This window comes from Rhodococcus sp. IEGM 1409 (assembly GCF_030056735.1).
GTDB lineage: Bacteria > Actinomycetota > Actinomycetes > Mycobacteriales > Mycobacteriaceae > Rhodococcus_F.
Genome location: NZ_JASHKN010000002.1, coordinates 228,761 through 344,103, shown reverse-complemented (window position 1 = coordinate 344,103; position 115,343 = coordinate 228,761). Strand labels below are relative to the sequence as shown.

The 115,343-nt window shown below is 63.0% G+C and carries 113 protein-coding genes and 1 pseudogene (2 of these 114 running past the window's edge); 50 read left to right on the top strand and 64 right to left on the bottom strand.

Annotated features, from left to right (window positions below):
• A protein-coding gene (locus tag QM716_RS07590) for a DEAD/DEAH box helicase (RefSeq protein ID WP_283303969.1) crosses the window boundary here: on the top strand, positions 1-477 show its 3' portion. The gene continues 1,113 nt to the left of window position 1, outside the view; 477 of the gene's 1,590 nt are visible here — the last part of the coding sequence; the start codon falls outside the window, past its left edge; it ends in the stop codon at positions 475-477.
• Between the two features lie 9 nt (positions 478-486).
• Positions 487-1,689, top strand: a complete 1,203-nt coding sequence (locus QM716_RS07585; RefSeq protein WP_283303595.1) for an Rv3212 family protein — start codon at positions 487-489, stop codon at positions 1,687-1,689.
• 15 nt (positions 1,690-1,704) lie between these two features.
• Here the strand turns inward: QM716_RS07585 and QM716_RS07580 are convergent, their stop codons facing one another.
• Positions 1,705-2,502: a ParA family protein gene (locus tag QM716_RS07580; RefSeq protein ID WP_283303594.1), complete on the bottom strand. Its 798-nt coding sequence runs from the start codon at positions 2,500-2,502 to the stop codon at positions 1,705-1,707.
• Positions 2,503-2,573: 71 nt separating this feature from the next.
• Here QM716_RS07580 and QM716_RS07575 point away from each other — a divergent pair, with 71 nt between their 5' ends.
• Both QM716_RS07575 and QM716_RS07570 read left to right on the top strand, forming a co-directional pair.
• Positions 2,574-3,197, top strand: coding sequence for an acid phosphatase (locus QM716_RS07575; protein WP_283303593.1), 624 nt, complete (start codon positions 2,574-2,576; stop codon positions 3,195-3,197).
• Positions 3,198-3,207: 10 nt separating this feature from the next.
• A complete protein-coding gene (locus QM716_RS07570) occupies positions 3,208-3,687 on the top strand; it encodes a GNAT family N-acetyltransferase (protein ID WP_283303592.1) in 480 nt (159 codons plus the stop codon).
• Between the two features lie 4 nt (positions 3,688-3,691).
• Here QM716_RS07570 and QM716_RS07565 read toward each other — a convergent pair whose 3' ends face one another.
• Entirely contained in the window at positions 3,692-4,174 is a 483-nt protein-coding gene (locus QM716_RS07565; RefSeq protein ID WP_283303591.1) for a hypothetical protein, read from the bottom strand.
• A gap of 41 nt (positions 4,175-4,215) precedes the next feature.
• On the opposite strand from QM716_RS07565, the gene QM716_RS07560 reads away from it, so the two are divergent.
• Positions 4,216-5,172 carry a diacylglycerol/lipid kinase family protein gene (locus tag QM716_RS07560; protein ID WP_283303590.1) on the top strand — a complete coding sequence of 319 codons (957 nt, stop codon included), beginning with the start codon at positions 4,216-4,218 and terminating at the stop codon, positions 5,170-5,172.
• Between the two features lie 255 nt (positions 5,173-5,427).
• Positions 5,428-5,682: a WhiB family transcriptional regulator gene (locus QM716_RS07555; protein ID WP_003940950.1), complete on the top strand. Its 255-nt coding sequence runs from the start codon at positions 5,428-5,430 to the stop codon at positions 5,680-5,682.
• A 119-nt stretch (positions 5,683-5,801) separates the two neighbouring features.
• On the opposite strand, the gene QM716_RS07550 is transcribed toward QM716_RS07555, so the two are convergent.
• Positions 5,802-7,304 (bottom strand): sensor histidine kinase, encoded by a 1,503-nt coding sequence (locus tag QM716_RS07550; RefSeq protein ID WP_283303589.1) that lies wholly within the window; start codon positions 7,302-7,304, stop codon positions 5,802-5,804.
• 8 nt (positions 7,305-7,312) lie between these two features.
• Positions 7,313-7,528, bottom strand: a complete 216-nt coding sequence (locus QM716_RS07545) for a biotin/lipoyl-binding carrier protein (RefSeq protein ID WP_007731208.1) — start codon at positions 7,526-7,528, stop codon at positions 7,313-7,315.
• A 136-nt stretch (positions 7,529-7,664) separates the two neighbouring features.
• Here QM716_RS07545 and QM716_RS29335 point away from each other — a divergent pair, with 136 nt between their 5' ends.
• Entirely contained in the window at positions 7,665-7,739 is a 75-nt protein-coding gene (locus tag QM716_RS29335) for a 50S ribosomal protein bL37 (RefSeq protein ID WP_022597109.1), read from the top strand.
• Between the two features lie 105 nt (positions 7,740-7,844).
• On the opposite strand, the gene rsrA is transcribed toward QM716_RS29335, so the two are convergent.
• A complete protein-coding gene (gene rsrA / locus QM716_RS07540) occupies positions 7,845-8,126 on the bottom strand; it encodes a mycothiol system anti-sigma-R factor (protein ID WP_283303588.1) in 282 nt (93 codons plus the stop codon).
• Positions 8,123-8,848, bottom strand: coding sequence for a sigma-70 family RNA polymerase sigma factor (locus tag QM716_RS07535; RefSeq protein ID WP_502941975.1), 726 nt, complete (start codon positions 8,846-8,848; stop codon positions 8,123-8,125). The genes rsrA and QM716_RS07535 overlap by 4 nt, the downstream gene beginning before the upstream one ends.
• 207 nt (positions 8,849-9,055) lie before the next feature.
• Here QM716_RS07535 and ybaK point away from each other — a divergent pair, with 207 nt between their 5' ends.
• Positions 9,056-9,550, top strand: coding sequence for a Cys-tRNA(Pro) deacylase (ybaK, locus tag QM716_RS07530; RefSeq protein WP_283303587.1), 495 nt, complete (start codon positions 9,056-9,058; stop codon positions 9,548-9,550).
• 24 nt (positions 9,551-9,574) lie between these two features.
• Positions 9,575-10,303, top strand: a complete 729-nt coding sequence (locus QM716_RS07525) for an SIMPL domain-containing protein (protein WP_283303586.1) — start codon at positions 9,575-9,577, stop codon at positions 10,301-10,303.
• Positions 10,304-10,306: 3 nt separating this feature from the next.
• Here the strand turns inward: QM716_RS07525 and QM716_RS07520 are convergent, their stop codons facing one another.
• Positions 10,307-11,059 (bottom strand): SOS response-associated peptidase, encoded by a 753-nt coding sequence (locus QM716_RS07520; RefSeq protein ID WP_283303585.1) that lies wholly within the window; start codon positions 11,057-11,059, stop codon positions 10,307-10,309.
• Between the two features lie 49 nt (positions 11,060-11,108).
• On the opposite strand from QM716_RS07520, the gene aroA reads away from it, so the two are divergent.
• Positions 11,109-12,422, top strand: coding sequence for a 3-phosphoshikimate 1-carboxyvinyltransferase (gene aroA, locus QM716_RS07515; RefSeq protein ID WP_283303584.1), 1,314 nt, complete (start codon positions 11,109-11,111; stop codon positions 12,420-12,422).
• Positions 12,371-13,408, top strand: coding sequence for a ribosome small subunit-dependent GTPase A (rsgA, locus tag QM716_RS07510; RefSeq protein ID WP_283303583.1), 1,038 nt, complete (start codon positions 12,371-12,373; stop codon positions 13,406-13,408). Before aroA ends, rsgA begins: the two co-directional genes overlap by 52 nt.
• Before the next feature lie 118 nt (positions 13,409-13,526).
• Here rsgA and QM716_RS07505 read toward each other — a convergent pair whose 3' ends face one another.
• The 6 genes from QM716_RS07505 to QM716_RS07480 all read right to left on the bottom strand — a co-directional run bounded on the left by QM716_RS07505 (position 13,527) and on the right by QM716_RS07480 (position 19,791).
• Complete coding sequence (locus tag QM716_RS07505; RefSeq protein WP_283303582.1) at positions 13,527-14,768, bottom strand: fatty acid desaturase family protein; 1,242 nt, start codon at positions 14,766-14,768, stop codon at positions 13,527-13,529.
• A gap of 138 nt (positions 14,769-14,906) precedes the next feature.
• Entirely contained in the window at positions 14,907-16,169 is a 1,263-nt protein-coding gene (locus QM716_RS07500) for a fatty acid desaturase family protein (protein ID WP_283303581.1), read from the bottom strand.
• 24 nt (positions 16,170-16,193) lie between these two features.
• A complete protein-coding gene (locus tag QM716_RS07495) occupies positions 16,194-17,312 on the bottom strand; it encodes a ferredoxin reductase (RefSeq protein ID WP_283303580.1) in 1,119 nt (372 codons plus the stop codon).
• A 92-nt stretch (positions 17,313-17,404) separates the two neighbouring features.
• Positions 17,405-17,905 (bottom strand): DUF6912 family protein, encoded by a 501-nt coding sequence (locus QM716_RS07490; RefSeq protein ID WP_283303579.1) that lies wholly within the window; start codon positions 17,903-17,905, stop codon positions 17,405-17,407.
• A gap of 57 nt (positions 17,906-17,962) precedes the next feature.
• Entirely contained in the window at positions 17,963-19,372 is a 1,410-nt protein-coding gene (locus tag QM716_RS07485) for a WS/DGAT/MGAT family O-acyltransferase (protein ID WP_283303578.1), read from the bottom strand.
• Positions 19,366-19,791 (bottom strand): HAD-IA family hydrolase, encoded by a 426-nt coding sequence (locus QM716_RS07480; RefSeq protein ID WP_283303577.1) that lies wholly within the window; start codon positions 19,789-19,791, stop codon positions 19,366-19,368. Before QM716_RS07480 ends, QM716_RS07485 begins: the two co-directional genes overlap by 7 nt.
• A gap of 131 nt (positions 19,792-19,922) precedes the next feature.
• On the opposite strand from QM716_RS07480, the gene QM716_RS07475 reads away from it, so the two are divergent.
• Positions 19,923-20,492 (top strand): Rv3235 family protein, encoded by a 570-nt coding sequence (locus QM716_RS07475; RefSeq protein ID WP_283303576.1) that lies wholly within the window; start codon positions 19,923-19,925, stop codon positions 20,490-20,492.
• A gap of 50 nt (positions 20,493-20,542) precedes the next feature.
• On the opposite strand, the gene secA is transcribed toward QM716_RS07475, so the two are convergent.
• From secA to QM716_RS07385, 18 genes are all read right to left on the bottom strand, one after another.
• Positions 20,543-23,386, bottom strand: coding sequence for a preprotein translocase subunit SecA (gene secA, locus QM716_RS07470; protein ID WP_283303575.1), 2,844 nt, complete (start codon positions 23,384-23,386; stop codon positions 20,543-20,545).
• A 131-nt stretch (positions 23,387-23,517) separates the two neighbouring features.
• The gene (hpf, locus tag QM716_RS07465) at positions 23,518-24,198 is read right to left on the bottom strand and encodes a ribosome hibernation-promoting factor, HPF/YfiA family (protein WP_003940893.1); all 681 of its coding nucleotides are present in this window, start codon (positions 24,196-24,198) and stop codon (positions 23,518-23,520) included.
• 175 nt (positions 24,199-24,373) lie between these two features.
• Entirely contained in the window at positions 24,374-25,087 is a 714-nt protein-coding gene (locus QM716_RS07460) for a ComF family protein (protein ID WP_283303574.1), read from the bottom strand.
• A 48-nt stretch (positions 25,088-25,135) separates the two neighbouring features.
• The gene (gene lpqB, locus QM716_RS07455; protein WP_283303573.1) at positions 25,136-26,914 is read right to left on the bottom strand and encodes an MtrAB system accessory lipoprotein LpqB; all 1,779 of its coding nucleotides are present in this window, start codon (positions 26,912-26,914) and stop codon (positions 25,136-25,138) included.
• On the bottom strand, positions 26,911-28,650 hold the full coding sequence (gene mtrB / locus QM716_RS07450; protein WP_283303572.1) for an MtrAB system histidine kinase MtrB: 1,740 nt from the start codon (positions 28,648-28,650) through the stop codon (positions 26,911-26,913). The genes lpqB and mtrB overlap by 4 nt, the downstream gene beginning before the upstream one ends.
• The gene (gene mtrA, locus QM716_RS07445) at positions 28,647-29,324 is read right to left on the bottom strand and encodes an MtrAB system response regulator MtrA (RefSeq protein ID WP_003941013.1); all 678 of its coding nucleotides are present in this window, start codon (positions 29,322-29,324) and stop codon (positions 28,647-28,649) included. Before mtrA ends, mtrB begins: the two co-directional genes overlap by 4 nt.
• Positions 29,325-29,440: 116 nt before the next feature.
• Positions 29,441-30,082, bottom strand: coding sequence for a dTMP kinase (locus tag QM716_RS07440; protein ID WP_283303571.1), 642 nt, complete (start codon positions 30,080-30,082; stop codon positions 29,441-29,443).
• An 80-nt stretch (positions 30,083-30,162) separates the two neighbouring features.
• Positions 30,163-31,641, bottom strand: a complete 1,479-nt coding sequence (gene ahcY, locus QM716_RS07435; RefSeq protein WP_283303570.1) for an adenosylhomocysteinase — start codon at positions 31,639-31,641, stop codon at positions 30,163-30,165.
• A 60-nt stretch (positions 31,642-31,701) separates the two neighbouring features.
• Positions 31,702-32,328 (bottom strand): TetR/AcrR family transcriptional regulator, encoded by a 627-nt coding sequence (locus QM716_RS07430; RefSeq protein ID WP_283303569.1) that lies wholly within the window; start codon positions 32,326-32,328, stop codon positions 31,702-31,704.
• A 48-nt stretch (positions 32,329-32,376) separates the two neighbouring features.
• The gene (locus tag QM716_RS07425; RefSeq protein ID WP_283303568.1) at positions 32,377-32,559 is read right to left on the bottom strand and encodes a rubredoxin; all 183 of its coding nucleotides are present in this window, start codon (positions 32,557-32,559) and stop codon (positions 32,377-32,379) included.
• Positions 32,560-32,562: 3 nt separating this feature from the next.
• A complete protein-coding gene (locus QM716_RS07420) occupies positions 32,563-32,742 on the bottom strand; it encodes a rubredoxin (RefSeq protein WP_283303567.1) in 180 nt (59 codons plus the stop codon).
• Positions 32,742-33,968: an alkane 1-monooxygenase gene (locus QM716_RS07415; protein WP_283303566.1), complete on the bottom strand. Its 1,227-nt coding sequence runs from the start codon at positions 33,966-33,968 to the stop codon at positions 32,742-32,744. Before QM716_RS07415 ends, QM716_RS07420 begins: the two co-directional genes overlap by 1 nt.
• A gap of 111 nt (positions 33,969-34,079) precedes the next feature.
• Entirely contained in the window at positions 34,080-35,576 is a 1,497-nt protein-coding gene (locus tag QM716_RS07410; RefSeq protein WP_283303565.1) for an amino acid permease, read from the bottom strand.
• Positions 35,577-35,662: 86 nt separating this feature from the next.
• Positions 35,663-36,649 (bottom strand): cation diffusion facilitator family transporter, encoded by a 987-nt coding sequence (locus QM716_RS07405; protein ID WP_283303564.1) that lies wholly within the window; start codon positions 36,647-36,649, stop codon positions 35,663-35,665.
• Positions 36,650-36,657: 8 nt separating this feature from the next.
• On the bottom strand, positions 36,658-37,905 hold the full coding sequence (gene manA / locus QM716_RS07400) for a mannose-6-phosphate isomerase, class I (RefSeq protein WP_283303563.1): 1,248 nt from the start codon (positions 37,903-37,905) through the stop codon (positions 36,658-36,660).
• Positions 37,906-39,000 carry a tobH protein gene (locus QM716_RS07395; protein WP_283303562.1) on the bottom strand — a complete coding sequence of 365 codons (1,095 nt, stop codon included), beginning with the start codon at positions 38,998-39,000 and terminating at the stop codon, positions 37,906-37,908. It abuts the gene before it with no gap.
• A 163-nt stretch (positions 39,001-39,163) separates the two neighbouring features.
• The gene (locus QM716_RS07390; protein ID WP_283303561.1) at positions 39,164-40,537 is read right to left on the bottom strand and encodes a phosphomannomutase/phosphoglucomutase; all 1,374 of its coding nucleotides are present in this window, start codon (positions 40,535-40,537) and stop codon (positions 39,164-39,166) included.
• 127 nt (positions 40,538-40,664) lie between these two features.
• On the bottom strand, positions 40,665-41,051 hold the full coding sequence (locus QM716_RS07385) for a DUF3499 domain-containing protein (RefSeq protein ID WP_007731177.1): 387 nt from the start codon (positions 41,049-41,051) through the stop codon (positions 40,665-40,667).
• 80 nt (positions 41,052-41,131) lie between these two features.
• Here QM716_RS07385 and QM716_RS07380 point away from each other — a divergent pair, with 80 nt between their 5' ends.
• Positions 41,132-41,620, top strand: a complete 489-nt coding sequence (locus tag QM716_RS07380; protein ID WP_283303560.1) for a metallopeptidase family protein — start codon at positions 41,132-41,134, stop codon at positions 41,618-41,620.
• A gap of 176 nt (positions 41,621-41,796) precedes the next feature.
• Here QM716_RS07380 and QM716_RS07375 read toward each other — a convergent pair whose 3' ends face one another.
• Positions 41,797-42,075 carry a WhiB family transcriptional regulator gene (locus QM716_RS07375; protein ID WP_020907098.1) on the bottom strand — a complete coding sequence of 93 codons (279 nt, stop codon included), beginning with the start codon at positions 42,073-42,075 and terminating at the stop codon, positions 41,797-41,799.
• A 380-nt stretch (positions 42,076-42,455) separates the two neighbouring features.
• Between QM716_RS07375 and cofD the strand changes: the two genes are divergently transcribed.
• Genes cofD through QM716_RS07360 form a run of 3 tightly spaced genes read left to right on the top strand, consistent with a single transcriptional unit; the run spans position 42,456 to position 45,394 of the window.
• Positions 42,456-43,448, top strand: coding sequence for a 2-phospho-L-lactate transferase (cofD, locus tag QM716_RS07370; RefSeq protein WP_095969084.1), 993 nt, complete (start codon positions 42,456-42,458; stop codon positions 43,446-43,448).
• Positions 43,445-44,830, top strand: coding sequence for a coenzyme F420-0:L-glutamate ligase (locus QM716_RS07365; protein WP_283303559.1), 1,386 nt, complete (start codon positions 43,445-43,447; stop codon positions 44,828-44,830). The genes cofD and QM716_RS07365 overlap by 4 nt, the downstream gene beginning before the upstream one ends.
• Before the next feature lie 3 nt (positions 44,831-44,833).
• Entirely contained in the window at positions 44,834-45,394 is a 561-nt protein-coding gene (locus QM716_RS07360) for an NUDIX hydrolase (RefSeq protein WP_283303558.1), read from the top strand.
• Positions 45,395-45,406: 12 nt separating this feature from the next.
• Here the strand turns inward: QM716_RS07360 and QM716_RS07355 are convergent, their stop codons facing one another.
• Genes QM716_RS07355 through rfbD form a run of 4 tightly spaced genes read right to left on the bottom strand, consistent with a single transcriptional unit; the run spans position 45,407 to position 49,089 of the window.
• A complete protein-coding gene (locus tag QM716_RS07355) occupies positions 45,407-46,180 on the bottom strand; it encodes an SGNH/GDSL hydrolase family protein (protein ID WP_283303557.1) in 774 nt (257 codons plus the stop codon).
• A gap of 32 nt (positions 46,181-46,212) precedes the next feature.
• A complete protein-coding gene (gene manB / locus QM716_RS07350) occupies positions 46,213-47,295 on the bottom strand; it encodes a mannose-1-phosphate guanylyltransferase (RefSeq protein WP_037125580.1) in 1,083 nt (360 codons plus the stop codon).
• Positions 47,292-48,206 carry a glycosyltransferase family 2 protein gene (locus tag QM716_RS07345; protein WP_283303556.1) on the bottom strand — a complete coding sequence of 305 codons (915 nt, stop codon included), beginning with the start codon at positions 48,204-48,206 and terminating at the stop codon, positions 47,292-47,294. Before QM716_RS07345 ends, manB begins: the two co-directional genes overlap by 4 nt.
• Before the next feature lie 43 nt (positions 48,207-48,249).
• Positions 48,250-49,089, bottom strand: coding sequence for a dTDP-4-dehydrorhamnose reductase (gene rfbD / locus QM716_RS07340; protein ID WP_283303555.1), 840 nt, complete (start codon positions 49,087-49,089; stop codon positions 48,250-48,252).
• 66 nt (positions 49,090-49,155) lie between these two features.
• Between rfbD and QM716_RS07335 the strand changes: the two genes are divergently transcribed.
• Both QM716_RS07335 and QM716_RS07330 read left to right on the top strand, forming a co-directional pair.
• Positions 49,156-50,688 carry an LCP family protein gene (locus QM716_RS07335; protein ID WP_283303554.1) on the top strand — a complete coding sequence of 511 codons (1,533 nt, stop codon included), beginning with the start codon at positions 49,156-49,158 and terminating at the stop codon, positions 50,686-50,688.
• Between the two features lie 21 nt (positions 50,689-50,709).
• Positions 50,710-51,423, top strand: coding sequence for a TIGR03089 family protein (locus QM716_RS07330; protein WP_283303553.1), 714 nt, complete (start codon positions 50,710-50,712; stop codon positions 51,421-51,423).
• Positions 51,424-51,426: 3 nt separating this feature from the next.
• On the opposite strand, the gene QM716_RS07325 is transcribed toward QM716_RS07330, so the two are convergent.
• The 7 genes from QM716_RS07325 to QM716_RS07295 all read right to left on the bottom strand — a co-directional run bounded on the left by QM716_RS07325 (position 51,427) and on the right by QM716_RS07295 (position 58,912).
• Complete coding sequence (locus QM716_RS07325; RefSeq protein WP_283303552.1) at positions 51,427-53,877, bottom strand: ABC transporter permease; 2,451 nt, start codon at positions 53,875-53,877, stop codon at positions 51,427-51,429.
• Complete coding sequence (locus tag QM716_RS07320) at positions 53,874-54,671, bottom strand: ABC transporter ATP-binding protein (protein WP_283303551.1); 798 nt, start codon at positions 54,669-54,671, stop codon at positions 53,874-53,876. The genes QM716_RS07325 and QM716_RS07320 overlap by 4 nt, the downstream gene beginning before the upstream one ends.
• A 135-nt stretch (positions 54,672-54,806) precedes the next feature.
• A complete protein-coding gene (locus QM716_RS07315) occupies positions 54,807-55,499 on the bottom strand; it encodes a response regulator (RefSeq protein WP_283303550.1) in 693 nt (230 codons plus the stop codon).
• Positions 55,500-55,535: 36 nt separating this feature from the next.
• Positions 55,536-56,723: a sensor histidine kinase gene (locus tag QM716_RS07310; protein ID WP_283303549.1), complete on the bottom strand. Its 1,188-nt coding sequence runs from the start codon at positions 56,721-56,723 to the stop codon at positions 55,536-55,538.
• Positions 56,724-56,744: 21 nt separating this feature from the next.
• Positions 56,745-57,140, bottom strand: coding sequence for a hypothetical protein (locus tag QM716_RS07305; protein WP_283303548.1), 396 nt, complete (start codon positions 57,138-57,140; stop codon positions 56,745-56,747).
• Between the two features lie 7 nt (positions 57,141-57,147).
• Entirely contained in the window at positions 57,148-57,660 is a 513-nt protein-coding gene (purE, locus tag QM716_RS07300) for a 5-(carboxyamino)imidazole ribonucleotide mutase (protein WP_283303547.1), read from the bottom strand.
• Positions 57,644-58,912 (bottom strand): 5-(carboxyamino)imidazole ribonucleotide synthase, encoded by a 1,269-nt coding sequence (locus tag QM716_RS07295; protein WP_502941973.1) that lies wholly within the window; start codon positions 58,910-58,912, stop codon positions 57,644-57,646. The genes purE and QM716_RS07295 overlap by 17 nt, the downstream gene beginning before the upstream one ends.
• Before the next feature lie 122 nt (positions 58,913-59,034).
• Here QM716_RS07295 and QM716_RS07290 point away from each other — a divergent pair, with 122 nt between their 5' ends.
• Positions 59,035-59,634, top strand: a complete 600-nt coding sequence (locus QM716_RS07290; protein WP_283303546.1) for a GtrA family protein — start codon at positions 59,035-59,037, stop codon at positions 59,632-59,634.
• 26 nt (positions 59,635-59,660) lie between these two features.
• On the opposite strand, the gene QM716_RS07285 is transcribed toward QM716_RS07290, so the two are convergent.
• The 5 genes from QM716_RS07285 to QM716_RS07265 all read right to left on the bottom strand — a co-directional run bounded on the left by QM716_RS07285 (position 59,661) and on the right by QM716_RS07265 (position 63,916).
• Positions 59,661-60,983: a sensor histidine kinase gene (locus tag QM716_RS07285; RefSeq protein WP_283303545.1), complete on the bottom strand. Its 1,323-nt coding sequence runs from the start codon at positions 60,981-60,983 to the stop codon at positions 59,661-59,663.
• Positions 60,984-61,009: 26 nt separating this feature from the next.
• Positions 61,010-61,690 carry a response regulator transcription factor gene (locus QM716_RS07280; protein ID WP_003940916.1) on the bottom strand — a complete coding sequence of 227 codons (681 nt, stop codon included), beginning with the start codon at positions 61,688-61,690 and terminating at the stop codon, positions 61,010-61,012.
• Positions 61,691-61,727: 37 nt separating this feature from the next.
• Positions 61,728-62,294: a PH domain-containing protein gene (locus QM716_RS07275; RefSeq protein ID WP_283303544.1), complete on the bottom strand. Its 567-nt coding sequence runs from the start codon at positions 62,292-62,294 to the stop codon at positions 61,728-61,730.
• Between the two features lie 74 nt (positions 62,295-62,368).
• On the bottom strand, positions 62,369-62,944 hold the full coding sequence (locus tag QM716_RS07270; protein WP_230812521.1) for an HdeD family acid-resistance protein: 576 nt from the start codon (positions 62,942-62,944) through the stop codon (positions 62,369-62,371).
• Between the two features lie 117 nt (positions 62,945-63,061).
• Positions 63,062-63,916: a biotin--[acetyl-CoA-carboxylase] ligase gene (locus tag QM716_RS07265; protein WP_283303543.1), complete on the bottom strand. Its 855-nt coding sequence runs from the start codon at positions 63,914-63,916 to the stop codon at positions 63,062-63,064.
• A gap of 115 nt (positions 63,917-64,031) precedes the next feature.
• Here QM716_RS07265 and QM716_RS07260 point away from each other — a divergent pair, with 115 nt between their 5' ends.
• Genes QM716_RS07260 through QM716_RS07250 form a run of 3 tightly spaced genes read left to right on the top strand, consistent with a single transcriptional unit; the run spans position 64,032 to position 66,670 of the window.
• A complete protein-coding gene (locus QM716_RS07260) occupies positions 64,032-65,672 on the top strand; it encodes an acyl-CoA carboxylase subunit beta (protein ID WP_283303542.1) in 1,641 nt (546 codons plus the stop codon).
• Complete coding sequence (locus QM716_RS07255) at positions 65,669-66,010, top strand: acyl-CoA carboxylase epsilon subunit (RefSeq protein WP_283303541.1); 342 nt, start codon at positions 65,669-65,671, stop codon at positions 66,008-66,010. The genes QM716_RS07260 and QM716_RS07255 overlap by 4 nt, the downstream gene beginning before the upstream one ends.
• An 18-nt stretch (positions 66,011-66,028) precedes the next feature.
• Complete coding sequence (locus tag QM716_RS07250; RefSeq protein ID WP_007731146.1) at positions 66,029-66,670, top strand: Maf family protein; 642 nt, start codon at positions 66,029-66,031, stop codon at positions 66,668-66,670.
• 126 nt (positions 66,671-66,796) lie between these two features.
• Here QM716_RS07250 and QM716_RS07245 read toward each other — a convergent pair whose 3' ends face one another.
• Both QM716_RS07245 and QM716_RS07240 read right to left on the bottom strand, forming a co-directional pair.
• Entirely contained in the window at positions 66,797-68,116 is a 1,320-nt protein-coding gene (locus QM716_RS07245) for an HNH endonuclease signature motif containing protein (protein WP_283303539.1), read from the bottom strand.
• A gap of 61 nt (positions 68,117-68,177) precedes the next feature.
• Complete coding sequence (locus tag QM716_RS07240; protein ID WP_283303538.1) at positions 68,178-69,875, bottom strand: MFS transporter; 1,698 nt, start codon at positions 69,873-69,875, stop codon at positions 68,178-68,180.
• Between the two features lie 149 nt (positions 69,876-70,024).
• On the opposite strand from QM716_RS07240, the gene QM716_RS07235 reads away from it, so the two are divergent.
• The 9 genes from QM716_RS07235 to QM716_RS07195 all read left to right on the top strand — a co-directional run bounded on the left by QM716_RS07235 (position 70,025) and on the right by QM716_RS07195 (position 78,969).
• Positions 70,025-71,518: a condensation domain-containing protein gene (locus tag QM716_RS07235; protein WP_283303536.1), complete on the top strand. Its 1,494-nt coding sequence runs from the start codon at positions 70,025-70,027 to the stop codon at positions 71,516-71,518.
• Positions 71,518-72,981: a condensation domain-containing protein gene (locus QM716_RS07230; RefSeq protein ID WP_283303534.1), complete on the top strand. Its 1,464-nt coding sequence runs from the start codon at positions 71,518-71,520 to the stop codon at positions 72,979-72,981. The genes QM716_RS07235 and QM716_RS07230 overlap by 1 nt, the downstream gene beginning before the upstream one ends.
• Positions 72,982-73,099: 118 nt before the next feature.
• Positions 73,100-74,005: a sulfurtransferase gene (locus QM716_RS07225; protein ID WP_283303532.1), complete on the top strand. Its 906-nt coding sequence runs from the start codon at positions 73,100-73,102 to the stop codon at positions 74,003-74,005.
• On the top strand, positions 74,002-74,418 hold the full coding sequence (locus QM716_RS07220) for a SufE family protein (protein WP_003940804.1): 417 nt from the start codon (positions 74,002-74,004) through the stop codon (positions 74,416-74,418). Before QM716_RS07225 ends, QM716_RS07220 begins: the two co-directional genes overlap by 4 nt.
• A 4-nt stretch (positions 74,419-74,422) precedes the next feature.
• On the top strand, positions 74,423-75,823 hold the full coding sequence (locus QM716_RS07215; RefSeq protein ID WP_283303530.1) for a condensation domain-containing protein: 1,401 nt from the start codon (positions 74,423-74,425) through the stop codon (positions 75,821-75,823).
• A gap of 138 nt (positions 75,824-75,961) precedes the next feature.
• Entirely contained in the window at positions 75,962-77,758 is a 1,797-nt protein-coding gene (locus QM716_RS07210) for an acetyl/propionyl/methylcrotonyl-CoA carboxylase subunit alpha (protein ID WP_283303528.1), read from the top strand.
• Positions 77,759-77,834: 76 nt separating this feature from the next.
• Positions 77,835-78,260, top strand: coding sequence for a DUF1707 SHOCT-like domain-containing protein (locus QM716_RS07205; RefSeq protein WP_283303526.1), 426 nt, complete (start codon positions 77,835-77,837; stop codon positions 78,258-78,260).
• Positions 78,260-78,610, top strand: coding sequence for a hypothetical protein (locus QM716_RS07200; protein WP_283303524.1), 351 nt, complete (start codon positions 78,260-78,262; stop codon positions 78,608-78,610). Before QM716_RS07205 ends, QM716_RS07200 begins: the two co-directional genes overlap by 1 nt.
• Entirely contained in the window at positions 78,607-78,969 is a 363-nt protein-coding gene (locus QM716_RS07195) for a VanZ family protein (RefSeq protein ID WP_020969195.1), read from the top strand. The genes QM716_RS07200 and QM716_RS07195 overlap by 4 nt, the downstream gene beginning before the upstream one ends.
• On the opposite strand, the gene QM716_RS07190 is transcribed toward QM716_RS07195, so the two are convergent.
• Complete coding sequence (locus QM716_RS07190; RefSeq protein WP_283303522.1) at positions 78,970-79,770, bottom strand: tyrosine-protein phosphatase; 801 nt, start codon at positions 79,768-79,770, stop codon at positions 78,970-78,972.
• Positions 79,771-79,894: 124 nt separating this feature from the next.
• Here QM716_RS07190 and uraD point away from each other — a divergent pair, with 124 nt between their 5' ends.
• From uraD to QM716_RS07160, 6 genes are read left to right on the top strand one after another with little or no spacing between them, the layout of a single operon-like run.
• Positions 79,895-80,413, top strand: a complete 519-nt coding sequence (gene uraD, locus QM716_RS07185) for a 2-oxo-4-hydroxy-4-carboxy-5-ureidoimidazoline decarboxylase (protein ID WP_283303520.1) — start codon at positions 79,895-79,897, stop codon at positions 80,411-80,413.
• Complete coding sequence (gene uraH, locus QM716_RS07180; RefSeq protein WP_283303518.1) at positions 80,410-80,739, top strand: hydroxyisourate hydrolase; 330 nt, start codon at positions 80,410-80,412, stop codon at positions 80,737-80,739. The genes uraD and uraH overlap by 4 nt, the downstream gene beginning before the upstream one ends.
• A gap of 49 nt (positions 80,740-80,788) precedes the next feature.
• The gene (gene pucL, locus QM716_RS07175; protein WP_283303966.1) at positions 80,789-81,691 is read left to right on the top strand and encodes a factor-independent urate hydroxylase; all 903 of its coding nucleotides are present in this window, start codon (positions 80,789-80,791) and stop codon (positions 81,689-81,691) included.
• Between the two features lie 53 nt (positions 81,692-81,744).
• Positions 81,745-83,058 (top strand): 8-oxoguanine deaminase, encoded by a 1,314-nt coding sequence (locus tag QM716_RS07170; protein ID WP_283303965.1) that lies wholly within the window; start codon positions 81,745-81,747, stop codon positions 83,056-83,058.
• A gap of 7 nt (positions 83,059-83,065) precedes the next feature.
• On the top strand, positions 83,066-83,875 hold the full coding sequence (locus QM716_RS07165; RefSeq protein ID WP_283303516.1) for an FAD binding domain-containing protein: 810 nt from the start codon (positions 83,066-83,068) through the stop codon (positions 83,873-83,875).
• The gene (locus QM716_RS07160) at positions 83,872-86,580 is read left to right on the top strand and encodes a molybdopterin-dependent oxidoreductase (RefSeq protein ID WP_283303514.1); all 2,709 of its coding nucleotides are present in this window, start codon (positions 83,872-83,874) and stop codon (positions 86,578-86,580) included. The genes QM716_RS07165 and QM716_RS07160 overlap by 4 nt, the downstream gene beginning before the upstream one ends.
• On the opposite strand, the gene lat is transcribed toward QM716_RS07160, so the two are convergent.
• On the bottom strand, positions 86,577-87,905 hold the full coding sequence (lat, locus tag QM716_RS07155; RefSeq protein WP_283303512.1) for an L-lysine 6-transaminase: 1,329 nt from the start codon (positions 87,903-87,905) through the stop codon (positions 86,577-86,579). The genes QM716_RS07160 and lat overlap by 4 nt on opposite strands.
• Positions 87,906-87,970: 65 nt before the next feature.
• Positions 87,971-88,435 carry an Lrp/AsnC family transcriptional regulator gene (locus QM716_RS07150; protein ID WP_003940830.1) on the bottom strand — a complete coding sequence of 155 codons (465 nt, stop codon included), beginning with the start codon at positions 88,433-88,435 and terminating at the stop codon, positions 87,971-87,973.
• Between the two features lie 30 nt (positions 88,436-88,465).
• Here QM716_RS07150 and hglS point away from each other — a divergent pair, with 30 nt between their 5' ends.
• Complete coding sequence (gene hglS / locus QM716_RS07145) at positions 88,466-89,752, top strand: 2-oxoadipate dioxygenase/decarboxylase (RefSeq protein WP_283303510.1); 1,287 nt, start codon at positions 88,466-88,468, stop codon at positions 89,750-89,752.
• Positions 89,749-91,254: an L-piperidine-6-carboxylate dehydrogenase gene (amaB, locus tag QM716_RS07140; RefSeq protein WP_283303508.1), complete on the top strand. Its 1,506-nt coding sequence runs from the start codon at positions 89,749-89,751 to the stop codon at positions 91,252-91,254. The genes hglS and amaB overlap by 4 nt, the downstream gene beginning before the upstream one ends.
• On the opposite strand, the gene QM716_RS07135 is transcribed toward amaB, so the two are convergent.
• The 3 genes from QM716_RS07135 to QM716_RS07125 are packed head-to-tail and all read right to left on the bottom strand — an operon-like array spanning position 91,205 to position 94,423.
• Complete coding sequence (locus QM716_RS07135; RefSeq protein ID WP_283303506.1) at positions 91,205-91,990, bottom strand: alpha/beta fold hydrolase; 786 nt, start codon at positions 91,988-91,990, stop codon at positions 91,205-91,207. The genes amaB and QM716_RS07135 overlap by 50 nt on opposite strands.
• Positions 91,987-93,051: an isopenicillin N synthase family dioxygenase gene (locus QM716_RS07130; RefSeq protein WP_283303504.1), complete on the bottom strand. Its 1,065-nt coding sequence runs from the start codon at positions 93,049-93,051 to the stop codon at positions 91,987-91,989. Before QM716_RS07130 ends, QM716_RS07135 begins: the two co-directional genes overlap by 4 nt.
• Positions 93,032-94,423: a uracil-xanthine permease family protein gene (locus QM716_RS07125; protein ID WP_283303502.1), complete on the bottom strand. Its 1,392-nt coding sequence runs from the start codon at positions 94,421-94,423 to the stop codon at positions 93,032-93,034. The genes QM716_RS07130 and QM716_RS07125 overlap by 20 nt, the downstream gene beginning before the upstream one ends.
• 134 nt (positions 94,424-94,557) lie before the next feature.
• On the opposite strand from QM716_RS07125, the gene QM716_RS07120 reads away from it, so the two are divergent.
• From QM716_RS07120 to QM716_RS07110, 3 genes are all read left to right on the top strand, one after another.
• Entirely contained in the window at positions 94,558-95,121 is a 564-nt protein-coding gene (locus QM716_RS07120) for a helix-turn-helix domain-containing protein (protein ID WP_007727247.1), read from the top strand.
• Positions 95,122-95,181: 60 nt separating this feature from the next.
• Positions 95,182-96,180, top strand: coding sequence for an acyl-CoA dehydrogenase family protein (locus QM716_RS07115; protein WP_502941992.1), 999 nt, complete (start codon positions 95,182-95,184; stop codon positions 96,178-96,180).
• Between the two features lie 79 nt (positions 96,181-96,259).
• A complete protein-coding gene (locus QM716_RS07110; protein ID WP_283303497.1) occupies positions 96,260-96,847 on the top strand; it encodes an N-formylglutamate amidohydrolase in 588 nt (195 codons plus the stop codon).
• 35 nt (positions 96,848-96,882) lie between these two features.
• On the opposite strand, the gene QM716_RS07105 is transcribed toward QM716_RS07110, so the two are convergent.
• Both QM716_RS07105 and QM716_RS07100 read right to left on the bottom strand, forming a co-directional pair.
• Entirely contained in the window at positions 96,883-97,101 is a 219-nt protein-coding gene (locus QM716_RS07105; protein ID WP_283303495.1) for an anaerobic C4-dicarboxylate transporter family protein, read from the bottom strand.
• 31 nt (positions 97,102-97,132) lie between these two features.
• Positions 97,133-97,189 (bottom strand): annotated as a pseudogene (locus QM716_RS07100) (hypothetical protein); the annotation flags it as partial.
• A gap of 202 nt (positions 97,190-97,391) precedes the next feature.
• Between QM716_RS07100 and QM716_RS07095 the strand changes: the two are divergent.
• Positions 97,392-101,939 carry an ATP-dependent helicase gene (locus tag QM716_RS07095; protein WP_283303493.1) on the top strand — a complete coding sequence of 1,516 codons (4,548 nt, stop codon included), beginning with the start codon at positions 97,392-97,394 and terminating at the stop codon, positions 101,937-101,939.
• A 78-nt stretch (positions 101,940-102,017) separates the two neighbouring features.
• Positions 102,018-102,809 carry a DNA-formamidopyrimidine glycosylase family protein gene (locus QM716_RS07090; protein ID WP_283303491.1) on the top strand — a complete coding sequence of 264 codons (792 nt, stop codon included), beginning with the start codon at positions 102,018-102,020 and terminating at the stop codon, positions 102,807-102,809.
• Here the strand turns inward: QM716_RS07090 and QM716_RS07085 are convergent.
• On the bottom strand, positions 102,796-103,365 hold the full coding sequence (locus tag QM716_RS07085) for a TetR/AcrR family transcriptional regulator (protein ID WP_230812462.1): 570 nt from the start codon (positions 103,363-103,365) through the stop codon (positions 102,796-102,798). The two genes, QM716_RS07090 and QM716_RS07085, sit on opposite strands and share 14 nt — an antisense overlap.
• A gap of 103 nt (positions 103,366-103,468) precedes the next feature.
• On the opposite strand from QM716_RS07085, the gene QM716_RS07080 reads away from it, so the two are divergent.
• From QM716_RS07080 to QM716_RS07070, 3 genes are all read left to right on the top strand, one after another.
• Positions 103,469-104,410: an oxygenase MpaB family protein gene (locus tag QM716_RS07080; RefSeq protein WP_283303489.1), complete on the top strand. Its 942-nt coding sequence runs from the start codon at positions 103,469-103,471 to the stop codon at positions 104,408-104,410.
• Between the two features lie 17 nt (positions 104,411-104,427).
• Positions 104,428-104,964 (top strand): hypothetical protein, encoded by a 537-nt coding sequence (locus tag QM716_RS07075; protein WP_283303487.1) that lies wholly within the window; start codon positions 104,428-104,430, stop codon positions 104,962-104,964.
• A gap of 101 nt (positions 104,965-105,065) precedes the next feature.
• A complete protein-coding gene (locus QM716_RS07070; RefSeq protein WP_283303485.1) occupies positions 105,066-105,950 on the top strand; it encodes an aldo/keto reductase in 885 nt (294 codons plus the stop codon).
• Between the two features lie 36 nt (positions 105,951-105,986).
• Here QM716_RS07070 and QM716_RS07065 read toward each other — a convergent pair whose 3' ends face one another.
• Both QM716_RS07065 and QM716_RS07060 read right to left on the bottom strand, forming a co-directional pair.
• Positions 105,987-106,730, bottom strand: a complete 744-nt coding sequence (locus QM716_RS07065; RefSeq protein WP_283303483.1) for a 3-hydroxybutyrate dehydrogenase — start codon at positions 106,728-106,730, stop codon at positions 105,987-105,989.
• Positions 106,727-108,103 carry an MFS transporter gene (locus tag QM716_RS07060; RefSeq protein ID WP_283303481.1) on the bottom strand — a complete coding sequence of 459 codons (1,377 nt, stop codon included), beginning with the start codon at positions 108,101-108,103 and terminating at the stop codon, positions 106,727-106,729. The genes QM716_RS07065 and QM716_RS07060 overlap by 4 nt, the downstream gene beginning before the upstream one ends.
• Positions 108,104-108,256: 153 nt before the next feature.
• Here QM716_RS07060 and QM716_RS07055 point away from each other — a divergent pair, with 153 nt between their 5' ends.
• Positions 108,257-109,204 carry a LysR family transcriptional regulator gene (locus tag QM716_RS07055; protein WP_283303479.1) on the top strand — a complete coding sequence of 316 codons (948 nt, stop codon included), beginning with the start codon at positions 108,257-108,259 and terminating at the stop codon, positions 109,202-109,204.
• Here the strand turns inward: QM716_RS07055 and QM716_RS07050 are convergent.
• From QM716_RS07050 to QM716_RS07040, 3 genes are all read right to left on the bottom strand, one after another.
• On the bottom strand, positions 109,173-109,889 hold the full coding sequence (locus tag QM716_RS07050) for a GAF and ANTAR domain-containing protein (RefSeq protein WP_283303477.1): 717 nt from the start codon (positions 109,887-109,889) through the stop codon (positions 109,173-109,175). The genes QM716_RS07055 and QM716_RS07050 overlap by 32 nt on opposite strands.
• Before the next feature lie 50 nt (positions 109,890-109,939).
• The gene (locus QM716_RS07045) at positions 109,940-110,482 is read right to left on the bottom strand and encodes an F-box protein (protein ID WP_283303475.1); all 543 of its coding nucleotides are present in this window, start codon (positions 110,480-110,482) and stop codon (positions 109,940-109,942) included.
• A gap of 99 nt (positions 110,483-110,581) precedes the next feature.
• Positions 110,582-112,324 (bottom strand): glycerol-3-phosphate dehydrogenase/oxidase, encoded by a 1,743-nt coding sequence (locus QM716_RS07040; protein ID WP_283303474.1) that lies wholly within the window; start codon positions 112,322-112,324, stop codon positions 110,582-110,584.
• A 108-nt stretch (positions 112,325-112,432) separates the two neighbouring features.
• Between QM716_RS07040 and glpK the strand changes: the two genes are divergently transcribed.
• The gene (glpK, locus tag QM716_RS07035; protein ID WP_283303472.1) at positions 112,433-113,923 is read left to right on the top strand and encodes a glycerol kinase GlpK; all 1,491 of its coding nucleotides are present in this window, start codon (positions 112,433-112,435) and stop codon (positions 113,921-113,923) included.
• 233 nt (positions 113,924-114,156) lie between these two features.
• Positions 114,157-115,343, top strand: the 5' portion of a protein-coding gene (locus tag QM716_RS07030; RefSeq protein ID WP_283303470.1) for an MFS transporter. Its footprint extends 229 nt past the window's final position; 1,187 of the gene's 1,416 nt are visible here — the first part of the coding sequence; it begins with the start codon at positions 114,157-114,159; the stop codon falls past the right edge of the window.

Sequence of the window (115,343 nt, the reverse complement as noted above, 5' to 3'; positions counted from 1 at the left end):
GGCCGTGCAGGCCGCACCGGCATCGCCGTCACGTTGGTCGACTGGGACGACATCCCTCGCTGGCAGCTGATCGACAAGGCCCTGAGCCTCGGAATGCCCGATCCGGTCGAGACGTACTCGAGCTCGCCGCACCTCTACGAAGAGCTGTCGATTCCGGCCGACGCCAAGGGCACGGTTCGCAAGGCGAAGGCTGCGCCCGAGAAGGCTGCAACGGACAAGGCAGACGCGCCGAAGACCACCGATTCCGACGCCGGCGACGAGAAGACCGCTCCCCGCCGCAACCGGACCCGTCGCCGCACCCGCGCCGGCGCTTCGGCCGACGCCGCGACGTCCAGCACCGCTACCGCGACCACCGCTCCCCCTTCGGCACCCGCCGCAACCGGTGCCGAGAACGCGGACGACGACGGAGCAGCCAAGCCGCGTCGCCGTCGGCGTCGCCGCCCCGCGGCTACCGCGACGGCAGGCGCCGCAGAGTAAGCTGCCGATGTGCTGGCTCCTGAAAGGCGTACTCGCTCAGATCTGATCGGTGCGCTGGCTCTCGCGCTGGCCGTAGTCGTAGCGGTGACCGTGGTGTGGCTGCGCAGTGATGCGCACGGAACCACCTCGGTCACCGCTGACACGTCACTCCCACCTCTGTCGACGTCGGTGTTGTTGCCCGACATTCTCGAGCAGACGTGGGAATCCTCCAGCGCCGACTCGACGGCGCCCATCACCGTCGGAAATGCCGTCGTCACTGCCGACGGCTCCGAAGTGATCGGCCGCGATCCGGCTACGGGCGAAGAAGTGTGGCGATACGCGCGCAACATCCCCCTGTGCGGCGCGATCGGTTCGTGGGATCGCGTCGTCAGTGTCTACCAAGACAATCGTGGTTGCTCACAGGTCACGTCGCTGGTCGCCGACACCGGCGCCCGCAAGGACCAACGCAACAGCGACGCCGATTCCGCGGTCAGCCTTTCAGCGGACGGCACCTATCTGATTTCGCGCGGCAGTGAGCGAATGGAACTGTGGCGCTCGGACCTGGTCCGAACCCTCGAGTACGGCCGGGTCGACGCGAAGGTCAATCCCAACAAGCAACCCCGCACCGGATGCACGCTGCTCGACGCTGCGTCGAGCGCCAACCGTGTCTCGGTACTCGAACGCTGCCCCGGTGAAGCCTCCAACAGGTTGACGGTGATGAATCCCGCACCCAAGGACGCCCAGGAACCGGAAGAGTACGGATCCGCGATTCTCCTCGACTCCGAGGGCGCCCGCCTGCTTGCCGTGGCCGGCGAGAAGACGGCTGTCTATCTCCCCGCCGCCAACGGAACCGTTTCTCGCATCAGCATTTTCGACGGATCTGGCAATCCGATCGTCGACTATCCGATCGAGGGAGCGGTCACCGAAGGCGCCCGCACGCACGCCGACAAGGCTTCGATCACGTGGTGGACCGGCTCGCAGACCGTCAACCTCCGCCTGAGCGATCTCGCTCCGACGTGGATCGTCAACGGAACGTCCGGGCCCGGAAGCATGGTCGCCGGTCAGATGCTCATCCCCGTACCGGGCGGTATTGCAGCCGTCAGCCCGTCGGACGGAACAGTTCAGCGCATGATCGCAGTGGACCGCGGTGAGACGGCGACACCGATCGTGCTCACCGGTGCGGGCGAGACGATTCTGGAGCAGCGCGGCGACAGCGTGTTCGCACTGCGCTAGTAACCCCCGCTGTGGTCAGAGCGCCAGTTCCGGCGCGAAAGTCACGACTTCGTTTCCAGCCCAATGCTTTACGAGATTGTCGGCAAGTTCACGATAGGCGTCCGCGCCTTTGTTCTTTCGTCCGGCGAGGACCGTCGCGCCCGAAGCAGAGGCCTCCGCGAACTTGACGGTGCGTGGGATCGGCGGCGCCAGAACGGCCAGGGAGTAGCGGTCGCTGACGTCGGCGAGCACGTCGCGACTGTGAGTGGTCCGAGCGTCGTACAGAGTCGGAAGTGCGCCGAGCAGAACAAGATCCGGGTTGGTGATGGCCTGGACTTCACGAACCGTACGCAGCAGCTGTCCGACGCCGCGGTGCGCGAGGGTCTCGCATTGCAGCGGGACCAGAACCGACTGCGCCGCAGTCAATCCGTTGAGTGTGAGCACTCCCAACGACGGTGGGCAGTCGATGATGATGACGTCGTAACTACCCAGGAGCGGAGACAGCGCCCGCTTGAGCGCGAACTCTCGACCGGGTCGCATCAGGAGCAGCGCCTCGGCGCCCGCGAGATCGATGGTCGCCGGCAGGAGGTCCATGCCGTCTTCTGTCTTCAGCACGGCGTCAACCGCGTCGAGATCACCCGCCAGGACCTCGTTGACCGAACGCTCGAGGCGATCCGGATTGTGTCCGAGCGAGAACGTCAGGCAGCCCTGCGGGTCGAGATCCACCACCAGGACTCGCTGTCCGAGCGCGGACAAAGCCGCACCGAGGGAGGCGACCGTGGTGGTTTTAGCCACGCCGCCCTTTTGATTCGCCACTGCGAGAACCGTCGTCACACGTCGATCCTTGCGCACTTCGCGCCAGGAGGCGAGCTACACACGCTGGGCAGCCTGCAATGATGGTCCACATGGCTTCCCAGTCCGCCCCCTCGTCTATCCCCCTCAATGCTCGCGTCGTACTCATGCGCCACGGCGAAACCGAGTGGGCGCGCACCGGGAAACACACGGGTCGGACCGAGGTTCCGCTGACTCCGCTCGGCGAGATGCAGGCCACCGCGACCGGAAACCGCCTGCGGACACTCGACCTCCGCAATCCGATGATTCTCACGAGTCCTCGCTTGCGCGCTCAGTTGACGGGTGATCTCGCCGGCCTTCCGGAGGAACGAACCTGGGATGCGCTCTCCGAATGGGACTACGGCGATTACGAGGGCCTCACGACGCCCGAGATCCGCGCAACAGTGCCCGATTGGACCGTCTGGACGCACCCGTGCCCCGGCGGCGAGCAGTCGGATCAGATCCATGCCCGCACCGACATGGTGCTGTCGATGGTCCGTTCGCAACTACCCGAGCGGGATGTGATCTTGATCGGGCACGGACACTTCTCGCGCGCACTCATCGCCCGCTGGCTCGAGCTCCCGGTGACGGAAGGAAAGCGCTTCGCGTTGTTCCCGGGTGCATACACGGTTCTCGGTTACGAGCACGGCGCCACCCACCTCGTTCATCACAATGTGCCGCCGCTGGTAGAGGCCTAAGATTCTCTCCATGATTCGACGCGCCACACCCGCAGACGTCCAGCCGATCACCGACATGATCTACGAGTTGGCGGACTACCAGAAGGCCCTCGACGAGTGCACTGTGAAGGCGGAACAGATCGGCGAGGCTCTGTTCGGGCCGGCCGCGACGGCTTTCGCGCACGTCGCTGTGAATTCAGCCGACAACGTCGTCGGCATGGCGCTGTGGTTTCGCAATTTCTCGACCTGGGACGGCGCGCACGGTATCTACCTCGAAGATCTGTACGTCAAGCCCAGCCAACGCGGATCAGGGCACGGTAAGGCACTTCTGGCCGCGCTCGCCAAGGAGTGCACCGACAACGACTACACGCGGCTGTCCTGGTCGGTGATCAACTGGAACACACCCTCGATCAAGTTCTACGAGTCACTCGGCGCCGACGCAAAAACAGAGTGGACCACGTATCGCCTGACCGGCACCCACCTCGGAGCTCTCGCCGCCGAAGCAGAGTAGGCGTTCAGCCCTTCCTGTCCTGCGGCTCTTCGGGCTCGTCAGCGCCGGGGTTTCCCTCTTCCGGCGATACCTCGTCTGCGTACGCTCCGTACTCCGCTGCCATCCACCGAGACGTCGGCGCCGAGAACAGGCAGCCGAGGGCGCCGAGAACGACGACACCCAGAACGACGCCGAGCGGCACCTGATGCGAATCGGTCAGCAGCGACCAGGCGACCGGCAGGAGCAGCAACTGGGCGACGACGGCGATTGCCCGGCCCCACCGGCGACCGGTCAGCAGAGCGATCCCTGCAGCCAACACCGCGCCCCCGAGAATCGCGACCCAGGCGGCGAAGCCGTACCCGTTGGTGACGCTCTGATCGTGCCCGGTTGCGCCGCGAATCACCGCGACGATCGCGAACCCGGCGGCAACCAGCCCTTGCAGCGTCACGAGGGCACCTGCCCATCTGACTGTCTTGGGCAGGGCGTTCGGACTGGCGGTATTCGGCACGAGGCCAGCCTAGAACACGACACCGGATAGGCTCATGCCCCGTGCGCGCACTGCTGATCGTCAATCCCAATGCCACCTCCACCACCGCTGCCGGTCGTGACCTGTTGGCACACGCCCTCGAGAGCCGGGTGCGACTTACTGTGGCGCACACCACACATCGGGGACACGCTGCCGAACTGGCGCGCGAGGCCCACGAAGACGGCTTCGGCTCGGTGATCGTCCACGGCGGCGACGGAACGGTCAACGAAGTGGTCAACGGACTGCTCGGGGCACCGCATCCCGCGTCGATGAAATCGGTTCCGGTCGGTCCGATCCCGACGATCGCGGTCGTTCCAGGGGGCTCGGCCAACGTTTTCGCGCGTTCACTCGGTATTGCCGCCGACCCGATCGACGCCACAAACCAACTCGTCGACCTACTCTCGGAGCGGACGAGACGCCGAATCGGGCTCGCACATTGCGACAACCGTTGGTTCACGTTCAACGCCGGAATGGGCCTCGACGCCGATGTGTGTGAGGCCGTCGATGCCAGCCGCAAAAATGGTGACGCTGCCACTCCCGCCCGATATGTCCGAACCGCGATCGCAGCGTTCTTCCGCGCCAAGCGAGCCGAACCAGCCCTGACAGTCCACCTTCCCGATCAGGATCCCGTCCCCGGAGTCCACTACGCGTTCGTGTCGAACTCGAGCCCGTGGACATATCTGGAAGAGCGTCCCGTACACACCAATCCGGGAACGACCTTCGACAGTGGACTCGGCATCTTCGCAATGACGAGCACCAAAGTCCTACCGTCCCTGCGGGTTGTGCGCCAGCTCCTCGCACGCGGGGCAGAGCCGAAATCGAAGGTTCTCCTACGCACCGACGACGTCTCGACAATCACCATCGAATCGTCGCGACCGATCGGACTCCAGATGGACGGCGACTACATCGGACTGCGCGAAAAGGTCGAATTCACCTCGGTCCCGGATGCACTGGAAGTGTTCGCGCCGATCGCGACGTGAGTCAGGCAACAGGTTTGACCTGCAAAAACTCTGGTGCCGAATAGCCGAAATCGGGTAAAATGCCGGTGACGACCAGGTGGCCGTCAGGTGTGTCACAAATTAGTGAGTTGGCCCACGAACCCGTTCAAACCTATTGACATACCGCGAGTTCGTGAAAGCATTCACAAGTAACAGTGCGGAAACGTTGATGACGCACACACAAACTCATTGGTACCAAATGGTGTGAATACACACCCAATTAAGGAGCGAAAAAAGATGGACTGGCGCCACAACGCAATCTGTCGCGACGAGGATCCCGAACTGTTCTTCCCCGTGGGAAACAGCGGACCGGCCCTCGCTCAGATCGCTGATGCCAAGGTTGTCTGCAACCGCTGCCCCGTCACCGCCGAGTGCCTGTCCTGGGCCCTCGAGTCCGGTCAGGACGCAGGCGTCTGGGGCGGAATGAGCGAAGACGAGCGACGCGCACTCAAGCGTCGCAACGCACGTACCCGTGCACGCACTTCCGTCTAGGTAGAACCGAGACGTTCGACTTGCGGCGGAGTACAGCCCCTCCACACAGTCGAAGACGACAGCCCGGCACCACATGGTGCCGGGCTTTTTGTCCACTCGAATTACTAGTGCTGCTCGAATCAGTAACGCGCAGTACGTCTACCGAGCGGCACACGCAGAACCGCGTCGGTGCCGCCACCGCTTCCCGGGTGCAGTCCGAGCGAGCCGCCGAGTTCGGCGCCCAGCAGAGTCCGCACGATCTGAAGTCCGAGGCGATCGGACTTCTCGAGGTCGAAGTTCTCCGGCAGGCCACGCCCGTTGTCGTGGATGATCACGTCCAACCAGCGCGCAGAACGCTCGGCGCTGAGTGTGACCGTGCCGGTGAGTCCCGGATCGAAAGCGTGCTCGATCGCGTTCTGCACCAACTCCGTCAGCACCATGACCAGCGGGGTGGCGCGCTCAGCGGAGAACACTCCGAAACTTCCCTCGCGCCGAATCGTCACCGGCACACCTACTCCCGCGACATCGGAGAGCATGGGAACCAACCGGTCGATCACCTCGTCGAGATCCACCTCTTCGTCCACCGACATCGACAAGGTGTCGTGAACGAGGGCGATGGACGTCACGCGCCTCACCGATTCCGTCAATGCTTGTCGCGCTTCGTCGTTACCGGTTCGCCTGGCCTGTAGGCGCAGAAGCGCCGCGACGGTTTGCAGGTTGTTCTTCACTCGATGGTGAATTTCGCGGATGGTCGCGTCCTTGCTCAGGAGCGCGCGATCACGACGCTTGACCTCGGTGACGTCGCGGACGACGACCGCTGCACCGACGTGCCGACCTCCCGGCTTGAGAACCAGTGCACGCAGCAGAACTGTCGCCCCACGCGCCTCGATCTCCATTCGACGGCCAGGCTTGTCCGCCAACGTATCTCGGATGTATCCCGCCGCTTCCTGAGACTCGAACGGGTCGGTGACCAACGAGCGGGTCAACGCCGCGAGATCTTGTCCCACCAGATCAGAACTCAGGCCCATCCGGTGATACGCCGAGAGGGCGTTCGGGCTGGCGTAGACGACGGCGCCTTCGGTGTCGAGACGGATGAAACCATCGCCCGCACGTGGGCTCGAGTTCGTGTCGGAGCGCGATTCTCGGATCGGGAAGGTTCCGTCGCTGATCATCTGGCACAGGTCTTCGGCGCAGTCGAGATACGCGAGCTCGAGCGGACTCTGCGCTCGCTGGTGCGACAAGTTGGTGTCGCGGCTCAGAACTGCGATGACTTGCCCGTCCAGACGCACCGGAACGGCTTCCCTACGCGGCGGCATTCCTTCACGCCACGTCTCGTCTTCCCCACGCACAACGCGGCCCTCCACGAGAGCGCGAAGAACCTGCGGATGCTCGGACTCGGAAACGACCGTTCCAACCGCGTCCTCCGGGAAAGCCGTCGATGCCGTTGTCGGCCGGCAGTGCGCTACGCAGATGACCGTCCCTTCGGAACGGTTCTTCTCCGATTCGGTGCCCACCCACAGGAGAACGTCAGCAAAAGAGAGGTCGGCGAGCAGTTGCCACTCCCCCACGACGCGCTGGAGATGGTCGACCGCCGCACCCGGGAGATCGGTGTGTTCGGCGAGGAGGTCACTGAGAGTGGACATCGTCCGACTTAGGAGATCACGGCGATCAGATCGCCTTGCTGAATCACGTCGCCGACCTTGACGCCCACCGTCGTCACCGTTCCCGGAACCTCGGCCAGGACTGGAATTTCCATCTTCATCGATTCGAGGATGACCAGGGTGTCGCCGTCCGCGACGACGTCTCCCTCGCTCACGACGACCTGGTAGACCGTCGAAACCATCTCGGCGCGCACGTCTTCTGCCATCGTGAACCTCACTTCTGTCGGAACTGCACTCTGACCACGAAAATACATCGACGGATTACTCGATCGACCTGCCAATGGAACCACACCGGCATCGGCGTGAAACAATGACGCGAAAGAAACAGAAGGGAGACCAATCATGGGTAAGCGTGGTCGTAAGAAGCGCAGCCGTAAGGGCAACGCCGCTAACCATGGCAAGCGTCCAAACGCCTGACATGTAGCGCAACAAAACGTCCGAGGGGCGGGGAAGCATTGCTTCCCCGCCCCTCGGACGTTGTTGCTTTTCGAGGTTACTGCCCTTCAGATCTTCACTGAAGGGTCAGCTGTCGGCTTCGGTAGTCGTGATGACGATGGTCCGACGCAATTCGATGGTGAGCCGCTGACGCAGGCTTTCCGGTGCGTGATCCCCGCCGCACTTGCGGTTGATCAAGCTCTTGACCTTCTCCTCGATCCCGTAGGCCTCGAGGCACGATCCGCAGTCGTCGATATGACGCTGCAGGCGAGCGCGACTCGAATCGTCACATTCACCGTCGAGCATCAACCAGACGTCGGCGATGACTGCCGAGCAGTCGAGCCTTTCGAATTCGTCCTGCTCACTCATCGTTTGACACCTTCCGCCTCGGTGGCTGTGCCGGCCGTGGCCGTGTCGACTGCGCCGTTCCGATTGAATCCACGGTCTTTGGCGACATCGGCCAAGAGACCACGCAATTGCTTACGACCACGATGCAGCCGTGACATCACCGTCCCGATGGGTGTGCCCATGATCTCCGCGATCTCCTTGTACGGGAATCCCTCGACGTCCGCGTAATACACCGCCATCCGGAATTCCTCGGGCAGCGACTGCAGCGCCGCCTTGATGTCGTCGTCCGGCAGAGCGTCGAGCGCCTCCACCTCGGCCGAACGCAGACCGGTGGACGTGTGCTCTGCGGTGGCGGCCAACTGCCAGTCGGTGATCTCGTCCGTCGGATACTGCGCGGGTTGGCGCTGCTTCTTCCGGTACGAGTTGATGTATGTGTTGGTGAGAATCCGATACAGCCAGGCTTTCAGGTTGGTACCGGCACGGAACGAGCGGAAAGCTGTGTACGCCTTGACGTACGTCTCCTGCACGAGGTCTTCGGCATCAGCCGGGTTCCTCGTCATACGCAATGCAGCGCCGTACAACTGGTCGAGCAACGGGAGCGCGTCACGCTCGAACCGGGCAATCAACTCATCCGCAGTTTCGGGCCTTTCGGACACCGCACCATCGACAGGTTCGGTGACCTCCGACGGTTCGTCTTCGGTAACCTGCGACGGTTCGTCCTTGGGCCGGTCGTGTTCCAGCACTCTGATCCCTTCACTAGCCGTAGGGATCAAGGTTACCGCCAACTGAAGATCCGACCCACGGGCCGGTGGTGGCTCACACACAGCCAGCACGGTCGCTCCTTCGCTTCTCGGGACAAGTTTCATCAACTGGTACCAACACGGGAGTCTGCGACTCTGTTCCCGGCCTGGTCGGAGTCCGGACAGAGGGGTCCACCTAAGGTCTTCGTCATGGCCGGAACAGCGACCCCTGCGACCGCACTGCTCGCCAAGTCGAAGACACCGCACCGCGTTCACAGCTACGACCACGACCCACGCGCCGAATCGTTCGGCGACGAGGCGGTCACAGCACTGGCCGAGTTGGTGGGAGTCGAGGCCGCCCAGATCTTCAAGACCTTGGTCGTCAAACTCGATTCGGGCAAGCTCGCCGTCGCTGTTCTGCCGGTACCGGACAAACTCTCACTCAAAGCTGCAGCCGCTGCCCTCGGTGCAAGCAAAGCCGTCATGGCCGATCGCGCCGAAGCCGAGCGCTCGAGCGGCTACGTCTTCGGTGGTATCTCACCGCTCGGCCAACGCAAGAAACTGCCGACCGTGATCGATGCCTCGGCTCTCGACTGGGATCGGGTTCTCTGCAGCGCCGGACGGCGCGGCCTCGAAATCGAACTGGCTCCGACCGACCTTGCCCAGCTGAGCGGCGCGGTCACCGCACAAATCACAGCGGGCTGAGGATCCGGTCGCTACGGTCTGTTCATGCGTACACAAACCAAGCGTCCGCCCCTGAAAACTTTTGCACTGACCGCCGCAGCCGCAGCCCTCACCGTCTCACTGACGGCCTGCGGGAGTTCCGGCAGCGCCGCCAAGGAAGTCACGGTGGTCGGATCAGGACAGGTTCGGGGGGCACCGGACATCCTCAACGCGGACATCGGCATCGAGGTTGTCGCCGCGGATGTATCGGGAGCGGTTTCCGAGTCGAATGACAAGGCCCGCCAGATGATTGACGCGATAGTCAATGCCGGCGTGGCCCCCGAGGACGTGCAGACAAGCGACCTGTCCGTTCAGCCGCAGTACGACGCCACTGGTGGGCCGTTCGTCGGCGGTAACGTGACGGGCTACCGGGCAACCAACTCGGTACGAATCGTCGTACGCGATCTCGACAAGGCTTCGGGTGTGCTGGACGCCGGTATCGCGGCGGGCGGAAACGCAGCGCGGCTCGGCAACGTTGCCTTCGCCATCGACGACGACTCTCAGCTTCTGGCCGACGCACGCACCAGGGCTTTCGAGGACGCGAAGAACCGTGCCGAGCAGTACGCGGATCTCTCCGGTACGTCGCTCCAGAGCGTCGTGACCATCACCGAGGCGCACGACACCAGCGGCGGCCAGACCATGCGCGCTCCCGACACCTCGATGTCCGACATCGTTCTCGCCCCGGGAACCCAGCAGGTTTCGTTCGAAGTGACCGTCACCTGGTCTCTCGGCTGACCGCTAGAGCAGACTGATCTGCTCGCCGGCGCGGTCGACGTCCGGCTCGATCAACTCGTGTCCGTTGTTCTTGACACTGTTGACCAGCGGCCGGACTCGATCGATGTCGATCCGCTCGAAAAGGTCCGGGGTCGGTTCGAGCAGGGCCGAATCGACGGTGTTGTCGGGATCGAGCCACGCTTCCCAGCGGTCACGAGGTAGGGCGAGGGGCATCCGGTCGTGAACCCGCTCCAGGTGACCGAGTGAGTCAACTGTGACGATCGAGCAGCTCAGGACGGGGCTCGCATTCTCGACATTCGGGTCCCGCCAGGCAGACCACACACCAGCCATGAACAGCCGTGATCCGTCGTCGGGGTGCATGTAGTAAGGAATCTTCGCTGCCTTCTTCCCACCGGTGGCCTCGGTCTGCCACTCGTACCACCCGTCCATCGGGACCAGGCAACGCTTGAACTTGAACGCGGTCCGAAACGCCGGCTTCTCCGCCAACGAGTCGGCACGAGCGTTGAACAGGACCGGGCCTTTGCCCAGTTCCTTGGTCCACGAGGGCACCAATCCCCAGCGCATCCGCCGAATTCTCTTGGTCGGATCGCTGTCGGGGTTTTCCCGATCGTGGCGTTCCACAACGGTCAGCACCTCGGTCGTCGGTGCCACGTTGTAGTCGGCTTCGACGGGCGCCGAGTGGTCGGTCTCGTCGAGCGCATCGAGTTCCACCGCCAGGGTGGCCGGGTCCGCTGTGGTCGCATACCTTCCGCACATGACACCCAGGGTGGCATGGTTTCGACCATTCCCCCACCGATGAGAGAAGATGGACCATGTGAGTCTGAGTCTGTGGAGCGCCCCGAGGGCCCAAGCACCCGTCGATGCAGTGGTGACGCTGCCCGGATCCAAGTCCATCACCAATCGAGCTCTGATTCTGGCCGCACTTGCGGATGGCCCCTCCACGATCACGGGTGCACTCCGCAGCCGTGACGCCGATCTGATGATCGCCGCTTTACGCGACCTCGGTATCGGCGTCGAGGAAGCCGGCGATCCGACCACACTGCGCGTAGTTCCCGGCCCCCTCCGCGGCGGAGACGTCGACTGCGGTCTCGCCGGCACCGTGATGCGCTTCCTGCCGCCGCTCGCCGCGATGGCCGACGGAATCGTCCGCTTCGACGGCGACGAGCAGGCACGCACACGACCTCTCGGCACCATTCTGGAGGCACTGCGCGGACTCGGCGCACACATCGAGGGTGACGCACTCCCGTTCACCGTCACCGGAACCGGATCCCTACGCGGCGGGACGGTCACCATCGACGCATCCGGTTCGTCGCAGTTCGTCTCCGGTCTCCTCCTCTCGGCTGCTGCCTTCGAAGAGGGCGTCACCGTCCATCACGACGGCAAGCCGGTCCCCTCCATGCCGCACATCGACATGACCGTCGAAATGCTCAGGCAGGCCGGCATTTCCGTGACAACACCCGCCACGGGTGGTGACGCTGACACCTGGCGGGTGACACCGGGGCCCGTAGCCGCCGTGGACTGGGCGATCGAACCCGATCTCTCCAACGCCACACCGTTCCTGGCCGCTGCCGCAGTCACCGGAGGAACCGTCAGCGTCCCGATGTGGCCGTCGTCGACGACGCAGCCAGGCGACGCGATCCGCGGGATCCTCGCGTCGATGGGCGCCGACGTCACTCTTGCCGACGGCGTGCTGACTGTTCGCGGCCCGGAGAAATTGCGCGGCATCGACATCGACCTCCACGACGAGGGAGAGCTCACCCCCACCGTCGCTGCCCTGGCCGCTCTCGCCGAGGGCACCTCGCACCTACGAGGTATCGCGCACCTGCGCGGGCACGAGACCGACCGTCTGGCAGCCCTCGCCGACGAGATCAACAAGCTCGGCGGCTCCGTCACCGAAACCGACGACGGACTGACCATCGTCCCCACGGAACTCCATGGCGGACAATGGCTCTCGTATGCCGACCACCGCATGGCAACAGCCGGTGCCATAATCGGCCTGGTTGTCGACGGCGTCGAGGTGGACGACGTCGGAACCACCGCCAAGACGTTGCCCGGTTTCGAGAACATGTGGGCCGACATGCTCGAGAGTTCGACCGCGACGCCGAAGGCAAGCTTCTGACTCCGCGGCAGTACGACGAGTCCGACGTCCGGGTACGCCCCGGACGCGGATCCCGCCCCCGTACGAAGACTCGGCCCGAACATCTGTCGGCTGAATCGGGGATGGTGGTGTCGAAGGATCGTGGCCGTTGGGGTTGCGTCCTGGGCGGCGATCCCGACCGGCTGATCGTGACGATGCGCGCCCGCGAACTGGGCCGCACCCCCATCGTCGTCGGCGATCAGGTGGACATTGTCGGCGATCTGTCGGGCAAAACCGACACCCTCGCTCGCATTATCCGGGTCTCCGAGCGTTCGACAGTTCTGCGCCGAACAGCCGACGACACCGATCCCTTCGAACGCATCGTCGTCGCGAACGCCGAGCAGTTGCTCATCGTCGTGGCACTCGCGGATCCGCCACCGCGCACCGGCTTCGTCGAGCGCGCGCTGGTCGCCGCCTACGTGGGTGGCCTGACGCCGATCGTCTGCCTGACCAAGAGCGACCTCGAACCACCGGAGGAATTCGCGAGCACTTTCGCCGACCTCGACATCCAAGTAGTGGTCGCCGGCCGCGACGATCCCTTGGACGAATTGACGCAGATCCTCGAGCACAAGTTGACCGCCCTGATCGGGCATTCCGGCGTCGGAAAGTCGACGTTGGTCAATCGCCTTGTCCCTGATGCCAATAGGGCGGTCGGCATCGTATCCGGCGTCGGCAAGGGGCGGCACACATCGACACAATCGGTGGCGCTCCCCCTCGCCGGGGGCGGCTGGGTGATCGACACACCCGGCATCCGTTCGTTCGGTCTGGCGCACATCTCACCCGAGAACGTGGTGGCGGCGTTCTCGGATCTGGCTGCGGCCATTGAGGATTGCCCGCGCGGATGCACGCACCTGGGGCCGCCGGCAGATCCCGAATGCAAGCTCGACCTACTGGAGGGCAAATCCGCTCGGCGCGTCGTCGCTGTGCGACAACTTCTGGAAGCGATCAAGTCCAACGATCAGTACTGAGCAAGAACCCCGAGTAACAACCCTGAGCGACAACAGAGAAGCGGCCCGACACCATTGAATGGTGTCGGGCCGCTTGTTGTCTCTGGTCAGCGCAGTCGGGGATCAGCGCAGTCGGGGATCAGCGCAGGCCGAGGAGGCTGCGCAGCTTTCCACTCTTACGCTTACGTGCGATGGCGCTCTTGAGACCGCTACGACGTCCGGTCACGGGATCTACAGTCGACGTCGGATCGCCGTCGAACATCCGCTCCGACGCCGTCTCGGGCGCATTGTCGACGGTGTCCTTGAGGTACTTGTTGGGCAGCGACAGCTTGGCGATGGTGCGCCACGACTTGGCGTACTGCACGGCGAGCGGGCCCGTCGTGTACGGCAGGTCGTACTTGTCCGCGAGCTGACGCACAGTGACCGCGATGTCCTTGTAGCGGTTGCTGGGCAGATCGGGGAACAGATGATGCTCGATCTGGTAGCTCAGGTTGCCCGTCAGGAAGTCCATGAGCGCGCTGCCCTCGATGTTGGCACTGCCGAGCATCTGGCGCAGGTACCACTGAGCCTGCGTTTCCTTGTCGATGTCTTCCTTGGTGAACTTCTCGGCGCCGTCCGGGAAGTGGCCGCAGAAGATGACCGCGTTGGTCCACACGTTCCGCAGAGTGTTGGCGGTGAAGTTGGCCGACAACGTGCTCTTCCACGCCGGGCCGGTGATGGCCGGGTAAATGATGTAGTCGCGCAAGACCTGCTTGCCGATCTTCTCGCCGACCTCACGGAGCTTGCGCTGCGTCTCTTCCTTGTCGGCGCGACCCTTGGCTACCTTGCCCAGCTCGAGGTGCTGAGCAGCGATGCCGTACTCGAAGAACAGGGCGAGCAGGGTGTTGTAGACCAGGTTGCCCGCGTTGAAGGGCTTCCACCGCTGATCGCGGGTGACGCGGAGGAGCCCGTATCCGACGTCGTCGTCCATTCCAAGGACGTTGGTGTACTTGTGATGCAGGTAGTTGTGGGTCTGCTTCCAGTGCGCAGACGGGCCGGTGACATCCCACTCCCACGAGGTGGAATGAATCTCCGGGTCATTCATCCAGTCCCACTGCCCGTGCATCACGTTGTGCCCGAGTTCCATGTTCTCGATGATTTTCGAGAGTGTCAGCAGGCCCACTCCGGCGAGCCACGCCGGACGGCGGCGGCTGGCGAAAAGCACTGCACGGCCACTGATTTCGAGTGAGCGCTGCAGGCGAATGACGTTGCGCACGTAGCGCGCATCCTTCTCGCCGCGCGATTCCTCGATGTCGCGACGAATCGCGTCGAGTTCGCGGCCGAGCGCCTCGATGTCAGCGTCCGTGAGATGTGCGTATTCCTTGACATCTGCAATCGCCATGGAAAGCCTCCTAGCAGTGAGTTAGGCGCAAAGTAGTAAGTGCAGAACGATCATGAATTCGAATCGTTCAGATCAACTGCACCTACTGTAGCGTAACTTACGGCACCGTAGGTTAGGTTTTTCCCGATGTAACCTATATCACTTCCGGCGCTTGGGCATGCGGGAACGGGCCTGCGACTTGAGTGCGGTCAACAATCCCAGACGCTTACCGGTGACGGGATCGGTACGCAGGTCCTCGACCATCGCCATGGCTGCGTCCCGGAATCCCGAGTCACGGAACCGTAGTTCCGAGGACGTTTCCGGAGCATTGTCCGAGGTCGCAGTCAGCCACTTGTCCGGCAATGCCAACTTGTGGATCGTGCGCAGTGCCAGAAGATACTGCTTGAAGAGCGAACCGGTGGTGTACGGGAGATCGAACTTCTCGCACAGCGCGCGCATCTTCACGGCAATTTCGGGGTAGCGGTTGCTCGGCAGATCAGGGAACACGTGGTGCTCGATCTGGTAGCTCAGATTGCCGCTCATCAGGCCCATGAGCTTGCCCGAATTGAAGTTCGCGCTACCGAGCATCTGGCGCAGGTACCACTCGTGACGAGTCTCCTGCTCGAATTCGGCAACGGTGAACTTCTCTGCGCCGTCCGGGAAGTGGCCACAGAAGATGACGACGTACGCCCACAGGTTGCGCACGAGATTCGCGGTGGCATTGGCCGTCATGGTCGACTTCCACGCCGGCCCCGTCAACGCCGGGAACAAGATGAAGTCCTTGCCCACCTGACGAAAGATCTTGCGCGCGAAGTCTTTGTTCGCCTGCGAGTTCAGTTGCCCCTTTTCCGTGCCCTCCAACTCGGCTGCCGCTGTCAGGTCGTGCAGAGCGATACCCCACTCGAACGTGGCCGCCAAAATCACGTTGGCGATCGGCTGGAAGAGGTTGATCGGCTTCCACGGCTCGTCACGCGTCATACGCAGAATCCCGAAACCGAGATCCTCGTCCATCCCTACGACGTTGGTGTACGTGTGGTGTTGGTAGTTGTGTGCGCGCTTCCAGTGCTCGGAAGGACCGGTCTGATCCCACTCCCACGAGACGGAGTGGATCTCGGGATCGTTCATCCAGTCCCATTGCCCGTGCATCACGTTATGCCCGAGTTCCATGTTCTCGATGATCTTCGACAGGCTCAGCAGCGTCGTACCGACCAGCCACGCCGGTCGATACCGGCTGCCGAACAGTGCGATACGCCCGCCGAGCTCCAACGCTCGTTGCACGCGAATGACGCGACGAATGTAACGGGCGTCCCGGATGCCGCGAGAGTCTTCGATGTCGAGTCGAATCTGATCGAGTTCACGTCCGAGAGCTTCGACATCGGCCTCGGTGAGGTGCGAAAACTCTTTGATATCGGTGATGGCCACCGTGGTCCTCCGTGTGCCTAGAAGCTATGCGTCCAGCGTACAGTCGCCCGCGGCGGCGGAGATGCACGTCTGAATGCGCTCGCCCTCCGCGTGCTGTTTCCCCGAGCGTAGATCGATCGCGTGGCCGGCAACGAGCGGTACGACACATGTCTGGCAGATGCCCATGCGGCAACCGAACGGCATCAAGGCACCGGACTGCTCGCCGGCTTCCAGAAGCGTCGTCGCGCCGTCGACCGTGATCGTCTTACCCGACTTCTCGAACGTGACCGTGCCGCCGTCCGCCGAAGCGTCGATACGTGATACCGCGAATCGCTCCATGTGGAGTCGATCCTCGATACCTTCCGCCTTCCAGACGTCTTCGAGTTCGTCGAGCAACGGAAGCGGTCCGCACGCCCAGGTGTGGCGCTCGCGCCAGTCGGGACAGACCGTGTCGAGAGAGCTGAGTTTGAACTTTCCGTCACGTCGCGTGAGTTGGACGTGGCTGACGAAGTCCTCGTGCTCGACGTGCAACGCCGTGAGTTCGTCGGCGAACATCACGTCGGATTCCGTCGGAGCCGAGTGGATGTGCATGACGTCGGGCAATTGACCGCGCCGGTTCATCGTCCGCAACATGCCCATGACCGGAGCGATGCCGCTGCCCGCAGTGATGAACAGGATCTTCTCCGGCGGCGGATCCGGCAAGGCGAAGTTGCCGGACGGCGTGGCCAGTCGAACGATGGTTCCCGAAGGGACCGCGCCACTGACGAGGTGACTCGAGAGGAAGCCCTCGGGCATCGCCTTGACCGCGATGGAGATGCGCTTGTTCTCCCAGTTGGGAGGAGAGGTCAGGGAGTACGAGCGCCAATGCCACCGCCCGTCGATGTGGAGGCCGATACCGATGTACTGCCCCGGCTGGTAGTTGAAGTCGAATCCCCAACCCGGCTTGATGACGATGGTCGCCGAATCCGTGGTTTCGGGCCGTACCTCGACAATCTGACCACGCAGCTCGCGGGCCGACCACAGCGGATTTGCGAGGTGCAGATAGTCGTCGGGAAGCAACGGTGTGGTCAGCCGAGCCGCCGCACCACGAAGCAGATTGAGCTTCGACCGCGCTGCCGGAACTACCGACGCTGCCGGTGCCTCGATCCAGTCCTTCAGACCCATCAGACCTCCACCTCTCACCTTCCGAACCCACTGCCTACGGTACCGTAGGTTATCAGGTTACGGTACCGTAGGTTACTTCACGGTAAGCACATTCACAGCAGGTCGAGCAAGAACGGCAACTCCTGCGCGGCGTACCACGCCAACTCGTGGTCCTCCGCGTCGCCGAGCGTGAACTCGGCATCGGCATCACCGAGATCCGCCGCGTCGACTATGCCAGCAGCGCGCTCGATGTCCGATTCTGCCTGTTCGAGGTCGACATGCACAGATGCAACCTGAGCCATCGTGACGGGACCTGCCAGTCGAACTACCGAATCGTCGAGATCGGGCCGCAATTTCACCTCGGCATCGTCGACGTCGGCAGCCACGACTGCCCGCCGGAAGGTGACGTCACCCTCGGTTCCGGCGATCAGCCGCAGCGACGCACGCGCCGCCTCACCCATGGCGACCTCGGCCAACTCGTCGTCGTCCCCCGCCGCATATGACTCACGCAGAGTCGGGGTGACCGCAAAAGCCGTCCGGCTCATCGGGTCGAACTCCTGATCTGCGACCAACTTCTGCAAAATCTCGACCGTCGCCGGCACGTACACCCTCATGAGACCACCTTCATGCTCGTTCGTCACCCATGCTCGTTCGTCACCCATGCTCGGTCGTCACCGACTCGCATCCGTCAATTCCTCGAGTGACTCGAAGATCAGCGAACGAACGACGTCGACGTCCGACATCGCGTCACGGTCGGCATTCAAACCGTAGTAGACATTTCCGTCGTACGACGTCAGGGCGATGCTGAGTGTCTGATTCTTGAGCAGTGGCGACACCGGATACATCTCCAGCATCCGAGCCCCGCCGAGGTAGAGCGGGAACTGCGGCCCCGGTGCGTTGGTGATCATCAGGTTGAACATTCGCTGCGACAGACTGCTGGCCGCACGCGAGCTCATCGCATGCAGCGTCGCCGGCGCAAACCCGGACATCCGCACCATCGTCTGTGCGGTCACCCGCCGGCCCTGGCGTGCGAACGCCTCCGTCGCATGCGCCACGTGCGAGAGCCGAACCACCGCGTTGGGTTCGCCGACAGGCAGGTCGATCAGGAACGAGGAAACATGTCCCGGTGCCTGCGGATCGTCGACATCGGGACTTTCGGGGCCATCCGTGTAGACCGACATGGGCACCATCGCCCGCACGGTGGTCGCCTCGGTCACCGGTTCGCCGCGCGAGAGCAGCCAGTTCCGCATCGCACCTGCGATGACGGTCAGAATCACGTCGTTGATCTCGCACCCGTACCGCGCACGAATACGTCGATAGTCCTCTAGAGACGTCTTGGCCACCGCGAGGCGTCGATTGCGCGAGATGGTGGCGTTGAGCGGGCTCGACGGGGCCACCTGCGTCGCCGTTCGAACCACTTCTGCAAGTTTTCCGAGTGCACTCACCGCCTCGGTGAGAGACGTGGTCACGTCGTTGAACATTGCGCGTGCCTGCGCGATCCCGTCCCCCGGGCTCGTCACGAGATCTGCCAGTGCACTGACCAACAAGCTGGTGTCGCTCGGCGGCCTGGCCGGCATCCACAGTTCCTCGGGGCCGGGCGCTCGATTCTTCTCGGGATCGAAGATCACCTGACTGATCTCGGGAGCCGCTTCGCCGTCCACCAACGACGAATGAGACTTCGTGAAGATGGCAAATCTGTTTCTGGACAGCCCCTCGACCAGGTACATCTCCCACAACGGCCTCGTGCTGTCGAGCGGCCTCGACGTCAGCCGGGCGATCAGATCCATCAGCTGTTCGTCGGAACCGGGCTTGGGCAGAGCCGATCGGCGTACGTGGTACGTGATGTCGAAATCCGAGTCGTCCACCCAGACCGGTCGGGCCAGGCCGAACGCCACCTCACGAACCCTCTGGCGGTACCGCGGAACCGATCCGAGCCGATCTTCGACCAGACGAAGCAATTCCTCGTGATCGATCCCGTTTCGCAGTTGCCGGAAAATCCCCAACGAGCCGACATGCATCGGCGTCGTCCCGGCTTCGAGGAAGTAGAAAGCCGCGTCCTGAGTGGTCAGTCTGTTCACCATGGCTTCGTGTCCCCTCCTTCGCCCAGATCGAACAGAATCGACAACTCCTCGATCGTCGATTCCGAGCCGACGTGATGGACGCCGACCATCCCGACGGCCACCGCCGCGCGCACGTTGATTTCGAGATCGTCCACGAAAACGAAGTCCTCGGGGTCGACGCCCAACCGACTCGCCGCCAGCAGATAGATCTCGGCATCCGGCTTTGTCATCTCCACGTCTCCGGACAGGATCACGTCGTCGACCAAGACCCCGTCGCCGAGATCCCGCAACCACTGAGCATTGGCGCCGCCCGGATCGTTACTGACGATTCCCGTCACGATTCCGCGGGCCCTCACAGCGCGCACGAGCGCGCTCAAGCCCTCGAGATCCGATCCCGGACCGAACAGCACGCCACCGACATCCAACAGAAGTCCCCGCACGCCATCACCCTAAGTCGCGATGGTGATCACGGCGACATCTCGAGCATTTCGTGTCATGCTTCTCACTATCGCTCGGGGGAGCGAAAGTCCGAGTCGGCCATCTCGGACGCACGATCATCCGGGGGGATGTCATGGAGCAGGACTCTGTGCTCGAGAACAACGCTGCAATCTTTCTCGAGCCGGCACCGCAATTCGAGCCTCACGCACACACCGTCGTACTGTCGCGGCCGCAGTCCCGCCCAGACCGAACGCAGTGCAGAACAGACCGAACGCTGCGTCACCCACGAAAGACGCCACACAACGGAACGTCGTCGCACGCCACTCCTGGCCCAACTACTCCTGGCCCAAGTACTTCTGGTCCGAGTTCTCCTGATCCGAGTGCGGTGGGTGCCGACATCTTCTGGAACCGATCACTTCGACTTGTTCTGGAGACCGTCGACCGACGACGAAATCCACGCCAGCTCAAAGGCGTGCTTACGCCGACCGTCCTGGAAGTTGTTGCGCGACTGTACACTTCAGACTTTTCGGCCCGGAAACTCGGCGGCGCAGCTGTTCACATGACGCACGTCCAAGCAGTGTCGGAGCGCACCGCCGAAGTCTGTGCGACGTACACACGAGGCAAGCAGACATTCGCCGTCGCAGGTCGGATCGACCACACAGACGGAACAGGCTGGACGGTCACCGCACTACACGTGGTGTGACCGTCCAGCCTTCCGAGCACTATCTCTGAAACCTCAGCCTGCGCTGAACCTCAGCGCTTGCGCTTGGACTTCGGAGCTCGGCTGCTCTTCGACTGCGTCCGCGCTGCTTCACGACGTTCGCGACGCGAGGCTGCCCCGTCACCGGAGTCGGCGGCCGAGTCGCGGGTTGCCTTTGCCTTGCCGTCCTCGTCCGGGCCGGTATACGTCAATCGTGACGGACCTTCGTCGTCAAGTCCCTTGGCGCGCAACGCCGTCGGGGCAGCAGTCCCGGTTGTCCTGGCCGCGGCTTCCTGCGTCGGGAGCGGCTTGGGCGCCGTGGCAGAAGCCGCAGCAGCCGAGCCCGCGGTGACGGAAATTCCGCTCGCGGGTTGCGCCGGAGCTGCCTCGACCTGCAGGTTGAAGAGGAATCCGACGGACTCTTCCTTCAGACCGTCGAGCATGCCGATGAACATGTCGTAGCCCTCGCGCTGGTACTCGACCAGTGGGTCACGCTGGGCCATCGCACGCAGGCCGATTCCCTCCTTGAGGTAATCCATCTCGTAGAGATGTTCACGCCACTTGCGGTCCAGGACCGAGAGGAAGACACGACGTTCGAGTTCACGCATACCGTTTTCGCCGGCGATCGCGTCGATCTCGGCTTCGCGCTTCTTGTACGCCGCGTGGGCGTCTTCGAGCAACGCGGTGCGCAGGTCGTCACGGCTCAGGTCGCTGTTTATGCCTGCACCGTCCTCCCCCGCCAACGCCTTGTGATCGATGCCGACCGGGTACAGCGTTTTGAGCGCCGTCCACAGCTGCTCGAGATCCCAGTCCTCGACATAGCCCTCCGCGGTGGCGCCGTCGACGTAGGCGGTGACCACGTCGGTGATCATCTGCTCGACCTGGCCCTCCATGTCCTCACCCTCGAGGATCTGGCGGCGCTCCTTGTAGATGACCGTTCGCTGCTGGTTCATGACCTCGTCGTACTTGAGGACATTTTTGCGAATTTCGAAGTTCTGCTGCTCGACCTGGGTCTGAGCGCTTTTGATGGCCTTCGAGACCATCTTGGCTTCGATCGGGACGTCGTCAGGCAGGTTGAGGCGCGTCATGATCGACTCGAGTGCCGAACCGTTGAAGCGGCGCATGAGCTCGTCACCGAGCGAAAGGTAGAACCGCGATTCGCCGGGATCACCCTGACGTCCGGAACGACCACGCAACTGGTTGTCGATACGACGCGATTCGTGACGCTCGGTGCCCAGGACGTACAGGCCACCGGCATCGCGGACCTTCTCCGCGTCTTCCTTCACTTCAGCCTTGACCTCGTCGAGGACTGCGTCCCAGGCCGCCTCGTACTCGTCCGGCGTCGTAACCGGGTCGAGGCCCTTCTTGCGCAGCGCGATGTCCGCGATGATGTCCGGGTTACCACCGAGCACGACGTCGGTACCGCGGCCGGCCATGTTGGTCGCGACGGTGACCGCACCGGAGCGACCGGCTTCGGCGATGATGGTCGCTTCCTTCTCGTGGAACTTCGCGTTGAGGACGTTGTGTGCAACGCCACGTTTGGTGAACTGCTTGGACAGGTACTCCGAGCGCTCGACGCTGGTGGTACCGATCAGGACGGGCTGGCCGTTCTCGTGACGCTCGACGACGTCGTCGACCACGGCATCGAACTTGGCTTCCTCGGTCTTGTAGATGAGGTCGCCGTTGTCGACTCGGACCATCGGACGGTTGGTCGGGATCGGGATCACGCCGAGGGTGTAGGTCTGGTGAAGCTCGGCAGCTTCCGTCTCGGCGGTACCCGTCATTCCCGACAACTTGTCGTACAGACGGAAGTAGTTCTGCAGGGTGATGGTGGCGAGGGTCTGATTCTCCGCCTTGATCTCCACCTTCTCCTTGGCCTCGATCGCCTGGTGCATGCCCTCGTTGTAGCGGCGGCCGACCAGCACGCGGCCGGTGAACTCGTCGACGATGATGACCTCGCCGTCGCGGACGATGTAGTCCTTGTCCTTGGTGTAGAGCTCTTTGGCCTTGATCGCGTTGTTGAGGTAGCTCACCAGCGGCGAATTCGCGGCTTCGTACAGGTTGTCGATACCGAGCTGGTCCTCGACCAGTTCGACGCCCGCCTCGTGCACGCCGATGGTGCGCTTGCGGATGTCGACCTCGTAGTGAACGTCCTTCTTCAGCAGCGGCGCGATGCGGGCGAACTCGCTGTACCACTTGCTGGAGCCGTCAGCCGGGCCCGAGATGATGAGCGGGGTTCGAGCTTCGTCGATGAGAATCGAGTCGACCTCGTCCACGATGGCGAATGCGTGGCCACGCTGGACCAGGTCGTCCAACGAATGCGTCATGTTGTCGCGCAGGTAATCGAAGCCGAACTCGTTGTTGGTGCCGTAGGTGATGTCCGCTGCGTAAGCGACGCGGCGCTCGGCCGGCGTCATGCCCGAGAGGATCACGCTGGTCTCGAGGTCGAGGGCGCGGTGAACGCGGCCCATCCACTCGGAGTCGCGCTTGGCGAGGTAGTCGTTGGTCGTGACGACGTGAACGCCGTCGCCGGCGATCGCGTTGAGGTAAGCCGGAAGAACCGACGTCAGGGTCTTGCCCTCACCGGTCTTCATCTCGGCGACGTTGCCGAAGTGCAGGGCCGCGCCACCCATGATCTGCACGTGGAAGTGCTTCTGATTGATCACGCGCCATGATGTCTCACGGGCCACGGAGAATGCCTCGGGCAGCAACTCGTCGAGAGTTTCCCCGGCGGCGTAGCGCTCACGGAACTCGGCGGTCTTGGCTTTGAGTTGCTCGTCTGTCAGGCCTTCGACATCGGGCGACAGAGATTCGACATGCTCGGCGATGTGCTTGAGCCGCTTGACCATGCGACCTTCACCAACACGGAGCAGCTTCGATAGCGACAGCGACGGCACAGTCTTCTTCGTCCTCAATCTTCGGCGACAGGGGGTCACACACTGAAAATCCGGCCGGGGTCCGAAAACTCCGGCCGGATTCCATGGTAGGCGCTACCGGCGGCGAGCGAGCAAACCCACCACCGATTGGGTCATGTCAGGCGGATCAATCCGTAGTCGAAAGCGTGACGACGGTAGACGACGGACGGCTTGTCCGACTCCTTGTCATGGAAGAGAAAGAAGTCGTGTCCGACCAGTTCCATCTCGTAGAGAGCGTCGTCGATGGTCATCGGCTCGGCCGGGTGATCCTTCGTGCGGACCACGCGTCCCGGGCCGTCGTACTCGTCCGGCTCTTGACCGTTCAGCGAGATGTCCGGTGTGACTCCGAGTGAGTCTGCGTCGACGAGAGAGGCGGTTGCCTCCGCGACGGACACCGGTCGCTTGTCACCGTAATGGACCTTCTTGCGGTCCTTGGTTCGACGGAGGCGACTCTCGAGCTTGTCGATCACCGATTCGAAGGCGGCGTAGAAGCTGTCTGCGGACGCTTCGGCTCGGGCCACCGGGCCTTTACCTCGAGCGGTGATCTCGACGCGCTGGCAACTCTTGGCCTGTCGTCGGTTGCGTTCATGTTGGAGTTCCACGTCGAAGTGGAATATGGAGGGGTCGAAGTGTTCGAGTCGCGCCAGCTTTTCCGAAACGTAGATTCGGAAGTGATCGGGGATCTCGACATTTCGTCCCTTGACTACGACGTCGGATCTCGGAGCTGCGGCATTCTCGGAACGCTCGATGGTGGCGTCCTCGATGAAAAACGAGGCTTGCGAAGGGGTCGTCACTCGTACCTCCCAATTACGGCCCCGCCCCACGGTGGGCGGCGGCAAATTCTGCAAGTACCGAGAGGGGATCCGCCCGGCACCAGTATCGAAGTACCACCTCCTACCAGTATTTTCGGGTGTGCCGCCGACGCTAGTACGTAACGCGCGCGAGTGCCACTGTTCCAACGAAATTCATCTAAGCCCCTGCAAGTACGAGCACGACAGTTGTCCGAATCCCACTGAGCGAGAGAGCCCGAACCGACTCTGCCGCAGTTGCTCCCGTCGTCAGGACGTCGTCGAGCAGGACGATGTCGCCGTCCCCCACAATGGAAGAGATCGCAGTGGTGTCGAGAGACACATGACCGTTCACATTGGTCACCCGGTCGGCCGCGGACAGTCCGACCGAGTCACGTACGCCCCGCGTCATCCGGAGAATCGGACAGACTCGTATCGGACGACCCTCGACAGAACCGGTTTCCCGCACTTCGACTCTCTGCTTCTCGCGCACACTCTCGGCTATCCGGCGAACCGGATCACCCCCTCGAGATCGCGCCGCCCGGGCGCGCGTGGGAGCCGGAACCAGAAAGATCGGTGCCCGATTCCCGCAACCGAGCTCGCCCCACCGTTCCAGCATGGCCAATGCACCGGCCACAGCTGTCCCCAGAGGCATCGTGAGGTCCCGGCGACCGCGTTCCTTCATCTCGATCACACTGCGACGCCTGGGGCCGTCGTAGCGGCCGAGCGCCCACACCGGCACGCCCGGATCTACGCGCGGACTCAGTTGAACCGGATGGTCGCGCAGCAGTTCCGCGCACTCACGACACCACAGAGTCCCCGTGCGGCCACACCCACCACACTCGCGTGGCAACAACAGATCGAGCAGACCGGCACCGAATTTCTTGTCCCCCATGGCCGAATCATGAATGAGAGTACCGACATGAACGAGAACATCGACATGTCAGCCAGGTAGAACCGGAATCGCTTTCTGCCCGGTCAGCACTGTCACTTCACGCCAACGACGATCGCCGGCGGGATCGTTGTTGTTCAGTTGGAACACCGCACGCGCGTCGGCGACGTACTCGGTGGTCGGCGACGCATCCACGGAGGTGACGGGAGCGGTCAGGTTTCCACTCGGTAGCGCGTCCATTCGGGAACCGTCGATCGCGACCTGGACGACCGGTATGTCGGCTCCACTACGCGCGATCACGATGGTGTCGCTGTTGCTCCAGTCGAGCGAGAGTGCCGTACTGCCCAAGCCCGAGGCCACCGCGCGCGGACTCGTCAGGGCGTAGACCCCGCTGGCTGTGCGCACGACCACGGCCAGGTAGACCTTGCCGTCGATGATCATCGCGGCTCGCACGCCGTCGCGAGAGAGACGCAGTTCCGAGATCGTGGAACCGACCGACGTCAGGGCCCCGACGTCGACATTGGTGACCGACACTCGACCCGTCCCGGGTTCACGGACGACCCGAACGACGGTATTACCGTTCACCGCCGCCCAGACCGCGTTGTTGTCCAGCTCCCACGACGGTCGAGTGATGGCGCTGCCTTCGAGTACCGGAACGGCACCTTCGCCGTATGTCCCGAGTGAGAGTGCAAACCTTGTGCCTGGATCGGGACGAGCGGTGTCCGAGACGGCTGCGACCAGCTTCCCGTCGCGGGAGAGTGCAGCCGCCGTGAGGTTGCTCGCGTTGCCCGCGAAGCCGGGCACCGGAGCCGCCTCCTGCTCGGTGACGCTCACCAGTGAGCCGTTGCGCAAGGCGTGCAGTCCGACGGTCGCACTCGTGGTGGCCAGCGGATTGGTGGATGCAACGTCAGCGGTGGTCCAGCCGTCCGCATGAGCGGCGTCCAGCGGTTCGCCGTCGATCTGCAGAACGTACGGTCCCGCGACGTCTGCATTGGCCAGCGTCCAAATGACCTGCGCTGCAAACAAACCGCGAGTCGCAGCATCCATCGGGTTGTCGAGGCGGAAGTTGATGCGCACGCCACCGAGACCGACACCGACCTGTCCAGGCTTGCCGTCGGCCTTGGTGATCGGACCGATCACCGACACACCATTGCCGAGTTCGTTTCGTACAGCCGGCGCGAGCGCTGCCTTCGGTCCGTCGATCATCAGACCGATCAACTGAGCCGCCACCTGGTCCTGCCCACCGGAGATCCAGCGAAGATCGGGGACAACCGTCTGACTCGTCGGGTCGAGGAAGAACAACGATTTCCGCTGATAGGCGCCGAGGAACTGGGGGCGCTCCATGATCACACCAGGAGGCAGGTCACTGATCCGCCATTCGCCGTCGGTCAACGTCAGCGTCATCTTCGCTTCGAAGCTGCCCTCTTCGGGGACGTACAGCCCGCCCGGGTCGAGGCGACCGACTTTGTTCACACGAATCGTGTACACCGCTTCGGAACTGGTTCGCGAAGCCGACAGGGTGTCGATCTTGTCGACGATGACTGCACTGGCAGCATCGTCCCAGCGCGCCGACGCGTCCTTGGTGAGGTACTGACGTGCTGCGGCATGCCGGTTGGACGGATCGGTACTCGCCTTGACGAAGTCGCGTACCAGTAGGTCCGGCTCTCGCCCCGAGGCCGGCGATTCGACCGACGTTCCGGGCACGGCTGTTGCCAGAGTTCCGATTGCCTGCGGTGACGAGGACTCCGGCAAACTCGCGCACGCACCGGTCAGCAACAGCACACTGAGCGTTGTTGCAAGAAGTCCCAGACGACGGCGGTTTCCGATCATGATCGATCCCCACCGTTGGACTCGTTCCGTGAGTCCGGATCGCGCGGAATCGGCAGGGATGACGTGACCTCGCCGACGGTATCGGCGACGATGTCGGCTTCGCTCGGCGACCGCACGAATTTGGTGGTTGTGGGCTTGAGCGGCAACGGACTCGACACGACTTTCTTGCCGCGGGTACGCGAGAGCGTCAGCCGGAAGCAGGCGCCAACTCCCGGTTCGCCCCAGGCCTCGAGCTTGCCGTCGTGCAGATTCGCGTCCTCGACGCTGATCGCGAGGCCGAGTCCCGTGCCACCGCTGCGGCGTACGCGGGACGGGTCCGAGCGCCAGAACCGGTTGAAGACCAATTTCTCCTCGCCGGGCCGCAACCCCACGCCGCTGTCGCGGACGATGAAGGCGAGGGCATGCTCGTCAGCGCGAAGGCGAAGCAGAATCGGCTTCCCCTCACCGTGGTCGATGGCGTTGGCCAGGAGATTTCGCAGGATGCGCTCAACGCGGCGTGGGTCCACATCTGCCATGACCGGCTCGTCGGGCATGTCCACGATCAGTTCGGTGCCGGATTCGCGGGCGAGATGGCGAACCGTGGAGACCGCCGCTCGCGCACACATCCGCACGTCGAGCTGTTCGGACGCCAGTTCTGCGACACCGGCGTCGTGACGAGAAATCTCGAGGAGGTCCGCCAGGAGCCCTTCGAACCTATCCAGTTCGGCGACAAGCAGTTCCGAAGACCGGCGCAGCATCGGGTCGAGGTTCTCACTACCGTCGTAAATCAGGTCAGCGGCCATTCGGACCGTGGTCAGCGGTGTGCGGAGTTCATGGCTGACATCGGACGTGAAGCGTTTCTGGAGACTGCCGAACTCCTCGAGCTGGGTGATCTGTTTGGACAGACTCTCGGCCATCTCGTTGAAGGACATGGCCAGACGCGCCATGTCGTCCTCACCGCGGACCGGCATTCGCTCCTTGAGTCGGCCGTCTGCGAAACGCACCGCGATTCGTGAGGCCGATCGAATGGGAAGCACGACCTGCCTGGCAACCAACAGCGAAATCGCCGCGAGGAGCACAAGCAGGACTGCTCCACCGATCAGCAGGGTGCTTCGAACAAGCGACAGGCTCCGGTCTTCGCTGGCGAGCGGGAAGATCAGGTACAGCTCGAGACCCGAGATCGACGACGCGGTGGGGCTGCCGATGATCAGCGCGGGACCGGAGTAACCGTTCGGGTTGGACACCGTCGCGAATTGGTAGCTGATCTGGCCTCGCTTGACGAACTCGCGAAGGTTGTCCGGGATCTGCTCGACCGGCCCCGAACTGGTCGGCTGGCGCGGCCCGTCCCCTGGCACGATCAGCACCGGGTCGAAGGTGCCCGCAGACCCGGAAGCTTGGCCCGAGGTCTGGTTTCGACGGCTCGTCAGTCCGGACGCAGCGCTTTCCAATTGAATGTTGAGCGCCGTCGAATCGTCGACGCCCGCGAGTTGGTCTTCGACGATGCCACGGGCACGGTCCATTTCCTCGGTCGCCGCGGTGATCTTCGTTTCCAGCAGGCGATCGGTGATCTGGCTGGTGAGCACGACACCGAGAATGACGATGACGATCAGGGACAACGTCAATGTCGAGACGACCACTCGCAACTGGAGCGAGCGTCGCCACGTGTGCGCGAGGGTGTTGCTCATCGAGTGACACCACCGCAGAAATGGCGTCAACCGTCGGTTGAGACGACGACGCCATCTGGAAACTCCGCTCACGGCGGTCCGGCCTTGTAGCCGACCCCCCTGACCGTCAGAACCACTTCGGGATTCTCGGGATCAGTTTCGACCTTGGCGCGCAAACGCTGAACGTGCACGTTCACCAGACGGGTGTCGGCGGCGTGGCGGTATCCCCACACCTGCTCGAGAAGGACTTCACGGGTGAACACCTGGCGCGGCTTGCGCGCCAATGCGACCAGCAGGTCGAATTCAAGTGGTGTGAGCGAGATCTGCTCGCTGCCTCGGCTGACCTTGTGTGCCGGAACGTCGATCACGATGTCGGCAATGCTCAGCAGCTCGGCCGGCTCCTCTTCGGTGCGGCGCAGGCGAGCGCGCACCCGCGCCACCAACTCCTTCGGCTTGAACGGCTTCATGATGTAGTCGTCCGCACCGGATTCGAGGCCGAGCACGACGTCGACGGTGTCGGTCTTGGCCGTCAGCATCACAATGGGCACACCGGAATCCGCACGCAGAACCCGGCATACGTCGATCCCGTTCATTCCGGGAAGCATGAGATCGAGCAGGACGAGATCGGGGCGAGTCTCACGCACTGCCGCGAGCGCCAGGGTTCCGTCGCCTACCACGTAGGGATCGAAACCCTCACCACGCAGCACGATCGTGAGCATCTCGGCGAGTGCCGTGTCGTCGTCGACAACCAGAATCCTTGGTTTCATATCCCTATCGTTGCATCTCGGAGCGATGAATCAGACCGTTACGAGGCCGTGCGGCGTGCCGCGTCTTTCCCTCTACTGTGCCGGAAAGTTCGAATCCCGGCTGCAAGCGTGACCGATCACGCGAATTCCGCGAGCCTGCGCGCCAGGTCGGCCGGCTCCGTCTCGGGCCCCACGATCCACCAGGGTGAGACCCAGTCCGTCGCTGCCAACTGGGTGTACAGCTCACCGGTTCGGGCCTGCAGGCCGCCGTCACGCTCGTAGGCGTCGAGCTGACGCGACGCGTCCTCGGCCTCACGTGAGCGGGCGCGCTGCTCGGCGAGCGCCACCGGTACGTCGAGGTACAACTGCAGATCGGGAGAGGGAAGAGCGAGTCGGCCCAACTCCAACTCACGGACCCAAGCGACCATCTCGCCGTCCACGCCCTGATGCACTCGCGCCGCGTTGTAGGCAGCGTTGGACGCCACGTAGCGATCGAGCAGAACAATGTCGTTGGCGGACAACAGTTCCGAGATCTGATCCGCTGCACCGGCGCGGTCCAAGGCGAACAGAACTGCCATCGCGTTCACGGACTCAGCCAGGTCTCCGTGTGAACCTTTGAGCGCCTCGGCAGCCAGATCCGCGTGGATCGACTTTCCGTACCGCGGAAAATCCAGAGTCGCGATCGACGTGCCGCCGCGGCGGAGTTCACCCTCCACCTTGCCGATCAACGTCCGCTTTCCAGCTCCGTCGAGGCCTTCCAATGCCACCAGTGTTCCCACGGCGGACAAGCCTATCCCCCGGCCTGCTTACGCAGACCGGGGGACGGCGGGCACTACATCCTCAGCGATGAATCACCGGGTCAGTAGCGGTAGTGCTCCGGCTTGTACGGGCCTTCGACGTCGACGCCGATGTACTCTGCCTGATCCTTGGTGAGCTTGGTCAGCGTGCCACCGAGTGCCTCGACGTGGATCTTGGCGACCTTCTCGTCGAGGTGCTTGGGGAGGCGGTAGACCTCGTTGTCGTACTCCTCCGGCTTGGTCCACAGTTCGATCTGCGCGATGACCTGGTTGGAGAAGCTGTTGCTCATCACGAACGACGGGTGGCCCGTCGCGTTGCCGAGGTTGAGCAGGCGACCTTCGGACAGCACGATGATCGAGTGGCCGTCGGCGAACGTGAACTCGTCGACCTGCGGCTTGATGTTGATCCGCGTGACGTCGCCGGACTTCTCGAGGCCGGCCATGTCGATCTCGTTGTCGAAGTGACCGATGTTGCCCAGGATGGCCTGGTGCTTCATGGCCTTCATGTGCTCGAACGTGATGATGTCCTTGTTACCGGTGGACGTGATAACGATGTCGGCCCAGCCGATGGCCTGCTCGACCGTCTTGACCTCGAAGCCGTCCATGAGCGCCTGCAGAGCGTTGATCGGATCGACCTCGGTGACCGCGACGCGAGCGCCCTGGCCGCGAAGCGCTTCGGCGCACCCCTTGCCGACGTCGCCGTAACCGCAGACGAGTGCAGCCTTGCCGCCGATCAGAACATCGGTGCCGCGGTTGATTCCGTCGAGCAACGAGTGACGTGTGCCGTACTTGTTGTCGAACTTGCTCTTGGTGACCGAGTCGTTGACGTTGATCGCGGGGAACGTGAGCTCACCGGCAGCGGCAACCTGGTACAGACGCAGAACACCGGTGGTGGTCTCCTCGGTGACACCCTGGACGGACTCGGCGATAGCGCTCCACTTGCCCTTGTCCGCCTCCAGCGACTGACGCAGCAGCGCGAGGAAGACCTTGTGCTCGTCCGAATCCTGGTCTTCGTCCGTCGGCGGAACGACGCCGGCCTTCTCGAACTGCGCACCCTTGAGCACCAGCATGGTGGCGTCGCCACCATCGTCGAGAATCATGTTGGCGGGCTCGCCCGGCCAGGTCAGCATCTGCTCTGCCGCCCACCAGTACTCCTCGAGCGTTTCACCCTTCCAGGCGAAAACCGGAACGCCCTTGGGCTCTTCCGGGGTGCCGTGCGGACCGACGACGATAGCTGCAGCAGCGTGGTCCTGGGTCGAGAAGATGTTGCACGACGCCCAGCGAACTTCGGCGCCGAGTGCCGTCAACGTCTCGATGAGAACTGCGGTCTGAATGGTCATGTGGAGCGATCCGGAAACGCGAGCGCCCTTGAGCGGCAACACCTCTGCGTATTCGCGGCGCAGCGCCATGAGGCCGGGCATCTCGTGCTCGGCCAGACGGATTTCCTTGCGGCCGAACTCTGCGAGCGAAAGGTCTGCAACTTTGAAGTCGATGCCGTTACGGCTCTCGGCCACGGGCGTTGTTGAAACTGAGGTCGTCATCTGCCTCTCCTGGTTGACGTGCATACTCTGCACAAGCCTATCGGTGCACAAGGCTATCGGTTAGACGCCCTCTCCCGCCCGGCCCGCGCGCGCCACATCGATGAACGGTCCGAGCAAAGTACCCAGATCCTCCGCCACCGAAGCCCCGGACTCCGGCGGCATCGAAATGTAGCTCAGCCCGAGGCGCGCAATTGCCCTCGCAAGGATCCCGGCATCAGCAGGTGACGCCTGTATCCACCCTCGCTGGAAACTCTCCGCGAGGCTCGACGACGCCCGTTCGATGATGACCGCACTGTCGGTGGTGATCAGGCGAAGCAGGTCCGGCTTGGCCTCTCCGGTGAGCAGCGAGATCACCAGCGGGTCGGTGGCACTGGAGGCGAAAAACGAGCCGAAGCCCGCCATCAATGCCTCGACTGCACGCCCCTCGTGCGCCACCATGGCCTCGTCCACCGCGTCGACGAAGCCGTCGGCGAGGCGAAGCGCGTACGCCTCGGCGAGCCCTTGCCTCGAACCGAACTCGTTGTAGAGCGTCTGACGGCTCACACCTGCATGCTTGGCCAGAACCGTCAAGGTCACCTCGGACCAGTCGCGTTCGGTCAACAATTCACGCATCGAATCGAGCACCGAGGTACGCAGCAGCAGTCGCGACGCTTCTTTCTGCGGCAGGCGGGTGGGCGTCGAAGTCATGGTGACGACATTACCGCCGCACCTAGGTCCGTTCGACGCCGACGCATCTCACTGTCGCTCGACCTCCACCATGAAGAAGTCGCACTTCGCCGCCCCACAGTCGGGGCAACTCCAGTCTTCGGGAATGTCGTCCCAGCGAGTCCCCGGTTCGATACCGTCCTCCGGCCAGCCGAGCGCCTCGTCGTACTCGAACCCGCACTGCGCGCACTGATACAGCTTGTAGTCGTTCATGATTCACTCCCCCGCCGTTGCCGGCATCGGATCGAAGTCCAGCTTTTCCCTCACGCCACAGTCCGGGCAGCACCAGTCGTCCGGAACGGCATCCCACGGTGTTCCCGCCGGAAACCCTTCTCGTGGTGCACCCTTCGACTCGTCGTAGACGTATTCACACACCGGGCATCGGTAGCTGCTCATCACGCTGCTCCGTGTCGAGCGAGGATGCGATCACGCTTGGACGGCTGCACGTTGACTCGGGTGATGTCTCCGCCGTAATGGGCAAGAACTTTGGGGTCCATGACTTTTCGCCACAACGGCGGAACGTAGGCGAGCATGATCATGCTCGCGTACCCACTGGGCAGGTTCGGTGCACCGTCCATGCTTCGTAGCGTCTGATATCGACGCGTCGGGTTGGCGTGATGGTCGCTGTGACGCTGGAGGTGATACAGGAAAATGTTGGTGCAGATGTGATCGCTGTTCCAACTGTGCTCCGGTGCAGCACGCTCGTACCGCCCACTGTCCAAACGACGACGCTTCAGTCCGTAGTGCTCGAGGTAGTTGACCGTTTCGAGCAGGCAGAACCCGAACACGGCCTGCAGCACCAGGAACGGCAGCACCGAAAGCCCGAAGACGGCGACGAGGACACCGAAGAGCACAACAGACATCAACCACGAATGCAGGACGTCATTGCGAATTGTCCACGGCTTCTTACCCAGTCGATCCAGTCTGGCTTTCTCCAGGGACCACGACGAGCGCAGAGATCCCCACACGCTGCGCGGCAGGAAGGTCCAGAAGCTCTCACCGAAACGAGACGACGCCGGATCCTCGGGCGTGGCGACACGTACATGGTGCCCGCGATTGTGCTCGATGTAGAAGTGGCCGTAAAACGACTGTGCCAGAGTGATCTTCGACAACCATCGCTCCAGATCGTCCTTCTTGTGACCGAGTTCGTGCGCTGTGTTGATCCCGATTCCCGCGACGCAGCCGATACTGATCGCCAAACCGATCTTGGAGATCAGCCCCAGGCCTCCGTCTATCCCGAGCCACGACAGGTCGGTCGCCGACCAGAGATAGCAGGCCAGGACCAGGCTGGCCAACTGGAACGGTATGTAGATGTACGTGCAGTACCGGTAGTACTTGTCGTTCTCGAGACGCTCCATCACCTCGTCCGGTGGATTCTCGCCGTCCGGGCCGAAAAAGATGTCGAGGATCGGGAGCAGGACGTAGACGAGCAGCGGCCCGATCCACCACCAGACCGGTGCGACCGCATTCCATCCGAGACTGTTGAACAACGCGACCAATCCGACGGCGATGAAAACCGCCGTCGGCGGCACCAGGCCGAGCAGCCAGAGATACCTCTTCTTGTCACGCCACTGCTCCGGTGGGAGCGTCTGTCCGGTCTGCGAGTTCACGTGCGTCGACACGGTCTGCCTCCTCGATTCGGACCGACTCGGCAACTGTGAGTCAGTTCACTACGAGGTAGACAGTACTATTTGATTTGTACAAGCGATAGACAAATCACAACCTTTGTACAATCACTCGATTTCGCCGCGTTCACGTTTTCCGATCAACGAATGCTGTCTGCTGTAGGCGAAGTAAATGACAACACCGAGGGCCATCCAGACCACGAACCTCATCCAGGTCTCCACCGACAGGTTGAACATCAACCAGAGACACGCGAGGACAGCCAGGATCGGGACCAGCGGGACCAGCGGGACCCTGAAACCGCGGGGTAGGTCCGGCCGCGTCCGACGAAGCACGAGAACCCCCAACGACACGAGAACAAACGCGAAGAGCGTGCCGATGTTGACCATTTCCTCGAGGGTGCCGATCGGAAACACTCCGGCGAGCAGCGCGACCACAAAACCGACCAAGACTGTGATCCGCACCGGCGTTCCGTGCTTGCCGGTCGGCGCCAGGCGTCGCGGCATCAGGCCGTCGCGTGCCATCGCGAAGAGCACCCTGGTCTGACCGAGCATCAGCACCATCACCACTGTCGTGAGACCGGCCAACGCGCCGAACGAGATGACGTTTTTCGCCCACGTGATGTCGTGGAAGGCGAATGCCGTTGCCAGGTTGGAGGTATCGCCCTCGAGTTCGGTGTACTTCACCATCCCGGTCAACACGAGTGTCACCGCCACGTACAGAACCGTCACGATCAGGAGAGAGCCCAGGATGCCGCGTGGCAACGCCTTCTGCGGCTCCTTCGCCTCCTCCGCCGTCGTGGCGACGACGTCGAAGCCGATGAACGCGAAGAACACCAGACTGGCCGCCGCGAGCAATCCGTACCACCCGAACGTGCTGCCACCGGCCCCCGTCACGAACGAGAACAAAGACTGGTGGATGCCCTCCCCGGACGATCCCGGTTCAGACGGCGGAATGTACGGCGAGTAGTTGTCGGTGTCGATGTAGAAGAGACCGACGATGATCACCAGCAACACCACCGCGACCTTGATCGCCGTGATCACCAGCGAAACCCTCGACGAGAGTTTTGTACCGGTCGCGAGCAACACCGTGATGACCACGATCACCAGCACCGCTCCCCAGTCGAACGAGATCGGCCCCAATTCGACGATCGGACTGCGTGAGCCCATCACTTCGCCGAGGTACAGCGACCAGCCTTTTGCGACCACCGAAGACGCCAAGGCGAATTCGAGGATGAGATCCCAGCCGATGATCCACGCGACGAATTCGCCGAATGTCGCGTACGAGAAAGTGTAGGCGCTACCGGCCACCGGCACCGTCGATGCAAACTCGGCGTAACACAGAGCTGCAAGTCCGCAGGCGATGGCGGCAATGACAAACGCCAGGGAGACCGACGGCCCCGCGACATTTCCCGCCGTCCGAGCCGTGAGTGTGAAGATGCCCGCGCCGATGACCACCGCGACACCGAACACGGTGAGATCCCACGAGTTCAGTTCTTTCCGGAGTTTGGTTTCCGGTTCGTCCGTGTCCTTGATGGATTGCTCGATCGATTTCGTCCGAAACAGCTTCGACCGTCCAGATCCGGCCTGCTCGTCCTTGACAGCCATTGCCGCCTCCTTGCTGAGGACCAGCCGGTCCCACTATGGGCAAGTAGAGAGATGGCATCAGCCTAAGCCCGCGGGCACGGCTTTGTTCAGGCTTTGTCGGGAGCCTGTAGATCTGTTTCAAGGCGATCTGTCCCAGGTCGATCTGCCCCAGGTCGATCTGCCCTGAGACGATCCAGGTCCGGCTCGAGGTAGATCACCCGTGCCGCAGGTACGGCAGCGCGCACGCGGGACTCGGCCTCGTCGATCGCCGTCGCCACATCCGAGATCGTCGATCCGATCGGCACCGCAACCTTGGCAGCAACAAGAATCTCATCGGGACCGAGGTACTGCGTCTTGCAATGAATGACGCGTTCGATACGCGTTCCGTCGACCAAAGCGTTCAGTATCAGTTCGGTCTCCACCGACGTTGCGCCCTCGCCGATCAGCAGCGACTGCATTTCGATGATCAGAATGATCGCGATGATCCCGAGCAGGACACCGATGCACAGAGTTCCGATGCCGTCGAAGACCGGATTTCCGGTCACCATCGTGAGGCCGACGCCGCCGAGTGCAAGTACCAGACCGATCAATGCGCCGGTGTCCTCGAGCAGCACAACCGGAAGTTCCGGGCTACGAGAAGTTCGGATGAAGTTCCACCACGACGCGTTCCCCTTGAGCGGTCGTGATTCCTTCGCTGCGGTCCGGAAGCTGTAGCCCTCCAGACAAATCGCGACGACAAGGATCGCGATTGCCACGAAGGCCGAATTGAGTTCTTCCGGATGCTGAATTTTGTGAATACCTTCGTAGATCGCGAACAGCGAGCCGAGGGTGAAGAGCACAAGTGCGACGACAAACGAATAGAAATATCGGTTGCGTCCGTAGCCGAACGGGTGCAGTTGATCCGCCTCACGTTCTGCCTTCTTCTGCCCCAGGAGCAGCAACCCTTGATTGGACGTGTCGGCCACCGAGTGCACCGACTCGGCGAGCATCGACGACGATCCTGTGATCAAGAATCCGGCGAACTTCGCTACGGCAATTCCGGCATTGGCTCCGAGAGCCGCCAGAATTGCCTTCTTGCCGCCATGAGCCGACACAATGTCTCCTACTTGCCGACTACTGCGTTGCCGACTACTGCACTGAACACCTGGGCAGTCGGAGTCCGTGCGCTCAGGTGTATCGCGGGCTCGTCGGCCGCGATCCACGCCGCTCGGCCCCGATCGAGGTCGAGAGTGTCGGCGCCGCACGTCGCAGTGACCGCGCCGCCGGTGCAGATCAGGATCCGCGGGCCTGAAGAGTCGACCACGAGGTCGGTGGAATTCGAGTCGAACTCCAGACGCGTCAAACGAAATTCGGGTGCGGGCGTGGCGTACTCGTACCGACCTGATCCTGACTGACCTGATCCTGATGACTGGGCCGGATCGAGCACTTCGATATCTGCCCCGACGAAATCCAGAACCCTCAACAGTTCGGGCACGTCGACGTGTTTGGGCGTCAGTCCGCCGCGCAACACGTTGTCGGAGTTGGCCATGATCTCCACCGCAAGTCCATGGAGATACGCGTGGAGATTGCCGGCCGCGAGGAACAGTCCCTGTCCAGGTTCGAGTGTGACGCGGTTGAGCAGCAGTGCCGCCAGTACGCCTGCGTCGCCGGGGTACGCCTCGCTCAATTCCAACGCGGTGCGGATCTCGGTCACGAATTCGGCGTCGTGATGCGAGACGTAGGTGATGCACCCGGCGAGTACGGCAGGGAGCAACGTCCCTAGCGCCGTGGACGGCAGCGTGATCCACGTCGTGAACAACGCCCGGAGTCCGTCGGAATCGGGTTGGCCTTCGAGCAGACCGATGTACGGTTCCAATTCGTCGACGGCCAGAGCGCGCAGCAGTTTGACAGTGCGCGTCGGCTCACGGAATCCGGCAAGAGCTTCGAATCTGCTCAGCGCGACGACGAGCTCGGGCTTGTGACTGCCGTCCTTGTAGTTGCGAATCGGCGATTCCATGGGAACGCCGAGAGCGTTCTCACGACGAAAGCCCTCGTCGGCTTGAACAGCACTGGGATGTGCCTGAAGCGACAGCGGTTCTTCCGCCGCAAGTAGCTTGAGCAGGAACGGGAGTCGCTCACCGAAAGCCTCGAGGTTCTCGCGCCCGAGTTCACGCTCGGGTTCGCGGTGCAGGACCTCGAGCAACGACTCGCTTCCGGATTCGGTGATCACGCGCGCCGGGTCACCCGGATGCGCGCCCAACCACAACTCCGCTTCGGGATGATTCGACGGGGTCGCGAGGCCGCGCAGTTCGGCAATTGCCGTTCGCGAACCCCACGCGTAAGAACGAAGTGCACCTTCGAGTTCACGCACTTACTTCGCACCACCCGTCAACTGCACGTACGCCGCAGCCATGTCCACTCGAGACGCCAACACGAACACCTGCTCCATCTCCGATATCACCACGTTGGTCTGGTCTTCGTCTGCCGCCACCACCAGATCCGCGTCGGCCAGTGCGTCCAGCCGCCGTCTCGCCTCCCCGCGCGTGGATTCGGTCGCGAAAATGAACGCCCGCGCCGGCGGGGTCGGCAGTGCCCCGTCCAGTTGGGGATCGTGAAAGAACGGGTCGTGGAAAACCGAATCCCGCGAAGCTGCGTCCGGCGCGAAAAGCGCTCGTGCCGAACGGATCACCTCCGACATCTCGGCGGCAGCGGCGTTAAGGCCGGAACTCATCAGTGAAACACTCGCGAACTCTGCGAGTGCTGTTGTCACGGAACCACTTCCACACAGAACGACCCGTCGCCCGCTCATTCTGGTGGCCAACGACTTGGCCGGGTTGTGGAACACCTCGTTGGCCGGCCCGTCCCGCAGCGCCTCCGCATCAACTGCGTCGGCGATTCGATCGAGCACCGCCGAACGGTCCTCGATCGATCCCTTGCCCTCGATTTCGGCGGCAACCGCGAGGAAAACGGCGAGGAACCGTGTCATCGTGTGCCTCGGCGAGGCGTAGAGCCGCGGCGGCAATGGCATGGTGCGCCCGGCCGCCACGGCCCGCATGGGCCCCTCGTCCGGAACGGCGACAACAACTTCGGCGCCACGGCGAACGGCACTGTCGACGGATTCGACCAGTCGTGGATCACCAGCATCGTCACCGGCGACGACGATCACGTCCAACGGTCCGGCCCACGACGGCGTCCGGTCGAGCACGAGGAGCGGACACCCGATCGAATCTCCGACGAGAGCAAGCGCGATCCTGGCTCCGTGTCGAGCGCCACCGGCGCCGGCGATGAGCACGACGCTGCGCGGACGCAGACCGGCCAGCCGAGAGATCACACCCTCGCCGACGGCCGACGCGGTGGCTCGAATCTGTGCACCCCCCATGGCTACAGATCGCAGTAGCCCCTCCGAATCGGCAGCCGACAAACCCTCGCTGTCGTCGAGGTCGAGAAGCGGCATCGGCGCTGTCATGTCACCGCACCCCCTTCTCCGTTAGCAGTTCCCGCACCCTCCAGCATTCCAGCTCTACGCGGTCCGTGGTGGCAAAGCCTTCGTTCCCGAGGCCGTCGTTCCCGAAATAGTCCCCCAACTATCCCAGGCACTCGGCTCACCGACAAACCGATCAGACTCGGATTCAAGCCCGGACGATCGCCAGAATTTCGTTCACCAATGCGTCGACATCGGCGGACGTGGGCGCTTCGACGTTGAGTCGCAGCAAGGGTTCGGTGTTGGACGCGCGCAGGTTGAACCAGGCATTTCCCTCGAGACTGACCGTGACACCGTCGAGGCGATCCACCGACTCGGTGCGGTCCGCGAATGCTGCCAGTACGGCGGCCGTGCGATCGGCTGCGTCCGCCACCGTGGAGTTGACCTCGCCCGAGGCCGCGTAGCGCGTGTACTCCGCCATCAACTCGGAGAGCGGACGGTCCTGCTCGCCCAATGCTGCAAGTACGTGCAACGCCGCGAGCATGCCTGAGTCGGCGCCCCAGAAGTCGCGGAAGTAGTAGTGAGCGGAGTGCTCGCCGCCGAAGACGGCACCGGTCTCGGCCATCTCCTGCTTGATGAACGAGTGGCCGACACGGGTACGAATCGCGACGCCGCCGAGTTCTTCGACCAGTTCGGGCACTGCCCGTGACGTGATCAAGTTGTGGATGATCGACGCGCCCGGTTCCTTCGCGAGTTCGCGCTTCGCGACAAGTGCCGTCACCGCGGACGGCGACACGGGGTCACCCTTCTCGTCTACGACGAAGCAACGGTCCGCGTCACCGTCGAACGCCAAGCCGATGTCTGCTCCTGTTTCACGCACGTATGCCTGCAGGTCGACGAGGTTGGCCGGATCGAGCGGATTGGCTTCGTGGTTGGGGAAAGTGCCGTCGAGCTCGAAAAACAGCGGCAGGACCTCGAGGGGCATCGGCCCGAATACGGCCGGCGAGGTGTGGCCGCCCATGCCGTTGCCTGCGTCGACTGCGACCTTCAGCGGACGCAACGCAGCGAGGTCGACCAATCCGCGTAGGTAGCTCGCGTATTCCTCGAGGACGTCCTTGGTGCTGGCGGTGCCTGCCGGCCCGTCGTACGCGGGAACACCCGAGACGACCTCGGCGGAGATGATTGCGAGACCGGTGTCCTGACCAACCGGCTTGGCGCCGGCCCGGCACATCTTGATGCCGTTGTACTTGGCCGGATTGTGGCTCGCCGTGAACATCGCGCCCGGGCAGTTCAGCAAACCGGATGCAAAGTAGAGCTCGTCCGTCGACGCCAATCCGATGTAGACGACGTCGAGTCCTTGAGCGAGCACGCCGTCACCGAAAGCCGAAGACAGTGTGGGCGACGATGCACGCATGTCGTAGCCGATCACAACCGTCGTGGCGGCGCCGGCCTCGTCGCGGACCAGACGGGCGAACGACGCACCGACGTCGCGGACAAAATCTTCGTCGATCTGCTCACCGACCACGCCGCGCACGTCGTACGCCTTGATGATTGCAGCAACCGACTCGGCTGTTCGCCCCACTGAAAACTCTCCTTGTGCATGCACCCTCACAGACGGGAACATCCGGGCGCGTAGCGTCCGGAGGTTCGCAGTACTCGGGTGTGGAAGTACTCGGTCGAGCCTAGCGTCTGCGGCGACGAATCTCGCGTCAGTTGGACGGGTCGGGCAGAACGCGGAGGTGTCCACGACGCCCTGTACGGGCAGTACTCGGAGCTGCGGGACGTATGTCCTCATCTGCATCGACGTTGGACTTGCTGCGATCTCCGAGACCGGCTTCACGGACAGCTTCAGCCAAAGCGGTCAGATCGTCTTCGTCGGGAGTGCTCGACGCGAATCCGCCTTCGTGGCGGACGAGTTCCCAGCCCTTCGGGGCGGTGATTCGCGAGCCGTGCGTGTCACACAAATCCCACGAATGGGGCTCGGCGACGGTTGCCAGCGGCCCGACAACCGCAGTGGAGTCCGAGTAGACATACGTAAGCGTCGCGACGGCGGGGTTCTTGCACCCGGGGCGGCAGCAGCGACGCAGAGATCTCACAGGTACGGAGCCTAGCCCTCCCCACGTCCGGAACCTACTCGGACACACCGAGCAGTTTCTTCTGTCGTAATCTTCACGGCATGCCACACGCTCGCCGCCGACGCTCGGTCACCACTCGTTCCATCGAGCGACACGGCCGTGGCCTGCGCGGACCGCTACTCCCCCCGGAGGTGCCCGCCAGGCGTACCCGGGCCGAGAAGTTCGATCTCCTGGTGCTCGACGCCTTCTCGCCCGTCGACCTCGCGTGGCACGACCGGTTGACGAAACTCGACATCGCAGTGGACGAAGTTCCGAAGATTCACGCGCACGATCCGGAGTCCGTGACGTGGCCACCCGAGGTCATCGCAGACGGCCCGGTCCCACTGTCACGCCTGATTCCGGCCGGAATCGACCGTCACGGAAATACGACACGCGCAAGAATTGTGCTGTTTCGCCGCCCACTGGAGCAGCGCGCGAAGGATCCGGAAGAACTCACGGATCTGGTGCACGACGTGTTGGTCCATCAAGTCGGCACGTATCTCGGCGTCGACCCACAGGTGATCGACCCCACACTGCCTGACGAGGACTGAAATTGCCCGACGAGGACTGACGCACTGTCAGACGAAAAAAACTGATGCCACACGAAGATGTAAATCCACACGAAGAACAAAACAGTCGTTGCTTGACCTGCAATTCCCCGTTGCAGGTCAGACTTTCGAAGACCGCCCGTCAGCCCCGACGCTGACAGAACCGATTCAGCAGCAGATCAGATGATCCCCCGCTTGAGTCGCCGACGCTCGCGCTCGGACAACCCTCCCCAGATTCCGAACCGTTCGTCGTTCGCGAGCGCGTACTCGAGGCACTCGTCACGAACTTCACAACCGAGGCAGATCCGTTTTGCTTCCCTCGTCGATCCACCCTTTTCAGGAAAGAACGCTTCGGGATCGGTCTGCGCGCAGAGAGCACGCTCCTGCCACTGATCCTCGATGGTGTCGAACAATTCTTCGAAACCGGTGACGAGACTCAGCACTGGCCGAGTACTCATACCGTCGAACTCACTGCTGCAGGCACCTTCTGCTGCGCCTGCTCGGGAATCGGTCTGCGGTTCGTCGCTTACTGTCATTGCGAGAGAACTGATCTCGACATTTTCATTGGGCATCGTTCCGCCTCCTCACCTGTAATAGCGCAGAATTTTCACTCCATCTTCAACCCCACCCCGTCGACCGTTCGAAACTGTGTTCGAAACCGGCCCCGCTGCAAGTGAACTCACAAGTAGCGGTTGGAATGACACATTTGAGATTACACACGTCCAGCGTGTCGCGGTCAAGCTAAACGAGATGAATCCATTAGTATTCCGGCCCCCAATTGACGGGACCTTCTGCCCGCCAGACACGACGACGCGCCGACCGCCTAGGCTCTTGTGTCGTGAACGTGACTGTATTGGTTGGCGGCGTCGGCGGGGCCCGTTTCCTTCAAGGTGTGCAAAATGCGCTCGGAATCGTCGGTGGTGAATCCCTCGAGAAATACGAAGGCCCACATCGCATCACGGCCGTCGTCAACGTCGGGGACGACGTCTGGATGCACGGTCTGCGCATCTGCCCCGATCTGGACACTTGTATGTACACACTCGGCGGCGGTATCGACACCGAACGCGGGTGGGGGCACGCCGGCGAAACCTGGAATGCGAAAGAAGAACTCGCGGCATACGGAGCGAAGCCGGACTGGTTCGGCCTCGGAGATCGGGATATCGCAACACATTTGATTCGCAGCCAGATGCTCCGCACGGGATATCCGTTGTCCGCGATCACCGAAGCGTTGTGCAATCGCTGGAATCCGGGTGTCGCACTGCTTCCCGTGAGCGACGACCGCAGCGAAACACACGTTGTGATCACCGATCCGGAAGACGGTGAGCAGAAGGCGATTCATTTCCAGGAGTGGTGGGTACGCCATCGAGCACAGGTGGAAACTCACAGCTTCGCTCACGTCGGCGCCGAACAGGCCAAGCCCGCGCCAGGGGTGGTCGAGGCGATCGACGGTGCCGACATCGTGCTGATCGCACCGTCCAATCCGGTCGTGAGCGTCGGCGCGATCCTCGCGGTGCCCGGCATTCGCGGAGCCCTGCGAACCACCGCAGCGAAGGTTGTCGGGCTCTCCCCCGTCATCGGCGGAAAACCGTTGCGCGGCATGGCTGACGAGTGCCTCGAGGTGATCGGGGTCGAAACGACTTCCGAGGCGATCGGTCGTCACTACGGCGCTCGTTCGATCAACGGCATTCTCGACGGCTGGCTCGTCGACGAAGGTGACACGGCCGACATCGACGGGGTGGACGTGCGAAGCATCCCACTTTTGATGACGTCCCCCGAAGAGACCGCAAAAATGGTTCGAACGGCTTTCGAGATCGCCGGAGTCGAACTGTGACCGAACCCGGAACCGGAGCAAGCCGGGACAGAAATCACTCCCCCGTCGATCACTCCCCCGGCGCCGCAATCGAAGTCATTCCCGTTCTCGGCCTCCCCGAGTTCCGGCCGGGAGACGACTTGGCCGCCGCTGTTGTCGACGCGACGCCGTGGATCGAGAACGGCGACGTCGTTGTCGTCACGAGCAAGGTGTTCTCCAAAGTCGAGGGTCGCATCGTTTCCTCGCCAACCGATCCGGAAGAGCGCGACGCAGCACGGCGCCTCCTGGTGGATCAGGAAGCCGTCCGCGTCGTGGCGCGCAAGGGCCGCACTCTGATCACCGAGAACAAACTCGGGATCGTGCAGGCCGCATCTGGCATCGACGGCTCCAACGTCGGCGGTGCCGAACTGGCTCTGCTCCCCGTGGATCCTGATGCAAGCGCTGCGGGCCTGCGCGCCCGAATCCTCGAGAGCACGGGCAAGTCCGTCGCCGTCGTCGTGACCGACACGATGGGTCGTGCGTGGCGCAACGGGCAGACCGACGCTGCAATCGGTTCCTCCGGCATTCCGGTCCTGCACGGCTACCTCGGAGCACAGGACAGTCAGGGCAACGATCTGATCGTCACCGAGATCGCGATCGCGGACGAGATCGCAGCTGCCGGCGACCTGGTCAAGGGCAAGCTGGGCGGCGTTCCCGTCGCCGTCGTTCGTGGACTTCGGTTCGAGGACGACGGTTCGAGCGGCCAGGATCTGATCCGCCGCGGCCCCGACGATCTGTTCTGGCTGGGCACCGAGGAGGCCACGGCGATGGGCCGCGGCCAGGCGCTGCTGTTGCGTCGGTCGGTTCGGCAGTTCGCAAGTGACCCCGTCGACGCGGAGATCATTCGCAGCTCGATCGCCGAGGCACTCACCGCTCCCGCTCCGCACCACACGAGACCGGTTCGATTCGTGTGGCTGCGTAACGAGTCCGTCCGCACGGCTCTCCTCGAGAAGATGCGTGAGCAGTGGGTCGCCGATCTCCGCGCTGACGGTCGTAGTGCCGAATCCGTCGACGCCCGAGTTGCACGCGGAAACATCCTGTTCGACGCCCCCGAGGTCGTCATTCCCTTCTGCGTGCCCGACGGCGCACACAGTTACCCGGACGCCCGACGTACCGCCGCGGAGTCCACGATGTTCACGGTCGCCGCCGGCGCGGCAGTGCAGGGCCTACTGGTCTCGCTGGCCACACGCGGCGTGGGAAGCTGCTGGATCGGCTCGACCATCTTCGCCGCCCACCTCGTACGTGAACAGCTCGATCTCCCGGCGGACTGGCAGCCACTCGGCGCCGTCGCAATCGGGCACCCACTCGAGCCACTGACTCCACGCACCGTCTCCGCCCCCGCGGACGCGTTGGTGGAGATGTAAGTCATGTCAGCCGAATCACTGCACGCATCGGCCAAGGGCGTTCTGAAGGACTGGGCGACATCCTCCGAAGCGGACGAGTCACTGCGGCACACGATGCTCGCGTTCCTCGATTCGGCTCCGGACGGATGTCTTCGTCGCCATGCACCCGGACACATCACCGCGTCGTCTCTGGTTCTCGACGAGAGTGGCTGCCACGTCCTGTTGACCCTGCATCCCAAGGTAGGCAGGTGGATTCAGCTCGGCGGTCATTGTGAGCCCGACGACGAGACGGTGGTCGATGCGGCCTTGCGGGAAGCTCGCGAAGAGTCGGGCATCCACGACGTTCGGATAGACGCGGACCTACTCTCCGCCCACACACATCCGATCACGTGCTCGCTCGGAGTTCCGACTCGCCATCTCGATCTACGGTTTCTTGTTGTGGCACCGGACAATTCGCATATCGTCCGGAGCGCGGAGTCCACCGACCTCCGATGGTGGCCGGTGGACGCACTGCCGCCGACTGCCGAACGCGAGACCATCGACCACCTGGTCGCGCTCGCACATCAGCGCAAAAATCAGGACTGAAGCCGGGCTGCCTCAGAAATGCAGTGTGGGCGCCAGCCCTGGCTGCTTGGCGCTGACGCCGTCGCCCGAAGACGTTCCCTTCACTCGCCGAGCCACCCACGGCACCAAGAACTCTCGCGCCCACTGACGATCCTCGCGACGAGTTTCGGATTTGGTGAGAACCGGCGCCGGCCCCAGATCGGGCGGGGTCAATCCATGTTCGACGCCCAGTACGTCGAGCACCCGCGTCGCCATGTTCTCGTGCCCGGCCGGCGACATGTGCAGCCGGTCCCAGTCCCACATCCGTAGGTCCTGATATTCGGAGAATCGCCAGAAGTCGACAAGGGTCGCGCCGTGACGGTCCGCGACCTCGCGAACAAGCTCGTTGTAGATCGCCAGGCGTCCGCGGAGCTTGCCGAAGAAGGCGGACCATCCGGTGTCGTACGCAGTGAACATGAGAACCCGAGCGCCGGATTCGGTGAGTTGACCGATTGCCGAATCGTAGCGGGCAACCACTGCGTCGATGTCGAGCTTCGGACGCATCATGTCGTTGCCGCCGGCGTAGATGGTCACCAGGTCGGGCTTCAACGCCAGAGCGGGTTCCACCTGCTCGTCGATGATCGGTCCGAGCAGGCGACCACGAATTGCCAGGTTGGCGTAGCGAAACTCGGGGTTGTCGACCGCCAACTGTTCGGCCACTCGGTCTGCCCAGCCGCGCAGACCGTTGGGGAATCGTTCGTCGGGGTCGCCGACGCCCTCGGTGAACGAGTCACCGAGGGCAACGTAACGGCTCGGAAGAGAAGTCATACCCGCCAGTATTCCAGTAGGTCAGCTAACGATCACACATCTGTGCTGAAGCGCACGCCACCGTCCGGCAGCGTCACCCCCGGCCACACGCGTGCGCCGCGCAACAATTCACACCGCGCACCGATGTCCGCTCCATCACCGATGACGGCGTCGCGGACCAGTGCTCGGGGTCCGATACGGACGCCGAATCCGAGGATCGATCGTTCGACCACCGCGCCGGCTTCCACAACGGCGCCGTCGAAGAGAATCGCACCGTCGAGGCGCGCACCTGCGCCGACTTCTGCGCCTCGACCGACAACCGTGCCACCGATCAGGACGGCGCCAGGCGCGATTCCGGCTCCGGGGTGTACCAGCGACTCGCCGCGCGGACCTTCGAGAGCGGGCGAAGGCGCGATGCCTCGCACCAGGTCGGCGGAACCGCGAACGAAGTCCTCGGGGGTTCCCATGTCACGCCAATACGACGAGTCGACGTGGCCGAACACCCGCTTGCCTTCGGCGAGGAGATTCGGGAACACCTCGCGCTCGACCGATACCGGTCGTCCCTCGGGGATCTGTTCGATGATCTCGCGCTTGAAGACGTAGCAGCCGGCGTTGATCTGATCCGTCGGCGGATCCTGGGTCTTCTCCAGGAATGCCGAGACTCGTCCGTCCTCGTCGGTCGGAACACATCCGAATGCACGCGGGTCTCCCACACGAACCAGATGCAGGGTCACGTCGGCGTCCGTCTTCTCGTGGGTCTCGAGAATGCCGTTCAGATCGGTGCCACCGAGTACGTCACCGTTGAACACCATGACGTTGTCGCCGCGCAACTTCGGGAGCACGTTGCGAATTCCGCCACCGGTGCCCAGCGGTTCGGTCTCGAAGACGTAGTCGATCTCGAGGCCCATCTTGGAGCCGTCGCCGAAGTAGTCCTCGAATACCTCTGCCTTGAAAGACGTTCCGAGCACCACGTGCTTGATACCGGCTGCCTCGATGCGGGCGAGCAAGTGCGTCAGGAACGGCAGGCCGGCGGTCGGAAGCATCGGCTTGGGTGCAGACAACGTCAGCGGACGCAGCCGAGTGCCCTTGCCGCCTACCAGGATTACGGCGTCGGTCGGATTCGGATCGGACATCATTTTCCCCCGTGGTTCGAAACTGATGGGTTGTCGGTCGAGTTGTCGGTGCGAGCGCGCTCGCGAACAGCAGAAGCTACGGCGATCTTGGACCGCACGGCCAGGCCACCGCGCAACGCAAGTCGCAGCGGAGCCTGCCACCAGTGCGGATGGCGATCGGCCTGGAACTGGTAAGCGCTGCGATGATGGGCGGGCAACATCAGTTCCGGATGACGGCCTGCCGCATGGCCTTTGGCGTGGGTGACAGTGGCCGAGGGGACGAAGACGTTGAGCCACCCGGCTTTTCCGAGGCGGTCACCGAAATCGACGTCCTCCATGTACATGAAGTATCGCGAGTCGAAACCGGAGATGGAGTCGAAGGCGTCGCGTCGTACCAGCAGGCACGAGCCGGAAAGCCAGCCCACTGCACGCTCGGTGACGGCCTCGTTCTCTTGACGGTAACGAGCAGTCCACGGGTTCTTCGGCCACACGGTGCCGAGCAATGCGTGCCCGACGCCCGAGGTGATATCGGGCACCGTTCGTGCCGACGGATAGACGCTGCCGTCCGGTTCGAGGACCTTCGGCCCCAGTGCACCGGCCCTTGGCCACCGATTTGCCGCAGCGACCAATTCGTCGAGTGAACCGGGTGCCCATTGGACGTCTGGATTGGAAATCACGACAAATTCGATAGACGAATCGATCTCCGCCACGGCCCGATTTATCGCTCCGCCGTAGCCGATGTTTCCACCGGTTCGAAGCAGACGGACATGCTCGTACTTGGCATCAGCGGCCTCGGGGGCGCCATCGGTCGACCCGTTGTCGGCCATGATGACCTGGGGTTTTTCTGTCGTCGCCACGGCGAGCGTGCTCAAGAAATTCTCGAGATGCTCGCCTGGCGAGTAGGTCACCGTTACCACGGCCAGCTTGGGACTCACGCCGGTCAGCCTAGCCGTCCGCGGGCACTGCCCCGAACAATGCTCACGCCAGAGCGGCGTGCAGAGCCTCTCGCCACGGACGCAGCGGCGTCATTCCCGCGGTAACCCACGCGCGCTCGGACAAGACCGAGTATGCCGGGCGGGGAGCAGGGCGCACGAAGTCCGCGCTGCTGCACGGCCGCACCCGAGCCGGGTCTGCGCCGATCTCCTCGAACACCGCGCGCGCCAACTCGTACCAACTTGCCTGCCCGCCGTTGGTCACGTGGAACGTCGACGAACCCGTGAAGTCACGCAATGCGAGTTCGACGATGCCGCCGGCAAGGTCGAGGCTGTAAGTGGGTGACCCGATCTGATCGTCCACGACGTTCACGAATTCACGTTCGGCTTCGAGCCTTCGCATCGTGGCGACAAAATCCGAGCCGACACCGGAATACACCCACGCGGTACGGACAACCGCCACGTCTGCCCCGGACTCCCGGACAGCTGTCTCTCCGGCCAGTTTCGTTCGTCCGTATACCGTCGCCGGACCGGTCGCTGCGTCGACGTCGTACGGCGTGCTCGCGTCGCCGGGAAACACGTAGTCGGTCGAGACGTGGATCAACCGCGAACCCACCCGCGCACATGCTTGCGCGAGATTCCGCGGTCCGATCTCGTTGACGGCCTTCGCTGCCTCCTGGTCGGTCTCGGCGGCATCGACGGCCGTGTACGCGGCACAGTTGATCAGCACCGAACCGGGCGAGACGAACTCGTCGACGGCATGGCGGTCGGTGATGTCCAGCTCGCCGGATCCGACGGCCGTGACGGGAAGACCTGCCGAGGTAGCGAGGGTTTCGACACGGGTCCCGAGCTGCCCTCGGGCACCGGTGAGCAGGATATTCGTCACACGGTTCAGTCTGGCACGCCGTGTCGAGGTACCCGCGGTCGAGCATCGAACCAGTAACCTGAAGGGGTGTCCCACCAGCAACCGCAGCGCCGCGCGCGTCCACGACCTGCGCCGATTCGGACCAAGACGAGCCCGGCTCGCATAGCGGTCGCGGTGCTCTCCGTGCTCGTACTGCTGGTCACCGGGTTCGCATGGCGGGGTGTGGACTCGTTGAGGAACAGCCTTGCCACGGCCAGCGGCCTTGGCCTCGGTGGCGGCAAGGACGGCGCCATCGACATCCTGATGGTGGGAACCGACAGTCGTACCGACGCACACGGCAACCCGCTCTCACAAAGCGAGCTCGACTCGTTGCGCGCTGGTGAGGAAGTTGCGTCCAACACAGACACCATCATCTTGATCCGCGTTCCCAACGACGGAAGTTCCGCTACCGCGATCTCGATTCCCCGCGATGCGTACGTCAACGTCCCCGGTATCGGTATGTCGAAGGTCAACGCCGCGTTCGGTGCCACCAAGGAAACCGAGCGACTGAAGTTGGTCAACAACGGGTCGTCCGACAGCGACGCCGACAAGAAGTCGACAGAAGCCGGCCGCACCGCGCTCATCGGAGCCGTGGCGAATCTGACCGGTATCACCGTCGATCACTATGCCGAAGTCGGTCTGCTCGGATTCGTTCTGCTGACCAACGCAGTGGGCGGAGTCGACGTCTGCCTCAACGCGCCGGTCGACGAACCGATGTCCGGAGCCAACTTCGCAGCCGGGAAACAGACACTCGACGGCGCCGACGCGCTGAGCTTCGTGCGACAACGACACGACCTTCCCCGCGGCGACCTCGACCGAATCGTACGCCAGCAGGTGTTCATGGCGTCCCTGGTCAGCAAGGTGCTCAGCGCAAAAACCCTCAGTGACCCCGGCAAGCTCAGTCAGTTGACCTCGGCCGTTCAGCGTTCCGTCGTGATCGACGACGACTGGGACATCATCGAGTTCGCCAAGCAGTTGCAGAATCTGGCCGGCGGCAAGGTGCAGTTCGAGACGATTCCCGTCCTCGACATCAACGGCATGACCGACTACGGCGAGTCCATCGTCACGGTCGATCCCAAGGCCGTAAAGAAGTACATCGCCGGATTGGTCGGCGCCGACGGCGAGGACGCGGAAGAAACCTCCGAGTCACCGACCACCGTGAATGCGTCCTCGATCACGGTCGACGTCGCCAACGCCAGTGACATCGCAGGATTGGCCAGTGGGGTCTCCGAGGCCTTGAGCGCTCTCGGGTACAAGCAGGGTCAGGTCGGAAACAACACCGGGGCGGACGTCTCCGAATCCACGGTGTTCGCAAAGTCCGCGGACGACGACGCTGCTCTCGCGGTCGCCGAGGCACTCGGCGGTCTGACGGTCAAGGCCGATTCGTCACTGTCCTCCGGCAAGGTTCGTGTTGTCATCGCCGAGGACTACAGCGGACCGCAGTCCGCGGACGCGGTATCACCGTCCGACGGGGCGTCAACCACGACTGAATCGGCGAACACCACCGAGACCAGCCCCACCCCCGCCCCTCCCGGTCCCCCGATCGACGCAGCCTCCAACGGCCCCCGCTGTGTTAACTGAACCGCTGCGTAAGCTGACTACGTGCCTTCGCCTGCAGACAACCTGACCGACGCCCTCCTCGGACCGATCTTGGCTGCCGACCCGGCCGGCCCTCGCGTGACCTACTACGACGACGCCACCGGCGAGCGTATCGAATTGTCTGCGAGCACTCTGGCCAACTGGGCGGCAAAGACAGCGAACATGGTTCGGGACGAGTTCGCCCTCGAGCCCGGCGGCAAGGTTGCGGTACTGCTTCCCGCGCACTGGCAGAGCGTCGCTGTGCTGTTGGGTGTGTGGTGGGCAGGCGGCGAGGTGATCCTCTCCCCCGACGCTGACGCCGAACTCGCTTTTGTCACCGCCGACCGCCTAGGCGATGTTGCGGACGTACCCGAAGTCGCTGCACTCTCACTCGACGCGTTCGGCAAGGGCCTGAGCGATCTTCCGCTCGGTGTTGCCGACTACGCGACCTCCATTCGCGTCCACGGCGACCAATTCCGCAGCGCCGGAGCCGGTTCGGCACTGGAAGGCCGGTCTGTTGCGGACACGATCGACGCGGCACGGGAATCGGCGAAGAACTCCGCACTGGCATCGACGGATCGTGTCCTCTCGAGCCGCACGTGGGAGACGGCCGACGACTTGATCGACGGACTTCTGGCAGTTCTCGCTGCAGGCGCCTCACTCGTGCAGGTGGCCCACCCGGACGCGGAAGCTACCGCGCGCCGAGTGGGCACCGAGAAGGTCACGAAGCAGTTCTGAGTGCTAGCTCGCGAGAGCTGTCACCGGTGAGACCAATCCCGCCCGCCGAGCGGGGAGCAGTGAGGCGATCACCCCGCAGATTCCGCCGATCAACACGATAGCTACCAACTGCACCCACGGGACTGCGCTGAGGGCGACGTCCTCGATCCCGAACGCCGAAGCGGTACCGGCTACACCGAACACCATCCCGAACAGCACTCCGATCACCGATGCAACTCCTGCCACCAGCAGCGCTTCCCAGATCAACATGGCTCGAATTCCCTTCTTGGTCAGTCCCAGTGCGCGAAGCAGTCCGGATTCGCGGCGCCGTTCGAGAACGGACAGCGCCATGGTGTTTCCGACGCCGATCAGGGCGATCAACACCGCCACCGACAGCAGCCCGGCAACCACCATGAGCATGGTGTCGAGGATCGAATCGAGGGCTGAACGCAATTCGGTCATTCCCTGAACATCGCTGCCCGGAGCTTCCTGGCGCGCGAGTTCGGTGATGCGGTCGGTGGTGGCCAAAGCCTGTTCGTCAGTATCCGTCCCCAACCTGACCCAGTACGAATCGGTGGTCGGTGCGGTGGCCGCTGCACCGAGATCTCCTCGATCCAGCAGTGCTGGTTGACCTTTCACTCCTTCGATCACGCTGACGTTCACGGCGCCGCGATCCCCGCGCACCGTTGCCGTATCGCCCGCCGAGAGGTTGTATCCGCTCAGATCGGCCGGAGAGAGCACCAGTTGACCGGCAGCAGGTACCGAGATCTCGGTACGCAGAACATCTTTCACTTGAGCGGCGTCGACGCCGAATCCGGCCAACGAGCCGCGCCCGTCGATCGTCAGCTCGGCTTTTTCCAGACCGCTCACTGCGCCGACCCCGTTGACGGCGGCGATGTCGGTCCCCAAACCGGCAGGAAGGGGCGCCGAACCGGAACTGCTCACCATCACGTCGACGGGGAATTGGCTGTCCATCGCCGCGGGTGCAGCTTCCTTGACGGTCGCGATTCCCACGACGAGCGTGCTCGTCAAGGCGACTCCGATCAGCAGTGCCGTGGCTGTCGCCGAGGTCCGGCGTGGATTCCGACCGGCGTTGCCTGCTGCCAGGCTTCCCACGGGACCGATCACCCTCGCCAACACTCCGCCGGCCGCATTGATCAGTGCAGGCACGATTCGACCGGACAGGGCTGCAATCCCCAGGAACGAGAACAGCCCACCGGCGGTCGCCGCCAGCACCTGCTGATTCGTCACTCCCAGGATGGTCATCGCGATGCCCGCGAGCAGGATCACTATGCCGAGAACCCGGCGCACCACCGATACCTGAACGCTCTCGGGCTTGGACTCCATCGGCTGCAGTGCTGCCAACGGGGACAGCCTCGTTGCCGCCCGACCGGGTGCAGATGCAGCGAGCATCGTCATCACGATGCCGACTGCAAGGCCTACCAGCACGGCCACCGGGGTGACGCTGAGTGACGAAAGTGGAACCGGCACATCCGCAGCCGTGGCTACGCGACCGATCGCCCAGGCGAGTCCGATACCGAGCCCCACGCCGATCACCGAGGCAATAACACCGACCGCCGCGGCTTCGCTGCGAATGCTACGGCGAACCTGCTTGGCCGTGGCGCCGACGCATCGGAGCAGTGCGAGTTCCTGAGTGCGCGCCGCGAGGAGCACGGCAAACGTATTGGCGATCACCAGCGCGGCAACAACAACGGCGATCGCGCCGAAGGCGAGCAGCACCGTGCTGAGAATCTTGGTGCCGCCCATGTACTCCGCTGCCGCGTTGTCGGTAGCTTCTTCTCCGGTCAGCACCGTGGAGTCGGCGGGCAACGCGCTCTCAACCGAATCCACGAGCTGTTGCTGCGAGAGCGAGCCGTCACCGGCGACGCGGAATTCACGTGTGGCACTCTCCCCGGCCCACGCGCTCACTTGCTCGACAGTGGTGAACACTTTCATCCCGCCCAGGCGCTGCGCCGAACCGGAGAGATCGACCAGTCCGACCACCTGTGCAGTGGGTGCAGCGGCGCCCACCGTCGAATCCCGTGCCGTGACAGTGATTCGAGCACCCACCGGTATACCGGAGTCCGCGCTCACCAATACCTGGCCGAGACCGACAGGAAGCGAACCCTCCGACAGTTTCTCCCAACGCAATTCAGGGTTGTCGGCGATCGAGAGCGCATCCCCGTAGGACGCACCCTTCGCCTCGGAATCGACACGAACATACGTCGACACGTCGTCGGCCACCGCCGAGACACCTGGCACTGTGCTCAACACGGCTTCTGTCACGCCCGGACCGGAGGCGACAACGTCCGTGGTTTCATATTGCGACGCAAGTGATTTACTCACACTCGCGTCGACCGTCGAGCTCAATGTCAAAGTCGCGACGACGTATCCGACCGCGATCACCACGGCAAGTATCGACGCCACATAGCGCCCGGCATGCGCCCGCGCCTGGGCAAAAGCCAGTCCCTTCATCGCAGTGCGCCCGAAGCTGCGGGAACATCGGCCAGGTCGTCGGAACCGAGGGCTCGCATGGCACCGATCACCGAGTCGACGGTAGGAGCGTCGATCTCTCCGGCGATGCGCCCGTCTGCGATCAACACGACGCGGTCCGCATACGACGCCGCCACCGGATCGTGCGTCACCATGACGACGGTCTGGCCGGTCTCCCGGACACTGGTGCGCAAGAGCCCCAGAACCTCTGTCCCGGAACGGGAATCCAGGTTGCCGGTGGGCTCGTCGGCAAAGATCACGTCGGGCTGCGGCAGTAGTGCGCGGGCGACGGCTACGCGTTGCTGCTGGCCACCCGACAGTTCGTGCGGAAGGTGATCGAGGCGCTGCGACAGGCCCAGCTTGCCGATCACCTCGTCCATCCACTCGAGCGAGGGTTCACTGCCCGCCAACTTCATCGGCAGCAGCATGTTCTCCCGAGCAGTGAGCACCGGTAGCAGGTTGAACGCCTGGAAGACGAACCCGATTCGCTCGCGTCGCAGTTCGGTGAGTTCCGTGTCGCCGAGTTTCGTGACCTCGGTGTCGCCCAGGAAAACCTGCCCACCCGAGACCGTGTCGAGTCCGGCAAGGCAGTGCATGAGCGTCGACTTTCCGGAGCCGGACGGGCCCATGATCGCAGTGAACCGCTCGCGCCCGAAGTCCACGTCGACTCCACCGAGCGCGTGCACCGTGGTCTCGCCGGTGCCGTACACCTTGGTGACACCGCGGGCAGTGATCGCCGGCACTTCGGCTGGTTCCGTCGTGGTGTGCGCATGCATTCTTTTGCCCTCCGTAAAGCTTCTCGCTATGACGGAATCGACGTTATTGCAGCGCAAGTGGTCTCCGCGTCGGAGCGCGGGGCGATCTTGGAAAGCCCGGTGTCATCCCGGGGTAGGACTGAACAGGGCTGCTCGTCAGCCCTCGGTACCGAGGAGATCTGCGCGCCGGACAAGTCCGATCTGGAAAGCGAAGACGACCGCCTGCACACGATCACGTGAATGAGTCTTCGAAAGAACCCGTCCGACATGGGTTTTCACTGTCGTCTCGGAGACGTGGAATTTTGCGGCGATCTCCGAATTCGACAGCCCGTACGCCATGGCCTCGAGCACCTCGACCTCGCGCGGTGTCAACTCTTCGGGCAACTGCGATTCGGGCGCCGAGCCTTCCAGGAGCGGTCCGACGTGCTGTAGCAGTCGCCGAGTGGCCCGGGCTTCGATCACCGCGTCCCCGCGGTGCACAGTGCGGATGGCGTCGAGCAACTGCTCCGGTGGCACGTCCTTGAGCAGGAATCCGCTGGCGCCCGCCCTGATAGCCGACATCACGTACTCGTCGTTGTCGAAGGTGGTGAGCACCACGACCTTCGGCGCATTCGGGTCGGTCAGCAGCCGACGTGTCGCCTCGATGCCGTCCATCTTCGGCATCTGGACATCCATCAGGACAACGTCGACATGACGGGCGGCCAACTCGGTCAACGCCTGCTGACCGTCCGATGCCTCGACCACCACCGACAGATCCGGCTGCGAGTCGATGACCATTCGGAAACCCGCGCGGACCAGCTGTTGATCGTCGATCAATGCTACTGCGATCGGAGCCACGTGTTCTTCCATGCCACCCACCTTAAGACCTAGGCAGACGTTTCAGAATTACCCGGATGATCGTTCGTATGGCAGGACGGCCCGGACGCTGTATCCGCCGCCTGATTTCGGTCCGGCGGTGACTTTGCCTCCGTGCAGTTTGGCGCGCTCGGCCATCCCGATCAGTCCCTGTCCGCCTGGTGACGATTCGACCAGCGCGGCGCTGCCACCTCGTCCGTCGTCGGTGATGCCGAGAACGAGTTCGGTGTCACTCCACGTCATCTCGACGCTCGCCTGCGCCCCCGGCCCTGCGTGCTTGAGAACATTCGTCAGCGATTCCTGAACGATGCGGTACGCCGTCAACCCCGCGCCGGCGGAGAGTTCACGCGGTTCCCCGCTGACACTGACAGTGATATCGAGTCCGCTGCTGCGCAACTCGTGAAAGAGACTGTCGATGTCGCCAGCGCCCGGGATCACCGAGAAATCGCGTGGCGCGTCCTCACGCAGGACCGACAGAAGCGATCGCATGTCGGTCAACGCCTGGCGCCCGGTCGAGGCAATGGTCTCGAGTGCCTGAATTGCAGCCTGAGGATCCTTGGCCGCACTGTAGCGTCCGCCGTCGGCTTGGGCGATGACAACGGTCAACGAGTGGGCGACGATGTCGTGCATCTCGCGCGCAATCCTCGACCGTTCGCTGATCGTCGCAATTTCCGCTTCCTGCGCACGCTCGAGTTCGAGCAGCCGAGCACGCTCGGTCAGCCCTTCCAACTGTTTGGTGCGCACTCGGCGCAAATCACCGAACGCCCAGACCGCGAGCATGAAGATCATGACGGCCACGGATTGCATGACCTGCGAAGACACTGGGATTCCGTCGTATCCGAAGTATCGAACAGTCCCGGCAATCGAGCCGAATAACGCAAGCACCAGGCCCGTGAGAGAACTCCACCGTGCGCCGTAGGCAGCCAGTGCGTACAGGGAGATGGGAACAACGACGGCGGACGCGAGAAGCATATCGCCGATGACGATCACGTGCAGGACCGCGAACGCCGCGATGACCATGCCGGAGAGTTCCGGCCGTGAGCGTCGCCATGCCAGCGGAACGGTCATGCCCAGCGAGATGAACACCGCAAGCGGACTCGCCTCGACCGCAACGACAACGCTGAACAGTGCAGCAACCGTCGCGATGCAGATGTCCACACCGCGAGCATGATCCGCGCTCCAACGGACGAAGCGCTCACTAGTCGGAAAACGAGCCATGCCGCCAACAGTAGCTTTTACTCAGGTTCGGTAACCGCCGTCTTCGAGCCCGGCCTCGATTTCGAATCGGTTGCGCGGCCCGCGGTGACGTAGCTCCTCACGGAGGTACAACAACCCGAATGCGATTCCGTACCTGGCCCATTGGTCTGCGTGAACGGCCTCGTGACGAAGGACGGATCGAGTCGTGTTTCGCCGGGTGAGATATACACCACCGAGAGTTGTTCCGCCTCTGGCGAACCCGCCGCGCAGTCCGGAAGCGACAAAGATTCCGGACTCGTCGTCGAAGCTGATGTCCGCGCCGAGAATCCCGGCGTACAGCAGGGCGGCGCGAGTGACGAACGCGGACTGCGCGCTGCCCCGACTCGCTCGGATCAGCGGCAGCCCGCGCCGTACATGCTTGAAAAAGCTGGCATGCACGAGAAGATCAGCCCAGCAGTTTCTCGCGGAGCGCCTTGTCTTTGTCGAGCACCATCGATTCGAGGCTTTCCTGGAACGCCACCATCCGCTGCTGCAGTGCGGGATCCGAAGCACCGAGAATCCGAGCAGCCAGCAGACCGGCGTTGCGAGCGCCACCGATCGACACTGTCGCCACCGGGACGCCGGCCGGCATCTGGACGATCGAGAGCAGCGAATCCATACCGTCGAGGTACTTGAGCGGCACCGGAACACCGATGACGGGCAACGGCGTGGCCGAGGCAACCATGCCCGGAAGATGCGCGGCGCCACCGGCACCGGCGATGATGACCTTGATTCCGCGGCCGGCGGCTTCCTTGGCGTAGTCGAGCATTCGCTGAGGCGTGCGGTGCGCCGAGACGACACCGACCTCGAAGCGGATACCGAACTCCGCAAGAGCTTCGGCTGCAGCTTCCATGGTCGGCCAATCCGAATCGCTGCCCATGATCAGGCCGACCTGCGCGCTCTCACTCACCGTGTACATCCCATCCGTCGGTCCAAACTGCGTACGAAAGCCAATGTGCTGCACGCTCGGCACGCTCCCGAACTGCGGCAACGTAATTCGGATCGTCGATGGATCCGGCGCCGCCCACGATGTTGACGTGCCCGATCTTGCGATCCTTGCGCTCACCCTTGCCGTACAGGTGGATCTTCGCGTCGGGCATCCGAGCGAACAGGTGATGGACACGCTCGTCCATCGTCATCTCGGGTGCTTCCGGCGCACCGAGAACATTGGCCATCACGGTGACCGGCGCGATCGGCGACGTATCTCCGAGCGGGTAGTCGAGAACCGCGCGCAGGTGCTGTTCGAACTGAGAAGTGCGGGCGCCGTCCATCGTCCAGTGGCCGGAGTTGTGCGGGCGCATCGCCAGCTCGTTGACCACTAGTGTGCCGTCGGTCGTCTCGAAGAGTTCGACGGCCATCGAGCCGACCACACCGAGCTCCGACGCGATTCGCAGCGCCAATTGTTCGGCTTCCTCGGCAACTGCACTCGAAAGCTCGGGGGCAGGTGCGATCACGACGGCGCATTGGCCGTTGCGCTGAACCGTTTCCACGACCGGCCACGTAGCGCCCTGTCCGAACGGCGACCGCGCGACCATGGCGGACAGCTCCCGACGCATCGAGACCATTTCCTCGACGATCAGCGGAACACCCTTGTTCAGCTGATCGGTAACTATGGCTTCTGCTTCGTCCTGATCGTCGGTGATCCAGACACCGCGGCCGTCGTAGCCTCCGCGTGTTGCCTTGATGACAAGCGGCCAACCGTGTTCGGAGCCGAATCGAACGACGTCTTCCGCCCACGTCACTTCGGCGTACGCGGGTACGGGTGCGCCCAGTTCGGCAAGTTTGCGACGCATCAGCAGTTTGTCCTGAGCGAAGATCAGAGCCTGCGGCGGCGGCTGAACGTTCACGCCTTCGGCGACAAGAACCTCGAGGTGCTCGGTCGGCACGTGCTCGTGGTCGAACGTCAGTGCGTTGGAACCGACCGCTGCGCGGCGGAGAGCATCGAGGTCGGTGTGACTGCCGAGCACCACGTCGGGGCTGACCTGAGCTGCCGGTTCGTCCGCGGTCCCGGAGAGCACTCGGAGCGTCTGGCCCAGGGCCACCGCCGCCTGGTGAGTCATCCTGGCCAACTGTCCGCCACCGATCATGGTGACGACGGGCATGGACTCTTTCGCCGGCCGCGGCGGAGTAAGGCGGGCGGGTGATTGCACGGGATCGTTGTTGCCGGTCACGGCTCTCTATGTTGTCATGTGCCGCGTTCGCCCGTTCATTCAGCGTTCCCAATCTGTGATTCTGCTGATGATTCCGCGGCAAATTGGTGGTAACGCGGTTTCGTTTCGTAAACTCATCTGTTGTGCCATTTGTCGACGGGGTCATTGCCCGCATACCCCAACCGTTTCGTGACATCGCTCTGCGTCACAGCGAGCTGATCAAATTCGCGATCGTCGGCGGCACGACCTTCCTGATCGACTCCGGCATCTTCTACACACTCAAGCTGTCGATCCTCGAATCCAAGCCGATCACGGCCAAGATCATCGCCGGCGTCGTCGCGGTGATCGCGTCGTACATTCTCAATCGCGAGTGGTCGTTCAAGAACCGTGGTGGCCGTGAACCAGCGCACGAAGCCGCGCTGTTCTTCATCATCAGCGCCATCGGTGTCGTCATCAGCTTCATCCCGCTGTACATCTCGAGTTACGTCTTCAACTTGCGCGTACCCGAAGTGAGCTTGGCGACGGAGAACATTGCCGACTTCATCAGTGCGTACGTCATCGGAAACTTGCTGCAGATGGCGTTCCGATTCTGGGCCTTCCGCAAGTTCGTGTTTCCCGACGCGAATCCGGAACCGCTCGAACTGTCCGACACCACCGCGCTGTCCGAAACCACCGCGCTATCCGAAACCACCGCGCCCGACCCGGTAATTCCTGATGCCGAAGAGGAGCTCGGGCACTCCTGAGTTTTCCGTCAGCGCGAGCCTTTCGGTCAGCGCGGTTCGCGGTGCGGAACGACGTCCGCGGGCGGGGCAGTGTTGGCCACCGGCAGGAAGACCGCAAACAAGGCAGGTTTACGCCGCTGCAGTTCCAATCGACCTCCGTCGGCTTCGATCAGAGCGCGTGCGAGCGCCAACCCGACGCCGGTGGACCCGGCTCCCGAGAATCCTCTGTCGAAGATATGGGGTGCAAGATCGTTCTCCACTCCGGCGCCTTCGTCGGTGACTTCGACGCACACCATCGAGTCACGACGAGACGAACTGCGCCCGGCACCGTCGATCAATCGAACAGACACCGTGCACGTTCCCTCACCGTGTTCGAACGAGTTGTCGACCAGAACGGAAACAGCTTCACGCAGACGCGAACCGGTGGTCGCGGCCATCACCGTGCGATCGCCTCGTAGGCGGAGCCTGCGCCCCTCTCCGTCGAACTGAGCCTGCCAGTCGCGGGTCACCTGTTCCAGCTCGCCGACCACCGACACCAAACTCGCCGAAGACCCGCTGGTACGCGACGAGCGAATCAGGTCGTCGATTCCGTCGGTGAGCCGGTCGACTTGAGCCATGGCTTCCTCTGCCTCGTTCACGACGTCAGGATCTTCGTGAACGGACAATTCGTCCAGACGCAGCCGCACAGCGGTCAGTCGACTGCGCAGTTGATGCGAAACGTCCGCAACCAGCGCGCGCTCTCGTTGCAGCCGCACGGAGATCTCCACAGTTGCCGCGTCGAGGACGTCGGAAACGCGGTCGAGTTCGGGGATGTCGTGCCGACGAGGATCTGGACGGAAGTCACCTTCGGCGAGGCGTGCCGCCCTGTCTGCCACGTCCTGCAGCGGATCGGCAAGCCGCCGCGCAGTGACCACGGCGACCACGGTGCCTGCCGTGATGGACAAAAGCACGAGCACGCCGACCGCCATCACCGCCTGCTTCTGCTGGGTGCGCAGGTTCTCCGACGGGACTTCGAGGCGCAACGAGCCGGAAGTGCCCATCGCTAGCGATTCGACGAGTGCGTTCTTGACCGTCGCCTCGCCGACGTCGACACGCGCGGCGCCGTCGACGGCAGTCGGATACACGACGACGAGCCGGCCGTCGTTGGGAGTGAGGACCTTGAGCGAATCGGTGTTCAACGCACCTTCGACGAGTCCGTTCGTGCCTTCTTGCGCAATGACCTCGGCGGCCATCCGATCGAGTCGCACCCGGAGATCACTCCGCGTCACGTCTTCAACCCAGAGCCACGCCGTGTAGATCAGCGGAACCCCCAGCAGCAACGCCGTCATGATCACGACAGCGAGAATCGACTGCAATATGCGACGCCGCATGCCGGCAGTTCCTGATTCTCGAGAAGCTAGTCGGTGTTGATTCGGAAACCGACACCGCGGACGGTGGCGATTCTGCGTTCCACGGCCGGGCCTTCGTCACCGATCTTTCGGCGCAGCCACGACATGTGCATGTCGAGCGTCTTCGATCCACGTAACTCGACGTCGCCCCACACCTCGCGAAGGATCGTATCGCGCGAGACTACTTCCCCGGCATGCTCGAGGAGGACTCGCAGAAGTTCGTATTCCTTGTTGGCCAAGGCGATTTCGGAGCCGTTGACGAGTACGCGACGCGCCGCCGGCTCGAGCCTGATGCCACCGACCTCGACGATCGTGTCCTCTCGGCCACCGTGGCGACGCAAGAGTGCTCGCACACGTGCCATCAACTCGGCGAGACGAAACGGCTTACTGACGTAGTCGTCGGCGCCCGCGTCCAGGCCGACCACAAAATCGACTTCGTCGGTCCTGGCGGTCAGCATCAGCACGGCGAGCGAGGTGCGATGCGCACGAATCTGTCGACAGACCTCGAGGCCGTCCATACCGGGAAGGCCGAGATCGAGAATCAACAGATCGAAATCACCTTCGAGCGCCTGCTGCAACGCAGCGGGTCCGGTCGGCTCGACCGTCACCGAATACCCTTCACGCCCCAATGCGCGGGAGAGGGGTGCAGCAATGGCCTCGTCGTCTTCGGCTAGCAATACGGCAGTCACACGAACAGACTACGGACAACACGCCTTTGCACGTTGATTACCAGCCATTTCGATCGTTCGGGTCGTCGTTTTCACCTAACGGCCGCTGTGGTGGCTGCGGCGGCGGCTGCTGCGTGGAATCGAAAACCTGGTGATACAGCAGGGCGTGAACGTGCTCGACATCCGGAATGTCGTCGAACTCGAGCGGATCGTCACTGGCAGAAGCGATGACCAGAGTTCCGGTCTTGAGCATTCGATCGATCAGGCCGTGGCGGAACTGAACATTGCTGATCCGCCCCATGGGAATGTCGATACCGGTGTGCGTGAGCACTCCGTGGCGGATGAGTACACGTCGATCGGTGACGATGAAATGCGTGAACTTCCAGACCGTGAACGGAGCAATCGATCGCCACGCCACGACGGCGAGCCAGACGATTCCGACGGCGATGGACGACACGGCCCGAGCCGTGCCGTCCAATCTCGTCTGAGCGAGGCCCAACAAGAACCCGGCGACGGCCGTGGCAAGCACGAACGTCAGCGCCGGTAGCACCAACATCTTCCAATGAGGATGGCGATGCAGTATCAGTTCCTCGTCCTGAGCGAGGGCGTCTTCGGGATATCCCATGACGGGAAGTCTGCCATCCCGCACCGACTTTCAGGCACACCGACGTTCAGGCACACCGACTTTCAGGCGAACGCTCAGGGCTGCGCGATCTTTCGCAGCACCAGCGGGGTCACGACGATGATGATGCCGTACAGCACCATCCACACACCGACCACGATGCGGAAGACGTCGAGCGAAAGTTCCGGCTGCAACAGGACGATTGCGCCGGCAACGATGCTGATGACTCCGAGCACTATCGACAGCCCGCGATCGACCGTGTGGCCGGACGCCGCATCGACCAGGTCGAGCACGCCGCGGAACACCCACCACGCACCGATCACCAATGCGATCAGGACCACGGTCTGCAAAGGGCTTCGGAGAACGAGGAATCCGAGGAGCACTGCCAACGCTCCGGAGATCGCGACCAACGTCCGGGTTCCACCCGTAGCCGTCACGTCCGCGAACGAACGGATGATCTGGACGAGTCCGAATCCGAACAGCTGAATCGCAATGACAACCGCCACCACGAACAGGGTGGCATCCGGCCACGCGAGTACCGCGATACCCAGGCCCAATGTGAGGACACCGAGCAGCACCGTCACACCGGTGAGTACGCGGCGGGCGCTCTCGGCCGTCTCGGCTTCGGTCGGAACAACGATCGGTGTGGTCATGACGCCCCTAGGCAGCTAAGTAAATCCCGCAGTCGCGTGAAATGAAGGACGGACGGTTGGTTCGAAACAGGTCCGGGCCAAAAATTAGCACTTTGGTGCCAGAAAATCCGGCAAGGCTCACGATTCGGTTACTGGTGCGGCCCGAAGGTGTGTGATGTCACCCGCTGCGACCGCAAAGGTCTCTCCTTCTGTTCCCTCGATTTCGATGACGACGCGCCCGGAAGTGTCGACGTCGGTCGCGATACCGAACACCTCCTTGTCGCCCGGCAAAACCGCGCGGACTCGTTTACCCAGCGTCCCGCAGCGCTGCCGGTACTCGGCAGCCAACACAGATGTATCCCATTTCGATGATTCCCAAGCACGGAATTGAGTCGCCAACTCGCGGGCGAGTGCTCGAACGAGGGTGTCACGGTCGACGGTCGATGCTTCTTCGATCAGGAGCGATGTGGCGGTCGGGACGGGCAGTTCCTCGACACCCAAGCTCACGTTCAGCCCGATGCCCACCACCACCGCGGGATCGGGCGCTGTCCTTGCCACCTCGGCCAGAATTCCGGCCACCTTCTTGTCACCGATGAGAACGTCGTTCGGCCACTTGAGTTCTGCGGGCACCTCGGCCACGTTGCGCAGGGCGTCGACGACCGCGATTCCCGACAGCAGCGGCAGCCAGCCCATGTCTGCGAGATTCATGCCGGGCATCGACAACAAAACCGACATCGAGATCTGCGCTTGCGGCGGACTCACCCAAGTGCGCGAATGACGGCCGCGCGCACTCGCCTGATATTCGGCGATCAGAACATGACGGTCGGCATCCGGATCTGCCGCTCGCGCAAGGAGATCCGCGTTCGTCGAACCGGTCTCCTCGACAACGTCGAGGCGGTTCCAGAAAACGCGCGCGTCGTCGTTGTCACTGCGCACGAGTGCGCGGCGTAGGGCATTGCCGTCGAGGGGCGGTCGGTTCAAGTCGGTCCACATAGCCCCAGCCTATGACGACGACGAGAATGTACTGGTCAGTAGCTTGAGCCCACGAAACCGCGACAATCGGACCTGCCTTCGAAGCCCCCCACACACTCTCGTTAAGCTCACGTCCATGACCACTGTCCAAGAGCCGAACGCGCCGGAGGCGGCGGCCGCACCCGATATCCACACGACCGCGGGAAAGCTCGCGGACCTGCGGAATCGCCAAGCCCAGGCGCAGGCACCGAGCGGCGAAGCCGCCATCGACAAGGTGCACGCCAAAGGCAAGCTGACCGCCCGCGAGCGCATCACCGCCCTCCTCGACGAGGGTTCCTTCGTCGAACTCGACGCACTGGCACGGCACCGAAGTGTGAACTTCGGTCTCGCAGACAACCGCCCGGTCGGCGACGGCGTCGTCACCGGTTACGGCACCATCGACGGCCGCGACGTCTGCGTCTTCTCGCAGGACGCCACTGTCTTCGGCGGATCGCTCGGCGAAATCTACGGTGAGAAGATCGTCAAGGTCATGGACCTCGCGATCCGCACCGGTCGCCCCCTCGTCGGCATCAACGAAGGTGCAGGCGCGCGCATCCAGGAAGGTGTCGTCTCGCTCGGCCTCTACGGCGAGATCTTCCACCGCAACGTCCAGGCCTCGGGTGTCATCCCCCAGATCTCACTGATCATGGGACCCGCCGCCGGCGGCCACGTGTACTCCCCCGCGCTGACCGACTTCGTCGTCATGGTCGACGAGACCTCCCAGATGTTCGTCACCGGCCCCGACGTCATCAAGACGGTCACCGGTGAAGACGTCACGATGGAAGACCTCGGCGGTGCTCGCACCCACATGGTCAAGTCCGGTGTCGCCCACTACGTCGCTTCCGGCGAGCAGGACGCACTCGACTACGTCAAGGACCTGCTCAGCTACCTGCCGTCCAACAACCAGGCAGCAGCACCCCGCGGCGAGATCACCGACCCGATCGTCGGTTCGATCGAAGACAACCTGACCGCCGAGGACATCGAACTCGACACCCTCATCCCGGATTCGGCCAACCAGCCGTACGACATGCACGAGGTCATCCGTCGTATCCTCGACGACGACGAGTTCCTCGAGGTCCAGGCCGAGCGCGCGATGAACATCATCGTCGGTTTCGGTCGCGTCGACGGACGCTCGGTCGGCATCGTCGCCAACCAGCCCACCCAGTTCGCCGGCTGCCTCGACATCGACGCCTCCGAGAAGGCCGCTCGCTTCGTGCGCACCTGCGACGCGTTCAACGTCCCGATCATCACCCTCGTCGACGTTCCCGGCTTCCTCCCTGGCACCGAGCAGGAATACAACGGCATCATCCGCCGCGGCGCGAAGCTCCTCTACGCGTACGGCGAAGCAACGGTCGGCAAGATCACGGTCATCACCCGCAAGGCTTACGGCGGAGCGTACGACGTCATGGGCTCCAAGCACATGGGCGCCGATGTCAACCTGGCATGGCCCACCGCTCAGATCGCCGTCATGGGTGCATCCGGAGCAGTCGGATTCGTCTACCGCAAGCAGCTTCTCGAAGCCGCCAAGAACGGCGAAGACGTCGATGCGCTGCGCCTCAAGCTGCAGAACGAGTACGAGGACACACTCGTCAACCCGTACGTCGCCGCTGAGCGCGGATACGTCGACGCAGTCATTCCTCCCTCGCACACCCGCGGACAAATCGTCTCCGCATTGCGACTGCTCGAGCGCAAGGCCGTTTCCCTTCCGCCCAAGAAGCATGGGAACATTCCCCTATGACCGCAACCACCGAGGACATTCTCAGCGAAGATGTCGCACTGGCGGAGACTGCACCGACCAACGGTGCGGTCGTCGAGGGAAGCACGACGGACGCCGCGCTCACCGAGCTGACCGAGACGTCGACATCCGACGCGTCGGTCATCAAGATCGTCAAGGGTTCGCCCACGGACGTCGAGATTGCGGCACTGGTCAGTGTGCTCGCTGCGGCTGCCGGCAGCGGTCAGGCTCCCGAGTCCAACATTCCCGCGGAGACGTGGGGCGACCCGACTCAGTTCCACCGCACGCGTGCGCCGTTCTCGCCGTACGCGTACCTGAACCCCGCGATCCGTCGCAGCTGACAATCAGTATCTGCTGACGTGACTCAACTGGTTCTAGCTTCAGCGTCCCCGGCTCGCCTCGCAGTTCTGCGGGCGGCCGGGGTTTCGCCGCTTGTCCGTGTCTCCGGTGTCGACGAGGACAAGATTGCCGACAACCTCGGTCCGGACGCGGCTCCCGAAAAAGTCGTGACGGTGTTGGCCGAAGCCAAGGCCGCCGAAATCGTCCCCGGCCTCGCCGCAGACAATCTCACCGACGTCGTGGTAGTCGGGTGCGATTCGATGCTCCTGATCGACGGGCAGCTTCAAGGTAAGCCGGGCAGCGTCGATATCGCCCGCAAGCGATGGGCGGCAATGGCCGGTCGCAGCGCCACCCTCTTGACCGGGCACTGTGTCCTGCGCGTGGCCGACGGCCGCATCGTTCGCATGGCTTCAGATCACAGCGCAACGGTCGTTCATTTTGCACAACCTTCCACCGAGGATCTCGAGGCATACCTGGCAACCGGAGAACCACTCCAAGTTGCCGGAGCCTTCACCCTCGACAGTCTCGGCGGCTGGTTCGTGGAGAGGATCGAGGGTGATCCCTCGAGTGTCATCGGCATCGGATTACCTTTGGTGCGAACACTTCTCGAGCGCGTTGGGGTTTCCGTCTCGGATCTCTGGCGCACGCAGAGCATCTTCTGACGCGTTTTCTCCAAGCACGACTTCTCCAAGCACCGAACATTTCTCCAGCACGACGACCAGCCCCCCATCGAGTCCATGCTGATGCGAAGCTGGTCGTTTCTGTTGTCCCCGCGGAGGTTTGCGCCTTCAGGTTTTGAATGTGGTGTTCGCCGGTCGCGGGTGCTGCTGCGGGTCGATCGAGGGCGGCGGGATGAACCACGGTTTGTTGTCGACGCCGATCCGGATCGCCCATTTCCCGGCGAACCCGGATGTGCGGTGCATCAACCGGTGATGCGAACGGCACAGCAGGACCAGGTTGGTCATCACCGTCGGACCACCGTTCGCCCAGTGCCGAATATGGTGCGCATCCGTCCACGCCGGCACACACGTACACCCGGGGAACGCGCAGCCCTTGTCGCGGGCGATCAACGCGACACGTTGTTCGGCGGTGACCAACCGTTTTCCGGGTTTCGCATCGAGCGGTGCGCCGTGATCGTCGAGTAGGACGGTCGAGAGGAAACAGTCACACCCCCACAACCTCGTCTGCGAGACCGACAGCGGCCCCAACCACGGCATATGCCCGACATCGAGATCCGACACGTCCAGATCAAGTGAGCCTTCGTCGTCCACATCAGCAGCAGTAGAAGCGGCGCAGTCCCGATGCTCAGCAAGGTCCCGGGCGTTGATGTGCACGTTCACGTGCGGACGCTGCCCACCGTCGGTACCGGTCTTCGCGCAATCCAGATAGCGGCGGATCAGTTCGGTGAACCCGTCCGCCGTCCGCTTCGCCGCCGACCGTGCATCGGGGGTTCCATCCGCCGCCGGGGTCGGCATCGTCAAATTCGACAACGCCGAGAGCAACATTTCGCCGGTGAGAGCATCGAAATCCCCGCGCACCACCACCCGGCCATTGAGCGTCGACGCGATACGGAGCTCGTTCCGGTCGACGTCTTCGGCGGGCGGAATCTCATCGGATTCGAACACTCGCTCCAACGTCGCGATCACATGCCGCACCTTCGTCGTCGTCGCCTCCACCCCCGACGCAGCAGCAAGCAACAAGTCGATACAGCGCGGTAACGCCTCCTCCGGCATCCCCTTCGGCGGGGATTCGCAAAACGAGACGATCAGCACAGCGTGATCGAACGAGCAATCCCCGCAATCAAATCTCGCTGCCACCGCCGGAAACGGCCGCAGCGCCGCACCGAGGGCGGCGATCTTCTTCCCGTCCCGAACCTGCAGCATCGTGTTGCCTGCCAACCACGAACCGACACCGCGGCACGCGACTACCTGATCATCCGGGCGCATCGACAGTTCGTCCACCACCGCCACCCGCACCGCTTCCAGACGCAGAATCTCCGCACTCGCCGACACCGCAGCCGCACGCAACTCAGCAGCAGACAACCGCCACAGACGTCCGCGCAACCCGGCCGCAGAACCCGACACCACGTCCGACAACAGAACACTCATTGAATCCCCCGATCCCCACCCCTAATAATACTCGAACACACGTTCGAGTCAATGGCAATTCTCAGACTGACGAATTGACCCGAGGAAGGGCAGTCGAGGCCAATCCGATGCCGAGCGCAATTGCTGCGATGATCGCGAGTACACGGCGCTGAGCTTCGAGAAATGCTTCGCCGGCAGCGGCCCGAGTGGATGCGTACGCGGCATCAACTGCCACCTGAACGGATTGACCCCCGGCACCAGCGGAGCCGTCGCGGCGACATTCCGGCGCCACCTCCATCGGCGTTCCGGATGTCAATTGACTTGTCGCACAATCGACAAAGGCCTTTTCTGCGATGTCGACGAGGCCAGGGCTCACGTCGGCCGCTTCGAGTTGCTCAACGTATTCAGGCCGCTCCCCCTGCACCGCTTGCGGCGCCTGCCCTGCCACGAGCGAGAAGAACACCACGCCGATCAATGCCAGTCCGATGGAGCTACCGACTTGCTGAACGGTCGGGAGAAGCCCGGACACCGAACCTGCGTGCGCGGGCTCGACCGTCGCGAGGATCGCGGTTTGCAGAGGTGCCACGAACAGTCCCAGCCCAGCGCCTCCGAGAAGCAGTGGCCCGGCAAGCGCTAGCCAGCGTGGATCAGTTCCCTCGTGTTCGAGGATGACGGACAACGCGATCAGCGAGCCGGCAAAAACCACCATCCCCAGAATCAGGACACGGTTTCCGAGCATCCGGTACACCGCCGATGAGAGAACCGCCGCCACACCCATACCGACGGCCCACGGCAGCGTCATCACGCCGGCTCTCAGCGCGGAGAATCCGAATCCGAACTGCAGCGTCAGGCTGATGGTGAAGATCAGCGAAGTCAAGGTCCCGAAAAATACGAACGCAAGAATCGCACCGATGGCAAAGGCTCGGTCGCGGAAAAGCTCGAGACGAAGGACAGGATCGCCGCCTCGTTTCCCCAGACGCGATTCGTAGAGCACAAAGGCCAATGCCACCGGCACAGACATCGCGAGCATTACCACCAGCTCTGCGGGCCATCCACGCGCCCTCCCCTCGGCCAGGGGAAGGATCAGCAAGAACAGCGCCAGCGACGACAGCGCAGCGCCGATGAGGTCAAGCGAGCGCACATGCTCCGCGCGAGCATCGACGAGATGGAAGAACCCCAGGATCAAGGCGGCGATACCGATGGGGACGTTGACAAAAAAGATCAGGCGCCAACCCCAGTCGAAGAGATTCCATTCGATGAGCAGCCCGCCGACCAGGGGTCCACTGACCGTTGCCAGGCCTATCGTCGCGCCGTAGATCCCGAACACCCGCGGATGCCTCGCCTTCGGGAACAGACCCGAGATGATGGCAAATGTCTGCGCGGACATCGAACCTGCCGCCAGCCCTTGCAGGCCGCGGAAGACGATCAACATCGTCGCACTCTGAGCGAGCCCGCACAGCAACGAGGCCGCGACGAATACGGACAGGGCCGTCAGAAATACAACTCTGCGACCGAACAGGTCCCCCAGTCGGGCCGCGGTGATCAATGAACACGCGAAGGCCAGGATGTACACGCTGACCATGAGCAACTGCGCTGAGACGCCGGCTCGAAGATCGACGGCGATGCTCGGAAGCGCGACGTTGACGATGGTCGCGTCGAGCAGCTGCATGAACGCGGCCGCCAGACTCGTGGCCAAACCGAGCCAGGGTGTCAGAGAAGTGGATCGCCGTCCGCCCTTGTGGTCGGCGCCGACAGCGTCACCTAAAGGGTCCGGAAGCATCGAATGATCCTAAACGACACGACCCTTCTAGAACCTGTTCCTGTTTAGATTGTAGTATTTCGGACAATTCAGTCCCGCAGATGGGATAGTTCGTCGTCTGCCCATTTTCAGAGCAGGCTTCTCGACGACACACGCAGGAGTTCTACTCGATGGATCTGAACTTGATCACCCATTGGCACCCGCTTCCTGGACGGGTAATCGAATGGGGCGTCACGCATGCTTCCGCTCAGCGAGCCGCCGAAGCTGAGATCGACCGAGAACTACCCCCGACCACGATGCAGGATCGCCACCTGCGACGTGCCCGCGTCACCGCGGAGAAGGGCGATCCTCAGTCTCCGTGGATCGGTATCGCCTTCGATTTCGCCGGAACCCTCGACCGCGACGCCATGACGCGAGCCCTGCAGCGCTACGTCCGTCGCCACGACACGCTGCACAGCTGGTTCTCCTTCGACGAGGCCACCACCGACGCAGCGGACACCTCGTTCGAGGTCCGTCGCCACGTCGTGCCGGTCGAGAGCATCGAGCTCGAGTACCGCATCGGCGACGACGTCTCCGAATCCGAGGCGATCCGCGCGCTCGTCGCCACCAAGTTCGCCACGGAAACCAGCGCGCTGCAGTGGCCGGCATTCGTTTTCGGCGCCGTCGAGCACGATCACACCGACACGGAAGCCGAGCCGAGTTTCACCCTGTTTCACGCCGTCGACCATGCTCATTCGGACATGAACTCGATGGTGCTGATGTACGCAGAATTGCGTCAGCTGTACGCAGCGGAAACGACCGGGTCACATCCCGAGCTGGGGCCGTCAGGAAGTTACGCACAGTTCGGTCGTGTCGAGCGCGCGCGAACAACCGAGCTGACGATGCAGTCACCCGCAGTGCATCAGTGGCTCGGCTACCTGATGCGCAGCGGCGGCTCATTCCCCGGATTTCCCCTCCCGCTCGGCGCCGACGACGCCCCCAAACCGGCTATCGGTTCACGCTTCGACTTGGCCGACGACACCGAGTGCGAAAAATTCGGTGCGATCTGTAAAGCCAACGGCGCCAACTTCATCGGTGGGATATTCGCCGCCCTCGCGATCGCGGAATTCGAACTGGCCGGGCGCGACAAGTACATCGCACTCTCGCCGGTCAGCACGCGAACCGAGGCAGACTCGTTTGCGCAGGGTTGGTACATCAATCTGATCCCCGTCGGCATCGACGTCGACGACAAACGACGTTTCACCGAGTTGGCGAAAGTCGGGCAGCAGGGTTACCACGACGGCAAGGCACTGCTGGATGTCTCTGTGCAGCAAGTCATCGACCTGGTTCTGTCGAGCTTGGCCGACTCGGATTCCGCTCCCGGCGGACTGTCGAAGACCCTCACCCCGCCGCCGATCGTCTCGTACATCGACGGTCGACGCATGCCGGATCCATACAGTTACGCCGAGACGAAGGCAACGGGAATCGTCGGCGGCAAAGAGACTCAGATCGCGTCGATGTGGATCAACCGGATGCACACCGGCACGTGGATCGCAGTGTCACACCCCGACACCCCCATTGCCCACGAGTCGGCCGACCGCTTCGCCGAGCACGTCTCCAATATCATCAAAACTGTTGCAGCTCAGGGCGACTACTCGTTCTCTGCACCAGAGGGAGTGTCCTGATGCATGTCACCTCGATCGATCGATACGGACTCGAGCCCGGAATCGTCACCGAATGGTCGCTTCAACCCGCTGACGGCGCCGTCACGGAGTCGAAAGTACCACCGTCGTACAACCAGCATTTTCATCTCGAAACTGCGCGAACACACGGCATGGGCCGGAGCGTGTGGATGGCAGCCGCATTCGACCTTCCCGGCGAACTGAATCGGCCGGCACTCGATCTCGGGCTGCGCCTGTTCATCAGTCGCCATGACACGCTGCACACGGGATTCGAGGTGGGCAAGTTCACCACCACCCGAATGGGACTCGACCCCGACGGCACACACATCGAGACCTCGGAACCTCTGAAATTCGATTCCACCGAGGACCTCCGAGCGCACCTCAAGAAGCGATTCACGACGGTGTGCGATCCACTGACCTTCCCCGCCTACACGTTTGCCACGGTCGAACGCGAAGAGCACTACACGGTCCTGAGCGCGTTCGATCACACACTCGTCGACGGCTATTCGTTGGTCATCGCCCTCGGGGAACTTCGACAGATCTACGAGGGACTGATCGTCCTCCCCGAACTCAGCGACCGCGAGGCCGTCGACGCAGTGATGGACCGACTGGGTGACCCGGGAAGTTTCGTGCGGTACTGCGAATTGGAGGCCGACGCTCTGCTTCCCGTGGACAACGACCCCCGAATCCGCGAGTGGGCCAGGTTCTACGAGATCTGCGGTGGTACATCGCCGAGTTTCCCCTTGGATCTCGGCGTCGAGGGAGGAAAGCCCGCCCCGCAGGGCGCCGATGTGCGCGTGCTGCTCGACGAGGAACTGACGGCGACGTTCGACGAGATCTGCCTTTCCGCCGGCGGTAGCGTGTTCACCGGAATCCTCACTGCGATGGGCCTTTCCGTTCACTCACACACCGGACAGTCGACGCTTCCGCTGCAATTTCCGCTTCACATCCGCAAAGATCCGCGATGGGCCGACGCGATCGGTTGGCTCACCACGAGTGCGCCGATCACGGTGCAGATCACTCCCGATGCGGACTTCGGTGCATCACTTGCACATACGCACGCGTCGTTCCGAGTTGCGTTGACACTCGAGGGCGTCACCATGGCTCAGGTTCGAGATGCTTTGGGCGACAAGATTCGACGCACACGCACCGACGTTTTCATGGTGTCGTACATCGATTACCGCAAACTGCCCGGCACCGACGATCACGACCTCCTCAACGCTCATCACATCAGCAATGTGACAGTCGCCGACGATGCCCAGTTCTGGATTTCGCGGACGAACCGTGGCCTGTCGCTGCGCTCTCGCTTCCCGGACACCGACACCGCAAACGAAACCATGGTGAATTTCCTCACCGAGCTCGACCGAATTCTCAGAGAGGTCTGCGCCCGGGGCGTGACGCCGATCGGAAGTGTCACCGAACAATTGAGAGATTCGAGCGTCGGAGCAGGAACACCGAGAATTTAGTCTCGGCAACGGGTACGAGCAGGCAGAACCTGCTTCCGGGCGTCTCACCTTGCGCACAGCGCATAGAATCGATCAAGTCCGTGTTCGAACCGAACGATTCGTCTTCAGGAGTACGCCCGTGCCCGTTGCCCCCGATCCCTCAACCGCGTTTGCCGAGTTCGCGCATCCCGACCGGTTGGTCTCGACGGAATGGCTCTCGGCGAATCTCGGTGCGCCGGGCCTCAAGGTCGTCGAATCCGATGAAGACGTGTTGTTGTACGACGTCGGCCACATCCCCGGCGCCGTGAAGATCGACTGGCACCTCGACCTCAACGATCCGGTCACCCGCGATTACATCGACGGTGCGAAGTTCGCGGAGTTGATGAACCGCAAGGGCGTCAGCCGCGACGACACCGTGGTCATCTACGGCGACAAGAGCAACTGGTGGGCCGCCTACGCACTGTGGGTCTTCACACTGTTCGGCCACGAGGACGTCCGTCTCCTCGACGGTGGCCGCGATGCGTGGATCGCCGAGAACCGTGACACCGCTTTCGACGTTCCCGAGACCACGTCCACCGATTACCCGGTCGTCGAGCGCAACGACGCTCCCATCCGCGCATTCAAGGACGACGTTCTCGCACACTTGGGCGACGGGCCGCTCATCGACGTGCGATCTCCGCAGGAGTACACCGGCGAGCGCACTCACATGCCCGACTACCCCGAAGAGGGTGCGTTGCGCGGTGGACACATTCCCAGCGCTCTCAGCATCCCGTGGGCGAAGGCAGCGGCACCGGACAGCCGCTTCCGCACCCGCACCGAACTCAGCGAGATCTACGGCGGCCTGTCGGCCGACGACAACATCGTCGCGTACTGCCGCATCGGTGAGCGTTCCAGCCACACCTGGTTCGTGTTGACCCACCTTCTCGGCTACCCGAACGTTCGCAACTACGACGGTTCCTGGACCGAGTGGGGCAATGCCGTGCGCGTCCCGATCGTCCAGGGCGAAGAGCCCGGCGCCGTTCCTTCCTCCGTATCGGTGTCATGAGCGCTCTACCTTCGGCTCTGGCCGAGATCGTCGACGACTTCGCAGCCGTCGGCGCCTCGGACAAGCTCACCCTTCTCCTCGAGTTCAGCCGAGAGCTACCGCCGTTGCCGGCGGAGCTCGAGCAGAGCGCGATGGAGCCGGTCCCCGAATGCCAGTCACCGCTGTTCCTCTCGGTCGACGATTCGGACCGCGACAACGTCCGTCTGTACTTCAGCGCTCCCCCCGAGGCTCCCACGACGCGTGGTTTCGCATCGATCCTCGCGCAGGGGCTCGACGGCCACAGCGCCGACGAGATTCTCGGTGTACCCGACGACTTCTATTCGGCGCTCGGTCTCGCAGAAGCTGTGAGCCCGCTCCGTCTGCGCGGAATGTCGGCCATGCTCGCGCGCATCAAGCGGCACTTGCGGGGCTGAAAACATGGAGTTCACCGAACTGGCCGACTATGCGATTCCGGCCGGCGCACTCGTCGAATGGTTGCCGTGCGCAACCGGGCCCTGGGTTCCGGATCCGCGGCCCGTCTCCTACATTCACGAGGCACATCTCAACCGTTCCGCTGCCGGCGCAGGCGACAAGTCTTGGCTGGGAACAGCTTTCGAGATTTCTGGCCCGCTCGACGTCGATGCGTTCCGAGTTGCTCTCGGTCGCTGGATCGATCGTCACGAAGTTCTGCGCTCGCATACCGTTCTCGAGCCTTCGAGCGGCGAGATCACCCGGCACACGGTCCCGCTCGGCGGCATCGACATCGGAGTCGTCAGCCACGGCTACGACGCGTCCAGCCAGGACAACTTCGATCACCTTCACCGCCTGTTCGACGACTACGCGTCGCCGCACAGCTGGCCGTCGTACGTCTTCGCGACGTTGACGCCGCGAGGCGGCGACGGCCCGTTCACCGTGTTCTTCGCGGCGGACCATTCGATCATCGACGGTTTCTCCATCGTGCTCGTCGCTCACGAGATCGCAGCGCTGTACCGCGAGGCGGCGACCGGCAGTGCGGCGAATCTGTTTCCCGTGGGCAGCTACGTCGATTTCGGTGCCGTCGAGCGCGAGCATATGGCCGATATGGAGGCCGAAAAGGCTGCCGTCGAGATCTGGCGCGGCGCGCTCGGCAGTGACGGGTTACCCCAGTTCCCGCTACCGATCGGTGAACGTGGAAACGAATCTCAGAACGGCTTGTCGACCTGGCTTCTCGACGCTGACCAGTCCAAGGCCTTCAGTTCTACGTGCGCAGCCTCAGGCGTGGGGTATTTCGCCGGACTGCTCGGCGGTCTTGCCGCTGTCGGTCGCGAAGTCGCGGCAGCCGATCGATTCGAGGTCGTGACTCCGGTTCACACCCGTAGCGCCCAGGAATGGGCGGGTGCTCTCGGTTGGTTCGTCGGACTGTGCCCGGTCGAGTTCATGGTCGGATCGGACTGTTCGTTCGGCGACCTCGCGAAGCGCGCCGCCGACTCGATCGCTTCGGTCAAGCCAGCCGCCGCTGTCCCGTTCGATCGGATCGGCGAACACCTCGGAACGCCCATCCGACCGCGATTCGTGGTGTCCTACATGGACGTTCGCTTTGTACCCGAGGCAGCTCAATGGCCCGAATGGAACGCTAGAGCGCTCCGAAGCAAGGCATACACGCACGACGTCTACATCTGGATCAACCGCACACCCCAGGGCCTCAACCTCGCAGTCAGGTACCCAGGCAACGAGACGGCGAATGCAGCGGTCCACGCCTACGTGGCCGCACTGCGCCGGACCGTCGAAGAAATCGTCACCGAACCGGACGCAGATACCTCCGACAGCTACTCGTCGGTAGTTTTCGAAACCGTTTCCTAAGCCGGAGTGGGCTTTAGCGATCCGGTTACAACCAGCGCCGAAGCGATGCATACACTCCGAAGTGATGCCAATCCCCCGATGGTGAAATCCCAGAGGAATACACCGCGGAGACAGACTATGCGAACCACAGGAGGCTCAGTGCCCAGTCATGCCAGCGCGCACATTACGAAGGTGCTTGTCGCGAACCGCGGTGAAATCGCGGTACGGGTCATCCGGGCGGCCAAGGATGCCGGCTACGGCAGCGTTGCCGTCTATGCCGAGCCCGATGCAGAAGCGCAGTTCGTGAAGCTCGCAGACGAGGCATTTGCCCTCGGTGGACAGACGTCCGCAGAGTCCTACCTCGTGTTCGACAAGATCCTCGACGCAGCCAAGAAGTCCGGCGCCGACGCCATCCACCCCGGCTACGGTTTCCTCTCCGAGAACGCCGACTTCGCCCAGGCTGTCATCGACGCGAACCTGATCTGGATCGGTCCCTCGCCGCAGTCCATCCGCGACCTCGGCGACAAGGTCACCGCTCGCCACATCGCGGAGCGCGCGAAGGCACCGATGGCCGCCGGCACCAAGGATCCCGTCAAGGGCGCCGACGAGGTCGTCGCATTCGCCAAGGAATACGGCGTACCGGTTGCGATCAAGGCTGCTTTCGGCGGCGGTGGACGCGGCATGAAGGTCGCGCAGACCATCGAGGAAATCCCCGAGCTGTTCGAGTCGGCAACCCGTGAGGCCATCGCAGCCTTCGGTCGCGGCGAGTGCTTCGTCGAGCAGTACCTCGACAAGGCCCGCCACGTCGAGGCTCAGGTCATCGCCGACCAGCACGGCAACGTCGTCGTCGCCGGTACCCGCGACTGCTCGCTGCAGCGTCGCTTCCAGAAGCTCGTCGAAGAGGCTCCCGCCCCCTTCCTGACGGACGACCAGCGTGCACGCATCCATGCGTCCGCGAAGGCCATCTGCAAGGAAGCCGGCTACTACGGCGCCGGAACGGTCGAGTACCTGGTTCAGGGCGACACCATTTCCTTCCTCGAGGTCAACACCCGCCTGCAGGTCGAGCACCCCGTCACGGAAGAGACCGCGGGCATCGACCTCGTGCGTCAGCAGTTCCTCATCGCCAACGGCGAAGAACTCTCCATCAAGGAAGATCCCACCCCGCGTGGACACTCCTTCGAGTTCCGCATCAACGGTGAAGACGCCGGCCGCGGCTTCATGCCGGCCCCCGGCCCGGTCTCCGTCTACCGTGAGCCCACAGGCCCCGGCGTTCGCGTCGATTCCGGGGTTGTCGCCGGCGACGTCATCGGCGGACAGTTCGACTCCATGCTCGCCAAGCTCATCGTCACCGGAGCCACCCGCGAAGAAGCCCTCCAGCGGGCATCGCGCGCCCTGGCCGAGTTCGAGATCGACGGCCTCGCGACCGTCCTCCCGTTCCACCGCCACATCGTCGAGAACCCGGCATTCGTCGGTGACGGCGAGAAGTTCGACATCTACACCAAGTGGATCGAAACCGACTGGGAAAACACCATCGAGCCGTACGTCGGTTCCGGTGCCCCGGCCGACGACGAGGACGAGGCTCTGCCGCGTCAGAACGTCGTCGTCGAGGTCGGTGGACGTCGCGTCGAGGTTTCTCTCCCGGGCCAGTTCTCGCTCGGCAACGGCGGCGGCGCAGCCTCCGGTGCGATCCGCAAGAAGCCGAAGGCGCGCAAGCGCGGCGGCGCCGGCGGAGGTGCAGCATCGGGTGACGCTGTCACCGCTCCGATGCAGGGCACAGTCGTCAAGGTCGCAGTGACCGAAGGCCAGGAAGTCGCCGAAGGCGATCTGATCGCGGTTCTCGAAGCCATGAAGATGGAAAACCCCGTCAACGCGCACAAGGCCGGTGTCGTCACCGGACTGTCTGTCGAGCCGGGTGCAGCAATCACGCAGGGAACGGTTCTCGCAGAACTGAAGTAGGGGCGAAGCCCCTGTGCGCCTTTTCGGTAGTCCCCACTACCGGAAAGGCGCACAGTCGTTTGAGTAGGCTGTAACGATGGCTGACGTCCCCGACATTCGCATCGGCACTGCAGAACGCGAGCAGGCACTCGATCTCCTGAGCGAGCACTTCGCTGCAGGGCGCCTCACCGTCACGGAATTCGACGAGAGAAGCGGAATCGTCAGTGCCGCAACAACTCGCAGTGAACTCGTGCCGGTGTTCGCCGATCTACCGGGCAACTATCAAGCCCCCGGCACCGCTCCCCTGTCGATGGTGACGCCTCCCGACGCACCGGCAGAGCGAGGGTTCAACCCCGACTGGTCCGGACGAGTCATGGCCGTCATCCCGATTCTCGCGGTGATCCTGTTCTTCGTCACCGGTACCTGGTTGTGGTTCCTCGCCATTCCCCTTGCCGGCGCCCTGCTGTTCGGCACCGACAGGGAGCGCAAAGCCAAGCGCCGCCGCGAGCGGGACTCCGACTGATGGAGCCGATCGAGATCAACGCAGGCGGCTGGTATCTGCGGGCATTGCGTGCAGACGAGCGTGTGGACGACCGCCCTGCGCTTGCCGACGGCGGAATCACCGACCCCGATTACGTGAGTCAGCGGAGCGCTCAGTGGCACGAAAACAGTGTCTACTCCTGGGCCGTGTGCCAACCCAACACCGGTGAGCTTCTCGCCGAGGTCGTTCTGACGCCCCTCGACTCCACCGCTCTGCTCACCGGCTGGGCCCGCGACGGGCACACCGAGGCACTCTCGACAGCTGCCGAGGCCGTCACGAGGTTTGCAGAAGGTGCACTCGGACTCGTTGTGGTCGAGGGGCAGACGAATTGAAGAACAACCGATACTGGCCGCTGGCGATAGCCGTGGTCATTGCTCTGATCATGCTGTTCTCTCCGGGCTCCACCGTGCCGTCGAGCCCGGAGAACACCGACAAGATCACCCACACGTTGATGTTCGCGGTGTTGGCGATCACCTCGCTGCACGCCCGGATCCCGGCGTGGCTCACGGCGGTGTGGTTAGTGATCTTTGCCGCGACATCCGAGGTTCTTCAAGCAGCGCTGCCCATTTCGCGTTCGGGTTCGATCTGGGACGGCACCGCCGACTTGCTCGGCATTGCCATCGGAATCGGCATCGTCAGCCTCGTGATGCGGCGTCGAACAGCCCGCGACGACGAGCCGAGCAGGTCCTGATCAGCTGAGCAGGTTGCTTCGCAATTGGTCCTGGGTCGAAGCGTCGATCTTCAGGCCGTCGGTGAAGTACGCCTCGATCGATCCGTGGACCTGCTCGAGCTCTGCCATCGACGCCTCCAGGTACTCGCGCCTGACACCGAGGACACCTTCGAGCAGGGTCGGATCGATACCCTTCGCCTCGAATCGTTCGAGGAGTGGCGCGAACATCGGCAACAGGATCTTGTTGGTTTCGAGGTAGTCCGCGAAGACTGCGTCCTCGGAGGCACCCAGGAAGAGCAGTAACGCGGCCGCTGCCCAACCCGTGCGATCCTTGCCCGTGGTGCAGTGAACGAGTGCCGGCGAACTGGACGGCTGCGCCAAGTCGACGAACAGTTGCCGGTACGACGCGACCGCACTCGGCAAGGTCACGAAATCGCGGTAACTTCCCTGGAAGTATTCGAGTGCCTGGCCGCTGCCCAACGCTTCGGCAGCGAATGCCGGGTCGGCGATCATCTGCTGCATCTGAGCCGGAATGGCGCGATACTGCTTGTCCGCCAATACGTCCAGGCCGAGTTCCCGGATTCCGTCCGGCGTCAGGTCCGGCGCCGTCTCACGTTCGGATTCGGTGCGCAGATCGTAGATCGTGACGATTCCCAGATCGGCGAGGGTCTGTGCGCCCTCCGCGCTGAGCGATGCCAGGTCGGTGGAACGAAACACGCTCCCGGTGCGGACGGTGCCACCGAAGCTCGATTCGGGGCCACCGATGTCGCGGAGGTTCGCCAAGGACGGTACGACGGAAGACAGCTTCGGAGTGTCGGTCATACCTGAGAATGTATCGGGCGTCAGACAGTGCCGGACAAAAGCCGGAGAAAGAAAGATTGCGACACATCATCTCCCGTAATTGCTGCGCTACAGATCCGTAACATGCTCAAGTAATCCTGTGGACATGCCTACAACGAATTCCAGTGGTCTCGGAGCCATCGATGCGCTCGGTGACCACCAGGCAGTCGCGGCCCTGCTCGAGTGTTGCCATTCCGCCATGTGGGCAGAGCAAATCGCCGCGTCGCGCCCCTTCGCCGATCTGAAGGCTCTGTTCGACACAGCAGATGCTGTGCTGGCCGAGCTTCCCGAATCCGAGATCGACGACGCACTGTCCGGCCACCCGCGAATCGGCGAGCGAACCGAGAGCGCGTCCTCGACCCGGGAACAGTCGGGCGTTTCGTCCGCGACAGAAGACGTACTCGCGGAACTTCGACAGAAGAACGCCGAGTACGAGGACAAATTCGGTCATGTTTACCTGGTCTGCGCGTCGGGGAAATCTGGAACGGAGCTCCTCGACATCCTTCGAGGTCGTCTCCGAAACGACCCGGCGACCGAGCGTTCCGTGCTTCGAACCGAATTGGCCGCCATCAATCGGATCAGACTTGCTCGTCTGATCGATTCACTCGCGGGAGGCGCAGCATGAGTAAGTCCCTGAGCACGCACGTTCTCGACGCGACGACGGGCAATCCCGCGGCGGGGATTCGCGTCGAGCTTCGTGATCGAAGCGGCGCCACGATCACCACTGCCGAGACCGACTCCGACGGCCGCATCCCCGAACTTGCTCCGGGCGGCCTGACCGCCGGTCACTACACCCTGACTTTCGACACCGGAACGTATTTCGAGTCCAACGGACAAGAGAACTTCTACCCGGAAGTGACAGTGACCTTCCGGGTGGACGACATGGCGCGGGGCTATCACGTCCCGTTGTTGCTGTCGCCCTTTGCTTATTCCACCTATCGCGGGAGCTGAACACGTGACTACCGACAACATCACGACCGGCAGTACGAACACCGACCGGTTGAGCGGATCCATCGAACTATCGGGTCACCAGTACGGCAAAGCGGAAAATCGGGTAGTTCGAATCTATCGAGACACCCCCCGTCACGAGATTCACGACATCAACGTCTCCACTTGCCTGCGTGGAGATTTCGCCGACGCGTACCTCACCGGTGATCAGTCGAAGGTTCTGCCGACCGACACGCAGAAGCAAACGGCCTATTCCTATGCCAAGGAAAAGGGACTGATCTCGATCGAGACGTACGGACTCGAGCTCGCCCGTCATTTCGTCGACGACATCGAACCGGTCAGTGGCGCGCGGATCGAGATCGAGGAATACGCCTGGGAGCGTGCGGTTGTCGACGGCAGCGAGCACGACTACACCTGGATTCGGAAGGGTCAGGAAGTTCGAACGGCGTCGATCACCCTCTCCGATACCGGGACATGGGTGATCGGCGGCTTGAAGGACCTGGTGATCCTCAAATCGACAGGTAGTGAGTTCTCGGGTTTTCTCGAAGATCCGTACACCGTTCTCGAGCCGACCGACGACCGGGTCATGGCAACGACGTTGGTCGCCCAGTGGCGATTTGTCACCACCGACGTCGACTGGGAATCGGTCTACGTGGGCATCAAGGCACAGATCGTCAAACAGTTCGCACAGGTGCATTCACTTGCCCTGCAGCAGACGCTCTTCCACATCGGTAAGGCAATTCTCGAGGAATTCCCGATCATTGCGGAGGTTCGACTCTCAGCACCCAACAAGCATCATTTCGAATATGCACTCGGCCGCTTCGGTGTGGAAAACGACAACGAGGTGTTCCACGCTGCGGATCGTCCCTACGGGCTGATCCAAGCGGCGGTCAGCCGATCCGACGCGCCGGACGCGGGACCGTCGTGGACCACCTATGCCGGCTGGTTGTCGTGACCGAATCAGCCCTCGAGGCAACACTCGTCGTCGCAGGCGCCCATGTGGTCACGATGGACGGCGACCGCTCCGAGTACTCCGACGGCTATGTGGTGATCTCTGGCAACAAGATCGTCGACGTCGGCGCCGGAAAGCCACCCGCATACCCCGGTGCGCAGGTGATAGACGGGAGTGGTTGCCTGATCACGCCGGGTCTGGTCAACACACATCATCATCTCTACCAATGGATCACCCGAGGCCTGGCCGCGGACTCGACGCTTTTCGAGTGGCTGACCACCCTGTACCCCGTCTGGGCGGGTATCGACGCCGACGCCGTACACGTGGCGGCCACGGGCGGGCTCACCTGGTTGGCAAAAACCGGGTGCACGACCACCACCGACCACCACTACGTCGTTCCCCGCGATGCCGGGGACGTTTTCGAGGCCGAGATCAACGCTGCCTCACAGGTCGGTCTTCGATTCCATCCATGCCGTGGGTCGATGGATCTCGGCCAGAGTTCCGGCGGTCTACCACCGGATCACGTCGTGGAGAACCTCGATGACATCCTGACCGGCACGCAGGCCGTCATCGATCGTTGGCACGACCCGGATCCCGGATCGATGCTGCAGATCGCGGTAGCACCCTGCTCCCCCTTTTCGGTGACGGAGTCGTTACTCCGCGAGTCCGCGACACTGGCGCGTGAAGCCGGTGTCAGGATGCACACGCATCTGGCCGAGACGTTGGACGAGGAGAGCTTCTGCAAAGAGCTTTTCGGTTGCACACCTGTCGAATACATGGAACGCGTCGGCTGGGTGGGCCCGGACGTCTGGTACGCGCACGCAGTCCATCTCGACGATGCCGGTATCGAGACGATGGCGCGAACCGGAACTGCGGCGGCACACTGCCCGACCTCCAATGCGCGACTGGGAGCCGGTATTGCCCGTGCCGTGGATCTGGTGAACGGCGGGGTCACAGTGGGACTCGGTGTGGACGGTGCGGCGAGCAACGAAGCGTGCAGCCTGATCGAGGAGTCGCGTCACGCACTTCTGTTTGCTCGCGCCAAGGGTGGACCGCAGGCGATGACCGTGCGAAAAGCCTTGGAACTTGGCACTGTCGGCGGCGCAAGAGTTCTGGGCCGCGACACCGAGATCGGATCGATCGAGGTCGGGAAACTTGCCGACCTGGCGGTGTGGAAGCTCGACACCGTCGCCCATGCCGGCATCACCGATCCGGTGGCGGCGCTCGTACTGGGCTCGACTCCCCCGTTGAAGTTACTGCTCGTGAACGGTCGAATCGTGATTGCCGACGGCCGAGTCATCACCGTCGACGAGGATGTCGTGGCCTCGGACGTCGCACGAGCACACCGCGACCTCCTCGGAAAGGCGTGACGACGCGATGGATCTGCACAGTGTCGACGAAGTACTGGTGCCGCGCACCCGAGCCGAAATCCCCTGCGCATCACCCGGAATCGGGTTCATCGGCGGTGGCACCTGGCTGTATTCGGAACCACAGCCACACCTGACCACACTCGTCGACCTGTCGGGCCTCGACTGGGAAGCCGTCGAGGTCAGCGATCACGGTATCGAGATCGCGGCCACCTGCACCATCGAGGAACTCTGCCGCGCCGAACTGCCCGCGTCGTGGACCGCCACGCCGCTCTTCCGGCAGTGCGCCGATGCATTGCTCGCATCGTGGAAAGTCCTGCGCTACGCGACGGTCGGCGGCAACATCGCACTGTCCTTCCCGGCCGGTGCCATGACGACACTGTGCACTGCCCTCGACGCCGATCTGACGATCTGGCGCCCGGACGGAACCGAATACTCGCTACCCGTAGTCGAATTCGTCATCGACGATTCTCGCAACGTTCTGGGCCCCGGCGAGATCATCCGCAGTATCCGGATTCCCGCACACGCACTGACCGCACGCACCGCGATGCGGAAACTGGCGCAGACCTCGCTCGGGCGCTCCGCTGTCGCCGTGGCCGGCCGGTGCGGCGCCGACGGTTTCACCCTGGCGGTCACCGCTGCCACCCGCCGTCCGTACTCTCTGAAATTCGACAAGCTCCCCGACACCGCTGCACTCGCGAATGCGTTGCGCAACAGGATTCCGGAAGACGCCTACTTCACCGATGTTCATGGAACTGCGCCATGGCGACAGGCGATGGCTGCGCTCCTCGCCGAAGAAATCCGGGGTGAACTGGAATGAAGTACTCGGTGGACGGAGTTCCCCGCGACGACCAACCCCACCCTGGGCAGTGCCTGAGAACCTTCCTTCGCGAGCATGGAACGAACTCCGTCAAGAAGGGGTGCGACGCCGGGGACTGTGGGGCGTGCTCGGTGCTCGTGGACGGGCACCCGACCCACTCGTGCATCTTTCCAGCCCATCGCGTCGACGGCCGCGAGATTGTCACCGCCGCCGGTCTCGGTACACCTGAGTGTCTCCATCCCACTCAACAGGCCTTCGTCGACGCGGGCGGCTTCCAATGTGGTTTCTGCACAGCGGGAATGGTGGTCACGGCATCGGCACTGTCTCCGGAGCAGAAGACCGATCTCGCGTGCTCGATGAAAGGTAACCTGTGCCGCTGCACAGGGTACAGATCGATTCGTGACGCCCTGGCGGGTACTGCCAACACCGAGACTGCCGCGTTGGGCTCGGCCCAGGGCCGTTCGATCGCAGCACCGGCTTCCACTCGAATCGTCACGGGAACTGAGCAGTTCACGATGGACTTCGCCCCGGCCGAGATGCCGAGCGGCCTGCTGCACACCGCGGTGCTCGGGAGTCCGCATGCACACGCGCACATCACCCGGATCGACACGGTAGCAGCAGAAGCGGCGCCAGGCGTCGTCACGGTCCTCACCTATCGAGACAGTCCGGATGTCTTGTTCTCCACTGCTCGGCACGAGGACCGCAACGACGATCCCGACGACACACGGGTGTTCGATCGCACTCTCCGTTTCCGCGGCCAGCGCGTCGCCGCGGTCGTCGCCGAAACCCCGAAGCAGGCTTGGCGCGCACTCGCCCTGATCGAGGTGGACTACGAGGTGGTCGACGCGGTTTTCGAACCCGACCGTGCGCGTTCCCCCGGCGCTCCGCTCCTGCACGGTGACAAGAACGAGAGTTCCCGGATCGCCGCGGCCTCGCGCAATGTGGTTGCAGCACTTCACGACGGCGTCGGTGACCTGGATCTCGCGCTGCAGGATGCGACAGCCGTCGTCGAGGGCACCTGGCAAACCGCACGGGTCCAGCACGTGGCATTGGAAACTCACGGCGCGGTGGGTTGGCTCGACGAGGATGACCGCCTCGTCATCAGAAGTAGCACGCAGGTGCCGTTTCTGGTTCGCGACGAGTTGGCTCACATCTTCGATCTCGACCGCAGTCGCATCCGGGTGTTCGCCAAGCGGGTGGGTGGAGGTTTCGGCGGGAAGCAGGAACTACTCACCGAGGATCTGGTCGCACTGGCCGTCCTGCGAACCGGCAGACCCGTGACCTACGAGTTCAGCCGAAGTGATCAGTTCACCCTCGCACCGTCGCGGCACCCGATGCGGGTCTCGGTGCGTGCCGGCGCCGATGCCGACGGAACTCTCACCGCGCTCGCCATCGACGTCCTTTCCGACGCCGGGGCGTACGGGAACCATTCGATCGGAGTCATGTTCCACGGTTGCGCCGAATCCATGGCGGTCTATCGCGCTGCGACAAAACGCGTCGACGCCGAGGCGGTTTACACGAACAACGTTCCGTCCGGCGCCTTCCGTGGTTATGGACTCGGTCAGATCATCTTCGCCGTCGAGTCGGCCATGGATCAGCTCGCGGAGCGGCTCGGCATGGACCCCTTCGATTTTCGGCGGCGAAACGTCGTCCTGCCAGGAGACGACTTCGTCGACTGGCACGTCGAAGACGGCGATCTCGAGTTCGGCAGCTACGGGCTGGACCAGTGCATCGACCTCGTCGACAGTGCGCTCTCGAGCGGACGCGGAGAACAGGCACCGACCGGGTCCCGTTGGAAGACCGGCCAGGGCCTGGCGATCGCGATGATCGCGACAATTCCGCCGCGCGGTCACTTCTCCGACACCACCGTCACACTCGAGGTCGACGGTCGGTACGTCGTGAACATCGGGACTGCCGAGTTCGGCAACGGAACCACCACGGTTCATCAACAGATCGCTGCCACAGAATTGCGGACGAGGGTGGATCGCATCAGGATCGTTCAATCCGACACCGACGCCGGTGGATACGACACCGGTGCGTTCGGGTCGACGGGAACGGTTGTTGCCGGAAAGGCTCTCCTGATCGCCTGCGAACGCCTCCGTGAGCGGATACTGACCCGCGCTGTGCGAGTGAGCGGGCACGGAGCGCAGGTCGGCGATCTTTCGCCGGACGGGGTCGAATCCTCGCACGGTTGCATCGATTTCCCGACGCTACTCGAAGGCGGCCCGCTCACCGCGGACGGCCGCCACGACGGAACACCCCGCTCGGTCTCCTTCAACGTCCACGGTTTTCGTGTCGCCGTCGACACGTACACCGGCCGGGTGAAGATTCTGCAGTCCGTTCAGGCCGCCGATGCCGGAACCGTCATGAACCCGGCCCAACTCCGAGGGCAGGTGGAAGGCGGTGTGGGACAGGCTCTGGGCGCTGCACTGTCGGAGGAGATCGTCATCGAGGAAGGTCGGGTGATCAATCCGCAGCTGCGCAATTACCACGTTCCACAGTTCGGGGATCTGCCGATCACCGAAGTACTGTTTGCCGACACGTACGACAAGCTGGGGCCTTTCGGCGCAAAATCGATGAGTGAAGCACCCTTCAATCCGGTGGCACCGGCGTTGGCAAACGCAATCGCGAATGCGTGTGGAGTTCGGATGTACTCCACTCCGATGACACCGGATCGGGTGTGGGGCGAGCTGCAGAGACCCTAAGTCTCGCGTGCAAGTACGCGCTCGACTGCGTCGACTGCGTCGTCCAACTCTCCGGTGGTCACGGTCAGCGCGGGCCGGAACCGGATTCCTCTCCTCCCGGTGGGCAGAATCATCACGTGCTCGTCTTCTCGTAGTCGCTGCACGACGCGATCGCGAAGGTCACTGTCTGCCAACGTGATCGCGCACATCAGCCCACGACCTCGCGGCTCGATCGCCGCCGCGTACTGCCCGCAGACTTCGGTCAACCGGGCAAGGAGATGCGCACCCGTGAATCGCGCGCGGTCGATCAGTCGGTCCTGCTCGATGACTTCGAGTATTCGCCGGGCACGAACCATGTCGGTGAGGTTGCCACCCCACGTCGAATTGATCCGGGAACTGACGTGAAACACGTTGTCGCGCACCTCATCTACGCGACCACCAGCCATGATGCCGCACACCTGCGTTTTCTTGCCGAAGGCCACCACATCCGGATGCAGACCCAATTGCTGGTAAGCCCAGGCAGTTCCGGTGATTCCGCACCCGGTTTGCACCTCGTCGAGAATGAAGAGCGCGTCGTTTTCTTGGCACAACTCCTGCATCGCCTGCAGAAATTCCGGCCTGAGGTGATGGTCGCCGCCCTCACCCTGGATCGGTTCGGCGATGAAACAGGCGATGTCGCCGGGGTTGTCGGCAAACGCTTGGCGCGCTTGCTCGAGAGCTTGCCTCTCCGCCACTTCGACATCGCGGCCGTCTGCGAGATACGGTGAGTCGATTCGCGGCCAGTCGAACTTGGGGAATCTCGCGACCTTGCCCGGTTCGGTGTTGGTGAGTGACATCGTGTAGCCACTGCGGCCGTGAAAAGCCTCGCTCAGATGCAGGACCTTCGTCCCCAGATCTCCTGACAATCCACGACTTTCGTTCAGCCGACTCTTCCAGTCGAAGGCAACCTTGAGCGCATTCTCCACCGCAAGGGCTCCGCCGTCCACGAAGAACAAGTGCGGGAGTGCCGAATCCCCCAGCACTCGAACGAAAGCCGCAACGAAGCGCGCCATAGGTTCGGTGTAGATGTCGGAATTACTCGGCTTGTTGGAGGCTACGACGGCCAACTCCTGCTGGAACTCCTCGTCGTCTGTGATCGCCGGGTGATTCATCCCCAGGGCGGAAGAGCCGAAGAAACCGAACATGTCCAGATACTCGGTTCCGTCTCGCAGGTCGCGGAGGTAGGAACCCCTCGACCCTTCGACGTCGAGAATCAGATCGAATCCGTCGACGAGGATGCTGGACTTCAACACCTCGTAGACCGGAAAGAGCGCACTGTCACCGAAGTCTCGCATCGCAGTACTCATACGCGAAGATTATGTCAATTTTACGAAAGTGTCGATAGAAGGCCGTAAAAGTTACTGAACGCCCGTCATTCGTCGTAAAAAGTTTGTAGGATGATGGTGCTTCGTGTGTTGACGTTGGCTGCCGTACGGATCTCCTGCAGCAATCGCTCCAGCGCCCGAGGCGACGCCACCCGGACCAGCAGGACGTAGCTTTCGCTCCCGGCTACCGAGTGACACGAAACGACCGCCGGTAGATGACGCAAGCGAGCAGGTGCATCGTCGGGCTGCGAAGGATCGAGAGGAGTGATGGCGACAAATGCGGACAGATTGTGACCGAGTGCCTCCGGATCGATCTTCGCCGAGTACCCACGAATCACCTTGCGAGATTCCAAACGACGCACTCTCGACTGGACTGCGGAGATCGAGAGTCCAGCCTTCTCAGCAAGACTCGCGAGAGTGGCACGCCCGTCCAAGACCAATTCACGCATCAAAAGTCGATCGGTTTCGTCGACCGGAACACCGGCAACGTCACTGGTTTCTGTTTCTCGCACCTGCGCAGGCTAACGCAATCGGACATTCGTATGGTTGAAACCTGGGAGCTACGTGCACGGTTCGCTGCGGCGCTTGCACGGATGTACGGCGAGGAGGTCCCCGCTTACAACACGCTGGTAGACGTAACGCTGCAGGTGAACCATGATTTTGCCGCGGCACATCCGGATTCTGCCGAGCGTCTGGGCACTCTCGCGCGGGTCAGCGCCGAGCGTCACGGGGCCATCAGACTGGGCACCCTCGACGAACTGCGTGACGTGGCCATCGTCTTCGGCGGATTCGGTATGCTTCCGGTCGGCTACTACGACCTCCGGCTCACGGACTCCCCTATTCCTGTTGTCTCGACGGCATTTCGTCCGACCGATCCCGCCGAACTCGCCCGGAACCCGTTTCGCGTTTTCACCTCGGTACTGACCAGCTCCGATTCCAGGTTCTTCGACCGCGACCTCGAGCATCGGATCACCGCGTTCCTGCGTCGCCGCACCCTGTTCTCTCCCGAACTTCTTCAATGGGCACGGCAATCGAGCCGCGAGGGCGGCCTGCCCGAGGCCGAGGCGACACAATTCGTCGACGCGGCGACCTCCGCGTTTCGGCTCGGCACCGATCCCATCGACGCGCCCTGGTACCTCGAACTCGCCGCGATCTCACCGGTCGCCGCAGACATTGCGGGGCAGGGCTCGACACATGTCAATCACCTCACCCCGCGGGTACTCGACATCGACGAGTTGTACCGCCGAATGACCGAGCGCGGCATCACCATGATCGACCGCATCCAAGGCCCGCCGAGATGGAGTGGACCGCCACTGCTTCTGCGGCAGACGTCGTTTCGCGCATTGGCCGAAGACAGGCGCTTCCGTCGGGCAGACGGATCGACCACCACCGAACCTGTCCGCGTCAGATTCGGAGAGGTGGAAGCTCGCGGAATCGCGTTGACCCGCAGCGGTCGAGCGATCTACGACCGACTGATCGCCAGGCCCGAGGACGCACACTGGGACGGGGAATTTCCGCACTCCGAAGACGGACTCGATGCCGCGGGGTTGGCTTACTTCACGTACCGAAACGAAGGATCGACGCTCGTCCGCGACCCCATCGTCTACGAGGACTTCCTACCGGCCTCCGCGGCCGGCATCTTCGCATCCAATCTCGATTCGGTGACCGGATTCGTTTCCGATGCGCCCGGCGCCCAATACGGGCAGGATCGATTGGAGGGCGCCATCGACCACACCATCGAAGATCCGTTCGAGCTGTACCACGCACAACAAGAGGCGTCACGTGCCGCGCTTTCTCCCGCCTACAACCACAGAGGACTCCCCCAGTGAACCTGCCTGATTCTTCGAGCCTCGCCGATCGCGCCGAAAGCGCCCTTGCCGCGTGCGGTGTCGAGTGGCCCGCCGGCGACCTGAGCGCACATACCCCGATCACCGGTACGCAGCTGCGTACCGTCCGGCAGCACTCCGGTAGAGAAGTCGACGACGCCGTCGACGCGGCGCATCGAGCGTTCCTCACCTGGCGCACCGTCCCCGCACCGGCGCGCGGCGCGGTCGTGCGCCGGCTGGGCAGCCTATTGACCGAGCACAAGGAGGACCTCGCGGAGATCGTGACCCTCGAAGCAGGCAAGGTCACCTCGGAGGCTCTCGGCGAGGTACAGGAGATGATCGACATCTGCGAGTTCGCCGTCGGTCTCTCCCGGCAGCTCTACGGACGCACCATGCCGTCCGAGCGTCCCGGACACCGGTTGACGGAAACGTGGCACCCCCTCGGCGTTGTCGGGGTCATCTCCGCGTTCAACTTTCCCGTCGCGGTGTGGTCGTGGAATACCGCCATCGCTCTCGTGTGCGGCGACGCCGTCGTATGGAAGCCTTCGGAAACCACGCCGCTGACGGCGTTGGCATGTGACGCCCTCCTCCGACGCGCACTCGCCGACTGTGATGCACCGATCGACGTCCACCAGTTGATCATCGGCGGACGCGATGTCGGTGAGGCCTTGGTGGACAACCCACTTGTGGCCTTGGTCAGCGCCACCGGTTCCGTGCGAATGGGCCGCGCCGTGGCTCCGCGGGTCGCCGAACGCTTCGGGCGAAGCCTCCTCGAGTTGGGTGGCAACAACGCCGCAGTTGTCACACCGTCGGCAGATCTCGAGCTTGCCGTACGCGGAATCGTGTTCTCCGCCGCCGGAACTGCGGGGCAGCGATGCACCTCTCTGCGTCGGCTGATCGTTCACAACTCGATCGCCGATCACGTTGTCGAGCGCGTTGCGGCCGCGTACGCACAGCTCGAGGTCGGAAGTCCCTTCGATTCCGGTGTTCTGGTCGGGCCGCTGATCAACGAAGCTGCGTTCGAAGCGATGCAGAAGTCCCTCGCGGCCGCGCGCGCCGACGGCGGCACCGTGGTGTGCGGGGGCGACCGCGTCGGCGAATCCGGGTTCTATGTGACACCTGCTCTCGTTCGTATGCCCGCACAGACCGAGGTGGTACGGGCGGAGACTTTTGCACCCATCCTCTACGTCCTGACGTACACCGATTTCGACGACGCCATCACGCTGCACAACGGTGTACCTCAGGGACTTTCGTCCTCGATCTTCACACTCGAACAGCGTGAAGCCGAGCGTTTTCTCGCCGCCGACGGCTCCGATTGCGGTATCGCGAACGTGAACATCGGAACGTCCGGCGCGGAGATCGGCGGCGCTTTCGGCGGGGAGAAGGAGACCGGTGGCGGTCGCGAATCGGGTTCGGATAGTTGGAAGGCCTACATGCGCCGAGCCACCAATACCGTCAACTACTCGGACCAACTACCGCTGGCTCAAGGCGTCGAGTTCGGCTGAACGCCTGCTGTGTGAAATCGGTGATCGCGTCGATCAACTCCGGGAGCGCCGACAACTGCGGTGCGTGATCGGTGTCCAGGCTGACCACCTGGGCGCCGGGGACAAGTCTTTGCATGGCGCGTTGAGCCTCGATCGGCACGGTTCGATCCAGGGTGCATTCGACATACAACCTCGGCACGGTTCCGAACCGCTCTTCGGTCCAGACCGGGGCCATCAGGCGGGCGGACTCCAATTGTGGGACAAGCATGCGCGCCGCGCCGATCGCATCAGCGACCGGCGCTTCGTGGAAGAACACAGCGGCACCGGCTTCTGGCGGAACTGCCGTTGCCTCGTCGTCGCCGACGGGGACCAACCAACGCGAGATCCCGACCGGGGCTGCCAAACCGATTTCTGTACACAGCATTCCGAAATCCATCTGCGACGGCAGCATCATCCCTGCGACGTACACAAGACCCGCGACCCGCGAGGGTATCTGCTCGGTCACCTGTGAGGCCACGATGCCGCCACCCGAGTGTCCGACCAGGACTGCCGGCCCGTCCAATGAATCGACAACTGCCACAACATGTTCGGCAACAGATTCGAGATCGATCACGTCGTCCGGGTTCCAACTTCCGGAACCCGGAAGCTCCACCACGACGGGATCGAAGCCGGCCGACTTCAGAGGGCCACACACATAATCCCAGACCCAACCACCTGCCCAGGCGCCGTGTATCAAGACGATGTTCCGAGCACTCACTGCTTGACCTCGAACTCTGCCGCCGAAAGCACCCGAGCCGCCTCACGAACTGCGGCGGTATTGGACTTTCCCTGCCTCGACCCAGCCAGTTTGGCCTTGATGTGATCGCGAACGGTGATGGGTTCGTATTCCAAGCCCGAGTCGTCCTGAAAACTCGGCAGAGTCGCAATCACCGCATCGACGTTTCCGTCGTGAAAGAAGGCCGCCGATCGCCGACGCTTGATGGTGCCGTTCACCACCGGCGGCGCGACTCGGTGCAGAGTGGACATCCAGCGATCGTTGGTCAGTCGGGCGGTGAGATCCCCGAGGTTGACCAACAGCGCATCGTCTTCCGGCCAGACGTCGTGCCAGCGTCGGTCGCTCCCGAGCACTTGCAAACCCTCGACCTGATCCGCCCACAACACGGTGACCAGACCGAAATCGGTGTGTTCCCCCATCCCCTTCAACTCGCCGTCCAATGTCACCGTCCCTTCAGGCAATGCGTAGTTGTTCATCCGCAGTACGTCGATGGAATGATCGGTGATCGACTCGAAGAATCCCGGGGCCAGACCCAGCGCGTCTTCGAATATGGTGGTGAGTGTGTGTGCCACACGCACGCCGTGGGCGTAGTAGTCCTCTACGCGCTCCCTGAACCCGCGAACAGCGGGCCACAGGTTGATTCCGTAATCCTCCTCCGCCAGTTCGAGTTCGGTGAACGATCGGGCTTCGGTTCCTATATTGAACGCCTCGAAAAAGTCGTTCATCCGAGTCGCGGATTCGACGCCGAGACTCAGGCTCAGTGACTCGCTCTTGGGCGGGCTGTATCCGCGATTCGCACCTTCGACACGGTGACCCGACTTCGTCTCCATCGGCAACCAGAAGAAGTCGTCCATGGCCTCGGCGAGGCCGGCGGATACGTCGCCTGGCACGCCGTGGCCCCGAATCTGCATGAAACCTACGGTCCGACAGGCATGGTCGACTTCGGCAGCCACTCGCGCCTTGTCCTCGTCGGCGCCTCCGAGCACGTAAGGCGAAATGTCGACGAGGGGAACTTCGAAAATTTCAGACTGTGACGATGGCACTGGCGTCTCCTGCAGAGCTGGTAGCGGGTTCAGTTCTTGCAGTGGGGTGGAGGCTCTCACGTGATCGCCTGGCGAGTTCACCGAGCCTGGTGTGGTTGAACAGTAGATTGAGCGAAAAAGCCGAGGCCGCAGCCAAGGTGATGCCGCTACCGAGGAGGATCTGGGCCGAGGAGGGGAACCGCTCGAACATGCCCTCCGCAAATTCCGGCAAGATACCGATCCCCACGGATACGGCGGCGATCGTGGTGTTGATCGGGTCGCTGAGGTCGACCTTGCGCAATGTGTTGATTCCGACCACCGCGACCGTCGAGAACAAGATGATTCCCACGCCGCCGACCACCGGATCGGGAAGGGCGGCAACTACTTCACCCATTCGCGGGATGAGACCGAGGACGATCAGAATGGCGCCGCTGGTAGCGGTCACGTATCGGCTGTACACCCGGGTAGTGGCAACGGCGCCGACATTCTGAGAGAAGACGGTGTCGACAAATGCGTTGAAGATCCCGCCCAGAACTCCCGACAGACCGTCGGCCACCAGCCCTCGCGCGAGATCTGCTTTCTTCAAAGGCTTTCCGGTGATCTCGCTGACGGCCAGCATGCTGGCCGTCGATTCGGCGAAGACGACTGCCATGACGATACTCATCGCCACCACGGCGGTGACGGGAAACTCCGGAGCACCGAAGTGGAACGGCATCGGGAAACCCACCCACGCCGAGCCGCCGACACCGCTCAGATCGATCAGGCCCATCGGGACGGCGATCACGGTACCGATTACCAATGCCATCAGCACACCGAGCTGCGTCCACATCCCTCGGCCGAGGCAGATGAACGCCACCGCGACTACGACGACCGCGGCAGCCAGCGCCAGGTTCTTCGGGTCGGCGAACGACGGGGAAGTGGGGTCGTTTCCGACGATCAAGCCTCCTGCGACCCCGATCAACGAGATGCCGATAACTGTGAGGACGACGCCGGTGACCAGGGGCGGGAAGTATCGGACGATCTTGGCGAACGGTACGGCCAAAGCTATGCCGACAACACCACCGACGAGCATGGACCCGTACACGGCCTGCAGGCCGTACTCCTTGGCGATCAGAATCATCGGCGTCAGCCCGGCAAACGTCGCACCGCAGACGATCGGCAGGCGGACACCGGCGACTTTCCCGACGCCCAGGCTCTGGATGATCGTGATGATGCCTGCAACGAGTAAGTCCGCGCTGATCAGCATCGCGACTGTGCTGCGGTCCAGTCCTACTGCCGCACCGAAAACCAGCGGAACCGTGATGCAGCCGGTGTACATGATGAGGACGTGCTGAAGAGCAAAAGCAGACTGGCGGGCAATGGGGAGCCGCTGGTCGACTGGATGGATGGCCATGCGCCGATCTCCGTCCGAAGCTGGAAGTGTTTCGTGTACGGGACTATTCAGCACGTCGATAATTTCTTACCGTGGTCGAATTTGTTTCGTCTGTGTAATCAAAACTTTCACCAGAGCACTGCTATCTTCGGCACATGGACGACGACCAGAAGGCGATAGCGACCGCAATCGGGGCTGCCGTGCGGACGGCGCGAAAAGAAGCCGGACTGACGTTGCGCGAGGTCGCCGTGAAGTCGGGCTTGTCGCAACCCTTCCTGAGCCAGACCGAAAACGGCCACGCAGTACCCAGTGTCATGAACCTTCATCGCCTCGCGCAATCGCTCGGCACCACGGCGCACGCACTCTTGGCACAGGGTGAGCGAACTCCGTCCAGCCTCGTCCGCGCCGGCGAGGGGCGAACCTTCGAACTGGCACACGATTCGGTGATTCGATTCTGCTCCACCGGCTCACGGACCATGGAACCCAACGAGATCACGGCAGCACCTCATTCCGAGGCAGGTGAGCACACCGAGCACGCCGGCGAAGAGTTCATTCATGTTCTCGAAGGATCTGTCGAGGTCGAGGTGGGACTGGACGAGCATCACGTTCTTCACGTCGGCGACACCCTCCTCTACACCTCGACCATCCCGCACCGGTGGTTCAATCGCACCGATGCGGTCGCGAGATTCCTCATCGTGAGCTCACCTCCCTCGTTCTAGATGCGCGGTTCTGGTTCCACACCACAACCCCCGCTCACGGCTTACCCTGACAGCGTGACCATGTGGCCGGAACTTGCGCGCGAAATCGCCGACACCGTTCTGTTTCCCGTCGCCGACAGCGTCGACGCCGACGGAGAAATCCCCAGCAGCCATTTCGACGCGCTCGCCGCCGACGGCTTCTACGGCATCGCCGCCCTCGGTGACGGTGGCCCCAGCAGCGAAGAACTGGTCGACGTCCTCGAAACCTTGTGCGGCGGTTGCCTCGCGACGACGTTCACCTGGATGCAGCACCACGGCGTCGTCGGGGCATTGGCTGCGAGTCCCAATATGTCTCTGCGCGAACAATACTGGGATGGACTCCTTTCCGGCACGATTCGCGGCGGAGTTGCGTATGCCGGCGCCATCCCCCGACCGCCGCTCCTGTGGGCAAAGCGGGTGAACGACGGCTACGTCCTGGACGGAATCGCACCCTTCGTCACCGGTTGGGGCATCGTCGATGTCCTCTTGGTGTCGGCGCGGGACGAATTCGACAATTCCATCGTTCATTCCGTTGTACCGGTGGGCGAGGCCCCTGGGCTGACGATCGAGGAGCTTCCACTGATCGCGGCGCGCGGGAGTAACACCGTCCGAATCGTGTTCGACGCTTTCGAAATTCCCGACACCGACGTCTGTTCTGTCGTCAGCGACGAACAATTCCAGAGCACCCAACTACCCGGGCTGTGGCTCAACGGCGCGATGGCCATGGGGATCACCCGCCGCGCTATTACCGAACTTGCGGATCTGGGAGTCGACGCCGACGCGTTCGAAGAACAAGCTGCCCGGGCGCGCACGGAACTTGATTCCGCTTTGCGCGATCGAGGCGACATGTCAGCCGCCCGCGCCCGAGCGTCGGAACTTGCGATACGAGCGTCGGCCGCGCTCGTCACCGCGACCGGAAGCCGCGCCCTGGTTGGCAGCAACACTCCCGAGCGGCTCATGCGTGAAGCCACGTTCACTCTTGTCGCGGCTGGTCGACCGGAGATCAAAACTGCTCTCGTGGAACGACTCAGAGGATTCTGAATATGCACGGTTGTCTCGATTGCACCGTCACACTCGATTAGGCTGGGGCTCATGACGAGTCTTCATCCCGGCCGGAACCGTGTTCGCGCCGAAGGACCTGACGTTCTATGCCGACCGTGACTCCCGCAGTCTCGACGACGCCATCGCCGAAGCCGACCTACTTGTCAGTTGCCCGCACTCGGGTTCCGCGATTCCAGCAGAACTCTCACGCTTTCTCGCACCCGAGTTCACACAGCGGCTACAGTTCGACTTCACCGACATGTCCACCAGTCCCATCGTGCGCCGCTGGGCCGAAATCGATTTGCGCATCGTGTATGTGGAGAACTCGCGCCCTCGCATGATTCGTGATCCCAACCGTGCAAAGCCCGAAAACCCGGAAGCGTCACTACGAGAAGCCTTCGCCCGCGTGCACAAGGCCGGAGCGGGAAACAAGGCGGACCTCACCCGCGTCGACGCAGGCTGGAATAGCCTCGCCGAGACCTTCACCGAGACAGCCGAACACGGTTTGGGAGTTTACGAAAGAACTCGCGACGCACTCATCGAAACCATGGTAGAGAAGAGCTTCCAACTAGGCCGTCCGTTCACGACGTTGTCGTTCCACGACACGATGAACCACACCACTGGCCGCGACGGCGCGGTCAATATCGAACGGCCGGAAGCAGATTGACTCCCGGCCGTCGTCGCACTCTCCAATCGTGGCGATCACGAAGGTAATCGACGCGGAGACAATCCCGTGACGGGCGCGACGTCGGTCAGCGTGACCATGGCCGCCATTGCCGCGGATCCCGGGCTACACGCCAGCGCCACGCCGGTGGAGACAACTGACAGCGACAGCGGCTGTGACGGCCGCACACCGTTCATGTACGAGACGTCGTAGATGAACGGGAAGCAGCGGGTGGCGGATGTTGGACGTACCGGCACCGACCGAGAACAGGAACGACCCCAACGGCGCGATCAGCGTGATCTGTTTCGGCCGGGATTCGATCAATGTGGCTGCGATGGTGACCATCCAGTCGATACCACCGGCCGCCTGCATCATCGACGACGCTTATGACAATCACCCCGAGCGCTACCGCCAGCTCGAGGACAATCTTGACTGCTTCCATAGACACTCGCCTTCTCGAGGAGAAGAGAATCGCTATAACAGGGCAAACAGTATGCTCTGCACTTCGGGTGCGGGTACGAACACGGTGTCGGTGGGAAGGGGCAATATGGTGGTCGTGACCAACGTCCTCGGCAGATTCTCGCCCGCAACACGCGAGTGGTTCGGCGGTGCTTTCAGCGCTCCCACCGCGGCGCAGCTCGGTGCCTGGGAATCCATCGCGAGTGGCTCTCACACACTTGTCGTCGCACCCACCGGATCCGGCAAGACATTGTCCGCTTTCCTCTGGGCACTCGATCAGCTTGCGGCCAAGGACGAAGGCGAACGCACCACCAAGGTCCTCTACATTTCGCCGCTCAAAGCGCTGGGCGTGGACGTCGAACGAAACCTTCGCGCACCGCTGGTCGGGATCACACAGACTGCGAAACGTCTGGGCCTCACTCCGCCCGAGATCACCGTCGGTGTCCGTTCCGGTGACACTTCCCAGGCCGATCGGCGCTCGTTGATCAAGCGGCCTCCGGACATCCTGATCACGACGCCGGAGTCGCTGTTCCTGATGCTCACCTCCGCTGCCCGGGAAACACTGGTCGGCGTCGACACCGTGATCGTCGACGAAGTTCACGCGGTGGCGGGTACCAAGCGGGGCTCACACCTTGCGCTCTCCCTGGAACGTCTGGACGGCTTGCTCGAGCGTCCGGCGCAGCGCATCGGATTGTCGGCCACGGTTCGTCCACACGAGGAGGTCGGGCGGTTCCTCGCTGGTTCGGCACCCATCCGGATCGTGGCGCCGCCTGCCGCCAAGACCTTCGACCTCACTGTCCGTGTTCCCGTCGAGGACATGACCGAATTGGGTATCGCGACGCCGGCCGAAGGGTCCGAATCCCCCACCCCGCAAGCCGGTTCGATCTGGCCCCACGTCGAGGAACAGATCGTCGACCTCGTTCTCGATCACCGATCATCCATCGTGTTCGCCAACTCTCGCCGCCTCGCCGAACGATTGACGGCCAGACTCAACGAGATTCATGCCGAGCGCGCCGGCCTCGTCGTCGACAAGTTGCCGCGACCGCCCGCGCAGATCGGGGCTCCCACCGAGGTCAACTACGGCGCGGAACCTCTCCTTGCTCGCGCTCACCACGGATCGGTCAGCAAAGACCAGCGCGCCCTGATCGAAGACGACCTCAAATCGGGTCGATTGCGATGCGTCGTCGCCACCAGCAGTCTCGAACTCGGAATCGACATGGGTGCCGTCGACTTGGTCATCCAGGTCGAGGCTCCGCCTTCGGTTGCCAGCGGCCTGCAACGTGTCGGTCGCGCCGGCCACCAGGTCGGTGAGATCTCGCGAGGCGTCGTCTTCCCCAAACATCGCACCGACCTGATTCATTGCGCGGTGACGGTCGAGCGCATGGTCGAAGGCAAGATCGAAGCGATGGCCGTTCCAGCCAATCCCCTCGACATCCTCGCCCAGCAAACGGTAGCGGCCACCGCACTCGAACCGATCGACGTCGACGACTGGTTCGAGACCGTGCGCCGAAGCGGTTCCTTTGCAACGCTTCCCCGTTCGGCGTACGAGTCGACTCTTGATCTGCTCGCCGGGCGGTACCCCTCGGACGAGTTCGCCGAATTACGTCCGCGCCTGGTCTGGGATCGTGAGTCCAACACGCTGACGGGGCGCCCGGGTTCGCAGCGTTTGGCCGTCACTTCGGGCGGCGCCATCCCCGACCGCGGCCTCTTCACCGTCTACATGGTCGGGGAGAAAGCGTCACGCGTCGGTGAACTCGACGAGGAAATGGTCTACGAATCCCGCGTCGGCGACGTCTTTGCTCTCGGCGCCACCAGTTGGCGGATCGAGGAGATCACCTTCGATCGGGTTCTGGTCAGCCCCGCCTACGGCATGCCAGGTCGTTTGCCCTTCTGGCACGGCGACGGACTCGGGCGCCCCGCCGAACTCGGGCAGGCGTTGGGACAGTTCGTCCGCGAGACGGCTCTCGGTAACGAAGCCGACGTCGTCGAGCGTTGCCGAGTCGGCGGGCTCGATCACAATGCCACCACCAATCTGATCCAACTCGTCGGCGAGCAGAAGAACGCCACCGGGCAGGTGCCGTCGGATCGCACGCTGGTGGTGGAGCGTTTCCGCGACGAACTCGGTGACTGGCGTCTGGTGCTGCATTCCCCGTACGGCCAACGGGTTCACGCGCCGTGGGCCCTCGCGATCGGCGCACGCCTCCAGGAACGATACGGCGTCGATTCCAGCCCGACAGCCTCCGACGACGGCATCATCATCCGGCTACCGGACACCGAGAACGAACCTCCCGGCGCCGAACTGTTCACCTTCGACGTCGAAGACATCGAAGATCTGGTCACCCAGGAGGTAGGCGGCTCCGCGCTGTTCGCTTCCCGATTCCGCGAATGTGCCGCCCGTGCACTACTTCTCCCCCGCCGCAATCCCGGAAAACGTGCACCGTTGTGGCAGCAGCGTCAGCGGTCAGCACAACTGCTGGACGTCGCCCGCAAGTTCCCGACATTCCCGATCCTGCTCGAGACGGTGCGGGAGTGTTTGCAGGACGTCTACGACCTGCCTGCGCTGAAGGAATTGTTCGGCAAGATCGAGAAGCGGCAGATCCGGATCGTCGAGGTGGAGACGGCCTCGCCGTCTCCGTTCGCGAGTGCGCTCCTGTTCAATTATGTGGGCGCATTCATGTACGAGGGTGACAGTCCCCTCGCCGAGCGACGCGCTGCAGCACTGTCGTTGGACTCCACGCTGTTGGCCGAACTGCTGGGGCGCGTCGAACTGCGCGAGCTACTCGACGCCGGAGTGATCGAGCAGGCCGAACGCGAGCTGCAACGGCTCGCGCCCGACCGCAAGGCCAAGGATCTCGAGGGTGTTGCCGACCTCCTACGCATGCTCGGCCCGTTGACCACCGAAGAAGTCACCGAACGATGTCTCGAGGATCCGGTCTCGTGGCTCGAGAAGTTGGTCGCAGATAGGCGTGCCCTCCGCGTCTCGTATGCGGGCGAGAACTGGTGGACCGTCGTCGAAGATGCCGCGCGCCTTCGCGACGGACTCGGCGTTCCCCTACCGATCGGCGTTCCCGCCGCGTTCATCGAGCCGGTCGATCAACCTCTCGACGATCTCTTGAGCCGATACGCCCGCACCCACGGCCCCTTCACCCTCGCCGACGCGGCCGCCCGGTTCGGTATCGGCGTTTCCGTCGCACGTGACGTCCTCGGTCGACTCGCACTCGAAAAACGTGTCCTCGAAGGCGAATTCCGCCCGGCGTCAACCGGAAGCGAATGGTGCGACGCCGAGGTCCTGCGCCGCCTGCGCCGCCGCTCACTCGCGGCTGCACGCCAAGAGGTCGAGCCGGTCAGTACCGCAACGCTCGGACGCTTCCTACCGAGCTGGCAGCACGTGGGCGGCACGCTTCGCGGAATCGACGGTGTTGCAACGGTGGTCGATCAACTTGCCGGAGTTCCGATTCCGGCGTCGGCTCTCGAATCGTTGATCCTGCCGAGTCGCGTCGCCGACTATTCTCCCGCGATGTTGGACGAACTCACGTCGACGGGTGAAGTCCTGTGGTCCGGATCGGGAGCTATCTCCGGCAAAGACGGGTGGGTAGTGCTGCACCCCGCCGACCTGGCACCGATCACACTCAATTCACCTGCCGACACCGACGTCTCGGAGTTGCAGAAGCGCATCCTCGACCTGTTGTCCGGTGGCGGTGCCTACTTCTTCCGCCAGTTGGTCGATGCGTTGCAAACCACGGAGTCGGCTGCGGACACGGGTGACAGCGCGGTGACGACGGCACTGTGGGAGTTGGTGTGGCTCGGACACATCGGAAACGACACCGTCGCACCGCTTCGCGCACTTCTCTCCGACACCACCAGGACCACAACCAGTCACCGATCACCTCGCCGTGTTCCTCGGGCCCGTCCGTACCGCGGTATGGCCCGCGCTTCCACGCCCGCTCGCACCGGACCGGCAACCGCCTCCGGTCGGTGGTTCCAGCTGCCAGGCATCGAACCGGATCCGACCATCCGGGCGCACGCCACGGCCGATCTGTTGCTCGAACGGTACGGCGTGGTCACCCGCGGTTCGGTGATGAGCGAAAACGTGCCGGGCGGCTTCGCGTTGATCTACAAGGTACTGAGCACCTTCGAGGACAACGGGCGTGCTCGACGCGGATACTTCGTGGACACCTTGGGCGGCGCTCAGTTCTCCACGCCTCCCGTGGTGGATCGCTTGCGCACGTTCGGTGATTCCATCGAGGGCCGCCATACCTCCTCGGCTGCAGTTACTCTCGCGGCGTGCGATCCGGCAAACCCGTACGGCGCGGCGCTGCCGTGGCCGGCGTCGGGGGGCGAGGAATCCCCTGGGCACCGGCCCGGTCGAAAAGCCGGTGCACTGGTAGTTCTGGTGGAGGGCGAGTTGGTTCTGTTCGTCGAACGCGGCGGCCGCACAATCCTGACCTTCACCGACGACGGGGGAACATTGCGCATGGCAGCACTGTCGCTTGCCCAGAAGGTGACTTCTCGCGCTATCGACAAGTTGGTAGTGGAGAAGGTCGACGGAGAGACCATCCACGGCAACGATTTTGCTCCCGTCCTGGTCGAAGCCGGCTTCGCGGCCACCCCTCGCGGATTCCGCTTAAGGTCATGATGATTGAGGTCATGATGATTGAGGTCATGATGGTTGGGATCCTGAACATTGCGATCGTGAAGCGTGGGAGAGGCGACCATGCCTGAGGGCGATACCGTGTGGCGAGCCGCCAACGAACTGCGCGCGGCCCTAGCCGAGAAGGTACTCACCACCTGCGACGTCCGCGTTCCTCGCTATGCCACCGTTGATCTGTCAGGTCATCGTGTGGATTCCGTCGCCAGCCGCGGAAAACATCTCCTGATCCGAGTTGGCGAAGCGTCCATTCACACGCATCTGAAAATGGAAGGTCAGTGGCAGATTTATCGCCCCGGCGAGCGCTGGCGCAGACCCGCCCATCAAGCACGCATCATCTTGGCCACCGAAGATTCTGTAGCAGTGGGCTTTTCACTGGGAATCACCGAGATCCTCGAACTCGGGCAGGAACAGGAGGCCGTCGGGTATCTCGGACCGGACCTGCTCGGGCCCGACTGGGACAGTTCCGTGGCCCTCGAGAATCTTCGCGCTGCCGACTCCGAGCCGATCGGAATCGCGCTCCTCGATCAGCGGGTGATGGCCGGACTGGGCAACGTGTACCGCAACGAGATCTGCTTCCTACGAGGCATTCACCCGAAAACGCCCACGCGCCTCGCCGGAAATCTCGACGCGATAGTGGACTTGTCGTTCCGCACCATCAACGTCAACAAGTCGCGTCGCATCCGGGTCACCACAGGCGATACCCGTCCAGGTAGGCAGACATGGGTGTACGGCAGACGCGGAAAACCGTGCCGCCGATGCGGAACCCGCATCAGAGAAGACACCCTCGGACCGGATCAGCTCACCGAGCGAAATATCTTCTTCTGCCCTGCTTGCCAGCCGTTCACGCCTGATTAGCGTTGATCAGCAGCCTGACGCAGTGGCGGACAAATCGCTCGCGGTCCACCACTATGGTGCCGTCCAGGTAACCGATGAACAGCGTGAACAACGCCCCGACCAGTCCGACTGCCACCAATTGCTTGTCCACCGGATCAGCTATCTCGGACAACTGGTCGTACACCAGATCCACGAACGCCGGCATCGATTCGATACCGCGGCCGCTCAGAACGGGTTCCGAGAGCGGAGCGATCAGGAGCACTCGCCCCATCGCCGGATCGTCGACCATGAGCTTGACGAAAGCATCGACCGCAGCTGTGGCGACGGCCTCGGATGTCGTCTCCGACTCCACTGCCGTGGCAAGCGCCGACTGCGCGCGCTCGGCTACAAATGTGTGGACCGCGACGACGTACTGATCGCGATCGGTGAAGCTTTCGTAGAAATACCGCTCGGTCAGACCGGCGGCCTTGCAGACCGCACGCACGTTGACGGCCGGACCGTCGACCGCACCGAGCAGTGTCACTCCGACGTCGAACAACGTCGCCTTTCGAGTGGCCCTGCGTTCTTCGATGCTCACAACTTCCCCACTTCGCCGACACTTGTTCTTCGATGCAACCGGTATTCGATTCAACCGATATTCGATCCTTGACTACCGCTGTTGTCGATCCTAATCTGACAACATGCGTAGTCAACTTGATGACAGCAGCACCCCGGTTCCCCTCGGTCCGGATTCCCTGACCTGGAAGTATTTCGGCGACTGGCGCGGGATGCTCCAAGGCGTCTGGGCAGGTTCGATGCAGAACATGCACCCCGGGCTCGGCGCCGGGGTCGAGGAGCACTCGCAGTTCTTCGACGAGCGCTGGGAACGGCTGTACCGCTCGCTGTATCCCATTGCGGGCGTGGTGTTCGACGGCGATCGCGCGCAGCAGACAGCCGAAGAAGTCCGCGGATATCACACACGAATCAAGGGCGTCGACAAGTTGGGGCGCCGATACCACGCACTCGATCCCGACACCTTCTACTGGGCGCATGCAACGTTTTTCATGGGCACCATCGTCACGGCCGACAACTTCTCCGGTGGCTTGACCGCGGCCCAGAAACGACAACTCTTCACCGAGCACATTCAGTGGTATCGCCTGTACGGGATGAGCATGCGCCCGGTTCCCGAGACTTGGGAAGCATTCCAGGAGTACTGGGACCACATGTGCCGCAACGTACTCGAAGACAACAAAGCGACCCGCGACGTCCTCGACCTGTCCGGACTCGGAAAGCCCCCGTACATGACCTGGCTTCCCGATCCGTTGTGGCGACTCGCGCGGATCCCCCTCGCACGCGGATTCGTGTGGCTGACAGTGGGCATGTACGACCAACCGGTCCGCGACCTTCTCGGTTACTCCTGGAGTAGCCGAGATCAGAGAATTCACACAGCAGTCGGCCGAAGTGTCAACGCCGTCTTCCGATTGGTGCCGTGGCGATACCGGTATCAGCCACGTGCTCGCGCAGGATGGGATCGAGCGAGCGGCCGAATCCCCGCCGACGCACCACTGGTCCACACGCCGGCGCGCAATCTGCCCCCGCTCGAGCAGCGAGATAATCCGATGCACTACAGCCCGAGGGTCTGATCTGCCATGCTCTGAGCATGGAGTGGGACCTGCGAACGCTGCTGAACCGGCCGATCACGTCTCACGGTGCGCCGCTGGGACAAGAACGTGTGGCGGCGAGAACCACCGCGTACATCTACGGCAACATTCTTGTCCTCGCCGCACTCATCCCGGTGACGAAATCTCAGGAATCGCTGGGTGCCGCGATTGTGGTCGGCACGGCATTGTCGACATACATCGCCCACACATTTGCCGAAGGCGTCGGCGAGAGCATTCGCAACGACCGCCGCCTCACCACCGCGGAAAGAATCGACTCGCTTCGCGATTCCGTCCCGATCCTCACCTCCGCAGTTGTTCCGGTCGTCATTCTCGCGACGGCGTGGTTCAACATCCTGGAACCGCGGACGGCGCAGTTGATCGCGGAAATCGTCTTGATCCTGCGCATCGGGTCCACCAGTTACGTGATCAGCCGACTTCACGGCGAGAAAGTCGGTACCAACACACATCTGGCAGCCTTTGCCCTGGCCGCCGTCGCAACTCTGATTGTCGGATTGAAGATAGTGCTCACGCATTGACAAGCCTCCCAACCGCGAATTCTCTGGCCTGCAGAGGCACTGCCGTTACCCGGCTGAGCAGTCACTCCCGCCGAACCCGGTCCGCCGCTACCGTGGACGACATGAGCATTCCTAGTCTGAAACTGAACAACGGTCTCGACATTCCGGCGTTGGGCTTCGGCGTCTACCAGACACCGCCGGACGAAACAGTCACCGTCGTCGAATCCGCACTGTCGACGGGTTATCGCCATATCGATACTGCCGCGGCCTACGGCAACGAGAAGGGCGTCGGTGAGGCGATCCGGCGGTCCGGCATCGATCGCGACGAGATCTTCGTGGAAACGAAAGTCTGGATCTCCGACTACGGATACGACGAGACTCTGCACGCCTTCGACAAGAGCGCAGGCAAGCTCGGTGTCGAACAACTTGACCTCCTCATCCTCCACCAGGCGTTGCCGAGTGAGTTCGAACGCACCATCGACGCGTACAAGGCGCTGGAAACGCTGCTGGCAGACGGCAAGGTCCGTGCCATCGGAGTCAGTAACTTCATGCCGGATCACCTCACCCGACTCTTGGGCGCAACGTCCGTGGTGCCGGCGGTCAACCAGATCGAGGTCCATCCGTACTTCAGGCAGTCGGCCTTGCTCGAAGCCGACGCCGATCACGGCATTCTGTCTCAGGCATGGTCACCGATCGGCGGAATCACCTTCTACCGCGACGGCTCCCACGGCTCGACTCTCGAAGACGCCACTATCGGAGCGATCGCGTCCGCTCACGGAAAGACTCCCGCGCAGGTGATGCTGCGCTGGCACCTTCAGCAAGGCCGCCAGGTGATCCCCAAGTCGGTGACTCCCTCGCGCATCGCGGAGAACTTCGACGTGTTCGACTTCGAACTCACCGCCGAAGAACTTTCCGCAATCGACGCACTCGACACCGGGGTTCGCGGCGGTCCCGAACCCGAGGTCCTCACACGCGAGAAGTTCGGAATCGAGATCCCCGAAGCCTGAACCCAGCGGCCTGAACAACTCAGCAGCCTGAGTGGTCTAGCTGGCGCTCCACCCACCGTCGATGGTGTACGACGCCCCCGTCACCATCGACGCCTCGGTCGATGTCAGCCATCCCACCAGCGATGCCACCTCCGCGGGCTCGACCATCCGTTTGATCGCGCTCTCGGTGAGCATCACCTTCTCGACAACCTCGGATTCACTGATTCCGTGAACCATTGCCTGGTCGGCAATCTGGGATTGCACGAGGGGTGTCAGGACGTAGCCCGGATTGACGCAGTTGCTGGTGACACCGTGCGGGGCGCCCTCGAGTGCAACAACTTTCGACAATCCTTCGAGCCCATGCTTGGCCGTGACATACGCACTCTTGAATGCCGAAGCGCGGAGCCCGTGGACCGAGGAAATGTTCACGATGCGACCGAAACCGTTGTGGTACATGTACGGCAGGGCAGCCCGGGCGAGAAGGAACGGCGCTTCGACCATGAGGCGCTGGATCTTCCGGAAGTCCTCGACGTCGAAATCCTCGATGGGACTGACCCGTTGAATGCCGGCGTTGTTGACAAGGATGTCCGTCTCGAGCGCAAGGTCGACGAGTTGGTCGGTGTCGAGGAGATCGACAGCCCATGCGGTGCCGTCGATCTCGTCGGCCAGCGCCTTCGCTGCGACGTCGTCGAGATCAGCCACGGTGACGTGGGCGCCGCGGGCAGCGAGCATCCGTACACAAGCCTCCCCGATCCCACTCGCACCACCGGTGACCAGTGCAGATTTGCCGGAGAGCGTCACGCGGGAACACCGGCCCGCTCGTTGGCGAGAACACGGGCGTCAGCGGCGTCGACGGACTCGAGCGAGATTCCTTTGGTCTCACGCGCGAAAATTACTGCGACAATGGTGACCAGGGAGGCCAGCAGCAGATAGATCGCGATGGGGACCGAGGAGTCGAACTTGCTCAGTAGTGCTGTCGCGATGATCGGAGCCAGCGAGCCGGCGACGATCGAGGTCACCTGATAACCCAGGGAGACACCGGAATAGCGCATCCGGGTCGGGAACATTTCGGCCATGATCGCGGGTTGCCCGGCGTACATGAAGGCGTGGAACACAAGTCCGATGATGATTGCCGACAAGATGACCGCGTTGTGTCCGCTGTTCATCATCGGGAAGGCGAAGAATCCCCACGTTCCGGCTGTGACGGCACCGATCATGTACACCGGGCGTCGACCGATCGTGTCGGACAGCCTGCCTACCAACGGAATCACCGCGAAGTGCACGGCGTGTGCCATCAGCATCCACCAGAGAATGTGCGCCGTGTCCGCATGGACCACCACCTTGAGGTAGGTGATCGAGAATGTCACCACGAGGTAGTACATGACGTTCTCGGCAAAACGCAGTCCCATCGCAGTCACCACTCCACGTGGGTAGCGTTTGACCACCTCGAAAACACTGTACGAGGTTGCCTTGACCAGTTCTGCTTCCTTCTGTGCCGCAATGAAAATGGGAGCGTCGGTGACCTTGGTCCGAACATAGTACCCGACCAGAACGATCACCGCGGAGAGCCAGAAGGCCACGCGCCAGCCCCAACTCATGAAGGATTCGTCCGAGAGCGTCGACGTCAGAATCAACAGCACAACGGTCGCGACCAGGTTGCCCATCGGCACGCCCGCCTGAGGCCAGGACGACCAGAACCCGCGAGATCGATTCGGGCTGTGTTCGGCGACAAGGAGTACTGCCCCACCCCATTCTCCGCCGACTGCAAATCCTTGGATGAAGCGCAGCGTGACCAGCAGTGCCGGTGCCCAGTAGCCGATCTGACCGTAGGTCGGCAGGCAGCCCATCAGAAATGTCGCGGCACCGACCAACAGCAGACTGAACTGCAGCAACTGCTTCCGGCCGAACTTGTCTCCGAAGTATCCGAAGACAATCCCGCCGAGTGGCCGGGCGGCGAATCCGACGGCGTAAGTGATGAATGCCGCGATGATCGCATCCAGCTCATTGCCGCCGCCGGGAAAGAAGACCTTGCTGAAGACCAGCGTGGCCGCCGTGCCGTACAGAAAGAACTCGTACCACTCGACCACGGTGCCCGCCATCGAGGCGCCGACCACCTTCTTCAGCCCGGATGGTGGGGCTTGGCTCTCGGGCTTCGGCATGTTGTCGACGCTCATCGTGGGCTCCCTCGTCTTCAGTTCGCGATTCGCCTGCTCTTCACGATCAGGAATGTGACCGCTCGCACATCTTTTGTGACTCGATGAGTATCAGTGCAGATTCTTGGCACGACAATGACAAATCTCGCACCATATAGGTGCAAAAATGCAGATATGAATCTCGGACTGAGCCCTGACGACCTACTGGTGCTTCTCGCGGTCGGTCGCACCGGTCGCTTCAACACCGCCGCCGACGACTTAGGTCTCAATCACACCACCATCTCGCGCCGCATCACCTCGCTCGAGAAGAGCCTCGGCGGCCGGGTCCTGGTTCGCTCATCCGGTGGATGGGAGTTGACCGATCTGGGCAGACAAGCCCTCAGCGCAGCCGAGCGCATCGAGGCTGCAGTCAACGACCTGGCGCTCGACTCCACCGGTCAGCAGCAACTCGACGGCGTCGTGCGGGTCTCGGCCACCGACGGCTTCAGCGCCTACATCGCGGCCCCCGCCGGCGCCGCGGTTCGCAGACGCCATCCCCGTGTCAGCGTGGAGATAGTTGTCGCAACCAGAAAAGCGTCACAGATACGCTCGGGGCTCGACATCGAGGTTGTGGTCGGCAAGCCTCAAGTTCACCGCGCCGAAGCAGTCCATCTGGCCGACTATGCGCTGGGTTTGTACGCGTCTCGAGATTATCTACGTCAGAATGCTGTTCCCGAGAGTGCCGCAGATCTGGCCGATCACTCGCTCGTGTACTTCATCGACTCGATGCTGCAGGTAGACGAACTCGATCTGGCTCGCAAGCTCACCGTCTCCATGAGAGAGGCCGTCACGTCCACCAACGTGTTCGTGCACATCGAGGCAACGCGAGCCGGCGCAGGTATCGGCTTGCTCCCCTGCTTCATGGCCGAGCAGCACGACGATTTGATTCGCGTGCTACCGGCTCACATCGAGGTCAGACTTTCCTACTGGTTAGTGGCCCGTTCGGAATCTCTGCGACGCCCGGAAGTGGCGGCGGTGGTGACGACTCTACGAGAAACAGTGGATCGCAAGCGATCTCAACTACTCGGCACTCCCCGGGCGGACAAAACGCTCAGTCGAGAGTCGAACGATGCTGAACGATGACCTTGCGCGCCAACTCGGCGATCTTGACGTTCATGTTCTGCGAGGTTCGCACCAGGATGTCGAAGGCCTCGTCGTCGGACACACGATGTAGTCCCATCAACAGACCAACTGCCTGACCGATTTCTCGGCTGCTGGCCAGACCGCGCCGCAGTGAATCGGCATCCTCGCCTCGCGTGAGCGCAGTGACTGCCACGGACGCAAATGACGCCAACATGATCGCGTGGTCGGCAGCGGATTCCGTGAAAGCCCCCGGAGTATCCGAGAAAAGGTTGAGGGCACCGAACTTCTGACGATCGACCATCAGACGGAACCCCATCGATCCGCGAATGGGTGTCTCCGCCACTACTTTCCGAGCGAATTCAGGCCACTGACTCGGTGTGCGAAGGTCCGACTCGAGTTGCGGCGCCTCCGTGTCGAGGGCGTCGATGCACGGCCCCTCCCCCGTGGCCCGCTCGAGATCGTCTGCATGCTCGGCAATCTCGTCGCTTGCCGCTACCGTGACGTTGGTGTTTCCCCGTCGCAGCATCAGGCTTGCGTGATCGCAACCGGGAATCAACTCGACAGCCGCCGAACAGATCGCGGAGTACACCTCGGCGCTGTCTGCCGCGGAGTAGAGGATCTCCGCCAACGCCGCGAACACCCCCTTGGGATCTGTCAGTGCTTGGTCGCGCTCAGCCATCTCCATACACCTCGGGGTCTACCGTTCATCGAATTCTTCATCGAACGGTACAAACCTTACTTACTCGACCGGATAGGGTCGCCGCCGCTAGCCGATTCTCGGCCGTCCATCCCCTGAAAAGCTTCCGTAGCTGCGCGGTGATGCAGAGCCGTCACGGTGGTGATCTGCTTGGACACCAGGTCGTTGAGCTCGCGGTACTGCTCCTCCGTCTCCCCGGCCGGAATGTCTCGCAGGACCTCCCACATCGCGCTCTTGCCGCACAGAGCGGTCCGCATGATCTCGAGTGTTGCCAGCTTCACGAGGCGGTTGCGCCAGATGGCATCGACGTGAACGATACGTCTGATCCGATTGACCGTAGCGTCGATCTTCGAGTACCGCGGCAGAGATATGCCCTGGGTGTCCTCGATCAGTTGCAGCAGTTGCTCGATCTCGTACTCGAGCTCGCCCGGCAACGAATCCAGCTCACCGTCAGCCCAGGCGCCGTACGAGTCCGAGAGTGACCGCGAGAGTTGCAGCCCCACCATCGCTCCGCACAGGTGAGTGACCAGATAGGCGGTGGCTATGTGTTCCTCAGCGGATCTCGACCGACTACCGAACATTGGGATCCTCCTGGGCGACGCTCGACCGGTCTGAACTGACACGGGTGGTGATTCGACACCCGTCTACCCACGGCGGACCGAGAACAAACGACAGACGACTCAGACCCGATCCGACACCACGACGACAGGCTCGAGGATCTCGGCCCTCGACTCCGGCGCTGCGGCGCGCAAGGCGTCGGCCGACTCGTCGTCCGGCTGGGTCTGAGACTCGATCTCCGCTTCGACGCGCGCTCGATACGTGTCGACCTCGCGTTCGACGGTGGCGGCATCCCAGCCGAGAATCGGGGCAACCAATCCGGCGACCTGCTGCGCGCAGTTGACACCACGATGCGGATATTCGATTGCGATGCGCGTGCGGCGGGCCAGGATGTCGTCGAGGTGCAGTGCCCCCTCGGCCGCAGCCGCGTACACCGCTTCGACCTGAAGGTAGTCCGGCGCATCCGTGATGGGCTGCAACAACTCCGGCGTCTGCCGGCCGAGTTCGAGGACCTCGGTGATGAGCGAACCGTACCGATCGAGCAGGTGCTTGACGCGATACGGATGCAAGCCGTACTGCTCACCCAGTTGCACGGTCTGATTGACGAGTGCGAAGTATCCGTCGGCACCGACCAGGGGCACCTTCTCCGTGATCGACGACGCCACTCGCGCCGGAATGTCGTCTGCAGCCACGTCGACGGCGTCTTCCGCCATGACCCGATACGTCGTGTACTTTCCTCCGGCGATGGCGACCAGACCTGGAGCCACCCGGGCGACGGCATGCTCGCGCGAAAGCTTCGAGGTCTCGTCGCTTTCACCGGCGAGCAGCGGACGCAGACCGGCGTACACACCGTCGATGTCGGCGTGCGTCAACGGCGTGACCAGGACGGAGTTCACATGGCCGAGGATGTAGTCGATATCTGCTTTGGTTGCTGCGGGGTGAGCGAGATCCAAGTTCCAGTCGGTGTCGGTGGTTCCGATGATCCAGTGACTGCCCCAGGGAATGACGAACAGCACCGACTTCTCGGTACGCAGGATGATGGCGGCTTCACTGACGATGCGATCGCGCGGGACGACGATGTGTACGCCCTTCGACGCCCGCACCCGGAACCGTCCGCGCTGACGTGAGAGCGCTTGGATCTCGTCCGTCCAGACACCGGTCGCGTTGATGACGACGTGCCCCTTGACCTCGGCGGTGCGTCCGTCTTCGCAGTCGCGAACACGAACTCCCGAGACCCGGTCCGCCTCACGCAGAAAGCCCACGACCTGCGTCGACGTTCGCACAACTGCGCCGTAATGTGCAGCGGTGCGTGCGACGGTCATGGTGTGCCGAGCGTCGTCGACGACGGTGTCGTAGTACTGGATGCCACCGGTCAGCGAACTGCGCTTGAGGCTCGGCGACATGCGCAGCGCGCCCGCCCGGGTCAAGTGCTTCTGGGAGGGGACCGACTTTGCGCCACCCATCCGGTCGTAGAGGAAGATTCCCGCCGCCATGTACGGGCGTTCCCACACTCGGTGAGCCAAGGGGAACAGGAACTTCAGAGGCTTGACCAGGTGCGGCGCCAGCGTGGTCAGCGAGAGTTCGCGCTCACGCAACGCCTCACGAACGAGGCCGAACTCGAGTTGTTCGAGATAGCGGAGACCGCCGTGGAACATCTTCGACGAGCGGCTGGACGTGCCGGACGCGTAGTCACGGGCCTCGACCAACGCAACCTTGAGTCCGCGGGTGGCCGCATCGAGGGCAGCTCCGACACCGACAACACCGCCACCGACGACGACGACGTCGAATTGCTCGGTCTGAAGTTGTTCCCAAGCAGCTTCACGCTGCTGCGGGCCGAGAAACTGCGCACCTTGCTGCTTACTCAACCCGGTCTCCTGTAAGTCGACGACGAATCCGTTTACAGGCTAGTAGCTTGATCCACATACTGCGACAGCGCACGGATTACTGCGAACGCGCCCGAACCTAGGAGCACAGTGAATCAATACATCGCCGCCATCGACCAAGGCACGACGTCGAGCCGCTGCATGATCTTCGATCACGACGGCGCCGTGGTGAGCGTTGCGCAGAAAGAACACGAACAGATTTTCCCGCGCGCCGGTTGGGTCGAGCACGATCCGGTGGCGCTGTGGATCAACACCCGGGAGGTGGTCGCCGGAGCGCTCGCGAAGGTCGATCTCACGCGCGCCGACATCGCGGCCGTCGGAATCACGAATCAGCGTGAGACGACCGTCGTTTGGGAGCGTTCGACGGGCAGGCCGGTCTACAACGCGATCGTGTGGCAGGACACGCGCACCGATCAACTGTGCGTCGAACTGGGCGGAGCCGAGGGGCCGGACAAGTACCGAGACAAGACCGGACTACCGCTCTCGACCTACTTCGCCGGGCCGAAGATCCGCTGGATTCTCGACAACGTGGACGGAGCGAGAGCCAAAGCGGAGGCCGGGGAGCTGTGCTTCGGCACTGTCGACACGTGGATCGTATGGAACTTGACCGAGGGTGTTCACGTGACAGATGTCACCAATGCGTCACGCACGATGCTCATGGATCTCGAGACCCTCCAGTGGGACGAATCGATCTGTGCGGACTTCGGAATCCCGATGTCGATGCTCCCGGAAATCCGTAGTTCTTCCGAGGTCTACGGCACCGGCCGTCCTCGCGGCAATCTCGCCGGAGTACCGGTCGCCGGAATCCTCGGCGACCAACAGGCAGCGACCTTCGGTCAGGCCTGCCTCTCCGAGGGCGAGGCCAAGAACACCTACGGCACCGGTAATTTCATGCTTCTCAACACCGGAACGAAGCCGGTTCCCAGCAAGCACGGACTGCTGACCACCGTCTGCTACAAACTCGGCGAAGCCCCCGCCGTCTATGCACTCGAAGGTTCCGTCGCGGTGACGGGATCCTTGGTCCAGTGGCTTCGGGACAATCTCGGAATCATTCAGAACGCCAAGGACATCGAGCCGCTCGCTGCAAGTGTCGACGACAACGGCGGCGCCTACTTCGTACCCGCGTTCTCAGGACTGTTCGCACCTCGGTGGCGACCGGACGCACGTGGCGTCATCGTCGGTCTGACGCGCTTCGTCAACAAGGGACACCTTGCCCGCGCGGCACTCGAGGCGACGGCATACCAAACCCGCGAGGTCATCGACGCCATGCGTGCGGATTCGGGAGTCGAACTGTCCGCCCTGAAGGTCGACGGCGGCATGGTGGTCAACGAAACCCTGATGCAGTTCCAGTCGGACATCCTCGGAGTTCCCGTCATCCGTCCGGTGGTCAACGAAACGACAGCACTCGGTGCTGCATACGCAGCGGGCCTTGCCATCGGTTATTGGGCGGACACCGAAGACATCCGCAACAACTGGGCCGTCGGCCAGACTTGGGAACCGGCGATGAACGAGTCCGAACGAGCACGGCTGTACGCGGAGTGGAACAAGGCCGTCGAGAGGACGTACAACTGGTCCGAGTAGCAGCCGTCGTCCTTCGCGGTCGCGGCGTGCTTCGCGGGCGGATTCCGATCCGCACCTATATCGAATGGACGGGTGCCCATACCGGAATTGCTGCACCAGGTCGCCTATTGATACCCCAGCGGTATCAATAGGCGACCAACTTGGTATTGGACGTGACCTACACCACTCTGCGAATCTCATTCAAGCGCGCCACGTTTCGGCGCCGCGAATGTTGCAGAGAAAGGTCGCCACGCATGAGTTCACCCACTCGCAGTTCCGAGGAGATCAACGCCAAGGCACGAAGAGCCGGTATCGCTTCATTCATCGGAACCACTATCGAGTGGTACGACTTCTACATTTACGGCACCGCGGCTGCCCTGGTATTCGGCGACATCTTCTTCTCCGACACTCTCCCGAGCGGAGTCGGAACGCTCCTCGCCTTCATCACCCTGTGGGCGGGCTTCCTCGCCCGACCGATCGGCGGGATCATCTTCGGACACCTCGGCGACCGGATCGGACGCAAGAACACTCTGGTCATCACCTTGATGATGATGGGCGTCGCCACCGTCGGCATCGGACTCCTCCCCACCTACGCCCAGGTCGGGATCTGGGCGCCGATCGGCCTGGTCACCCTTCGCGTCATCCAAGGAGTCGCGGTCGGTGGTGAATGGGGTGGCGCAGTGCTCATCGCCAGCGAGAACGCGCCGAAGGGCAAGAGCATTCTCTACTCCGCGTTCGCTCAACAGGGCTCACCCGCCGGAAATCTGTTGGCCACCATCGCATTTTTCCTTCTGTCCTCGATGCCGACGCCGTCGTTCCTCCTGTACGGATGGCGCATCCCGTTCATCATCTCGGCGGTCCTGGTCATTCTCGGGATGATCATTCGCCTCAAACTCGAAGAGTCCGACGAGATGAAGGCCGTTCTCGCCCGCAAGAAGGTCGTCAAACTTCCGCTCGCCGAAGTGCTGCGCAAGCATTGGGTACTGGTTCTCCTCGGCGCCGGCGCGCTCCCCCTCGCACAGGTCACCTACTTCAAGAACACCTTCGCATTGTCATGGGCTACAAAAGAACTCGGATACGACCGAGGAACCTTCCTCGCCGCCATCGCGATCGCGCTTGTCGTGCAGTTCATCGTCCAACCGTTCGGGGCGGTCCTGGTCTCCAAGATCGACATGCGAAAAGCCATGTGTCTGATGGTGATACCGGAGTTCGTTCTCATGCCCGCGATGTTCTTCGCTATCAGAACCGGGAACTTCACCATCGCAGTCGTCGCGATGTGCCTGGCCACAATCCCGCACTCGATGTTCTACGGCGCGATAGCCGGCGTTCTCGCTCGGGCCTTCCCCGCCAACATCCGTTACACCGGCCTGTCAACGGCGTACCAACTGTGTTCCCTTGTCGTCGGCGGCGGAACTCCGGTACTGGCGCAGTGGATGCTCAA

Excerpts from the sequence above, each read along its gene's own strand:
- QM716_RS07360 (WP_283303558.1), top strand. The coding sequence starts at position 44,834 with ATGTCAGCCGAATCACTGCACGCATCGGCCAAGGGCGTTCTGAAGGAC.
- QM716_RS07270 (WP_230812521.1), bottom strand. The coding sequence starts at position 62,944 with ATGACCACACCGATCGTTGTTCCGACCGAAGCCGAGACGGCCGAGAGC.
- purE (WP_283303547.1), bottom strand. The coding sequence starts at position 57,660 with ATGTACACGGTGAGTGAGAGCGCGCAGGTCGGCCTGATCATGGGCAGC.
- uraH (WP_283303518.1), top strand. The coding sequence starts at position 80,410 with ATGAGTAAGTCCCTGAGCACGCACGTTCTCGACGCGACGACGGGCAAT.
- ybaK (WP_283303587.1), top strand. The coding sequence starts at position 9,056 with ATGGCCGGAACAGCGACCCCTGCGACCGCACTGCTCGCCAAGTCGAAG.
- QM716_RS07575 (WP_283303593.1), top strand. The coding sequence starts at position 2,574 with ATGGCTTCCCAGTCCGCCCCCTCGTCTATCCCCCTCAATGCTCGCGTC.
- QM716_RS07050 (WP_283303477.1), bottom strand. The coding sequence starts at position 109,889 with ATGGAGATGGCTGAGCGCGACCAAGCACTGACAGATCCCAAGGGGGTG.
- QM716_RS07220 (WP_003940804.1), top strand. The coding sequence starts at position 74,002 with ATGAGCGCTCTACCTTCGGCTCTGGCCGAGATCGTCGACGACTTCGCA.
- QM716_RS07165 (WP_283303516.1), top strand. The coding sequence starts at position 83,066 with ATGGATCTGCACAGTGTCGACGAAGTACTGGTGCCGCGCACCCGAGCC.
- QM716_RS07120 (WP_007727247.1), top strand. The coding sequence starts at position 94,558 with ATGGACGACGACCAGAAGGCGATAGCGACCGCAATCGGGGCTGCCGTG.
- QM716_RS07425 (WP_283303568.1), bottom strand. The coding sequence starts at position 32,559 with ATGAACGACTACAAGCTGTATCAGTGCGCGCAGTGCGGGTTCGAGTAC.
- rsrA (WP_283303588.1), bottom strand. The coding sequence starts at position 8,126 with ATGAGTGAGCAGGACGAATTCGAAAGGCTCGACTGCTCGGCAGTCATC.
- QM716_RS07395 (WP_283303562.1), bottom strand. The coding sequence starts at position 39,000 with ATGACAGCGCCGATGCCGCTTCTCGACCTCGACGACAGCGAGGGTTTG.
- mtrA (WP_003941013.1), bottom strand. The coding sequence starts at position 29,324 with ATGAAACCAAGGATTCTGGTTGTCGACGACGACACGGCACTCGCCGAG.
- QM716_RS07420 (WP_283303567.1), bottom strand. The coding sequence starts at position 32,742 with ATGAGCAGCTACCGATGCCCGGTGTGTGAATACGTCTACGACGAGTCG.
- QM716_RS07525 (WP_283303586.1), top strand. The coding sequence starts at position 9,575 with ATGCGTACACAAACCAAGCGTCCGCCCCTGAAAACTTTTGCACTGACC.
- QM716_RS07475 (WP_283303576.1), top strand. The coding sequence starts at position 19,923 with ATGGAGCAGGACTCTGTGCTCGAGAACAACGCTGCAATCTTTCTCGAG.
- QM716_RS07205 (WP_283303526.1), top strand. The coding sequence starts at position 77,835 with ATGGCTGACGTCCCCGACATTCGCATCGGCACTGCAGAACGCGAGCAG.
- QM716_RS07230 (WP_283303534.1), top strand. The coding sequence starts at position 71,518 with ATGCATGTCACCTCGATCGATCGATACGGACTCGAGCCCGGAATCGTC.
- QM716_RS07215 (WP_283303530.1), top strand. The coding sequence starts at position 74,423 with ATGGAGTTCACCGAACTGGCCGACTATGCGATTCCGGCCGGCGCACTC.
- QM716_RS07070 (WP_283303485.1), top strand. The coding sequence starts at position 105,066 with ATGAGCATTCCTAGTCTGAAACTGAACAACGGTCTCGACATTCCGGCG.
- QM716_RS07310 (WP_283303549.1), bottom strand. The coding sequence starts at position 56,723 with ATGGCTCGTTTTCCGACTAGTGAGCGCTTCGTCCGTTGGAGCGCGGAT.
- QM716_RS07410 (WP_283303565.1), bottom strand. The coding sequence starts at position 35,576 with ATGGCTGTCAAGGACGAGCAGGCCGGATCTGGACGGTCGAAGCTGTTT.
- QM716_RS07550 (WP_283303589.1), bottom strand. The coding sequence starts at position 7,304 with ATGTCCACTCTCAGTGACCTCCTCGCCGAACACACCGATCTCCCGGGT.
- QM716_RS07380 (WP_283303560.1), top strand. The coding sequence starts at position 41,132 with ATGCCACACGCTCGCCGCCGACGCTCGGTCACCACTCGTTCCATCGAG.
- QM716_RS07240 (WP_283303538.1), bottom strand. The coding sequence starts at position 69,875 with ATGCTTCCGGACCCTTTAGGTGACGCTGTCGGCGCCGACCACAAGGGC.
- QM716_RS07090 (WP_283303491.1), top strand. The coding sequence starts at position 102,018 with ATGCCTGAGGGCGATACCGTGTGGCGAGCCGCCAACGAACTGCGCGCG.
- QM716_RS07260 (WP_283303542.1), top strand. The coding sequence starts at position 64,032 with ATGACCACTGTCCAAGAGCCGAACGCGCCGGAGGCGGCGGCCGCACCC.
- QM716_RS07160 (WP_283303514.1), top strand. The coding sequence starts at position 83,872 with ATGAAGTACTCGGTGGACGGAGTTCCCCGCGACGACCAACCCCACCCT.
- ahcY (WP_283303570.1), bottom strand. The coding sequence starts at position 31,641 with ATGACGACCTCAGTTTCAACAACGCCCGTGGCCGAGAGCCGTAACGGC.
- QM716_RS07570 (WP_283303592.1), top strand. The coding sequence starts at position 3,208 with ATGATTCGACGCGCCACACCCGCAGACGTCCAGCCGATCACCGACATG.
- QM716_RS07115 (WP_502941992.1), top strand. The coding sequence starts at position 95,182 with ATGTGGCCGGAACTTGCGCGCGAAATCGCCGACACCGTTCTGTTTCCC.
- QM716_RS07075 (WP_283303487.1), top strand. The coding sequence starts at position 104,428 with ATGGAGTGGGACCTGCGAACGCTGCTGAACCGGCCGATCACGTCTCAC.
- QM716_RS07080 (WP_283303489.1), top strand. The coding sequence starts at position 103,469 with ATGCGTAGTCAACTTGATGACAGCAGCACCCCGGTTCCCCTCGGTCCG.
- QM716_RS07060 (WP_283303481.1), bottom strand. The coding sequence starts at position 108,103 with ATGAGCGTCGACAACATGCCGAAGCCCGAGAGCCAAGCCCCACCATCC.
- QM716_RS07320 (WP_283303551.1), bottom strand. The coding sequence starts at position 54,671 with ATGCATGCGCACACCACGACGGAACCAGCCGAAGTGCCGGCGATCACT.
- QM716_RS07275 (WP_283303544.1), bottom strand. The coding sequence starts at position 62,294 with ATGGGATATCCCGAAGACGCCCTCGCTCAGGACGAGGAACTGATACTG.
- uraD (WP_283303520.1), top strand. The coding sequence starts at position 79,895 with ATGCCTACAACGAATTCCAGTGGTCTCGGAGCCATCGATGCGCTCGGT.
- QM716_RS07325 (WP_283303552.1), bottom strand. The coding sequence starts at position 53,877 with ATGAAGGGACTGGCTTTTGCCCAGGCGCGGGCGCATGCCGGGCGCTAT.
- QM716_RS07125 (WP_283303502.1), bottom strand. The coding sequence starts at position 94,423 with ATGGCCATCCATCCAGTCGACCAGCGGCTCCCCATTGCCCGCCAGTCT.
- lat (WP_283303512.1), bottom strand. The coding sequence starts at position 87,905 with ATGAGTACTGCGATGCGAGACTTCGGTGACAGTGCGCTCTTTCCGGTC.
- QM716_RS07235 (WP_283303536.1), top strand. The coding sequence starts at position 70,025 with ATGGATCTGAACTTGATCACCCATTGGCACCCGCTTCCTGGACGGGTA.
- QM716_RS07045 (WP_283303475.1), bottom strand. The coding sequence starts at position 110,482 with ATGTTCGGTAGTCGGTCGAGATCCGCTGAGGAACACATAGCCACCGCC.
- QM716_RS07200 (WP_283303524.1), top strand. The coding sequence starts at position 78,260 with ATGGAGCCGATCGAGATCAACGCAGGCGGCTGGTATCTGCGGGCATTG.
- QM716_RS07460 (WP_283303574.1), bottom strand. The coding sequence starts at position 25,087 with ATGGGGGACAAGAAATTCGGTGCCGGTCTGCTCGATCTGTTGTTGCCA.
- QM716_RS07490 (WP_283303579.1), bottom strand. The coding sequence starts at position 17,905 with ATGAGGGTGTACGTGCCGGCGACGGTCGAGATTTTGCAGAAGTTGGTC.
- QM716_RS07520 (WP_283303585.1), bottom strand. The coding sequence starts at position 11,059 with ATGTGCGGAAGGTATGCGACCACAGCGGACCCGGCCACCCTGGCGGTG.
- QM716_RS07315 (WP_283303550.1), bottom strand. The coding sequence starts at position 55,499 with ATGGAAGAACACGTGGCTCCGATCGCAGTAGCATTGATCGACGATCAA.
- QM716_RS07055 (WP_283303479.1), top strand. The coding sequence starts at position 108,257 with ATGAATCTCGGACTGAGCCCTGACGACCTACTGGTGCTTCTCGCGGTC.
- QM716_RS07170 (WP_283303965.1), top strand. The coding sequence starts at position 81,745 with ATGGACGGCGACCGCTCCGAGTACTCCGACGGCTATGTGGTGATCTCT.
- QM716_RS07375 (WP_020907098.1), bottom strand. The coding sequence starts at position 42,075 with ATGAGTACTCGGCCAGTGCTGAGTCTCGTCACCGGTTTCGAAGAATTG.
- lpqB (WP_283303573.1), bottom strand. The coding sequence starts at position 26,914 with ATGATCGGAAACCGCCGTCGTCTGGGACTTCTTGCAACAACGCTCAGT.
- QM716_RS07485 (WP_283303578.1), bottom strand. The coding sequence starts at position 19,372 with ATGGTGAACAGACTGACCACTCAGGACGCGGCTTTCTACTTCCTCGAA.
- QM716_RS07545 (WP_007731208.1), bottom strand. The coding sequence starts at position 7,528 with ATGGCAGAAGACGTGCGCGCCGAGATGGTTTCGACGGTCTACCAGGTC.
- QM716_RS07430 (WP_283303569.1), bottom strand. The coding sequence starts at position 32,328 with ATGACTTCGACGCCCACCCGCCTGCCGCAGAAAGAAGCGTCGCGACTG.
- QM716_RS07555 (WP_003940950.1), top strand. The coding sequence starts at position 5,428 with ATGGACTGGCGCCACAACGCAATCTGTCGCGACGAGGATCCCGAACTG.
- QM716_RS07265 (WP_283303543.1), bottom strand. The coding sequence starts at position 63,916 with ATGTGGACCGACTTGAACCGACCGCCCCTCGACGGCAATGCCCTACGC.
- hglS (WP_283303510.1), top strand. The coding sequence starts at position 88,466 with ATGGTTGAAACCTGGGAGCTACGTGCACGGTTCGCTGCGGCGCTTGCA.
- aroA (WP_283303584.1), top strand. The coding sequence starts at position 11,109 with ATGGACCATGTGAGTCTGAGTCTGTGGAGCGCCCCGAGGGCCCAAGCA.
- QM716_RS07190 (WP_283303522.1), bottom strand. The coding sequence starts at position 79,770 with ATGACCGACACTCCGAAGCTGTCTTCCGTCGTACCGTCCTTGGCGAAC.
- QM716_RS07505 (WP_283303582.1), bottom strand. The coding sequence starts at position 14,768 with ATGGCGATTGCAGATGTCAAGGAATACGCACATCTCACGGACGCTGAC.
- QM716_RS07355 (WP_283303557.1), bottom strand. The coding sequence starts at position 46,180 with ATGACTTCTCTTCCGAGCCGTTACGTTGCCCTCGGTGACTCGTTCACC.
- manB (WP_037125580.1), bottom strand. The coding sequence starts at position 47,295 with ATGATGTCCGATCCGAATCCGACCGACGCCGTAATCCTGGTAGGCGGC.
- QM716_RS07285 (WP_283303545.1), bottom strand. The coding sequence starts at position 60,983 with ATGCGGCGTCGCATATTGCAGTCGATTCTCGCTGTCGTGATCATGACG.
- QM716_RS07255 (WP_283303541.1), top strand. The coding sequence starts at position 65,669 with ATGACCGCAACCACCGAGGACATTCTCAGCGAAGATGTCGCACTGGCG.
- QM716_RS07245 (WP_283303539.1), bottom strand. The coding sequence starts at position 68,116 with ATGAGTGTTCTGTTGTCGGACGTGGTGTCGGGTTCTGCGGCCGGGTTG.
- QM716_RS07095 (WP_283303493.1), top strand. The coding sequence starts at position 97,392 with ATGGTGGTCGTGACCAACGTCCTCGGCAGATTCTCGCCCGCAACACGC.
- QM716_RS07495 (WP_283303580.1), bottom strand. The coding sequence starts at position 17,312 with ATGGGTCTGAAGGACTGGATCGAGGCACCGGCAGCGTCGGTAGTTCCG.